At 75.4% G+C, this 114,818-nt stretch carries 90 protein-coding genes, 4 pseudogenes and 1 riboswitch (2 of these 95 only partly in view); of the genes and pseudogenes, 52 read left to right on the top strand and 42 right to left on the bottom strand.

What is annotated here, in order from left to right; all coding sequences use genetic code 11:
- Nucleotides 1–50: the 3' portion of a glutamine-hydrolyzing GMP synthase gene (gene guaA, locus HCK00_RS09275; RefSeq protein ID WP_168101308.1), read on the top strand. 1,573 nt of this gene lie to the left of the window's left edge; only the last 50 of its 1,623 coding nucleotides appear in the window; its start codon lies off the left edge, out of view; the stop codon is at nt 48–50.
- 215 nt (nt 51–265) lie between these two features.
- Here the strand turns inward: guaA and HCK00_RS09270 are convergent, their stop codons facing one another.
- The 3 genes from HCK00_RS09270 to HCK00_RS09260 all read right to left on the bottom strand — a co-directional run bounded on the left by HCK00_RS09270 (nt 266) and on the right by HCK00_RS09260 (nt 2,865).
- Complete coding sequence (locus HCK00_RS09270; protein ID WP_168101307.1) at nt 266–913, bottom strand: dihydrofolate reductase family protein; 648 nt, start codon at nt 911–913, stop codon at nt 266–268.
- A 91-nt stretch (nt 914–1,004) separates the two neighbouring features.
- Nucleotides 1,005–1,397 (bottom strand): hypothetical protein, encoded by a 393-nt coding sequence (locus tag HCK00_RS27500; protein WP_240965385.1) that lies wholly within the window; start codon nt 1,395–1,397, stop codon nt 1,005–1,007.
- Nucleotides 1,381–2,865, bottom strand: coding sequence for a PspC domain-containing protein (locus HCK00_RS09260; protein WP_168101306.1), 1,485 nt, complete (start codon nt 2,863–2,865; stop codon nt 1,381–1,383). The genes HCK00_RS27500 and HCK00_RS09260 overlap by 17 nt, the downstream gene beginning before the upstream one ends.
- 446 nt (nt 2,866–3,311) lie before the next feature.
- Here HCK00_RS09260 and HCK00_RS09255 point away from each other — a divergent pair, with 446 nt between their 5' ends.
- Nucleotides 3,312–4,709, top strand: a complete 1,398-nt coding sequence (locus HCK00_RS09255; protein WP_375781936.1) for a PspC domain-containing protein — start codon at nt 3,312–3,314, stop codon at nt 4,707–4,709.
- A gap of 211 nt (nt 4,710–4,920) precedes the next feature.
- A complete protein-coding gene (locus tag HCK00_RS09250) occupies nt 4,921–5,769 on the top strand; it encodes a LuxR C-terminal-related transcriptional regulator (RefSeq protein ID WP_277348203.1) in 849 nt (282 codons plus the stop codon).
- Nucleotides 5,770–5,888: 119 nt separating this feature from the next.
- On the opposite strand, the gene HCK00_RS09245 is transcribed toward HCK00_RS09250, so the two are convergent.
- From HCK00_RS09245 to HCK00_RS09185, 14 genes and pseudogenes are all read right to left on the bottom strand, one after another.
- Complete coding sequence (locus tag HCK00_RS09245; protein ID WP_311765224.1) at nt 5,889–6,884, bottom strand: sugar kinase; 996 nt, start codon at nt 6,882–6,884, stop codon at nt 5,889–5,891.
- Nucleotides 6,881–7,777 (bottom strand): bifunctional 4-hydroxy-2-oxoglutarate aldolase/2-dehydro-3-deoxy-phosphogluconate aldolase, encoded by an 897-nt coding sequence (locus HCK00_RS09240; RefSeq protein WP_311765223.1) that lies wholly within the window; start codon nt 7,775–7,777, stop codon nt 6,881–6,883. Before HCK00_RS09240 ends, HCK00_RS09245 begins: the two co-directional genes overlap by 4 nt.
- Nucleotides 7,774–9,228 (bottom strand): MFS transporter, encoded by a 1,455-nt coding sequence (locus tag HCK00_RS09235; protein ID WP_168101304.1) that lies wholly within the window; start codon nt 9,226–9,228, stop codon nt 7,774–7,776. Before HCK00_RS09235 ends, HCK00_RS09240 begins: the two co-directional genes overlap by 4 nt.
- A gap of 372 nt (nt 9,229–9,600) precedes the next feature.
- Nucleotides 9,601–10,638, bottom strand: coding sequence for an NAD(P)-dependent alcohol dehydrogenase (locus HCK00_RS09230; protein ID WP_168101303.1), 1,038 nt, complete (start codon nt 10,636–10,638; stop codon nt 9,601–9,603).
- A gap of 6 nt (nt 10,639–10,644) precedes the next feature.
- On the bottom strand, nt 10,645–12,228 hold the full coding sequence (locus HCK00_RS09225) for a mannitol dehydrogenase family protein (protein ID WP_168101302.1): 1,584 nt from the start codon (nt 12,226–12,228) through the stop codon (nt 10,645–10,647).
- Between the two features lies 1 nt (nt 12,229).
- On the bottom strand, nt 12,230–13,507 hold the full coding sequence (gene manD / locus HCK00_RS09220) for a D-mannonate dehydratase ManD (RefSeq protein WP_168101301.1): 1,278 nt from the start codon (nt 13,505–13,507) through the stop codon (nt 12,230–12,232).
- A 155-nt stretch (nt 13,508–13,662) separates the two neighbouring features.
- Nucleotides 13,663–14,673, bottom strand: a complete 1,011-nt coding sequence (locus HCK00_RS09215) for a 2-hydroxyacid dehydrogenase (protein ID WP_168101300.1) — start codon at nt 14,671–14,673, stop codon at nt 13,663–13,665.
- 65 nt (nt 14,674–14,738) lie between these two features.
- Nucleotides 14,739–15,758: a LacI family DNA-binding transcriptional regulator gene (locus HCK00_RS09210; RefSeq protein WP_168101299.1), complete on the bottom strand. Its 1,020-nt coding sequence runs from the start codon at nt 15,756–15,758 to the stop codon at nt 14,739–14,741.
- Nucleotides 15,759–16,212: 454 nt separating this feature from the next.
- The gene (locus HCK00_RS09205; protein WP_168101070.1) at nt 16,213–16,674 is read right to left on the bottom strand and encodes a DUF6924 domain-containing protein; all 462 of its coding nucleotides are present in this window, start codon (nt 16,672–16,674) and stop codon (nt 16,213–16,215) included.
- A gap of 227 nt (nt 16,675–16,901) precedes the next feature.
- Nucleotides 16,902–17,108 (bottom strand): DUF397 domain-containing protein, encoded by a 207-nt coding sequence (locus tag HCK00_RS09200; RefSeq protein WP_168101298.1) that lies wholly within the window; start codon nt 17,106–17,108, stop codon nt 16,902–16,904.
- Nucleotides 17,105–17,326 carry a Scr1 family TA system antitoxin-like transcriptional regulator gene (locus HCK00_RS28700; protein ID WP_375781935.1) on the bottom strand — a complete coding sequence of 74 codons (222 nt, stop codon included), beginning with the start codon at nt 17,324–17,326 and terminating at the stop codon, nt 17,105–17,107. Before HCK00_RS28700 ends, HCK00_RS09200 begins: the two co-directional genes overlap by 4 nt.
- Before the next feature lie 77 nt (nt 17,327–17,403).
- Nucleotides 17,404–18,483 (bottom strand): annotated as a pseudogene (locus HCK00_RS09195) (NsdA family TPR-like regulatory protein); the annotation flags it as partial.
- 25 nt (nt 18,484–18,508) lie between these two features.
- Complete coding sequence (locus tag HCK00_RS09190; protein ID WP_168101296.1) at nt 18,509–18,715, bottom strand: DUF397 domain-containing protein; 207 nt, start codon at nt 18,713–18,715, stop codon at nt 18,509–18,511.
- 1 nt (nt 18,716) lies between these two features.
- The gene (locus HCK00_RS09185; protein ID WP_168101295.1) at nt 18,717–19,589 is read right to left on the bottom strand and encodes a helix-turn-helix domain-containing protein; all 873 of its coding nucleotides are present in this window, start codon (nt 19,587–19,589) and stop codon (nt 18,717–18,719) included.
- 202 nt (nt 19,590–19,791) lie between these two features.
- Between HCK00_RS09185 and HCK00_RS09180 the strand changes: the two genes are divergently transcribed.
- From HCK00_RS09180 to HCK00_RS09170, 3 genes are all read left to right on the top strand, one after another.
- Entirely contained in the window at nt 19,792–20,271 is a 480-nt protein-coding gene (locus tag HCK00_RS09180; RefSeq protein ID WP_168101294.1) for an ATP-binding protein, read from the top strand.
- A 10-nt stretch (nt 20,272–20,281) separates the two neighbouring features.
- Complete coding sequence (locus tag HCK00_RS09175) at nt 20,282–20,635, top strand: hypothetical protein (RefSeq protein ID WP_168101293.1); 354 nt, start codon at nt 20,282–20,284, stop codon at nt 20,633–20,635.
- Nucleotides 20,636–20,702: 67 nt separating this feature from the next.
- On the top strand, nt 20,703–21,596 hold the full coding sequence (locus tag HCK00_RS09170; protein ID WP_168101292.1) for a prenyltransferase/squalene oxidase repeat-containing protein: 894 nt from the start codon (nt 20,703–20,705) through the stop codon (nt 21,594–21,596).
- An 88-nt stretch (nt 21,597–21,684) separates the two neighbouring features.
- Here HCK00_RS09170 and HCK00_RS09165 read toward each other — a convergent pair whose 3' ends face one another.
- Nucleotides 21,685–22,452 carry an SDR family oxidoreductase gene (locus tag HCK00_RS09165; RefSeq protein ID WP_168101291.1) on the bottom strand — a complete coding sequence of 256 codons (768 nt, stop codon included), beginning with the start codon at nt 22,450–22,452 and terminating at the stop codon, nt 21,685–21,687.
- An 86-nt stretch (nt 22,453–22,538) separates the two neighbouring features.
- Between HCK00_RS09165 and HCK00_RS09160 the strand changes: the two genes are divergently transcribed.
- Nucleotides 22,539–23,399 (top strand): helix-turn-helix transcriptional regulator, encoded by an 861-nt coding sequence (locus tag HCK00_RS09160; RefSeq protein WP_206320081.1) that lies wholly within the window; start codon nt 22,539–22,541, stop codon nt 23,397–23,399.
- Nucleotides 23,400–23,558: 159 nt separating this feature from the next.
- On the opposite strand, the gene HCK00_RS09155 is transcribed toward HCK00_RS09160, so the two are convergent.
- Nucleotides 23,559–24,149 carry a TetR/AcrR family transcriptional regulator gene (locus HCK00_RS09155; RefSeq protein ID WP_168101289.1) on the bottom strand — a complete coding sequence of 197 codons (591 nt, stop codon included), beginning with the start codon at nt 24,147–24,149 and terminating at the stop codon, nt 23,559–23,561.
- Nucleotides 24,150–24,235: 86 nt separating this feature from the next.
- Here HCK00_RS09155 and HCK00_RS09150 point away from each other — a divergent pair, with 86 nt between their 5' ends.
- The 3 genes and pseudogenes from HCK00_RS09150 (at nt 24,236) to HCK00_RS09140 (ending at nt 26,222) form a co-directional block, all read left to right on the top strand.
- Nucleotides 24,236–25,093: an SDR family NAD(P)-dependent oxidoreductase gene (locus HCK00_RS09150; protein ID WP_206320080.1), complete on the top strand. Its 858-nt coding sequence runs from the start codon at nt 24,236–24,238 to the stop codon at nt 25,091–25,093.
- Between the two features lie 184 nt (nt 25,094–25,277).
- Nucleotides 25,278–25,811 (top strand): annotated as a pseudogene (locus HCK00_RS09145) (GNAT family N-acetyltransferase); the annotation flags it as partial.
- A gap of 45 nt (nt 25,812–25,856) precedes the next feature.
- Nucleotides 25,857–26,222, top strand: coding sequence for a hypothetical protein (locus HCK00_RS09140; RefSeq protein ID WP_168101369.1), 366 nt, complete (start codon nt 25,857–25,859; stop codon nt 26,220–26,222).
- A 164-nt stretch (nt 26,223–26,386) separates the two neighbouring features.
- Here the strand turns inward: HCK00_RS09140 and HCK00_RS09135 are convergent, their stop codons facing one another.
- Nucleotides 26,387–27,583 (bottom strand): C40 family peptidase, encoded by a 1,197-nt coding sequence (locus HCK00_RS09135; protein WP_168101287.1) that lies wholly within the window; start codon nt 27,581–27,583, stop codon nt 26,387–26,389.
- Between the two features lie 7 nt (nt 27,584–27,590).
- Nucleotides 27,591–27,769, bottom strand: a riboswitch (cyclic di-AMP (ydaO/yuaA leader).
- A 569-nt stretch (nt 27,770–28,338) separates the two neighbouring features.
- On the opposite strand from HCK00_RS09135, the gene pcrA reads away from it, so the two are divergent.
- Nucleotides 28,339–30,825 (top strand): DNA helicase PcrA, encoded by a 2,487-nt coding sequence (gene pcrA / locus HCK00_RS09130; protein WP_168101286.1) that lies wholly within the window; start codon nt 28,339–28,341, stop codon nt 30,823–30,825.
- Between the two features lie 210 nt (nt 30,826–31,035).
- On the opposite strand, the gene HCK00_RS09125 is transcribed toward pcrA, so the two are convergent.
- Both HCK00_RS09125 and HCK00_RS26895 read right to left on the bottom strand, forming a co-directional pair.
- Nucleotides 31,036–32,868: a M23 family metallopeptidase gene (locus HCK00_RS09125; RefSeq protein ID WP_240965424.1), complete on the bottom strand. Its 1,833-nt coding sequence runs from the start codon at nt 32,866–32,868 to the stop codon at nt 31,036–31,038.
- Between the two features lie 492 nt (nt 32,869–33,360).
- Nucleotides 33,361–34,560: an esterase/lipase family protein gene (locus HCK00_RS26895; protein WP_206320079.1), complete on the bottom strand. Its 1,200-nt coding sequence runs from the start codon at nt 34,558–34,560 to the stop codon at nt 33,361–33,363.
- A 661-nt stretch (nt 34,561–35,221) separates the two neighbouring features.
- On the opposite strand from HCK00_RS26895, the gene icmB reads away from it, so the two are divergent.
- On the top strand, nt 35,222–35,632 hold the full coding sequence (gene icmB / locus HCK00_RS09110) for a coenzyme B12-dependent isobutyryl CoA mutase small subunit (protein WP_168101284.1): 411 nt from the start codon (nt 35,222–35,224) through the stop codon (nt 35,630–35,632).
- A gap of 106 nt (nt 35,633–35,738) precedes the next feature.
- Here icmB and HCK00_RS09105 read toward each other — a convergent pair whose 3' ends face one another.
- Nucleotides 35,739–37,973, bottom strand: a complete 2,235-nt coding sequence (locus HCK00_RS09105; protein ID WP_240965384.1) for a DUF5691 domain-containing protein — start codon at nt 37,971–37,973, stop codon at nt 35,739–35,741.
- Between the two features lie 913 nt (nt 37,974–38,886).
- Nucleotides 38,887–39,822, bottom strand: coding sequence for an SWIM zinc finger family protein (locus HCK00_RS09100; RefSeq protein WP_311765222.1), 936 nt, complete (start codon nt 39,820–39,822; stop codon nt 38,887–38,889).
- Between the two features lie 612 nt (nt 39,823–40,434).
- On the opposite strand from HCK00_RS09100, the gene HCK00_RS09095 reads away from it, so the two are divergent.
- The 4 genes and pseudogenes from HCK00_RS09095 (at nt 40,435) to HCK00_RS09075 (ending at nt 46,763) form a co-directional block, all read left to right on the top strand.
- A complete protein-coding gene (locus HCK00_RS09095) occupies nt 40,435–40,878 on the top strand; it encodes an MmpS family transport accessory protein (RefSeq protein WP_168101282.1) in 444 nt (147 codons plus the stop codon).
- A 201-nt stretch (nt 40,879–41,079) separates the two neighbouring features.
- Nucleotides 41,080–42,309: an ATP-binding protein gene (locus tag HCK00_RS09090; RefSeq protein ID WP_168101281.1), complete on the top strand. Its 1,230-nt coding sequence runs from the start codon at nt 41,080–41,082 to the stop codon at nt 42,307–42,309.
- Between the two features lie 44 nt (nt 42,310–42,353).
- Nucleotides 42,354–45,095: pseudogene (locus tag HCK00_RS27495) on the top strand (DUF5682 family protein); the annotation flags it as partial.
- A gap of 555 nt (nt 45,096–45,650) precedes the next feature.
- Nucleotides 45,651–46,763, top strand: coding sequence for a VWA domain-containing protein (locus tag HCK00_RS09075; RefSeq protein ID WP_168101368.1), 1,113 nt, complete (start codon nt 45,651–45,653; stop codon nt 46,761–46,763).
- Between the two features lie 356 nt (nt 46,764–47,119).
- Here the strand turns inward: HCK00_RS09075 and HCK00_RS09070 are convergent, their stop codons facing one another.
- Nucleotides 47,120–48,001, bottom strand: a complete 882-nt coding sequence (locus HCK00_RS09070; RefSeq protein WP_168101280.1) for a peptidoglycan-binding protein — start codon at nt 47,999–48,001, stop codon at nt 47,120–47,122.
- Nucleotides 48,002–49,644: 1,643 nt separating this feature from the next.
- On the opposite strand from HCK00_RS09070, the gene HCK00_RS09065 reads away from it, so the two are divergent.
- The 5 genes from HCK00_RS09065 to HCK00_RS09045 all read left to right on the top strand — a co-directional run bounded on the left by HCK00_RS09065 (nt 49,645) and on the right by HCK00_RS09045 (nt 57,433).
- A complete protein-coding gene (locus HCK00_RS09065) occupies nt 49,645–50,679 on the top strand; it encodes a hypothetical protein (protein WP_168101279.1) in 1,035 nt (344 codons plus the stop codon).
- A gap of 89 nt (nt 50,680–50,768) precedes the next feature.
- Nucleotides 50,769–52,493 (top strand): hypothetical protein, encoded by a 1,725-nt coding sequence (locus tag HCK00_RS09060; protein ID WP_168101278.1) that lies wholly within the window; start codon nt 50,769–50,771, stop codon nt 52,491–52,493.
- A 627-nt stretch (nt 52,494–53,120) separates the two neighbouring features.
- Nucleotides 53,121–54,293: an ADP-forming succinate--CoA ligase subunit beta gene (gene sucC, locus HCK00_RS09055; RefSeq protein ID WP_168101277.1), complete on the top strand. Its 1,173-nt coding sequence runs from the start codon at nt 53,121–53,123 to the stop codon at nt 54,291–54,293.
- A 20-nt stretch (nt 54,294–54,313) separates the two neighbouring features.
- Nucleotides 54,314–55,198: a succinate--CoA ligase subunit alpha gene (sucD, locus tag HCK00_RS09050; protein WP_168101276.1), complete on the top strand. Its 885-nt coding sequence runs from the start codon at nt 54,314–54,316 to the stop codon at nt 55,196–55,198.
- Nucleotides 55,199–56,143: 945 nt separating this feature from the next.
- A complete protein-coding gene (locus HCK00_RS09045) occupies nt 56,144–57,433 on the top strand; it encodes a cell division protein PerM (protein WP_168101275.1) in 1,290 nt (429 codons plus the stop codon).
- Between the two features lie 212 nt (nt 57,434–57,645).
- Here the strand turns inward: HCK00_RS09045 and HCK00_RS09040 are convergent, their stop codons facing one another.
- Nucleotides 57,646–58,791 (bottom strand): hypothetical protein, encoded by a 1,146-nt coding sequence (locus HCK00_RS09040; RefSeq protein WP_168101274.1) that lies wholly within the window; start codon nt 58,789–58,791, stop codon nt 57,646–57,648.
- 568 nt (nt 58,792–59,359) lie between these two features.
- On the opposite strand from HCK00_RS09040, the gene purN reads away from it, so the two are divergent.
- From purN to HCK00_RS08985, 11 genes are all read left to right on the top strand, one after another.
- A complete protein-coding gene (gene purN, locus HCK00_RS09035; protein WP_168101273.1) occupies nt 59,360–60,031 on the top strand; it encodes a phosphoribosylglycinamide formyltransferase in 672 nt (223 codons plus the stop codon).
- The gene (gene purH, locus HCK00_RS09030; RefSeq protein ID WP_168101272.1) at nt 60,028–61,620 is read left to right on the top strand and encodes a bifunctional phosphoribosylaminoimidazolecarboxamide formyltransferase/IMP cyclohydrolase; all 1,593 of its coding nucleotides are present in this window, start codon (nt 60,028–60,030) and stop codon (nt 61,618–61,620) included. The genes purN and purH overlap by 4 nt, the downstream gene beginning before the upstream one ends.
- 712 nt (nt 61,621–62,332) lie before the next feature.
- Entirely contained in the window at nt 62,333–63,214 is an 882-nt protein-coding gene (locus HCK00_RS09025; RefSeq protein WP_168101271.1) for a bifunctional methylenetetrahydrofolate dehydrogenase/methenyltetrahydrofolate cyclohydrolase, read from the top strand.
- A gap of 7 nt (nt 63,215–63,221) precedes the next feature.
- Complete coding sequence (locus tag HCK00_RS09020) at nt 63,222–64,235, top strand: DUF3017 domain-containing protein (protein ID WP_311765220.1); 1,014 nt, start codon at nt 63,222–63,224, stop codon at nt 64,233–64,235.
- An 853-nt stretch (nt 64,236–65,088) separates the two neighbouring features.
- Complete coding sequence (locus HCK00_RS09015) at nt 65,089–65,958, top strand: peptidoglycan-binding protein (RefSeq protein ID WP_168101269.1); 870 nt, start codon at nt 65,089–65,091, stop codon at nt 65,956–65,958.
- A complete protein-coding gene (locus HCK00_RS09010; protein ID WP_168101268.1) occupies nt 65,955–67,205 on the top strand; it encodes a helix-turn-helix domain-containing protein in 1,251 nt (416 codons plus the stop codon). Before HCK00_RS09015 ends, HCK00_RS09010 begins: the two co-directional genes overlap by 4 nt.
- Nucleotides 67,206–67,821: 616 nt before the next feature.
- Nucleotides 67,822–69,144: a helix-turn-helix domain-containing protein gene (locus tag HCK00_RS09005; protein ID WP_168101267.1), complete on the top strand. Its 1,323-nt coding sequence runs from the start codon at nt 67,822–67,824 to the stop codon at nt 69,142–69,144.
- A 601-nt stretch (nt 69,145–69,745) separates the two neighbouring features.
- Nucleotides 69,746–70,735 (top strand): malate dehydrogenase, encoded by a 990-nt coding sequence (locus HCK00_RS09000; RefSeq protein ID WP_168101266.1) that lies wholly within the window; start codon nt 69,746–69,748, stop codon nt 70,733–70,735.
- A 537-nt stretch (nt 70,736–71,272) separates the two neighbouring features.
- Nucleotides 71,273–73,228 (top strand): AbeC-like domain-containing protein, encoded by a 1,956-nt coding sequence (locus HCK00_RS08995; protein WP_168101069.1) that lies wholly within the window; start codon nt 71,273–71,275, stop codon nt 73,226–73,228.
- Nucleotides 73,229–73,440: 212 nt separating this feature from the next.
- Nucleotides 73,441–73,980 (top strand): hypothetical protein, encoded by a 540-nt coding sequence (locus HCK00_RS08990; protein WP_168101265.1) that lies wholly within the window; start codon nt 73,441–73,443, stop codon nt 73,978–73,980.
- 305 nt (nt 73,981–74,285) lie between these two features.
- Complete coding sequence (locus HCK00_RS08985; RefSeq protein ID WP_168101264.1) at nt 74,286–74,978, top strand: serine/threonine kinase C-terminal domain-containing protein; 693 nt, start codon at nt 74,286–74,288, stop codon at nt 74,976–74,978.
- 139 nt (nt 74,979–75,117) lie between these two features.
- On the opposite strand, the gene HCK00_RS08980 is transcribed toward HCK00_RS08985, so the two are convergent.
- Nucleotides 75,118–75,696, bottom strand: a complete 579-nt coding sequence (locus HCK00_RS08980) for a carboxymuconolactone decarboxylase family protein (protein WP_168101263.1) — start codon at nt 75,694–75,696, stop codon at nt 75,118–75,120.
- Nucleotides 75,697–76,007: 311 nt separating this feature from the next.
- Between HCK00_RS08980 and pdxR the strand changes: the two genes are divergently transcribed.
- Nucleotides 76,008–77,459, top strand: coding sequence for a MocR-like pyridoxine biosynthesis transcription factor PdxR (gene pdxR, locus HCK00_RS08975; RefSeq protein ID WP_168101262.1), 1,452 nt, complete (start codon nt 76,008–76,010; stop codon nt 77,457–77,459).
- Between the two features lie 263 nt (nt 77,460–77,722).
- On the opposite strand, the gene rocD is transcribed toward pdxR, so the two are convergent.
- Nucleotides 77,723–79,111, bottom strand: a complete 1,389-nt coding sequence (gene rocD / locus HCK00_RS08970) for an ornithine--oxo-acid transaminase (protein WP_168101261.1) — start codon at nt 79,109–79,111, stop codon at nt 77,723–77,725.
- 177 nt (nt 79,112–79,288) lie between these two features.
- Between rocD and trpS the strand changes: the two genes are divergently transcribed.
- The 3 genes from trpS (at nt 79,289) to HCK00_RS08955 (ending at nt 82,626) form a co-directional block, all read left to right on the top strand.
- Entirely contained in the window at nt 79,289–80,302 is a 1,014-nt protein-coding gene (gene trpS / locus HCK00_RS08965; RefSeq protein ID WP_168101260.1) for a tryptophan--tRNA ligase, read from the top strand.
- A 395-nt stretch (nt 80,303–80,697) separates the two neighbouring features.
- On the top strand, nt 80,698–81,276 hold the full coding sequence (locus HCK00_RS27485; protein ID WP_168101259.1) for a 2'-5' RNA ligase family protein: 579 nt from the start codon (nt 80,698–80,700) through the stop codon (nt 81,274–81,276).
- Between the two features lie 201 nt (nt 81,277–81,477).
- Entirely contained in the window at nt 81,478–82,626 is a 1,149-nt protein-coding gene (locus HCK00_RS08955; RefSeq protein WP_240965382.1) for a YihY/virulence factor BrkB family protein, read from the top strand.
- 99 nt (nt 82,627–82,725) lie between these two features.
- Here HCK00_RS08955 and HCK00_RS08950 read toward each other — a convergent pair whose 3' ends face one another.
- Nucleotides 82,726–84,003 carry a D-alanyl-D-alanine carboxypeptidase family protein gene (locus HCK00_RS08950; RefSeq protein WP_375781939.1) on the bottom strand — a complete coding sequence of 426 codons (1,278 nt, stop codon included), beginning with the start codon at nt 84,001–84,003 and terminating at the stop codon, nt 82,726–82,728.
- 448 nt (nt 84,004–84,451) lie between these two features.
- Between HCK00_RS08950 and HCK00_RS08945 the strand changes: the two genes are divergently transcribed.
- The 3 genes from HCK00_RS08945 to HCK00_RS08935 all read left to right on the top strand — a co-directional run bounded on the left by HCK00_RS08945 (nt 84,452) and on the right by HCK00_RS08935 (nt 88,101).
- Nucleotides 84,452–84,811, top strand: a complete 360-nt coding sequence (locus HCK00_RS08945) for an SCO4848 family membrane protein (protein WP_168101258.1) — start codon at nt 84,452–84,454, stop codon at nt 84,809–84,811.
- On the top strand, nt 84,808–86,319 hold the full coding sequence (locus tag HCK00_RS08940) for a metallophosphoesterase (protein ID WP_168101257.1): 1,512 nt from the start codon (nt 84,808–84,810) through the stop codon (nt 86,317–86,319). The genes HCK00_RS08945 and HCK00_RS08940 overlap by 4 nt, the downstream gene beginning before the upstream one ends.
- Nucleotides 86,320–86,541: 222 nt before the next feature.
- Nucleotides 86,542–88,101, top strand: coding sequence for an ABC transporter substrate-binding protein (locus HCK00_RS08935; protein ID WP_168101256.1), 1,560 nt, complete (start codon nt 86,542–86,544; stop codon nt 88,099–88,101).
- A gap of 125 nt (nt 88,102–88,226) precedes the next feature.
- On the opposite strand, the gene HCK00_RS08930 is transcribed toward HCK00_RS08935, so the two are convergent.
- The 6 genes and pseudogenes from HCK00_RS08930 to HCK00_RS28810 form a co-directional block, all read right to left on the bottom strand.
- Nucleotides 88,227–89,000, bottom strand: a complete 774-nt coding sequence (locus HCK00_RS08930) for a succinate dehydrogenase iron-sulfur subunit (RefSeq protein ID WP_168101255.1) — start codon at nt 88,998–89,000, stop codon at nt 88,227–88,229.
- Nucleotides 89,000–90,754 carry a succinate dehydrogenase flavoprotein subunit gene (gene sdhA, locus HCK00_RS08925; RefSeq protein ID WP_168101254.1) on the bottom strand — a complete coding sequence of 585 codons (1,755 nt, stop codon included), beginning with the start codon at nt 90,752–90,754 and terminating at the stop codon, nt 89,000–89,002. The genes HCK00_RS08930 and sdhA overlap by 1 nt, the downstream gene beginning before the upstream one ends.
- Before the next feature lie 19 nt (nt 90,755–90,773).
- Nucleotides 90,774–91,250, bottom strand: a complete 477-nt coding sequence (locus HCK00_RS08920) for a succinate dehydrogenase hydrophobic membrane anchor subunit (protein WP_168101253.1) — start codon at nt 91,248–91,250, stop codon at nt 90,774–90,776.
- A 5-nt stretch (nt 91,251–91,255) separates the two neighbouring features.
- Nucleotides 91,256–91,636, bottom strand: coding sequence for a succinate dehydrogenase, cytochrome b556 subunit (sdhC, locus tag HCK00_RS08915; protein ID WP_168101252.1), 381 nt, complete (start codon nt 91,634–91,636; stop codon nt 91,256–91,258).
- Between the two features lie 255 nt (nt 91,637–91,891).
- A complete protein-coding gene (locus HCK00_RS08910; protein ID WP_168101366.1) occupies nt 91,892–92,266 on the bottom strand; it encodes a 2-oxo-4-hydroxy-4-carboxy-5-ureidoimidazoline decarboxylase in 375 nt (124 codons plus the stop codon).
- 180 nt (nt 92,267–92,446) lie between these two features.
- Nucleotides 92,447–92,602: pseudogene (locus HCK00_RS28810) on the bottom strand (2-oxo-4-hydroxy-4-carboxy-5-ureidoimidazoline decarboxylase); the annotation flags it as partial.
- 634 nt (nt 92,603–93,236) lie between these two features.
- Between HCK00_RS28810 and HCK00_RS08900 the strand changes: the two are divergent.
- The 7 genes from HCK00_RS08900 (at nt 93,237) to leuE (ending at nt 103,327) form a co-directional block, all read left to right on the top strand.
- On the top strand, nt 93,237–94,925 hold the full coding sequence (locus tag HCK00_RS08900; RefSeq protein WP_168101365.1) for a beta-N-acetylhexosaminidase: 1,689 nt from the start codon (nt 93,237–93,239) through the stop codon (nt 94,923–94,925).
- A gap of 562 nt (nt 94,926–95,487) precedes the next feature.
- Nucleotides 95,488–96,126, top strand: a complete 639-nt coding sequence (locus HCK00_RS08895) for an RNA polymerase sigma factor (protein WP_168101251.1) — start codon at nt 95,488–95,490, stop codon at nt 96,124–96,126.
- Nucleotides 96,123–97,298: a hypothetical protein gene (locus tag HCK00_RS08890; protein ID WP_168101250.1), complete on the top strand. Its 1,176-nt coding sequence runs from the start codon at nt 96,123–96,125 to the stop codon at nt 97,296–97,298. Before HCK00_RS08895 ends, HCK00_RS08890 begins: the two co-directional genes overlap by 4 nt.
- Before the next feature lie 846 nt (nt 97,299–98,144).
- Nucleotides 98,145–98,846 carry an RNA polymerase sigma factor gene (locus HCK00_RS08885; RefSeq protein ID WP_168101249.1) on the top strand — a complete coding sequence of 234 codons (702 nt, stop codon included), beginning with the start codon at nt 98,145–98,147 and terminating at the stop codon, nt 98,844–98,846.
- Nucleotides 98,846–100,498 carry a hypothetical protein gene (locus tag HCK00_RS08880; protein ID WP_168101248.1) on the top strand — a complete coding sequence of 551 codons (1,653 nt, stop codon included), beginning with the start codon at nt 98,846–98,848 and terminating at the stop codon, nt 100,496–100,498. Before HCK00_RS08885 ends, HCK00_RS08880 begins: the two co-directional genes overlap by 1 nt.
- A 342-nt stretch (nt 100,499–100,840) precedes the next feature.
- On the top strand, nt 100,841–102,439 hold the full coding sequence (locus tag HCK00_RS08875) for an acyl-CoA mutase large subunit family protein (protein WP_168101247.1): 1,599 nt from the start codon (nt 100,841–100,843) through the stop codon (nt 102,437–102,439).
- Between the two features lie 156 nt (nt 102,440–102,595).
- On the top strand, nt 102,596–103,327 hold the full coding sequence (gene leuE, locus HCK00_RS08870) for a leucine efflux protein LeuE (RefSeq protein ID WP_168101246.1): 732 nt from the start codon (nt 102,596–102,598) through the stop codon (nt 103,325–103,327).
- 105 nt (nt 103,328–103,432) lie between these two features.
- On the opposite strand, the gene HCK00_RS08865 is transcribed toward leuE, so the two are convergent.
- Nucleotides 103,433–104,173 (bottom strand): FadR/GntR family transcriptional regulator, encoded by a 741-nt coding sequence (locus tag HCK00_RS08865; RefSeq protein WP_168101245.1) that lies wholly within the window; start codon nt 104,171–104,173, stop codon nt 103,433–103,435.
- A 224-nt stretch (nt 104,174–104,397) separates the two neighbouring features.
- On the opposite strand from HCK00_RS08865, the gene HCK00_RS08860 reads away from it, so the two are divergent.
- Entirely contained in the window at nt 104,398–104,988 is a 591-nt protein-coding gene (locus tag HCK00_RS08860; RefSeq protein ID WP_168101244.1) for a gluconokinase, read from the top strand.
- On the top strand, nt 104,975–106,564 hold the full coding sequence (locus HCK00_RS08855) for a GntP family permease (RefSeq protein ID WP_168101243.1): 1,590 nt from the start codon (nt 104,975–104,977) through the stop codon (nt 106,562–106,564). The genes HCK00_RS08860 and HCK00_RS08855 overlap by 14 nt, the downstream gene beginning before the upstream one ends.
- Before the next feature lie 187 nt (nt 106,565–106,751).
- Here HCK00_RS08855 and HCK00_RS08850 read toward each other — a convergent pair whose 3' ends face one another.
- Together HCK00_RS08850 and HCK00_RS08845 are read right to left on the bottom strand one after the other, a co-directional pair.
- Nucleotides 106,752–106,961 carry a DUF397 domain-containing protein gene (locus HCK00_RS08850; protein ID WP_168101242.1) on the bottom strand — a complete coding sequence of 70 codons (210 nt, stop codon included), beginning with the start codon at nt 106,959–106,961 and terminating at the stop codon, nt 106,752–106,754.
- A gap of 9 nt (nt 106,962–106,970) precedes the next feature.
- Nucleotides 106,971–107,270 carry a Scr1 family TA system antitoxin-like transcriptional regulator gene (locus tag HCK00_RS08845; RefSeq protein WP_168101241.1) on the bottom strand — a complete coding sequence of 100 codons (300 nt, stop codon included), beginning with the start codon at nt 107,268–107,270 and terminating at the stop codon, nt 106,971–106,973.
- Between HCK00_RS08845 and HCK00_RS08840 the strand changes: the two genes are divergently transcribed.
- The gene (locus HCK00_RS08840; protein ID WP_168101240.1) at nt 107,269–107,985 is read left to right on the top strand and encodes a GNAT family N-acetyltransferase; all 717 of its coding nucleotides are present in this window, start codon (nt 107,269–107,271) and stop codon (nt 107,983–107,985) included. The two genes, HCK00_RS08845 and HCK00_RS08840, sit on opposite strands and share 2 nt — an antisense overlap.
- A 76-nt stretch (nt 107,986–108,061) precedes the next feature.
- Here the strand turns inward: HCK00_RS08840 and map are convergent, their stop codons facing one another.
- On the bottom strand, nt 108,062–108,829 hold the full coding sequence (gene map / locus HCK00_RS08835) for a type I methionyl aminopeptidase (RefSeq protein WP_168101364.1): 768 nt from the start codon (nt 108,827–108,829) through the stop codon (nt 108,062–108,064).
- A gap of 254 nt (nt 108,830–109,083) precedes the next feature.
- Here map and HCK00_RS08830 point away from each other — a divergent pair, with 254 nt between their 5' ends.
- Nucleotides 109,084–109,365, top strand: coding sequence for a helix-turn-helix domain-containing protein (locus tag HCK00_RS08830; protein ID WP_168101239.1), 282 nt, complete (start codon nt 109,084–109,086; stop codon nt 109,363–109,365).
- Between the two features lie 85 nt (nt 109,366–109,450).
- Here the strand turns inward: HCK00_RS08830 and HCK00_RS08825 are convergent, their stop codons facing one another.
- On the bottom strand, nt 109,451–109,828 hold the full coding sequence (locus tag HCK00_RS08825) for a VOC family protein (protein ID WP_168101238.1): 378 nt from the start codon (nt 109,826–109,828) through the stop codon (nt 109,451–109,453).
- Nucleotides 109,829–110,126: 298 nt separating this feature from the next.
- On the opposite strand from HCK00_RS08825, the gene HCK00_RS08820 reads away from it, so the two are divergent.
- Nucleotides 110,127–110,909 (top strand): SDR family NAD(P)-dependent oxidoreductase, encoded by a 783-nt coding sequence (locus tag HCK00_RS08820; protein WP_168101237.1) that lies wholly within the window; start codon nt 110,127–110,129, stop codon nt 110,907–110,909.
- Nucleotides 110,910–111,036: 127 nt separating this feature from the next.
- On the opposite strand, the gene HCK00_RS08815 is transcribed toward HCK00_RS08820, so the two are convergent.
- Nucleotides 111,037–112,620 (bottom strand): polysialyltransferase family glycosyltransferase, encoded by a 1,584-nt coding sequence (locus HCK00_RS08815; protein ID WP_240965381.1) that lies wholly within the window; start codon nt 112,618–112,620, stop codon nt 111,037–111,039.
- Entirely contained in the window at nt 112,620–113,627 is a 1,008-nt protein-coding gene (locus HCK00_RS08810) for a glycosyltransferase family 2 protein (protein WP_168101236.1), read from the bottom strand. Before HCK00_RS08810 ends, HCK00_RS08815 begins: the two co-directional genes overlap by 1 nt.
- A gap of 187 nt (nt 113,628–113,814) precedes the next feature.
- On the opposite strand from HCK00_RS08810, the gene HCK00_RS08805 reads away from it, so the two are divergent.
- On the top strand, nt 113,815–114,818 hold the 5' portion of the coding sequence (locus tag HCK00_RS08805; RefSeq protein ID WP_168101235.1) for a DUF6716 putative glycosyltransferase. It continues 493 nt past the right edge of the window; only the first 1,004 of its 1,497 coding nucleotides appear in the window; its start codon is at nt 113,815–113,817; the stop codon falls past the right edge of the window.

Raw genomic sequence — 114,818 nt, 5'->3', positions numbered from 1 at the left:
TCGTCCTCGACGTGACGAGCAAGCCCCCGGGCACCATCGAGTGGGAGTGACCGGCTCGCTCCCATCCGCCCGTACGCGCCCACGACGGTGCCGCCGCTCCCGTGACGGAGCGGCGGCACCGTCGCGTGTGGGGGCCCGGCCGGCTCGCCGGGACCGCAACGGGAGCAGGCTCTACGGCTGGCAGGCCCCCACCGATCCCATCCGCGGCGGGCCGAACCTCACCGGAGCGAGCGGTGCCTGCCCGGGCGCCGGGCGGGCCCCGGTGTCACCTCCGCCAGAAGAGGTGGTGGGTCACCCCGCTCGGGCTGGGGACGGTCTCCAGGTGGAACCGGTCGGTCAGTTCCTCGGGCGACTCCCAGAGCCGGAGGCCGGAGGAGAACGTCACCGGGGAGACCGCCACGTGCAGGGTGTCGACGAGGCCGGCGTCGAGGAACTGCCGGATCGTGGAGACCCCGCCACCGAGCCGCACGTCCTTGCCCCGTGCCGCCTCCCGCGCCTGCTCCAGGACCGCCGCGGGGGAGCCGTCGACGAAGTGGAACGTGGTGTCGGAGAGCGTGAACGAGGGACGCGGATGGTGGGTCAGCACGAACACCGGGGTGTGGAACGGGGGTTCGTCACCCCACCAGCCGCGCCACGCGTGGTCCTCCCAGGGCCCGCGCTGCGGGCCGAACTTGTTGCGGCCCATGATCTCGGCGCCGATGTTGTGGGTGAAGTCCCGCGTGAAGTAGTCGTCGAGACCGCGGCTGCCCCCGGGATCGGTGCGGTTCGGCCAGCTGGCCGTGGCACCGGCCCACCCGAACAACCGCTCGGCGCCGGGGAGCCCGAACGGGTTCGCGAGGCTCTGTTCCTCACCGGCCCCGATACCGTCACTCGAGACGTTGAAATTCTGGACCCTCAGCAGTTGATGCGTCACGCGTTCCTCCTGTGCAGTCGGCAAGCGTGATGTCGACTCCCCGGAACGCGGAAACTCATCGCCGGGCCGGTGGCCTTCCGCCGCGGGCCGTTCAGCCGGGGCGCGGTCCCCGGTGGGGGCGGCGGGAGAAGTGGCGGCGGACGGCGTAGGTGAGGACGCCGACCACCCCGGCGAGGGAGAGACCGAACAGGACGACGGGGAGCAGCACCGCGTCGCGGACCGTGAGGGCGCCGGTGGCGTCCAGCAGGGCCGTGACCCCGGCGGCGAGCAGCACCAGCCCGGCGAGCAGCCGCGCCGGTTCGAAGCGGTGACGGCCCCGGCGGGCGGGTCCGCCGGGCCGCGCGTCCCGCCCGCGGGGCGCGGAGGCCGGGCCGGCGGCGGGCTCCCCGGCCGGGGCCCACGGCCCACCGGGCTCCCGGGGCTCACGGGGGTCCCAGGGCCCACCGGGCTCCCGGGATGCCCAGGGTTCACGGGGCTGCTGCACGGTGCACCTCCACCCGGCCGACGCCGGCTTCCAGTTCGAGCACGAGCGTGCCGGACGGTGCCCGGCCCTCCGGCGGCCGGAGCGTCCGGTGGATGTCGCCGGCGGTCACGTTCCCCTGGCGCGGGGGGTCGCCGGGCAGACGGCTGCTCCCCAGGCCGAACTCCAGGGTCAGCTCCACCGTGGTGTCGCCCGGCACCAGGACCCGCAGCTCGCCGACGCCCACGCTCGCGCGGGTGTGCACGGTGTCGCCCTCCCGCAGGCCGAGGCCGGTCAGGTCGAGCTCGGCCACGCCGGCGCCGACGCCGTACACCGGCCGCACGTCGGCCGCCGCGGTGGGCCGCCAGCTCGTGGTGCGCCACTCGGCCGCCGTGTCCCCGGGCAGGCTGCCGGCTCCCACCGTCAGGACGCAGGCCAGCACGGCGGCGATCACCGTCCCGGCGCCCGTCCGGCCGTACCAGGCGGCGACGGCCAGCCCGAGGCCGAAGACCGCCAGCGCGCAGGCGAACCCGGTCTGCGCGTCGGCGGCGGTGATCGTGGTCGTGGAGCGCGCGCTCAGCAGGGTGCCGGCGACCGCGGCGAGCACGGCGGCCAGGAACGTCCAGCCGCCGGTCCACAGGCCCCCCGCACGCCGGCCGTGCCGGTGGGTGCCCGTCTGCCAGGGCAAACGGGGGCCGGGGACGCTCGCGGCGTCGGCCGGGCCCCACAGATAACCGGTGCCGCCGGGGTCTCCGGAGCCGTCCTTGGTGAGCGGGTCACGCCACCAGGACGGGCCGCCGGGAGCGGGCGGCGCCGTGGTCTCGGGGGGCGCGTCGGCCACCGCCTGCGCCGCCGCCGCGTCGGCCGCGGCCCCCTCCCGCTCCGCGCGCCGCTTCTGCAACGACCAGGAACAGACGCCCGCCAGGGAGGCGGACAGCAGGGCGGCGAAGAAGAGCAGCCCGCCGTTGTTGAGCATCGTCAGCAGCAGCCCGGAGCCGACCAGCGCGAACAGCAGGGCTGTCAGCCCCGGTCCCTCGACCCGGCCGGAGAGCAGCCGGCGCGCCTCGTTCTCGTCCTCGCCCTCGCGCGGGACGAGCAGCCAGGCGAAGCCGTAGCCGATCAGCCCGACGCCGCCGGCGAGGGCGAGCACGGTGAGCACGATCCGGAAGATCACCGGGTCGAGGGCGAACTGCCGGCCGAGGCCGGCGCAGACCCCGGAGATCACGGAGCCCTGGCGGCTGCGCCGCAGCCGGGGCAGCACGGTTGCGAGGCCGTCCAGCGGGCCGGTGGACGCGGGGCCGGTGGACGCGGGACCGCCGCCCGGGGCGGACCCGTCCTCCGGACGGGGGGCGCCGCCGCTCTGTCCGGGGGCCGGTCCTCCGGTGGCCGTGCCCCCGGTGGCCGTCCCGCCACCGGCCGCGCCGCCGGGGCCCGCCGGTGCCCCGCCCGGTGGGCCCGCCGCCGGGCCCGCGGTGGGCTGCTGTTCGCTCATGTCTCCATGGTGACGGCCCCGCGGGGCCCGCAGCACCCACGAAGACCCTGACCTTTCCCGGAACCGGACCCGCAGGGAACCGGTCCCGTGCCGGATGAGCCCGCGCCGGACCGCCCTGCGGGGAACCGGGCCCGGACGGGATCGGGCCCGGACAGAACCGAGTCCGGACGGAACCGGGCCCACATGGGATCGGGACCCGGGCCGGGCAAGGCCGGCGCAGGGCCGGACCCGCGCAGGGCCGGACCCGCGCGGAACACGGAAACGGGACCCCGGTGAACGGCCGCCCCACCCCGGAGACGGTCCGGTGGCACCCGGGAGACGGTCCTGCGGCCCTCGGGAGACCGCCCGGCGGTCCCTGGGGAGGCCCGTCGACGGCGCGGGATCCCGGGCCCGCTCAGGGTCCGACCCTGATGCCGCGAGGGTCCGTCCCGTGTGACGATCGGGGTATGACCGCCACCGCCCCCCGCGCCGGGACCTCCCGGGCGGGCCGTCCGTACCCCGCGGGCCCGCTCGGCGATCCCGGCGGCCCGGGGACGGGTCCCGACGCCGGTGAGCCGCCGGTCCGCAAGCTCTACCGCAGCGCCGACGGGCGGATGCTGGGTGGTGTGGCCCGTGGACTCGCCGGCCATCTCGGGCTGCCCGTGCCGTGGGTGCGGGTCTTCTTCGTGGCGATGTTCATGGTGGAGGGGCTGGGGGCGCTGCTCTACGCCGCGTTCTGGTTCGTCGTCCCGCTCGGGGTGGGCGGGGTGGAGGCTCCGCGCGGCACGGCGGGCCCGCACACCCCGGCCGCCCCGCCTGCCCGGCCCGTCCCGGGCGCGGCGGCCGAGGGCGGGACCGAGGGGCGGCGCCGGCCGCTGCTCCGCCGCCCGGACCGGGGGCAGCTCGTCGCCCTGCTGGCCATGGTGGTCGCGCTGGCGGTCTTCGTCGACAACCTTCAGCTCGGCCGCCGTGCCAACGCCTATCTGTGGCCGGCGCTGCTGATCGGCGCCGGTGTCGCGCTGGTGTGGCGGCAGGCCGACAACGCGCGCCGCGCGCACTGGGCGGAGGTCACCCGGCGCAAGCGGGTGCTGCCGCTGGTGCGCGGCGCGGCCGGGGTGCTGCTGGTCGGCGCCGGGGTCAGCGTCCTCGTCGTGATGCAGAACTCGGCCAACCACCTGGGCGCGGTGTTCCAGGCGTCGCTCGCCGTCCTCGTCGGTATCGCGCTGCTGGCCGGCCCGTATCTGGTGCGGATGACGCAGGACCTCTCCGAGGAGCGGCTGATGCGCATCCGCGCGCAGGAGCGGGCCGAGGTCGCCGCGCACGTCCACGACTCCGTGCTGCACACCCTCACCCTGATCCAGCGCAACGCCGGGGACTCCCGTGAGGTGGCCCGTCTCGCCCGCGCCCAGGAGCGGGAGCTGCGGGCCTGGCTCTACCGGCCCGAGGGGCGCGGCAAGGACGAGGAGACGGAGCCGGACACCCTGGCCGAAGCCGTGCGGGCCGCGGCGGCCGAGGTGGAGGACCACCACGGGGTGCCCGTCGAGGTCGTCTGCGTCGGCGACTGCCCGCTGGACGAGCGGCTGGGCGCCCAGCTCCAGGCCGCGCGGGAGGCGATGGTCAACGCGGCCAAGTACGGTGGCGGGGGCGGGCCGGTGCAGGTCTTCGCGGAGGTCGAGGGGGAGCGGGTGTTCATCTCGGTGCGCGACCGCGGCCCGGGCTTCGACCTGGACGCGGTACCGGCGGACCGGATGGGCGTCCGGGAGTCGATCATCGGCCGGATGCAGCGCAACGGCGGTACGGCGAGGCTCCGCTCGGCGCCGGACGGTGGCACCGAGGTGGAGCTGGAGATGGAACGCGAAAGCTGAGCGACCGCTGCGGCCGGCGCGGCCCGGCGCGGCCCGGCGAAGCGCCGGGGGCGGCCGGACGGCACGGACGCGGCACGGACGCGGCACGGACGCGGCAGGGGCAGGACAGGGACGGCGCCGGCACGGGCGGCGCGGAACGCCGCCACCGATACGGGCGGTACGGACGACGGATGACACGGGTGAGCAGGCCATGCGGACAGGGGACGGACGGATGAACGACGCGACGGGACACACCGGCGACCCCCGGGCGGCGGGCCCGGCGCAGGGCGCCACCGGCTCCGGCCCCGGTAGGGGCACCGCCACCGGTCCCGGTGCAGGCGGCACCGGCGGCGCGACCGGCGCGACCGGCACCGGCGGCGGTACCGGCCCCGCCACCGGCCCCGCCGACGGGACCGCCGAGCGCCACGCCCGCGTCGTGCTCGTCGACGACCACCGGATGTTCCGCACCGGCGTCCAGGCCGAGATCGGCCGGACGGAGACCACCGGCGTCGAGGTCGTCGGCGAGGCGGCCGATGTCGACCAGGCGGTCACCGTGATCACCGCGACCCGCCCCGAGGTCGTCCTGCTCGACGTGCACCTCCCCGGCGGCGGCGGTGTGGAGGTGCTGCGCCGCTGCTCGGCCCTGATGGGCGACCGGGAGCGCCCGGTGCGTTTCCTCGCCCTCTCCGTCTCCGACGCCGCCGAGGACGTCATCGGCGTGATCCGGGGCGGCGCGCGCGGCTACGTCACCAAGACCATCACCGGCGCCGACCTGATCAGCGCGGTGTTCCGGGTCAAGGAGGGGGACGCGGTCTTCTCCCCGCGGCTGGCCGGCTTCGTCCTGGACGCCTTCGCCTCCACGGACGCGCCCCCGGTCGACGAGGACCTGGACCGCCTCACCCAGCGGGAGCGCGAGGTGCTGCGGCTGATCGCCCGCGGCTACGCCTACAAGGAGGTCGCGAAGCAGCTCTTCATCTCCGTGAAGACGGTCGAGTCCCACGTCTCGGCGGTCCTCCGCAAGCTGCAGCTCTCCAACCGCCACGAACTCACCCGCTGGGCGACGGCCCGCCGGCTGGTCTGACCGCGCCGGGCCGGCCGCCCACCCGGCCGGGCCGGGCGGCGGAGGCGCCCGGGATGTCCGGGGTGTCCGGGGCGCGTCCGCCGGCCGCTCCCGGGAGGCCGGGCGGACGCGCCCCGGGGTCACCGGCGCACGCCGCCGGGCACGGTTCCGTGGGCGAGCGCGGCCCGGTCGGGCATGCCCTCCCAGTCGCCCGGGACGGTGCACACCAGCGCGCCCGCGGTCACGGCCGTGCCGAGGCACCGCGCGGGGTACGCGCCGGCGGCCAGTTCGGCGAGCCAGGCGCCGACGAACGCGTCGCCCGCGCCCACCGGGTCGACCACCTCCACGGGCACGGCGGCCCGCCGGTGGAGGACGCCGTCCGCCAGGGCCAGCGCGCCGTCCGCCCCCAGCTTGACGACGGCGGTGCCGGGGCCGAGGCCCGTCAGCGCGGCGGCGAGCGCCTCGGGGCCGTCCGCCCGGTCCCGGCCGAGGACGAGGGCCGCCTCGTCGTCCCCCGCGAACACCAGGTCGGCGCGCGTGACCAGGTCCCGCAGCACCGGCGCGGCCCGCTCCGGAGGCCAGAGCGCGGAGCGGTGGTTGACGTCGAGCGACACCGTCACCCCCGCCGAGCGCGCCACGTCCACGGCGTGGGACACGGCGGCCGCGGCGGACGCGCCCAGCGCCGGGGTGATGCCCGAGACGTGCAGCAGCCGGGCGCCGGCGACGAGGGCATCGTCGATGTCCGCCGGGGAGAGGCGGGAGCCCGCGCCGTGGGCCCGGTGGTACCAGACCCGCACGGTGCCGCCCGGCAGCCGCTCCTTGAGCATCAGCCCCGTGGGCGCCCCCGGGTCGCGCGCGGCCCGTACGTCGATGCCCTCGGCGGTGAGTTCGCGGACGACGCGGTCCCCGACGGAGTCGGCGCCGAGCCGCCCGATCCAGCTCACCGGGGTGCCGAGGCGGGCGGCGGCCACCGCCACGTTGCTCTCGGCACCGCCGATGCCCAGCGCCATGTGCGGGACGTGCTGGAGGTGGCCCACGGTGGTGGCGGTGAGCAGGCCCATCGTCTCGCCGAGGGTGACGATCCGCCCGGGGCGGTCCGGCGGGGTCTCCCCCTCGGCCGGGCTGTGGGGCGTCACGGCCCGGCCTCCGCCGCCGCGGCGAGGGCGCGGCGCGCCCGGCCGGCGAGGGCCCGCAGGTCCCCGCCGGCGAGGGCGTCACCGGTGAGCGCGCCCCCGAGACCGACGGCCAGGGCACCGGCCCGGATCCAGGTGCCGGTCTCGTCGACGCCGATGCCGCCGGTCGGCATCACCCGCAGCCCGGGGAACGGGTCGGTGCACGCCCTGAGGTGGGCCGGGCCGACGGTGGACGCGGGGAACAGCTTGACCGCCGTCGCCCCCGCGTCCCAGGCGGCGGCCAGCTCCGTGGGGGTGAGGCCGCCCGGGTAGACGGGGACGCCGGCCGCCCGCGCCTCGGCCAGGACGTCGGCGCGGAGGTGCGGGGAGACGACGAAGTCCGCGCCGGCGCCCAGGCAGCGGCGCGCCTCCGTGGCGGAGCGCACGCTGCCCACGCCCAGCTCGGCGGCGGTGCCGAGCGCGGCGCGGAGCCGGGGGAGGGCCTCGACCGCCCCCGGTGTGGTCAGGGTCAGCTCCAGGCAGACCAGCCCGGCGTCCACCAGGGTCTCGGCCACCGGCAGCAGATGTTCGGTGGACCCGGCCCGGAGGACCGCCACCACCCGGGTGCGGAGCAGGGCTCCACCGGGCTCGGCCCGGCCGGAACCGGGCGCGGTGGGGAGGGCGCCGGACTCGGGCGCGGTGGGGAGGGTGCCGGACTCGGGCGCGGTGGGGAGGACGCCGGGCTCGGGCGCGGTGGGGACGGCGCCGGACTCGGGCGCGGTGGGAACGGCGCCGGACTCGGGCCGGGTGGCGGCGGCCCCGGACGCGGCCCCGGAGCCGTGCGGGGCGCGCTCGGCGGCAGAGCCCGGTCCCCGTCCGGCGGGCCCCACCGGGGCCGCGGGGTCGGCGGCGCTCACCGGGTGTCCTTCCCGGCGGTGGCGGTGGCAGGGTCACCGCCGGCAGCGGTGACGGGGGCAGCCGCGATGGCGGCCCCGGCGCCGGTCGCGTCGGGGACCACGGTCAGATCCCGGTCCAGGGTCTCCGGGGCCATCCGCGCGGCCACCAGGCTGACGGCCATCATCAGCATCATGTAGGCCGCGACCGGTATCCACGACCCGGAGAACGCGGTGAGCAGGGAGGCGCAGATCAGCGGGGCGACCCCGCCGCCCAGCACCGAGGAGAACTCCCGGCCGAGGGTGACACCGGCGTAGCGGTAGCGCGTGCCGAACAGTTCGGGGAAGTAGCTCATCTGCACGCCGACGGCACCCTGGCCCGCCAGCACGAAGCCGATGATCATCGCCACGGTGATCGCCACCGGGGAGCCGGTGTTCAGCGCGATGAACGTGGGCCCGGGCAGCAGCACCAGCGCGGCGACGATCGCGGAGTACACGGGCCGGCGTCCGAGCTTGTCGGAGAGGAACCCGAAACCGATCGCCGCGACACCACCACAGGCGGCCCCGATCATCAGGACCTTCGGGACGAACGTGGGGTCGATCCCGACCGAGGAGATCAGGTACGAGGCCATGAACACCTGGTAGGTGTACGACTGGGAGCTGATCCCGACGTTCATGAACAGCACCAGCAGCATGGGCTTCCGGCCGTGCCGGAAGACCTCCTTGACGGGGGACTTCGGCGCCTCGTGCTCCCGCTTGAGCTCCTGGAAGACCGGGCTCTCGTTGAGCTTCCGGCGGATGATCACGGCGGCCACGGTGACCAGCAGGCTGCTGGCGAAGACCAGCCGCCAGCCGTAGCTCATCAGGTCTTCCTCGGGGAGCAGCTGGACGAGGATCCAGGCGAGGGCACCGAGCAGGGTGCCCAGCGCCGCGCCGGTCATCACGAGCGCGGCGAGCCGCCCGCGCCGTCCCGGTGCCGCCGTCTCGGTGAGGAGGGTCGCTCCGCCGGATTGTTCGGCCCCGGCGCCGAAGCCCTGGAAGAAGCGGCAGAAGACGAGCAGCGCCGGGGCGAGGATGCCGACCTGGCCGTAGGTGGGGAGCAGCCCGATGGCGAAGGTGGAGCCACCCATCAGGAAGAGCGTGGTGACCAGGACCCACTTGCGGCCGAGCCGGTCGCCGTAGCGGGAGAAGAACAGGCCGCCGAGGGGGCGGGCGGCGAAGCCGACGGCGTAGGCGGCGAAGCTCGCGAGCAGCGCGGCGGCGGGGGAGGCGTTGGGGAAGAACAGGGTGCCGAAGACCAGCGCCGAGGCCGTGCCGTAGATGACGAAGTCGTACTGTTCGAGCGCGGTGCCGATGAGGCCGGCCCAGGCGGCGCGGCGCACGGCGCGGGGGTCCGCGGGGGCGGGCGGGCCGGCGGGCGGGGTGGACGAGGAGGCGCCGGCCGGTGGTACCGGCGCCTGGGTGGGAGCGTCCATGATCCGTGTCTCCTTGCGGGATCGGGGCGGGGAGGGGAGACGTCCGCGAGGGTGCGCGGAACGGGGTGAGTCCGGTGAGCCCGGTGAGCGGGGTGAGCGGGGTGAGTGCGGTGAGTGGGGCGCGCCGGGACGGCGGCCCTGCGCGCCGCCACCCGGGCATGGCAGGACGAAAGGGATGGGGGAACCGCACGCGGACCGTGGGGAAGTGGCCCGCGCGGGCCAGGGGGGAGGCGACGCCGCGGAGGCGAGGGGGAGATGGGACGCCGCGGGGACGGCTGGGGAGGAGGGACCGGCGGTGAGGGGTGTGCCGGTGGGGAGGTCCCCCGGCCGTGAGTGGGCCGGGGGACGGGGGCCTGCTGCCCGGTGGGCGGCTCAGGCTGCGGGTGATCCGGTGGGGCGGACCACGACTTTGAGGTGGTGCGGGTCCGCGCCCGGCGCCCGGAGGGCGTCGGCCGCCCGGTCGAGGGGGAAGCGGCCGGTGAGGAGGGGGGCGAGATCGACCCGGCCGCCGGCGGCCAGGGCGAGGGCGGTGGGGAAGGCGTGGGCGTAGCGGAACGCGCTGACGAGGTCGATCTCCCAGCGCTGGAGGTGGGCCAGCGGCACTCCGTCCACGGCGGGGGCGGCCTGCCCGACGACGACCGCGCGTCCGGCGGGGCCCAGGGCGAGGATGCCCTGGCGGAGCGCGGCGGGGTGGGCCGAGCACTCCAGCAGCCGGTCGGCGCCGGTGAGGGTGAGGTCCTCCCGGGCGGTGTTGACGGTGGTGGAGGCGCCGAGTTCACGGGCGCGCGCCAGCCGGGCGTCGTGCACGTCCGTCACGGTCACCTCGGCGGCGCCGGCGGCGCGGGCCACCTGGGCGATCAGGATGCCGATCGGCCCCGCCCCGGTGACCAGGACCCGGTGCCCGGGGGCCACCCGGGCCCTGCGCACCGCCCAGACCGCGACCGCCAGCGGCTCGATCAGCGCCCCGAGTTCCAGCGGTACGGCGTCCGGCAGCGGGTGGACGGCCCGCGCCGGGGCGACGACGTGCCCGGCGAGCACGCCGTGGGTCGGCGGTGAGCCGAAGCAGGTGCCGTCGGGGCACAGGTTGTACCGGCCGGAGCGGCAGGTGGGGCAGGTGCCGCAGCCGACGGCGGGCTCGATCGCGACCCGGGTGCCCGGCTCGTGGCCCGCTCCGGGGCCGGCCGCGGTGACGACTCCGGAGGCCTCGTGCCCCAGGACGGTGGGTTGCCGCAGGACGTTCCGCCCGTTGCGGCCGGTGGCGAAGTAGTGCATGTCGGAGCCGCAGATGCCGACGGCGTCGACGGCGACGAGCACCTCACCGGGGCCCGGCGGGCGCAGCGGGATCTCCTCGATCCGGAGATCGCCGGGGGCGTGCAGGACGGCGGCGGTGGTGTGGCCGGGGAGGGACATGGGCGCTCACATCCTGGTGACGGGCTCGGAGGGCCGGCGGTGTCCGGTGCCGGTGTGGGCGTCGGCGTCGGTGCGGATGCCGGTGCGGGTGTCGGCGTCGGCCGCCTCCGCCGCGGCGCGTGCGGCGGCGGCCGTACCGTGCCGGGTCAGCACCTCGATGAACTCGGCGACCCGCGCGGTGAACGCGGGGTGCCCGGCGAGGCCGTCGCCGAGCAGGCCGCCGTCGAGGACCGCGGCGGTGAAGCCGGCGGCGGTGGTGGAGCGCGCGGCCGCCGCGCGCAGCCCGGCCGCGCCCGGGTCCGTCATCGCCGCGGCGTGCGGGCCGGGGTCGAAGCCGCCGGGCGGGGCCGCGCAGCAGAGGTAGGCGGCGACGGTCAGGGCCAGGTGGTGCGGCATCCGGCCGGCGCGCAGATGCAGCAGGGCCGGTTCCGGCACGCGCTGGCGGAGCTTGGCGGAGCCGTCCGAGCCGACCTGCCGGGTGCGGTGGCCGAGGGCGGTGTTGGACCAGCGGTCGAAGAGCCGCGCCACGTAGGCGTCGAGGTCGATGCCGGCGGGGACGGTGATGCTCGGCAGATAGTCCTCGTGCAGCACGCGCCGCGCGGCGTCGGCGATGTGCGGCCGGGCGACGGAGTCCGGGATGGTGTCCCGGCCGTCGAGGGCGCCGAGGTAGGCGATGAGCGAGTGGGTGCCGTTCAGCAGCCGCAGCTTGAGCAGCTCGTACGGTTCCACGTCCGCGGTGAACAGGGCCCCGCCGTGCTCCCAGGCGGGACGGCCGGCGGCGAAACCATCCTGGAGAACCCACATGGTGAACGGCTCGGCGGGCACCGGGACGGCGTCGCGCAGTCCGAGCCCGTCGGCCACCGCGGCCCGGTAGGCGTCCGTGGTGGCGGGGACGATCCGGTCGACCATGGTGTCCGGGAACGTCACCGCGGCCTCCAGCCAGTCCGTGAGCGGATCGCGCTCGGCGGCCGGCAGAGCCTGGGCGAACGCGCGGACCAGCTGCCCGGTCAGGGTGCCGTTGCCCGCGAGGTTGTCGCAGCTCAGCACGGTGACGGGGGCCCCGTGCGCGCGGAGCCGGCGCTGCAGCCCGCGGACGATCTGCCCGACCGTGGTCCGCGGCGGCGCGTCGCCCGCCAGGTCGGCCCGGATCCCGGGGTGGTCGAGGTCGAGCCCTCCGGTGCGGGGCGCGAGGGTGTAGCCGTTCTCGGTGACGGTGAGCGAGACGACGCGGGTGCCGGGCGCGGCGATCGCGGCCACCACGGCGTCGCCCTGCTCGGCGGCGACGAGCGCGCCGGTGTGCACCGCGGGCACGGTGATCCGGGTCCCACCGGGGGAGATCTCCACCACGGAGTAGCGGAAGTCCTGGGCGCGGAGCGCCTCCGCGACGGCCGCCGAACGGCTCGCCACGCCCAGGACGCCCCACGGGCCGTCGGTGTGCGCGAGCGCGGCGGCGGTGTAGACGGCCTGGTGGGCGCGGTGGAAGTTGCCGAGCCCGAGGTGCACGATGCCGGTCCCGGTGAGCTCGCGCCGGTGCGTCAGCGCCGCCGGGGGGACGGTCGCGGCCGTCAGGCGGGGGAGGGGGGTGGTCATGTCACCAATCCGTCATCGAGCCGTCGCGGCGGCGCGCGACGGGCAGGTAGGCGGGCTCGTACGGGAACCGGGCGGCCAGCGCCTCGTCGACCTCGACGCCGAGTCCGGGGGCGTCGCCGGGGTGCAGATACCCGTCCGCGTAGCTCCAGTCGTGGCGGAACACCTCGTGCGTCCGGGGCTCGTAGCCCATGTACTCCTGGATGGCGAAGTTCGGGGTGGCCAGCCCGGTGTGGAGCGAGGCGGCCAGCGCCACCGGCGAGACGTCGGAGGGACCGTGCGGCCCCAGCTTGACCTGCCAGATCTCGGCCAGCGCCGCGATCCGCCGCAGATGGCTGATGCCCCCGGCGTGGGTGACGCAGGTGCGGACGTAGTCGATGAGCTGCTCGGTGATGAGCGACTGGCACTCCCAGACGGTGTTGAACACCTCGCCGATCGCCAGCGGCGCCGTGGTGTGGCGCCGCACATGGCGCAGCACCTCCTGGTTCTCCGCGGGGGTGACGTCCTCCAGCCAGAAGAGGTCCACCTCCTCCAGGGAGCGCCCGAGGCGGGCGGCCTCCCCCGGGGTGAGCCGGTGGTGGGCGTCGTGGAGCAGCTTCAGCTCGGGGCCGGCGTGTTCCCGGACCGCGGCCAGCGCGCGCGGGGCGTGCCGCAGATAGGCGTCGGTGTCCCAGATCTCCTCGGCCGGGGCGGCGCCGCGGCCCGCCGGTTCGTAGGCCGCGCCGCCGCGGCTGACGCCGTAGACGGTGTCCAGGCCCGGCACGCCGGTCTGCGCCCGCACGGCGCGGAAGCCCTGCTCGCGCCGGGCGTCGAGGGAGTCGAGCAGTTCGGGGACGTCCCAGCCGGTGGCGTGGGTGTAGGTGAGGATCCGGTCCCGGACCGCACCGCCGAGCAACTGGTACACCGGCTGTCCGGTGGCCTTGCCCTTGATGTCCCACAGGGCGAGGTCCACGGCCCCGACGGCGGTCATGGTGACCGGCCCCCGGCGCCAGTACGCGCCCCGGTAGAGGTACTGCCAGGTGTCCTCGACGCGGGCCGGGTCGCGGCCGACGAGCAGCGGCGCGACGTGGTCCCGCAGATACGCGGCGACGGCGAGTTCGCGGCCGTTGAGGGTGGCGTCGCCCCAGCCGACCAGCCCCTCCGCCGTGGTGATCTTCAGCGCCACGTAGTTGCGGCCGGGGCTGGTGACCAGCACCTCGGCGGCGACGACGGAGTCCCGGGCGCCGGAGGCCGCGCGGGTGCCGGGCCGCCGCGCGGGGGCGGCGGGGCTCGCGGGGTTCACCGGGTGCTCCGTGGCCGCCGTATCCGCCGTATCCGCCGTATCCGCCGAGGCCGCCGAGGCCGCCGTGTCCGGGCCGGCCCCGGGGTTCACCGGCCGCGCGGTGTCCGCCGGTCCGGTCCCGTTCGCCGGAGCCCCGTCCACCGGGGGTGTCGCGTTCACCGGACCACCGCCACCACGTTGTGCGGCGTCTCACCGGCCGCGAACCGGTGGATGTTGGCCGCGATGTCCTCGGCGCGCCGGAGGAAGGTCTGCCGGGTCAGCCCCGAGGAGTGCGGCGTCATCAGGACGTTCGGCAGCTCGTGGAAGGGGTGACGGCTGGGCGCTCCCGTGTTGCCGGAGGCGGGGTAGGTGTACCACACGTCGAGGGCGGCGCCGCCGATCGCCGCGTCGCGCAGGGCGGCGTACAGCGCGTCCTCGTCGACAACCGGGCCGCGGCCGACGTTGATCAGTACGGCGGAACGTTTCATCCGCGCCAGCCCGGCCGCGTCGATCAGCCCGGTGGTGGCCTCGGTGAGCGGTACGGAGACCAGCACCACGTCGGCCGTCTCCAGCAGCGTGCCCAGGTCGTCGACCGTCCCGGCCCAGTCCAGGCCCTCGGCGGCGGCGTCGGTGTCACCGCGCCGGGTCACCGCGACACCCCGGGCGCCGAAGGCGCGGAAGCGCCGCCACGCGCGGGCACCGATGTGCCCGAAGCCCACGAAACCGACGGTGCCGCCCCCCAGCGCGTCGGGCCACGCGGCGCCGGGGGTGTGCGCGGGGGAGTCCCACACGCCGCGGCGCAGCGCCGCGTCCTGGCGCAGGAACCCGCGCCCCAGCAGGACGGCCGAGGCCACCGCGTACTCCGCGATGGAGTCCTCGTGGTGGAAGGTGTTGGCGACCGTCGTGCCCGGCGGCAGCGCACCGGTGTCGATCTTGTCCACGCCCGCGCCGGCGGCGTGCACCAGCTTCAGCCGTTTGCCGGCCGCGGCCATGGCGGCGGTGCAGACGCCGGAGACGAGCACGTCCGCGTCGGGCAGCGCCGCCGCCACGGCGTCCGGGTCCGCGGGGTCGGGCCAGTGCGCGACGGCGCCCGGGGGCAGCGCGGCCTCGAAGGTCTCGCGCAGGGGGCGGAGGTTGCTGTCGGCGACGACCACGGTCGGGCCGTCGGGCCGGGGGTCGGGGTTCATGGCGGGCCTTCGGTCGGGAGGGGCAGGGGGAGCGGCGGGGGAGCGGCGGGGGAGCGGCGAGGGAGTCAGGCGCGCTCGCGCGCGGTGGGGAGCGTGCGCACGGCGTCGGCCGGCCCGGTGGATCCGCGGACGACGAGCTGCGTGGGCAGCCGGAGCAGGCGTGGCTCCCGGCCGTCCCCGGCGATGGCCTGGGAGAGCAGTTCGAGGCTGAGCGACCCGGCGCGGGCCATCGGCACCGCGACGCTGCTCAGGGAGGGGTGGGCGGTGGCGGCGAGCGGCATGTCGTCGATGCCGACGACGCTGAGGTCGTCGGGGACCCGCGTCCCGAGCCGCCGCGCCCCGCTGATCACGCCGAGGGCGACGAGGTCGTTGTGGGCGATGACCGCGGAGGCCCCGGAGGCGATGACGGCCGCCGCGGCGGCCTCGCCGCCCGCCACCGTCTCCGACTGCCGGCCCAGCACCTCCAGCCGCAGCCCGGCCTGTTCGGCCTGGCCGCGGGCGAGGTCCACCCGGTGGCTGTTGGACCAGGAGTGCTGGGAGCCCTGGACGTAGGCGAGATGGCGGTGGCCGAGCGCGGCCAGGTACTCGATGGTCTGCCGCAGGCCGTCCGTCGCGTCGGCGATGACACAGTCCGCCGTCGCCGTCTCGCGGTTGACCAGGACGACGGGGGTGTCGCCGCACAGCTCCAGCACGTCCTCGGCGTCGAGCCGGGGCGAGCAGACGACGAGCCCGGCGATCCGGTCGCGGAGGCGGGTGATGACCTCCCGCTCGTGGTCCGGGTCGAAGTCGGTGTCCGCGAGGACGATCGTCTGCCGGCTGTGCCAGCCCCGGGTCTGCGCGGCCTTGACGAAGGCGCCGAAGACCGGGTTGGTGATGTCGGGCACGACCACGGCCACCGTGGCGGGGTCCGGCTCCGGCGGCGTCTCCCCCGGCCGGGGCGGTGGTACGTAGCCCAGCTCCTCGGCAACGTGCAGCACCTTGCGCAAGGTTTCCGGCCCCAGGCGCTGCGGATCGCTGAACGCCCGCGAGGCCGTGGAGAGCGCCACCTGCGCGCGCTTGGCGACATCGGTCAGGGTGGGGGCCACGCTGCCACTCCGTTTCCTGGAGATTGCGAGCACCTGAACGGTGCGGATTCATGGTCGGCAAATTGCCGCAATGTTGTCAACGGTTGCGGCAAGAGCTTTTCCGCGAGGTTTCCCCACCGCGTGCGGGTGCGGCCCGGGCGGACGGGCGCGGGGGAGGAGGGCGGTGGGGCGGCGCGGTGGGCGTTGCCGGGCGGGGAGGGGCCGGGACGGCCGGCGGGGTGGGAGACGCGGCGCGCCGGCCGTGGCGGGAGGGCCCGGCGCCGGGCACGGCTGGAGGGGGCGGGCGGTCGTGCGGCCGGGCCCGCGCCCTGCCCGGCGCCCACACCGGGGCTGGCGCCCCGGCCTCACCCACCTCGGCGAGGCCGGGCCCGGGGTGGAGATCCCCGGTGTGTGACGGATGTCCCTGATGTGCGCGCCGGGTTCGGGATCCGTCGCAGACGCCTGTCGTCCCAGGTCAGTTGAAGCCGCGGAAGACGCCGTCGTCATCCGCGGCGTCGACGAACTCCTCCCAGTCCATGTTGCCGATGGAGATGTTGCTCTCGATCGACCACAGTTCCTCGGCTATGACGCGCAGCTCGCTGTGACCCTGCCCCGCTTCGTCGTCATCCTCATCGTGCTCTTCGTCATCGTCATCCTCATCGTCATCCTCATCGTCGTCCTCGTCATGAGGCAGGACGGCGAGCAGCGGCATCTCCGGCGTGGTGAGGGCGGTCTTGTCGGCCACGATCAGCAAGAGGCTCTCGGCCGGGGCCAGCGAGACGAGCTGTTCGGGGGTCAGTTCGCCGTAGGCGGGATCGTCAACTATGTGAACGTACGCAAGGAAGTCGTCCTCGTTCGGCGTGCTGATCGCCGTGCGGAGGGCTTGCCAAGCCGTCTGGTCGGAGAAGTCGGTGCGGATCAGCAGGGTGTCGTCCATCTGCGGCAGGCTCTTCAATGGATATCTCTCTCGGTGAGCGTGTTCAGCACGCAACGGGCCGTCGTTCGGCCCGGAGGCGTGATCTCGGCGGTAACGCTATGCGCCGGGGCTGACAAAGGACTCACCGCTCGCCGCCGTCCAGGAAGCCACGACGGTCCACGCCACCCTCCCGTTTCCCGGGGCCCGACGGCGAGCACGTGCGGAGACCGGGGAGGTGAGCGGTCCGGTCAGTGGTCGAAGGCGTCGTTCTTCAGCGCGGATATGAAGACCGCCCACTGTTCGGCCGAGTGGTACTGCGCGCCTCGGCGGGGGACCTTGCTGTCCCGGACGGCCCGGCCCCCCTCCCGGGTGCACGCGACCTCGACACAGTCGTTGGAGGCGCCTCCGGAGTGCGACGACTTCCTGAACGGGCCGGTGACGTACGAGGAATTCATGGTTGCTGTCCTTCTGTCGGGATGCTGTCGATGACCTTCCGGATGAACTCGCGGCTCCGGTCCGGCGTCAGGGCCGCCGACCGCAGTGTGTCGAAGGCGTGCGCGTAATTGACCAGTTCCTCGGAGTCTTCCAGGAGCCTGTTCGAGAGGGTCCCGAAGGCGACCGCCTCTGGTGCGGGGCAGGGCCGAAGCTGTACATGACGACGTGGAACGTTCATCGGGGCGGCGAGACGCCGGCCAGGGCGAGGGTGCGCACCGGCCGCCCCGGGGTGCGGCGTCCGGAACGCGGCGCGCGTCAGACCACGAGCAACCGTCCGGCGCGTTCGGACAGTTCGCGCGCCGTGGTGTCGTTCGGATACCGCGCGAGCCGCACCCGCAGGTCCTCGGCCGCTTCCCGGACCCGCAGGGACTTCACCCCCTCCGCGGAGTCCACGAACTCCGTCCAGGCGCTCAGCGCGCCGTCCAGATCGTCCTGCCGCAGCCGGATCCGGCCGAGGTGCCCGAGGACGTCGGCCCGGGTCCGCCTGCGGTCGAGCCCGTACTGGTCAAGGGCCTGGGAGAGATGGGCGCCGGCCGCCGTCAGGTCGCCCATCCTTGCCAGCGTCATGCCGGAGGCGAACGCCCATCGGCCGATGGTGAAATGGGACGCCCAGGACTCGCCGGGCGGTGCGCTCGCGGTGCGCTCGATGTGAGTCTGTGAGGCGGACAGGGCGCCGGTGGCGGTGCGGTGGTCGCCGTCCGCCGCGGTGGCGTCGGCGAGCGTCGCCTGGTAGTAGGCGACCGCGCGCGGATCCGCCAGCCGGCCCGCGTAGCTCATGGCCATCTCCGCGAGCGCCACCGCTTCCGCTCGGTGGCGGGGGCCCCGGCCGATGGCGTGGACGGTGAGGCCGCGCAGGGCGGTCGCGGCGAGTTCCGGTTCCCCCGCCTCGTCGGCCAGGCGCCAGGCGTGTGCGTAATAGTGGCGGGCGAGGGCCCCGTGCCGCGGGTCGTCACCGTCGTCCTGGGTCATCCACCCGATGAGGTGGACGAGTTCGCTGGTGGCGGCGTACAGGGCCCGCCCGGTGGCCTCGGTGTAACGGCCGTTCAGCCAGGGGCCCGCGTTGTCGGTCAGATAGCGCACGGCGAGCGGTCTGATGTGACCACCGCCGTACTCGGCCGCGCTGTCCCCGAGCGTCCTGACCATGGTCCTGATGGCCGCGATCTCTCCCACGCCGACCCGTACGGCGTGCGCGGGGGCCCGGCGGACGCGGCGGGTGACGGCCTCGGCGTCCGGCACGCCGAGGAAGGACAGGGCGCCTCCGGCCGAGACGGACAGGAAGCTACGACGGTTCACGTCACCCTCCCGGGTGCCAGGGCTGGACGGTGAGCGCCTGCGGAGACCGGGGAGGTGAGCGGTCCGGTCAGTGGTTGAAGGTGTCGTTCTTCAGCGCGGATATGAAGACCGCCCACTGTTCGGCCGAGTGGTACTGCGCGCCTCGGCGGGGGACCTTGCTGTCCCGGACGGCCCGGCCCCCGTCCCGGGTGCACGCGACCTCGACGCACTCTTGTTGCCCGCCCTGCGAGGCGGTGGACTTCCTGAACTCCGTCACGATGTCCCGTCGGCTCATCTCAGTCCTCCTCGGCTGCTGCGATGTCTTCCCGGAGGCGCCGGATGAAAGAGGCGCTCTCCCCGGGGGTGAGAGCGGCGGACCTCAGTACTTCGAAGATCTGGGCGTGTTGAGCCATCTCCCCGGCGTCCTCGAGGATGACGGTACTCGTGGTGCTGTCGAAGGCGACCGCCTCCGGTGCAGGGGCCGGTCCGAAGCTGTACATGACGAAGTGGGATGTCATGTGGGCGGCGCGCCACTCGGCCAACGACAGTACCTGGAGGCTCACGTTCTGCCGCTGCGCGACGGCCAAGAGATGTGACAACTGTTCGCGGTGCTGCTCGGCTGACGGCATGGGGGCTGTCAGGGCCGATTCGTAGATGACCGCCGCGAACCTGGCTCCGTCCTCCTCGATGGCCCGTTTGCGGACCTCGCGGATGGCCACCAGATCCTCGACCGCTTCCGGCGGATGCACCGTCAGGCTCGCCTCCAGAAGGGCGCGTAGGTAGGCGGGTGTCTGGAGAAGTCCCGGGATGAAGAGGGGCTGCCAGGTGCGGATGTACGTTGCGTCGTTCTCCAGGGTGATGACATCCGCGTACTCGGGTTTCGTGGCGCCGGGATAGTCGAGCCACCAGCCCCGTTTGTTGGAATCGCGCGCCAGTTGCTCCAGCCGCCGGCAGGTCTCGCGGTCTTCGACCCCGTAGAGCTCGAGCAAGAGACGTACATCTCCAGGGCGGGCGGAAACCTGGCCGCTCTCCACACGGCTGATCTTGGTGACGGAGCCCGCGATGCAGTCCGCGGCGTGCTGCTGGTCGAGCCCGGCTGCTTCCCGGTACCTCCGCAGAGCTGCCCCGAGGCGTCGGCTGCGCACCGTCGGACGTCCACCTACGGGCATGTTCCCCTCCACGCTCCGTGATTGATCGATCGCGAGGACGAACCTACATGCTCGTGGGCGCGGCGGGGGGCATGGAGCGAATTTGCGAAATAACTTCACTTGCGTCCGCTCTGGATGCCGCTCTACCTTGAGGGCGGTTGCTCAAAGTGTCCAGCCGGGTGCATTGAGTGGTCTTCTCGTCCTCCACGGTCTTGGGAGTCGCATGTCCGGGCGCACGCACAGCAGCACGCACAGCAAGAGGTTCCGTATCCGGCGGAGTTCGGTCGGGGAAGCGCGGAGGCATGTGGAGACGGTGCTGACCGGGTGGCGGCTCGGGCCCGTGGTCGAGGTCGCCTCACTGGTCGCCAGTGAGTTGGCGACGAACGTGGTCAACCACGCCAAGGGCACGGGGGAGTTCTTCGACCTGTCGCTGCGGCGCGAGCCCGCCGTGCTGGTGCTGGAGGTGGCCGACTCCTACCGGTGGAAGATGCCGGAACTCCGCAAGCCGGAGGCGGACGACACCTCCGGGCGCGGTCTGCTGATCGTCGACGCGCTGGCCGAAGCGTGGGGGGTGCGGCCACGGGACGCCGGCAAGATCGTCTGGGTGCGCCTGGCCCTCCGGGAGGCCACGCACGGGAAGGCCACGCACCGGGGTGCCGGGGAGCGGGAGCCTGCGTGGAGGCCGGGTGAAGGGCCCGCATAGGCTCGCCCGTATGGACGTACTCATCAATGTCTTCGTCGGTCTGCACATCATCGGTATCGCCTCGCTGCTGGGCGGGTTCCTCACCCAGATGAAGGCGATGGGCGCCGGGACCGCCCGCTTCACGCCCGCGATGCTGCACGGCGCGCTGACCATGCTCGTCACCGGTGTGCTGCTGGTCGGCTTCAACGAGATGAACGACGGGGCGCTGAACCACGTCAAGATCGGCGTGAAGCTGGTGGTGCTGGTCGCCATCCTGGGGCTGGTCTACGTCAAGCGGGACGAGGAGCGGGTGGCCAAGGGTGCGTTCGCCGCCGTCGGGCTGCTGACCGTCCTCAACATCTTCATCGCGGTGCTCTGGACCTGACCTCACGGGGTGGTCCGGCCGGCCGATTCCCAGACCGTCACGCCGTGCGCGTGACAGCGTGGGCCGCATGAGTATCGATACCGGCCGGGCGGCCTCGTTCCTGGCAGCTCACGGACGTGTCCTGGACCGACGTCGCTTCGCACTGCTCACCGGAGAGGCGGATCCCGGGCACCGGGAGGCGGTGCTCGCCGCGGTGGAGGGCTACCGCAACCGTGACGGCGGGTACGGGTGGGGCATCGAACCCGACCTGCGCGCGCCCGGGAGTCAGCCGGCCGGGGCCCTGCACGCGCTGGAGGCGATCGGTGACGCCGGCCCCGGGGCGGCCCCCGCGACGGCCAGGCTCTTCGACTGGCTCGACGCGGTGACCCTGCCCGACGGCGGCCTGCCCTTCGCGCTGCCGGTCGCCAACCCGGTGGCCTGCGCGCCGTTCTGGGCCGAGGCCGATCCCGAGGCGTCGTCGTTGCAGATCACCGCCGGGGTGGCCGCTCAGGCTCATCGCGTCGCCCGGTCCGATGACCGGGCGAGGGAGCACCCCTGGCTGGCGCGGGTGACCCGGTACTGCTTCGACGCGATCGGCGCGATGGACGAGGCTCCGTTCGCCTACGTCCTGTCGTTCGCTCTCCGGTTCCTCGACGCGACCGCTGACACCCACCCCGAGGCCCGCGAACTCCTGCGGGACCTCCGCCGGTACGTGCCCGCCGACGGCGCCGTTCCCGTCGTGGGAGGCGCCGCGGGCGAGACCCTGCATCTCCTCGACTTCGCCCCGGAACCCGGCCGCCCGGTCCGTGCCCTGGTGGGCGACGACGCCGTCGCCCGCGACCTGGATCGCCTGGAGGCCGGGCAGCAGGCCGACGGCGGATGGGCCGTGGACTTCACCAGCTACTCCGAAGCCGCGAGGCTCGAATGGCGCGGCTGCGTCACCGTCTCCGCCGTGGCGACGCTCCGGGCCAACGGCCGGTGAAGGGCGGGAAGCGGTTGCCCCGGCCCGGCTGGGCACCGCTGCTGTGGGGACCCACCGCCGCGCGATGCCATCCCGGCTCACGGCGACCTCACACCAGCCCTCCGTTGGCCCGCAGGATCTGGCCGTTGACCCAGCGTCCGTCGGGACCGGTGAGGAAGGCGATCACGCCGGCGATGTCCTCCGGGGTGCCCAGCCGTTCCAGCGGCGGCGTCTTCGCGAGCTGGTCGATCTGCTCGGGCGTCTTGCCGTCGAGGAACAGGTCCGTGGCCGTGGGCCCGGGGGCGACGGCGTTGACGGTGATGTCCCGGCCGCGCAGCTCGCGGGCGAGGATCATCGTGAGCGCCTCGACGGCGCCCTTGCTCGCCGTGTAGGCGCCGTAGCCGGGGAGCCGGGTGCCGATCACGGAGGTCGAGAACCCCACGAAGGAGCCCCCCGCCCGCAGCCGCCGGGCGGCCTCCCGGGCGACGACGAACGTGCCGCGGATGTTGGTGCGGTGCAGGGCGTCGAGCACGCCGAGGTCGAGTTCGGCGACGGGAGACAGGGCGAGCCGGCCGGCGGAGTTCACGACGACGTCCACGCCGCCGAACTCCTGTTCCGCCCGGTCGAAGAGGGCGGCGATCGCGTGCTCGTCCGCCACGTCCGCCCGCACGCCGATCGCCCGTCCGCCGGCGGCCGTGATCGCCGCGACCGTCTCGCCGGCGGCGGTCGCGTCGCTCGCGTAGTTCACGACGACGGCCATGCCGTCCCGGGCGAGCCTCTCGGAGACGGCCCGGCCGATGCCGCGTGATCCTCCGGTGACGACGGCGGTCCGGGGGGCCGCGGGTTCCTGGGCTTCAGCTTGCCGGTTGGTGGTCATGCCTCCACCTTGCGCAACTCCGGCCACCGCGGCCAGGGGATGTCATCCCCTGGGTCGGCGCCCCGCCCGGGCCCACAATGGGGAACATGAGTTCTGCCAGATACGCCGAACTGGGGGCGTTCCTGCGGTCGCGGCGGGAACGCGTCCGCCCGGCCGACGTCGGGCTCCCCGCCGGGCCCCGGCGCCGGGTCCCCGGGCTGCGCCGCGACGAGGTCGCCCAGCTCGCCGGGGCCTCGGTGGACTACTACACCGAACTGGAGCGCGGCGCCGGGTCCCAGCCGTCCGCGCAGATGATCGCCGCGCTGGCCCGGGCCCTGCGGCTGACCGCGGACGAGCGCGACTACCTGTACCACCTGGCGGACCGCCCGGTGCCCGTACCGGGCGGTCCGGCCTCGCATGTGCACCCCGGCATGCTCGACCTGCTGGACCGTCTGACGTCGACACCCGCGCAGGTCATCACCGATCTCCACGTCACGCTGGTCCAGAACCGGCTCGCGGTGGCGCTGCTCGGGGACCAGTCCGGTTTCCGCGGGGCGCGGGCCAGCTTCGTCCACCGGTGGTTCACCGAGCCCGGCGCCCGGCGGCTGTACCCGGAGGCCGATCACGCCACCCAGTCCCGGGCCTTCGTCGCGGACCTGCGGGCCGCCGCCGCGCGGCGGCGGGCGAAGGACACGGAGGCCACCTCGATGATCCGCGCACTGCTCGGCGCCTCCGCCGAGTTCGCCGCCCTGTGGGCCGAGCACGACGTGGCGTTCCGGCGGGACGACCGCAAGCGCCTCGACCACCCCGAACTCGGCCTGATCGAGGTCAACTGCCTCAACCTGTTCAGCGAGGACGGCCTCCAGCGCCTGCTGTGGTTCACCCCCGCCGTCGGCACCGACAGCGCCGGCAAACTCGACCTGCTCACGGTCATCGGCGCCCAGGAGGTCACCGGCCCGCGGCCCTGACCTCCCTGCCGCCCCGGGCCGTTCCCGCGCATGCGTCCGGCGACGGACGGCGACGGACAGCGACGGCGCGCACGCGTGGGCGTTCCGGCGCGGAGGACGGTGACGCGCGGGCGCTCTCTCCGCCGCGAGCCGGTCACCGCGAACGGGGCAGCGGCCGGGTCAGCGGGTGGGCAGGTCCCGGACCGTGCCCATGGCGGTGTCGAGCAGGTCCGCGAGGCGGGTGCCGTCCGTGCTGAGCCAGCGCGCCTGCGCGGTGTGGAGGCAGGCCAGGGCCGCTGACGCGAGGACTTCGGCCTGGAAGCGAACGTCACCGTCGTGGTCCGGCATGCGGGCTTCCAGGGCGCCCGCGATCGCTCCGTGCCAGGCGGTGTCCTTGTCGTGCCGGAGGGCCGGCCTTTCGAGCATGAGGCTGCCGAGGGCTCTGGCGCCCGGTTCGTTCTCGGCGTGTTCGAGAAGTGGGTCGAACGCCCGCCTGAGCGCGTCCCAGGGCGCCTCGCTCCCCGGGCGCCGGGCCAGCGACTCGACGACGGTGGCGCCGATCACGGCCAGCCCTTCGGCGAGGGCGGCGTCCTTGCTGGGGAAGTAGCGGAAGTAGCTGCGCCGGGAGATCCCCGCGGCTCTCGCGATCTCCTCCACGGTCGTGTTCTCGAAACCCTGACGGCAGAAGACGTCCATCGCCGCGCTGACGATCTCCGACCGCACGGCGCGCCGGGTCCGCTCCCGCAGATTCAGCTCAGCCTGCTCGCTCACCACCACATGCTACCTTGAGGCCAAAGATGACACTGGGGTGTCAAGTCAGGCTCACTGGTGTCGGCATGTCATGGGAAGGCGGGGTCGTGCGCGGGAACGAACGGACCATCGTGATCACAGGCGCTTCGGACGGGATCGGTGCGCAGGCGGCGCGTCGGATCGCCGGGCGGGAGCGAAACCAACGGCTCATCCTGGTGGGGCGCTCGCCGCACAAGACGGCGGCGGTGGCGCGCGAGGCCGGGGCGGAGTACTTCGTCGCGGACTACACGCGTCTGGACGACGTCCGGGAACTGGCGGCCGGTATCCGGGGTTCCGCCGACCGTATCGACGTGCTCGCCAACAACGCCGGCGGCATCTTCGGGGAGCGCACGGTCACCGCGGACGGCAACGAGAAGACCCTCCAGGTGAACCTCCTCGCGCCCTTTCTGCTGACGCACCTCCTCCTCGACCTGCTCCGGGCAGGTGAGGGCGGCGTGATCAACACCTCCAGCGCGTCCGCCAGGATCGTCGGAAGGATCGACATCGACGACCTGAACCACACCAGGAGCTACGCCCCGATGCGGGCCTACGGCGACGCGAAACTCGCCGCCATCCTCCACGCCCGGGGGCTCCACGCCCGCCACGGCGCCCAGGGCATCAACGCCGCCGCGTTCGATCCGGGCAATGTGCGAACCAATTTCGGCGCCGAGAACGACGACGTCCTCACCCGTCTTCTGTACCGGACACCGCTCTCCCGGGTCGCGCTGATCTCAGCCGAGAAGGGCGGAGGGAACCTCGCCCACTTCCTGACCGGACGCCCCGGCACCGACTGGGGAGGCGGACGTTTCTACGCGCGGACCGAGCCGGCCAAGCCGCGCCAGACCAACAAGCAGGTCCACGACGACGTCCTCGTCGAGGCGCTGTGGAACCGCAGCGCCGAACTCACGGGCATCGCACCCCGCTGACCTGAACACGCCCGGGCCCACCGAGGCGGGTGACTCCGGCGTCCGCCCGGGCGGGACGGCCGGGCGGGGGGTCTCCGCTGCCCGGAAGGATGCGCTCCCTCCTGGGCGACTACCACCGCGATCTGATCACTCTTGCGCCGGACGCGGCCGTCGCACGAGAGTGGGGAGACCGCTACCGCGCCGAATGGAGGCGAGCTTGAGCGCCCCCGATGTGGAAGTCCGCCGTTTCACCCACACGGACCTCCCGCAGATCCGCCAGGCCCTGATCGACGTCCATGCCGACGCCTACGCCGATGCGATGGATGACGAATTCAACCAGCGTTTTCCCTGGTTCGTGGACCACTGGGGCGGTCACCCGGAGTTCGACTGCGTGATCGCCTTCGACGGGGAGGGGCCGGTGGCCTTCGCCTACGGAGCCCCGGCGAACCCGCACCGCGAGTGGTGGCGAGAGTACGTGAAACCCGCCCCGGAGAAGAGCCGGACGTTCTCCTTCTCCGAGCTGGCCGTCCGTAGGAAATGGCGCAAGACCGGCACGGCGGAGCTGGTGACCCGGGCGCTCCTGGAGGAACGGGGCGAGGCCCTCGTGGTTCTCCTCGTCGACACGGAACACCCCCGCGTCCAGGCCATGTACGAGGGCTGGGGCTTCCGGAAAGTCGGAGAGCGCCGGCCTTTCCCGGATTCTCCCGTGTACGCCGTCATGCTTGCGGAGCTGCCCCTGGGCAGAGATCGCCGCTTTTCCTACGCCGTGACCGGAGAGGTGTTCATGTCGCAGACCGAGGGTGCACGACTGTTCCGGGAGGCCTGGATCGCCGGGGTCCGCCGGCACTTCCCGGGCGAGCCGAAGGCCGGGTACGTCACGCCGTGGGACGGCACCCCGCAGTGGGAGCGCGAGGCGGCCGGTTCCGTCTACGCCCAGATCCGGCACTTCGTCGAGGTCAGCGACGGTGCCACGGCGCGGCTGTCGCGCGAGCAGAAGGGCCGCTACGTCGCGACCTGCTGGACCGCCCAGATGTTCAAGCACTTCGGGGACCCGAAGCCCGCCTATGTGGCCGACTGGCCGGACCTCCCGGAGTGGCAGCGGGAGACCGACGCGGACATCTTCGAGGCCGTGGAGAGGTCCCTGGGCTGACCGCGGCCGGACGTCTCATCGCCCTGTCCCGCCGGGTGAGGCGTGAACAGGGCGACGAGGACGACGAGGACGACGGTGCGGGGAGCCCGCCGGGCCCCCGGCGGGTTTCCGGCCGGCCGGTCACCGGGGCGGGCGACCGGCCGGCCCGGACCCGGGCGGGCCGGTCAGGCCGGGCGGGTGGCCGCGTAGAAGGGCATGGTGTCGATGGACTCGACCCGGACGTTGGTGCCGGGCTTCGGGGCGTGGATCATCTGGCCGTCGCCTATGTAGAGGCCGACGTGGCTGATGTCGCCGTAGAAGAAGATCAGGTCCCCCGGGCGCATCGCGGACTTCGCCACGCGGGTACCGGTGTTCACCTGGTCGTAGGTGGTCCGCGGCAGGGAGACGCCCGCGGCCTTCCAGGCGGCGCCGGTGAGCCCCGAGCAGTCGTAGGAGTTGGGGCCGGTCGCGCCCCAGACGTACGGCTTGCCGATCTGCGAGCGGGCGAACTCGATCGCCTGCTGCGCCTTGGTGCCGCTGACGGGGACACCGGCTGAGGTGTCCGTGGAGCCCGTCCCATGGGAGGCGCCGGCGCCCGCGCCTGTGCCCGCTCCGTCGGTGGCGCCCGACCGGGCCGCCTGTTCGCGCCGGGCGGCCTCCTCGGCGAGACGCTGCCGCGCCGCCTCCTGCCGGGCCAGTTCCTCCGCCTTGCGCTGTGCCTCGGCCTCCTTCCGCCGCTCGATCTCCGCCAGCCGGGCCCGCTCCTCCGCGGTGAGCCGCCCGAGCAGTTCCCGCGCCTTGGCCAGCTTGGCCTGGACGGTCCGCTTGCTCTCCCGCAGCTTCGCCTGGGAGTCGTCCAGCGCGGCGAGTGCCTCCGTCGCCTCGTCCTTCTGCTCGGTGGTCTCCCGCTGCTGGTCGCGGAAGTCCTGGACGGCGGCCTGCTGCTGGTCCGTCATCCGGTCCAGCACGCGGTTGTTGTCGAAGAAGCTCTCCGGGTCGGAGGCGAGCAGCATGGTGGCGGTGGGGCTCATCCCGCCGCTCCGGTACTGGGCGGTGGCGAAGGTGCCGAGGGTCCGCCGTGCCTCGTTCAGCTTCTCGGTCCGCTCGGCCACGGCGTCCAGCAGGCCGCCGACGCGCGACCGCTGCTCCTCCGTACGCTCCTTGGCCTGGTTGTACCGCTGGGTGGCACCGCCCGCCTGGCGGTAGAGCTCGTCGACCTTCTTCTGGACCTCTTCGACGGACTGCCTCGATTCACCGTCGCCCGGCGCGGCCTGCGCGCTCGGCAGCAGGGTGACGGAGGCGAGGGCCGCCGTTCCCAGGCCGACCGCGGTGCGGCGCGACGCCGGGTTGCCGAGGGTCCGGGATTTGCGGTGCGACGCCAACGTAGGCGCTCCTTCCGTGGACCGCCTACCGGGTTAGCTGTCGGGTTCGGGCGGATTCGGAAGGCTGCCCTACGGTCCTCACGCGGCGCCGTGCGCGCCGCGCTGGTCCGATTCACCCCGGTTCTGCGCGTGGGTCCCCGGCTCCGGGCACCCTGGGGAAAGGGCCGGACTCGGCGGTGGCTGCCCGTGCCGGCGCGGTCGCCGGCGGGGAATGCGGGCCGCCTGGTGCTGCACCGTAGCCAATGTGTGCGGCTGGTGTGAAGGCCGGTGGCCGATATGCCCGAAACCATTCTGTGACCTTGCATGTGCACACCGGAATGTTGACCTCCGGGTTGCCGGACGGCGACGGTGGGTGAGGATCGGGCGTCCGGTATGCGGTCCGGGCGGTCCGGGGACGCTCGGGGCCGTCCGGGACCAACCTCAGGGCGGTTCCGGGCCGTTCGAGACCGGCCCGGGCCCGCTCGGGAACGGCTCCGGGTGCCGCGCCGGTGTTCGCGTTCCCGATACGCCGTTCCGCGGGCGCGGGTCCCGCGCGGCGCACCGGGGACCGGCCCGCGAGCGGTGCCGCGACGGAGATCCGGCGGGCCGGGCGGAACGGCCCCCGCTGGCGGCGGCCGGACTCCCCCGGCGAACCAGGGGCCCTGGCGGATCAGGGGCCCCCGGCGGGCCAGGACCCCCGGCCGACCAGGGGCGGCGGCCCCGGTCCCGGGGAAGCGGTGCCGCCCGTCGGTGGGGCACCCTAGACTCGGGGGGCGATGAGCAGCCTCTTTGACGACGACTTCCTGGCGGACCTGGCCCCCTCCGGCGAGGAGCCGCCGCCGCCCGAGCACGACCACCCCGCCGAGGAGGTTCCCGACGACCTCTTCGGTGGCGCGTTCGACGGCCCGCCGGGCCCCCACGGGGGCTCCGCCCGGGACGCCTACTACCGCGACGGCGCCCCGCGCCCGGTCGTGGACCCCGCCGCGCTGCTGGAAGGGCTCAACGACCGCCAGCGCGCCGCCGTGCTGCACACCGGCTCGCCGCTGCTCATCGTCGCCGGCGCCGGCTCCGGCAAGACCCGCGTCCTCACCCACCGCATCGCGCATCTGCTGGCCGCGCGCGGGGTGCACCCCGGCTCCGTGCTCGCCATCACCTTCACCAACAAGGCCGCCGGCGAGATGAAGGAGCGGGTGGAGGAGCTGGTCGGCCCGCGCGCGCACGCCATGTGGGTCTCCACCTTCCACAGCGCCTGCGTCCGCATCCTCCGCCGCGAGTCGAAGAAGCTCGGCTTCTCCTCCAGCTTCTCCATCTACGACGCCGCCGACTCCAAGCGGCTGATGGCGCTGGTCTGCCGCGATCTGGACCTGGACCCCAAGCGCTTCCCGCCCAAGGCGCTCACCTCCCGCGTCTCGGCGCTGAAGAACGAGCTGGTCGACCCGGAGGACTTCGCCGCCGAGGCCGCCTCCGACACCTCGCCGAGCAGCTTCGAGCGCACCCTCGCCGAGGCGTACACGATGTACCAGCAGCGGCTGCGCGAGGCGAACGCGCTGGACTTCGACGACATCATCATGACCACCGTCCATCTCCTCCAGGCGTTCCCCGATGTCGCCGAGCACTACCGGCGCCGCTTCCGCCACGTCCTGGTGGACGAGTACCAGGACACCAACCACGCCCAGTACACGCTGATCCGCGAACTCGTGGGGACCGCCGGGGCGGGCGGGGAGCACCCGGCGGCCGAGCCCGCCGAACTCTGCGTCGTCGGCGACGCCGACCAGTCGATCTACGCCTTCCGCGGCGCGACGATCCGCAACATCCTCCAGTTCGAGGAGGACTACCCGGACGCCACCACCATCCTGCTGGAGCAGAACTACCGGTCCACGCAGACCATCCTCAGCGCCGCCAACGCCGTCATCGAGCGGAACGAGAACCGCCGCCCGAAGAACCTGTGGACCGAGGCCGGCGCGGGCACCGCCATCACCGGCTACGTCGCCGACACCGAGCACGACGAGGCGCAGTTCACCGCCGACGAGATCGACCGGCTGACCGACGCCGGCCAGGCCCGCGCGGGGGACGTGGCGGTGTTCTACCGCACCAACGCCCAGTCCCGTGTCTTCGAAGAGGTCTTCATCCGCGTCGGGCTGCCGTACAAGGTCGTCGGCGGGGTCCGCTTCTACGAGCGGAAGGAGGTCCGGGACGTCCTCGCCTATCTGCGGGTGCTGGCCAACCCCGAGGACACCGTCCCGCTGCGGCGCATCCTCAACGTCCCCAAGCGCGGCATCGGCGAGCGCGCCGAGGCCATGATCGACGCCCTGGCCTCCCGCGAGAAGACCAGCTTCGCGCAGGCGCTGCGCCGGGTCGACGAGGCGTACGGGATGGCCGCCCGCTCCGCGAACGCCGTCAAGCGGTTCAACACGCTGATGGAGGAGTTGCGGACGATCGCGGAGTCCGGGGCCGGCCCCGCCACCGTCCTGGAGGCCGTCCTGGAGCGCACCGGCTACCTCGCCGAACTGCAGGCGTCCACCGACCCGCAGGACGAGACGCGGATCGAGAACCTCCAGGAACTCGCCGCCGTCGCGCTGGAGTTCGAGCAGGAGCGGGGTGAGGAGAACCCGGGGACGCTGGCGGACTTCCTGGAGAACGTCGCCCTCGTCGCAGACTCCGACCAGATCCCCGACGACGACGCCGAGGGCGAGGGCACCGGGGTCGTCACCCTGATGACCCTGCACACCGCCAAGGGCCTGGAGTTCCCGGTCGTCTTCCTCACCGGCCTGGAGGACGGCGTCTTCCCGCACCTGCGCGCCCTCGGCCAGACGAAGGAGCTGGAGGAGGAGCGGCGGCTGGCGTACGTCGGCATCACCCGCGCGCGGGAGCGGCTCTACCTCACCCGGTCCGCGATGCGCAGCGCCTGGGGCCAGCCCTCGTACAACCCGCCCTCCCGCTTCCTGGAGGAGATCCCGGACAGCTTCGTGGAGTGGCGGCGCACCGGCCCGTCCACGCCGTCCGCCGCCGTGTCGGCCGCGGCCTCGGCGGCGTCGCTGTCCTCGGCCCGGTCCCGGGGGGCGAGCGGCTTCGCCACCCGCCGGGCCACGGAGCGGCCGGTGATCGCGCTGACGGCCGGGGACCGCGTCACCCACGACCAGTTCGGGCTCGGCACCGTGGTCGCGGTCGCGGGCAGCGGGCACGACGCCAAGGCCACCATCGACTTCGGCGACCCCAAGCCGAAGGTGCTGCTGCTGCGGTACGCGCCGGTCGAGAAGTTGTGACGGGGCCGGATCCCGGGGTCGACGGATGGTGCCTCCACCACGGGATCCGGATCCCGGGCGGCGAGGGGGTTCAGGCGCCGCTGACGCCCCCTTCGGCGCCGCGGGCACGCCGTTCGGTGACGTAGCGGTACACGGCGCCGAGCGCGAGCGCCTGGACGACGGCGCCGGCCGGGAGCGCGGTGTGGCGGGCCGCGGCGCGGCGCGCCCGGGTTACTGCGGGTCCAGGCCCTTGCTCTGGAACCAGCCGAGCGGGTCGATCGCCGAACCGCCGCCCGGCCGTACCTCGAAGTGCAGGTGCGGGCCGGTGGAGTTGCCGGAGTTGCCGGAGTAGGCGATGGTGTCGCCCGCCTTCACCGTGCCGGAGCGGATCTTGGTGCTGCTGAGGTGGCAGTACCAGGTCTCCGTGCCGTCGGGAGCGGTCACGATCGCCATGTTGCCGTAGGCGATGTTGTACTGCGTGCGGACCGTGCCGTCGGTGGCCGCCATCACCGGGGTGCCGTAGGCGACGGGGAAGTCGATGCCGCTGTGCACCGACATCCAGTTGATGCCGGCCTGGCCGTAGTAGGCGCTCAGCCCGTGCTGGGCGACGGGGAGGGCGAACTTGGGCCGCAGCGCCTCCTTGCGCGCCGCCTCCTCCTCCTTCTTCCGCTTCTCCTCCGCCTGCCGCTCCTGGAGGTCGATCCGCTCCTGGGTACGGCTGGCGCGGTCGGCGAAGTCACCCGCGTCGGCGGTGAGGGTGGCGAGCTGCGCGTCCAGCTTGTTGTTGGCCAGGGCCGGCTTCACGGCGCCCTCGGCGGGCGCGGCCTGAGCGGCCGGGGCGTCGTCCGAGGAGCCGCCGACGGAGGCCGCGGCGATGCCGGCCACGCCCATCACGGCCATGGAGGGAACGGCGACGGTCAGCAGTGCGGAGCGCTTGGCCGGAGCCTTGCGCCGGCCGCGGCCCGCGGCGGCGCGGCCGGGGGATCCGGCCCGGCGCGATCCGTGGCCGCGCGGGGCGGCGCCGGCCCCGGTCGCGATGTAGGGGGTGGTGCGTACGGCCTCGGCGATGACGGTGTCGAGGACCGAGATGTCGGCGCCGTCCGTGCCCTCGGCCCCATGACCGCCGTCGCCGGTGGTGGCCGCCGGACCGTCGGAGCCGGGCCGGTCGCCCGCCGCGAGGCCGGCGTCGTGGCCGTATGCCCGGCCGTGGAGGTGATCTTCGTACGCGTGGCCGTCTTCGTGCTCGTACGTGTGGCCGGGGTCGGCGGGGTCGTATGCGCCGTACGGGTCGGCGGGGGTACCACTGTCGGGGGAGTGCTCCTGGCCGGGCTCCGGGTGGTCCGCGTAGCCGTGGCCGTGGAGGGCTGCGTCGGCCGTCTCGGGCAGGGGCTCGAAGACGGCCGTGCGTTCGGGGTCCGCCTCGGGCGCGGGGTGGTACGAGCCGTCGGCCGGCGCGGCACCGCCGGCGCCCCACGAGGGTTCCTGCTGCCAGTCGCCGGTGTCCCACCGGCCCGTTCCGGCGGAGCCGTCGTGGCCGGCCGCCCCGTAGGGCTGGAAGGAACCGGTCTCGAGGGCTTCGGTGTCGAGGGCCCCGGTGTCGAGGGCTCCGGTGTCGTAGGGGCTCTGTTCGAAGGAGCCGGTGCCGTAACCGTCCGCCGCGTGGGCGCCGTGCCCGGAGTGGGCGCCGTACTCGCCGGTGCCGTATCCGTCGGGGCCGTGGCCGTCCGGGCCATGACCGTCCGAGCCGTGGCTCTCGGTGGGGTAGCCGCCCGTGCCGTCGGCGTAACCGGCTTCGGGGCCGTAGCCCTGCCCGGCTCCGTAGGGGCCGGGGGTTTCGTACGGGCCCGCGCCGGTCGTGCCGTACTCGCCGGTGTCCCAGCCGCCGGTCTGCCAGGAGTCGCCCCCGGCAGGGGTGGAGTGGCCTCCGTGGTCCGCGGGGTTTCCGGACTGCCACGCGGCGCCGGTGTCCCAGCCGCCGGTGCCGCCGGCGTCGTGACCGGGGTACGCACCGGTGGCGTAGGTGTGGTGGTCGTAGGACTGCTCGGGGGCGTGGGGACCGGGCATCGCGTAACCGGGGGCCTGGTGCGCGCCGGTGTCCCAGGAGCCGTCACCGTGGTGGCCGCCTCCCGGAACCGCGCCGAAGAGCGGGTCGTCCTGGAAGGAGGGCTCGTAACCGGCCGCGTGTCCATCGGGCCCGACCCCGGCGTAACCGTCCGCAGCGGTGTGGCCGAAGGAGGAATCCTGCTGGTCGTACGGGGTATGAGACCCGTACGAGGCGTCGGGAGCGTGCGCCGTCCGGAGTGGGGTACCGAACGGGTGACGGTCGTTCACCACCAACTTCTCTTTCGCCTCGGCAGCAGGAGAATTAGCGGCGACTGTACCCGCCGGTGTGTGCGACCCACAATCTTCCCCGGGTTTCCGGGGGCGCCACAGCGGGCATTTGGATGCCTTTCGGTGAACTGTCGACCGGCCCTTTGGCTCATGTTCGAATCGCGTTCGAAATAAAAGGGGTTGCGGACAGGTGACGTATGTCATCCCACGGTGACTCACACCCCGTCAGGCCGCCGAACCGGCCTGTCCCGCACCGGAGTCGGAGCACGGCGGCTCCAGCACCCGGCGGATCTCCGCGGCCACGGCGCCGTGCACGGGCAGCGCGAGATGACCGATTCCGCTGACCCGGATATTCACCACCGTCAGATCCGGGTGCTCGATACGGGCCGTCGCGGGGGGAACGGCCACCTGGTCCAGATCGCTCCAGAAACAGATGAACCGCGTCGAGCAGCCGCGCGCCGGGCCCGCCAGTTCGGCGATGACGTCCGAATCCGGGCGCATCTGCCGGATGAGGGGGTGCGCGCTCAGCCACGGGGCGACGGTGGTCCCGGAGTGCGGGGCGCCGAGGGTGACGAGGGTGCGGACCCGGTGGTGGCCGTCGAGCCGCTGGGCGTAGTAGCGGGCGATCAGACCGCCCAGACTGTGGCCCACCACATCGATCCGGGCATGGCCGGTGCGTTCGCAGATCTCTTCGACCCGCGCGCCGAGCTCTGCCGCGGCGGCACGGATGTCGCAGGTGAGAGGCGAATAGTTGAGCGCTTCCACCCGGTGCCCGTGGCGTCGGAGGGAGCGGCGCAGCAGGACGAAGACCGAACGGTTGTCGACGAAGCCGTGCAGCAGCAGCACCGGAGGCCGGTCCGCGGCGCGTCCCGCACCGGTGGCGGCACGGCCGGGGAGCGCGGAGAGCCTTCCGGCGGGGGTCTCGGGGGTGCCGGGGGCCCCGCCGGTCGCCGAGGTGCCGGCGGCGGTGGGGGCGTGCCGGGCCGCCGGGCCGCCGGAGGGGGCGAGGGACCTGGGGGAGGGGCCGGGAGAGCCGCTCCGGATGACGGCCTCCCGGGTGGTCCGGCCGGTGATTCCGCCCGTGGCCCTGCCCCTCTTCGCGGTGGCGGGCCCGGTGCCGGCCGAGGAGGTGGGTCCGGTTCCGGGGGCCGGTCCGCTCCCGGCTCCGGCCCGGGCGGGGGTGGTCCCGTCGGGTTCGGCGGCCGCGGTCCCGTCGGGGGCCCGGCGGCGCTCCTGAATCAGTCCGGTGGGGTAGAGCACGGCGTGGCCGGCGAAGACCAGCAGTTCCAGTGCGGAGGCGCGGAGCAGCGCCCCGGAGGGGAGCTGGGGGGACGGCAGTGGGGGGAGGGGCAGGGACGTGAGGATCCTCAGCGCCTGCCGGCCCTGTGCGGCTCTCAGCGGGTTCCAGCGAGTGATCGTCTTCATCGGCCGGCCTCCGGTCGCCCACGGCGGGTGGCCGTGGGCTCGGCCCCGCGGCGGGTGGGCCCCGCGGGGCGGTCGTGGGGGGGGGGGGCGGGGGGGGGGGGCGGCGGGGTGGGGGGGGGGGGGGGTGCGGAGTTGCGCTGCGATGTCGTGCGGGGTGCGGGGCGCGGGATTCGGGATCGCGGCGCTGGGGGCCGGTGGTGGTACCGGCGGTCGGTGCCGGTCGGTGCCGGTCGGTGTCCGTCGGTGTCAGTGGGGGAGGACCGGTGCGGGGGTCGGGTGGGGATCGCGGTGGGGAGGGGAGGCCGGCTCGCGGCACCGGCCGGTGGACCGGTGGGTGCCGGGCGCCCGGGGCCGGGGCCGTCCATCGTGCGTCGGCCCCGGCGGACGGCTCGTCGTGGCGGGGCCCGTCTCCGGCCGCCCCCGCGGCCGGTGCCGCCGGGCTGTCCTGCTCCGCCCGTCCCGGGCGGAGCAGGGCGGGCCGTGCTGCCGGGGCTCCCCGGCGCGCCCGTCGGACACGTCTCCATGTGATTTCCCCCTCCCCCCTGGTCATGAAACGGCCCGCCGCGCGATGCTGGGGATAACGTTCGTTCACCGGTTCGCCCGGCGAGGCAGACGTACGGGGAGCACAGGGCCGGTGACGGCATGGGTACAGGAGGCAGTGATGGGTGTGTCGGGTCCGATCCGCGTGGTGGTGGCCAAGCCGGGGCTCGACGGCCACGACCGCGGGGCCAAGGTCATCGCGCGGGCACTGCGCGACGCCGGTATGGAGGTCATCTACACCGGACTGCACCAGACGCCGGAGCAGATCGTGGACACCGCGATCCAGGAGGACGCGGACGCGATCGGCCTCTCCATCCTCTCCGGCGCCCACAACACGCTCTTCGCGAAGGTCCTCGACCTGCTCAGGGAGCGGGACGCGGAGGACATCAAGGTCTTCGGCGGCGGCATCATCCCCGAGGGCGACATCCGGCCCCTCAAGGACCTCGGCGTCGCGGAGATCTTCACCCCCGGCACGCCCACGGGAGATGTCGTGAGCTGGGTGCGGTCCAACCTGCGGCAGGTCGCCGCCTGAGGCTCCGCGAACCGGCAGGCCCCCGCTGAACGGCGCTCGGGCCTGCCCCGGGAACCCCCGCCACGCGGAGCGGTCACGGACCGGCCGGGCCGGTGTGGCCGGCCGGTCACCCGGAGTCCCCGGGCCGTCGGCCAGGAGCGGGCGGAGCCGGTGGTCCGCCCGGCGCGGCAGGGCCGTGCCGCGACCGCGGTCCGGTGCGGGTGATCCCTCCGGGCGCGGTGCCCGGGGGGACGGCGGCGGGGCCGGTGGCGGTGGCCGCCGCGCCGGCGGGTGTGCCGGCCTGCTCGGCCGGGGAGGTACCGGCGCGAGGCGCGCTCTCGGCCCTCCCCCCACCGGTACCCGCGCCTGAGGTTCCCGCGCCGGCAGGGGCGCTCTCGGCTTTCCCCGTGGTCCCCGTGGTCCCCGTGGTCCCGGGGCCCTCTGTGGCTCCGCCGTCCAGTTCGGCGCCGTCCAGCTCGTCCAGCATGGTCCGGCGCAGCCGGAGGGTGCGGACCAGTCGCTGGAACGCCTCCGACCAGTAACCACCCGCTCCCGGTGACGCCTCCTCCGGGTCCTCGGTGGCGGCCGTCAGCAGGTCGAGCCGGCCGGCCTCGTCCGGGTCGAGACACCGCTCGGCCAGCCCCATCACCCCGCTGAAGCTCCACGGGTAGCTGCCCGCCTCCCGGGCGATGTCGAGGGCGTCCACCACGGCCCGGCCGAGCGGCGGCGCCCAGGGCACCGCGCACGCGGCCAGCGGCTGGAAGGACTCGGCCAGACCGTGGGCCGCGATGAACCCGGCGACCCACGCGGCCCGTTCGTCCGCGGGCAGGACGGACAGCAGCCTGGTCCGCTCGCCCGGGGAGGCCGCGCCGGGTGCCGCCCCGGGGTGTGCGGCCGGGGCGCCGAGGAGGGCGCGCGCCCAGGCCGCGTCCCGCTGCCGGACGGCCGCGCGGCCCCAGGCCGCGTGCAGTTCCGGCTGCCGGCCGTCCGCCACGGGCAGCGCGGCCACGGCCGCCGGGGAGCGCCCGCCGAACCGCGCGGACCACAGCGGAAGGGGAGTGGCCTCCACCAACTGGGCCAGCCACCAGACGCGTTCACCGCGGCCGGCGGGCGGCCTCGGCACGACGCCGTCCCGCTGCATGGCCGCGTCGCACTCGCACGGTGGGTCGACGGTCACGAGCGGCCCCGAAGGGGTGCGGTGCAGCGTCAGACAGGGCAGCGCCCGCGCCGCCATCCGGGCGGCGTACGCCGAACCGGGCAGGGCGGACAGCAACTCGGCCGCCGTCGCCCGGACGTTGCGGCTGCGGTCCGCCAGCGCCCGCTCCAGGAACGGCTCGTCTGCCGGGGACAGCCCCGTGCGGAGTGTCTCCAGGAACATCAGCCGGTCCTCGGCCCGTTCCGTGCGCCATCCCGAGTCGAGCAGGGCCCGCGCGGTGGCCGGATCGCGGCGGCGGAGGGCCTCCAGCAGCGCCGCGCGCTCGGCGAAGAGGCCCTCCGCCCAGAGCCGGCGGGCCGCCTCCCCCACGGGCGCCGCGTCTCCGAGGAGGGCGGGGCCTCCCACGGGGACCACGTCTCCGGCAGGGGCCGGGTCTCCCACGGGCGCCGGGTCTCCCGCGGGTGTCGCGCCTGCCGGATGCGCGGTGCCCGCCGGGCCCGCTCCGCCGGCCGGGCCGGCCGGCCCCGGTGCGGCCGTCGTGGCCGGGGCGGCGGCCTCCTGTCCGCCGGCCGCCTCCCCGGCGCGTACCGCCGCGCCCGGGACGGGCGGGACGGTGCCTCGCAGGGCGAACCGCCAGTCCGGGTTGGACCGGGCCAGCCACAGCGCGCGGGGTCCGGCCAGGGCGAGCGCCGCCGGCCGGAGGTCGGTCCGGGCGCGGGCGGCGTCCAGCAGCGGGGGCAGCAGCACGTCGGGTGGCCGGAACCCGTGGCGGACGGCCGCGGACAGCCACTGCGGCAGCAGCTCGGCCAGGTCGGGCGCGGTGCCCCGGCGCCCCCCGCCGCTCCCCGGCCCCGGACGGTCACCGAGCAGCTGGGCGAGCCGGCGCCGGGCGGCGGCGGGCAGGGGCGGACGGGGGTCCGGCGGGGCGGGCGCGGGACGGGGCCGTGCGGGGGCGGGCCGCAGGCCGGCCCGCCCCCGCACGGTGGCCGCCGCGGCGGCGTCCAGCAGCGCCGCCGCCGGGTCGTCTCCCGGGACCGCGCCGGGCGGGGTCCGCCGCTCCGTGCCCAGCAGGGCGGCGGCCGTCAGCGCGCCCCAGCTCGGGGGAGCGGCCCCGGCGGGGGTTGTGCCCCCGCCGGGACCGTCCGCCGGCCGGTGCCGGGGCGGGGCGGGATCCCCGGCACGGGCCATGTCGTCGCGGGGTGTCATGTCAGGTGGTCGTCGGAGGCCGCGGTCGGGTGGTCGGGTGTTGCTGTCAGGTGGTCGTCGGACACTGCGCCGACCGTCGTCACGTGGTGGTCGTCCGTCATCATGAGTCCCCCTGGGTGCGGAGCCTGGCGCCCGGGCGGGCGGTGGGCTCCTCAGTGCTGCGATCCGGTGATCCCGGTTCCGCGGAACGGTCCGCGGTGGCCGGTGGGACCGGCCTCGGCGGCCGGCCGGAATGGTGCGTCGGGTGGTTCCTCGCGCGGTTCCTCGGACAGCTCGTGCGGCGCCTCGCCGGATGGCCGGTCGCCGGACGGCCGGTCGCTGGACGGCTGGTCGGCGGATGGCCGGTCGGCGTCGGCCGGACCCGGCGCCGGGCGGCACGGCCGGGCTCGCGCCGGTGGTGGCACGGGCCGGGGCGGGTGGTCGCGCGGGCGATCAGCGAAGCTGTCGGATCGGCCGAGTCAGTTGCATCAACCGCATCAACCGCATCAACCGCATCAACCGCATCAACCGGATCGGCCGGATCGGACGGATCGACCGCATCGCCCCGTCATGCGGTCCGTGTGTGTCCGGTGCGGACGGTGCGTCCGGCCCGGAGCTGCTGTTCGACGCGTACGCGGAGACGGATGGGCGCCGCGTCCGGCTGCCGCCCCTTCCCCTCTTCTTTCCCCCTGTTTCCCCTTCTCCCCCGTTCCCCTCGCCCTGTCCTCCCGGGCCGGCGCCGCCGGCCGGACGGATGAGTGCCGCGTTCCGGCGTGAGCCGGTCGTCCCCGTTTCCCGTTCCCCCCTTACCCGTTCCCCCGTTCCCCCGTCCCCGCTCTTCTTCCCTTCCCCCGGCCGGCGGTGCCGAGCGCCTGGCCCCGGGCCGGCGTCCCCACACCGGCGGTGGGAAGGACGCGGCCGGGCCGCCCGCGGTTCAGAGCGGTATGGCCTCTCCGGTCTCCGGCGACCAGGCGGTGTGCGGGAGGAAGCCACGGTGACCGCACTCGCCGGAGACGGTGACCGGCGCGCCACCCGAGACGGCCAGCAGCCGCCACAGCCCCGGCCGTTCGGGGGCGCGCGGGTCGACGGGCAGCGCGCCGCGGCCGTCCCCGTCGGCGAGCTGCCAGCCGTTTCCGTCCTCGGCCGGGCGCGGACCGGGCCCGGCCGCCGGGGGTATGGGCACCACGCCGGCCAGTACGGCGGGCCACGCCGCCAGCCACGGGTCCGCCCGAAGCGCCGACCCGTAGGCGGCGAGCGCCCGGCCGGTGCCCGAACCCGGCGGAGGGGGCGCCACCTCCGGAGCGGAGAAACACTCACCGAGCACCACCCGCAGGGGCCGCGCGCCGGGGTGGAACGCGACCTCCGCGTCCAGCGCGTGGCCCACCGGCAGATCCGTCTCCGGGAGTGGCCGGCCCGGCGCCCCGAAAACGAGCAGCAACGCCATCCGGCCCGTGTCCGTGCCCCGCAGCCAGATCCGCCGGGCGGTCAGCGCGCCCTCCGTGGTCTCCCGCCGGGCCAGGACGAGCCAGCGGTCACGGACCCGCTCTCCGGTGGCCAGGACCTCCGCCGCCCGCACGGGCACCCCGGCCCGCGTCCGCACCGTCGCCGCCAGGGGCTCCGGGAGGCCGGGCAGACCGAGCAGGGCGCGGTTGAGCAGATGGAGCAGAGCACACTCCTCCAGCAAGCGCCCCGGGTCCCCGCCCGCGGCGGCGACCGCGGCCAGCTCCCGCACACGCGCCTCCAGACCCGGTGCCTGCGCGTCGATCATGCGGGCGGCCGTCTCCTCCCAGGCGCCGCGCCCGGCACCGGCCAGACCGCCGCGTACCGTGTCCAGCAGCCGCGCCTCCAGCTCCTCCGCGCCGGCGGCCATCCGCTCCGCCCGTCGCTCCGCGCGGCGCCGGGCCCCGGCCGCGTCCTTCGGGCCCGCGGGGCCGGGCGGCGTCCCGCCGGAGCCCGCGGCGCCGGCAGGCGCGGTCCCGCTCCGGGCATCCGGCTCTCCCGGACACCCGCCGTCCCCGTCCCCTGGCCCAGCTCCGCCAGCCCTTCCAGCTCCGCCGGCTTCTCCGGTCCCTCCACCTCCACCGGCTCCGGGTGGCCGTCCGGGACACTCGCTCCGCCCTCGCCCAGCCCCCACAACGCCTCCCCGCGCCACCGTGACCGGCCTCCCGCCGGCGTCACCGGGGCGGCGTCCCCTCCGGTGTGACGCGCCGTCAGGTCGTGCCGCGGGCGCCCGGGAGACGGGCAGCCGCACCCTCTGCCGATTCATGGCACCGACCGTAAGGGCACCCACTGACAGGCCGTCCGACCTGCGGTCCGTCCGGCCGCTCCGATGGCCTGAACCCGCTTGCCGAGCGGTCCGGCCCACGGTTGGATGCCGGTGTCCGCCGGTGTTCACCGACGACCGCGGACCACTTCGTCCGGGAGACCGGCCGCCGGGACGCTCCCGGACCGGGCCGCCCCGAGCACCGAAAGGCATATCGCCGTGAGACGTCCCGCCCGCGCCCCGCTGTCCCTGCTCGCCGTCACCGCCCTGGTGTTCACCGCCGCCGGGTGTTCGGGGGAGTCGCGGGACGCGGCCCGTGACAAGGCGGCGGACCGCCTCACCGAGGAGGTGGACCGGGCCGTGGACGAGACCTACCAGGTCACCTACGAGGTCACGGGTGAGAGCGTCTTCACGGTCGAGTTCAACGCGGGCCGGGGGACCGCCACCGAGCCCGACCTCGACTCCGTGGACGAGCCGAAGACGCCCTGGAGCAAGACCGTGACGCTCAAGGGCATCGCCGCGCCGACACTGCTGGCCGTGCCGGAGGCGGACGGCTCGGGGGCCACCTGCCGGATCACCTACAAGGGTGAGGTCCTGGAGGAGCGGACCACCAAGGGCGACGCCCCCGCCTCCTGCGTGGCCCTGTCGCCGCTCGCCCGGTAGGCGGCGCCGCGGGCCGGGGAACGGGGGGTGTGCCGCCGCCCCCCGGCCCTCCACCGGACGGTCCTCCCCTCCGCGCCCCCTCCCGGCCGCTCCCGCGCCGCTGTCAGTGCCCTCGTGCAGGGTGGAGAACGACGCAACCGGCCTGCCGTGTCCCGGTGTTCTCCGGGGTGGGCCGTCCGTGCCGTGCGGAGGGGGACGACCATGACGACGGACGCCACGGGCTCCGGCAGGGGCCCGGCCGGGGCTCCGCGGCCCGTCCCGGACGGCCCGGGGGGAGCCGTCCCGGACCCGTCCGGGGCCGGGAACCGTGCCGGCCCGGGCCCCGGGGCCGGATCCGGGCCGGGCGCCGGCGAGGTGCTGCGGCCCCACGCCGAGCAGGCCTTCGCCGGGGAGCTGCGGGCGCTCGCCGCGGCGGACGACCGCCCCCGCCCCGAGCGCTGGCGGCTGTCGCCGTGGGCCGTCGCCACCTATCTCCTCGGCGGCACGCTGCCCGACGGCACGGTCGTCACCCCGAAGTACGTCGGCCCGCGCCGGATCGTGGAGGTGGCCGTCGCCACGCTCGCCACCGACCGCGCCCTGCTGCTGCTCGGTGTCCCCGGCACCGCCAAGACCTGGCTCTCCGAGCATCTGGCGGCGGCCGTCAGCGGTGACTCCACCCTGCTGGTCCAGGGCACGGCGGGCACCCCGGAGGAGGCCCTCCGTTACGGCTGGAACTACGCCCGGCTGCTCGCGCACGGCCCGAGCCGGGAGGCCCTGGTGCCGAGCCCCGTGATGCGGGCCATGGCCGAGGGGCTGACCACCCGGGTGGAGGAGCTGACCCGCATCCCGGCGGACGTCCAGGACACGCTGATCACGGTGCTCTCCGAGAAGACGCTGCCCGTCCCGGAGCTGGGCGAGGAGGTCCAGGCCGTCCGCGGCTTCAACCTCGTCGCCACCGCCAACGACCGCGACCGGGGGGTCAACGAGCTGTCCGGCGCGCTGCGCCGCCGCTTCACCACGGTGGTGCTGCCGCTGCCCGCGAGCGCCGAGGCCGAGGTGGAGATCGTCTCCCGCCGGGTGGCGCAGATCGGCGGTTCCCTCGATCTGCCGCCGGCCGCCGAGGGCATGGCGGAGATCCGGCGGGTCGTCACCGTCTTCCGTGAACTCCGCGAGGGGGTCACCGCCGACGGCCGCACCAGGCTCAAGTCCCCCTCCGGCACGCTGTCCACCGCCGAGGCGATCTCCGTCGTCACCGGCGGTCTGGCCCTGGCCGCCCACTTCGGCGACGGTGTGCTGCGCCCCTCGGACCTCGCCGCCGGGCTGGCGGGGGCGGTGCTCCGGGACCCCGCCTCGGACGGCGTGGTCTGGCAGGAGTATCTGGAGACCGTGGTCCGGGAGCGCCCGGGCTGGGCGGACCTCTACCGCGCCTGCCGTGAGGAGGACGGCCGGTGACCGGGCCCGCGGCGGCCGGGGTGGAGGCGGGGCCCGGCGGCCCGCTGCTGCTGGGGGTGCGGCACCACGGCCCCGGTTCGGCGCGCTCCGTGCGCGCGGCGCTGGACGCCTTCCGGCCGGCCGCGGTGCTGATCGAGGGGCCGCCGGAGGCGGACGCCCTCGCCCCGCTCGCCGCCGAGGAGGGGATGCGGCCGCCGGTGGCGCTGCTCGCCCATGTCGCCGGGGAACCGGCGCGCTCCGCGTTCTGGCCGATGGCCGCCTTCTCCCCGGAGTGGGTGGCGCTCCGCTGGGCGGTCACGCGCGGGGTTCCGGTCCGCTTCTTCGACCTGCCGGCCGCGCATGTACTGGCCTGGACGGACGCCGACGCCGACGCCGACGCCGACGGGGACGGTGGCGGTGGAGACGGGGCGCGTGGCGGGGGCGGTGACGGAGCCCGGCCCGGCGCGGAGGAGCGGCATCGCGCGGCCCGTGGGGGTGGGCCCGGTGGCCCGGGCGGACCCGGCGGCCCGTCCGGGGAGGTCCGCCTCGATCCTCTCGGCGCGCTCGCCGCCGCCGCGGGGCACGACGATCCGGAACGCTGGTGGGAGGACGTCGTCGAGCACCGGGGGGCGCCGCTGCGGCCGGCGGCCCGGCACACCGGCGAGCCGCCGGACGCGGAAGGGGCCGGCACCGGCCCGGCGGCCCCGGCTGCCGCCGTGGGACCGGGACACGGCACCGCTCCCTCCGCCGCTCCCTCCGCCCCGTCCACCGCCGCGGAGGCCACCGGTCCCGGCAGCGGCGGCGGGACCGACCGCGCCGGGGCGGCCGCGCTCGCGTCGTTCGCCGCGCTGGCCGCGGCCATGGGCGCCCTCCGTGAGGTCCACGGCGCCGGAGGCCCGGAGCGGGACCGCGTCCGCGAGGCCCACATGCGGCTGGAACTCCGCGCCGCGCGGCGCGAGTTCGGGGAGCGGGTCGCCGTCGTCTGCGGGGCCTGGCACGTCCCGGCGCTCACGGCGCCCGCCACCGTGGCCGCCGACCGGGCGCTGCTCCGCGGACTGCCGAAGGTCAGACCCGAGGTGACCTGGGTGCCGTGGACCCACCGGCGGCTCGCCCGGAGCAGCGGGTACGGCGCCGGGATCACCTCGCCGGGCTGGTACGGGCATCTGTTCGCCGCACCCGACCGGCCCGTGGAGCGCTGGATGGTGCGCGCCGCCGGGCTGCTGCGCTCCGAGGACCACCCCGTCTCCCCCGCCGACGTGATCGAGGCGGTGCGGCTGGCGGAGACCCTCGCGGCGCTGCGCGGCCGTCCCCTCGCGGGCCTCGGTGAGACGACGGACGCGATCCGGGCGGTGCTGTGCCGCGGCTCCGGCGCGCCGCTGGAACTGGTCGCGCGCCGCCTGGTGGCCGGGGACGCGCTGGGGGAGGTGCCGCGGTCCGCGCCGGCGGTACCGCTACAGCGCGATCTCACCGCCCTCCAGCGGCGGCTGCGCCTCGCTCCGGCGGCGGAGGACCGGGAGGTGCGGCTCGACCTGCGCCGGGAGACGGACGCCGAGCGGAGCCGGCTGCTCCACCGGCTGCGGCTGCTGGAGATCGACTGGGGTGAGCCGGACCGCTGCCCGGGCGGGCTCGGCACCTTCCGTGAGGTGTGGCGGCTGCGCTGGGAACCCGAACTGTCGGTGCGGGTCTCCGAGGCGGGGGTGTGGGGCACCACCGTGGAGTCGGCGGCCACGGCCCGCGCCGCGTCGGCGGCGGCGTCCGCCGGTGCGCTCCCGGAGGTCACGGCGGTGGCCGAGCGATGTCTGCGGGCCGGGCTGTCCGGCGCGCTGCCCGCCGTCCTGCGCGCGCTGGCGGACCGGGCCGCCCTCGACACCGACGTCACCCGGACGGCCGAGGCGCTGCCCGCGCTGGCACGCGCCGTCCGGTACGGGGACGTGCGCGGCACGGACACCGAGGCGCTCGCCGGGGTCGCGGCCGGGCTGGCGGAGCGGGTGTTCGTGGGGCTCCCCGCCGCCTGCGCGGGGCTGGACCCGGACGGAGCGGCGGCGATGCGCGCCCGTGTGGACGGGGTCCACGGGGCGGTGGGGCTGCTCGCCGGAGCAGCGGCGGGACCGGGGGAGGCGGCCCTCGACGGGCCGGCGGGCGGGGACGGGCCCGGTGAAGCGGAGGGGTGGACGGAGCCGGGCGGTCCGGCGAAACACGACGGGCCGGTGGAACGCAAGGGGCCGGTGGGTCCGGGACCCGCGGGGCCGAATGGGTCGGCGGGGCCGGGGGAGTCGGCTCCCGACGGGCCGGGGGATCCCGGTGGGGCATTGCGGCGGCGGTGGGCCGGCGTGCTGCGTGGGCTCGCCGGCCGGGACACGGTGGCACCGCTGCTCCGGGGCCGGTCGGCGCGGCTGCTCCTCGACGACGGGCGGCTGGATGCCGCGGAGGCGTCCCGGGTGATGGGCCTGGCGCTCTCGCCCGCCACCGCCGCGGCGGACGGGGCGGCGTGGATCGAGGGATTCCTCGGCGGCGAGCCCGGTGGCGGGCTCCTGCTGGTGCACGACGCCCGGCTGCTCGCCCTGCTGGACACCTGGCTCACGGGGGTGACGGAGCGCGCGTTCACCGGCGTACTGCCGCTGCTGCGGCGCACGTTCGCGGCGTACGAGCCGGGGGTGCGGCGCACGCTGGGCGAGCTGGTCCGCCGCGGCCCGGCGGCGCGGCGTGCGGGTGAGGCCGGAGAAGCCCCGGCCGCTCCCGGCTTCGGCCCCGGACTGGACGGGGAGCGCGCCTCCGCGGTCCTGCCGACGATCCGGCTGCTCCTGGGAGCCACGACCGGCCACCCCCGGGATGGGGACCCCGACCACCCCCTGCCCTCGGACGCGGCCCCCCGGGGCCGGAGTTCACCGGACGCCACCCTCCGGAACGGAAGCTCGCCGGAGAGCGGGCCCTGGGGCGGCGGGCCCCGGGGCGGCGAGTCCCGGCGCGGCGGGACCTGGGACGGCGAGTCCCGGGGCCGGCGTCCCAGGGACGGGGGTGCGCGGGACGACCCCCCGCACGGGCGCCTTCGGGACGAGCCCTCGCGCGGGCACCTCCGGGACGAGTTCCCGCATGGGCACCTCCCGAACGAGCCCCCGCACGGGCATGCACGGAACGGCGGTCATACGCGGGACGAACTCCCGCACGGGCAGCCACGGGAGGAGCACCCGCCGACCGGCCACCCCGGCGACCCCGGCGACCCCGGCGACCCCGGCCACCTCGGCGACCCCGCCCACCCCGGCCGCGGCGGACGCTCCGGGGAGGAGCGGTCGCGGCGCTGGCGGCTGGTGCTCGGCGGGGACGCCGACGGCACCGGGTACGGCCCGGCCGGGCGGGACGCCGCGATGGACCGCACGCTGGAGGCGCTCTACGGCACCGGTGAGGCGGGCCCGCACGGTTCCGGCGGTCCCGGGGGCGCGGAGGGGAGGGGGCCGGGCGGCCGGGGCGGCCGGGGCGGCGGGCTCTCCGGTTCGGCGCCGCGCATGGCCCGCTGGCTGGGTGACATCCGTACCTACTTCCCGTCCTCCGTGGTGCGGGTGATGCAGCGGGACGCGCTCGACCGGCTCGGGCTCTCCGCGCTGCTGCTGGAGCCCGAGCTGCTGGAGGCGGTCGACGCGGACGTCCATCTCGTCGCCACGCTGCTGTCGCTGGGCGAGGCGATGCCGGAGACGACCAGGGCCACCGCGCGAGCCGTCGTACGGAAGGTGGTGGAGCGGCTGGAACGGCGCCTCGCCGCCCGGACCAGGACGGCCGTGACGGGCGCGCTCGACCGTTCCGCCCGCACCGGCCGCCCGCGCGCCCACGACATCGACTGGAACCGCACGGTCCGGGCCAACCTGCGGAACTACCTGCCCGAATACCGCACGGTCGTCCCGGAGCGGCTGGTCGGGCACGGCCGGGCGGCACGGGCGGTGGGGAAGGAGGTGGTGCTCTGCGTGGACCAGTCGGCGTCGATGGCGGCCTCCGTCGTCCACGCCTCCGTCCTCGGCGCGGTGCTGGCCTCGATACGGTCGCTCTCCACCCGGTTCGTCGTCTTCGACACCTCCGTGGTGGACCTCACGGACCAGCTCGACGACCCGGTGGACGTGCTGTTCGGCGCTCGGCTCGGCGGGGGCACGGACATCGGCCGGGCGCTGGCGTACTGCCAGTCGCGGATCACCCGGCCCGCTGAGACGGTCACCGTGCTGATCAGCGACCTCCACGACGGCGGCGTCCGGGGCGAGGCGGTGAAGCGGGTGGCGGCGATGCGGGCCGCCGGGGTGCGGGTCGTCGTCCTGCCGGCCCTCTCCGACGAGGGCGCTCCCGCCTACGACCGTGACCACGCCGCGGCGCTGGCCGCGCTGGGCGTCCCGGTGTTCGCCTGCACACCCGACCACTTCCCGGAGGTGATGGCCGCGGCGCTGGAACAGCGTCCGCTGCCGGTCCCGGAGGGCGCTCCGGGGCCGGGGGAGCGGTGAGCCGCCTCAAGGTGGGGCGGCCCCCAAGGGGGCGGCCACGGGCACCGGGCCTCCGCTCCCCGCCGCACCCGGCCGTGCGGATCCCCCGCACGGCCGGGCGGTGGGACGCGCCGCCGGGTGGTGGCGGGACGCGGCGCCGGGTGGCGGGACGCGGGGCCGGGGCCGCGGTCCCGCGCCCGCAGTCCCGTACCCGACATCCGCGCGAACGGCGCCGTCCGGCTCGCCGCGCCCCGCCGTCCGCTCACCGTCCCCTCACCGCCCCCCTCGTGGGGACCGGTCGCGCCCCTCTCGTGGGGACCCGTCGCGCCCCCCTCTCGCGGGGACCGGTCGCGCCCCGCTCCGAGGCGCCGGTCCCCTCACACCTTGGGGACCTTCAGCTTCGCCCAGCTCGTCGCGCCCGGGATGCCGTCGGCGGCCGACCCCTTGTAGCCCAGCTTGCGCTGCCAGGCCGCGTAGGACTCCTGGTCGGCCGCGGACCAGCGGGGCCCGGGCCCGGCCTTGTAACGGCCGCACCCCTCGGCGACGAGTCGCTTCCCCATGGCCGTGACGACCGGGCTGTCGCGCCCGACCCGGAAGAAGGCGGCGCCCGGGAAGGGTTCGTAGGCCGCCGGCGGCTTCGGTGAGGTCGGCGGCGGGCCGTCCGCCTTCTTGCCGAGCCGCTTCGCTATCCGGTCCCGCATGGTGTTCATGGAGAAGCCCCGCGGGTCCACCTTCCCGGGCTGCCACTCCAGATGCCCGATCACGGACCGCTGGGACCACTGGTGCGCGCGGCAGATCGCCGCGGCCGCCTTCTCGATCGCCAGCTTCTGCGCCTCCGGCCACGGGTCCTTCCCGTCGCCGAGGTTGATGCACTCGAAGCCGTAGAAGCGGCTGTTGCCGTCCGTGTCGGCCTGGTTGTCCTTGGGCAGCGCGGTCTCGTTGATGACGGCGCGCAGCACGTCGCCGTCCCCGAGCCCGGCGTGGTTGGCGCGGCCGTTGCCGACCAGGTGCACCACGCCCTGCTTGTCGATGACGCCGTGGCAGAGCGGCCCCGGCAGCGAGGAATGGCCCTCGTAGCAGAGCCGGACCGACGCGTCGGTCCCCTGGGTCACGGTGTGATGGATCATCACGCCGTTGACGGGACCCCAGGCTCCCTGGGAATTGCGGTGGTGCGTGCGCCAGCTCCGGTACTCCCGGACGTCCAGCCCTTCGTCCCGCAGCGCCTTCAGCAGGCGGGCCGCGGTCAGTGGCGTTGCCATCGCCGGTACTCCTCTCGATCGTTCACCGGCTCCCGGAGGGGATGGCCCTCCGGGGTGCGGTGTGGTTCACCGTCCGCCGCGCCCGGATCCCGCTGTTCGGGTCCGGACGCGGTCCCTCCGTCGGCGCGGTACGCCTCACCAGGCGGTACGCCCCAGCCACCGGTACGGCTCAACGGGGATGCCCAGCCGTGCCGTTCGGACGGATCGTGGGGACACCTGGACGTGGACAGGGATCACGGTGGTGCGGGGCCGGGGGCCGCCGGTGGTGGCCGGCTCCGGCCCACCGGTCCGGCGGAGCGGTGCGCCCCGCCCCGCCGGACCGGCGTCTCCGGCTGCTCGCGGTCTCCGGGATCTTCTCTGCCCCGTCTCTCCCCGCCTCAGCCCTTCTCCGGGGTCTCTCCCTCCTCCGCCCCGGACGGGGGAGAGGCCGGGCGCCGCCGCCGCGCGGTGGACCGGGAACCGCCCCGCGCGCCGGAGGCCGCGGAACCCGGGCCCGGCGCCTCCTCCGCCGCCGCCTACGTCAAGGGCCGCGGTCGCCGACTCCGCCCCGGGTTCCGCGGCCTCCGGCGCGCGGATCTCCGGACACGCTCCCGGCGAACGGGTGCGGGCACCCCACACCGGCGGGCCGGGCACGGGGAACGTCCGCAGGCAGTCGACGCCCAGCGGGTCGAGCAGACCGCTCTCGCGGCCGGTGACCGGGACGGCCGGCGAGCGCACCCCGGCCGGCCGCGCCTCCCTCCCCGCCGCCGCCTTCCACACCCGGCGCTCGGCGCCGGTGCGGGCGTTGGCGCCGGCGTGGCCCCCGGAGGGCGGGAACGCGCACAGCCGCCCGAGGACAGCGGCCACCGAGGTGGTGACCGCGCCGGTGGTGCGGGACGCTGCTGGGAAGTTCCTCGATGTATACGCCGGGATGGGCGGTTCGCGCCGGCATTCCCTCCCTTCGCTCCGCGCCCCGGGAAAGTCCCGAAAACGTGGGACGCGGCTGAGAACGCGCCGAGAGGGCTCTGCGCGGAAGCTGGGAAAGAGGGGTGAGGAGGGGTGGGGGAAGTGTGCACGCTTCATGAACGCGCTCGCACGTTCCCCGTCCCCCGGCGCATGCCTCACGCGATATCCGGTGGCGCGCGTCGGCAGGGAACCGACTGTGGTTCCCTGTGCCGAGTGCCACTCGGAGTTTCCGCGTGGCGGCGGCCAGGGGTCAGGACGGATTCCGGCCTTTCGGGAAAGTGGAGTTGGTGACTCCCTTGCCTGGCCGGTGAAATCCGGCGCACCGTCCCGCCGGCGGATCAGGAGGTAGGCGGTCCGCCGCCCAGCGGAATTGGGGATTCCGGCGGTCTTGCCGAGGCGGAGCGCCGGGCGTTCCGGCGCTCCGGTGTGCCCGGCGGAAAGGCCCTTGGTCCTGTGGGTTCCGGGGTTTGCCGCGGGCACCGCTGGATACAAGCGGAATGCCTCATGCGGCCGTCTCCGTCGAAGACATGACGGCCCATCAGCACACGTCCCCGTGGATCCGTCCGGGTGCCTTGCGGAGTTCGCCCGTCGTCGTGCAAGGTGACGGGCCACACCCGGAAGCTCTCGCTCCGGCCATGGCCCACGCCATGCGCCGGTGAGTTCCGTCCGCCCCCAACCAGGGAAGGCCGTCACCGCCTGTGTCCAGCGTCTCCGCCGCACCCGCCGCACCCGCCGCCGCGCCGCCGCGCACGGCCGCCGTGCGGCGCGCGCTGGTGACGGCGGTCTTCCTCGGCGGGCTCCTCGGACTGGCGTTCCTCCTCGGCGGCCCTGCCCACGCGGCCGGCACCGACGCCCTGCGCCAGACCGGGGGCGGCGCCGCGAGCCCCGCGGACGGCCGCCACCTGACCGGCGTCCCCGGCGGGCCGGCGGAGCGGACCCCCGCGGAACGCGTGGTCGGGGAGCGGGCCGGCTCCGGAACGGACCAGGGCGGTGCGGCCGTCGGGGAACGGGACGGCGGGCGCGGAGCCGGTGGAGTCACCGGGGCGCACCGAACCGCTCCGGCCACGCCGGGCGCCGTCGCCGAACGGGCGCGGCACACCGCCGGCTCCCTGCGCGGTCACCTCCGCGGCCTCGGAACCCTCGGCGGCCTCGATGACCTCGTCGGAGGCATCAGGGGCATCGGGAGCGGCGACGGCGCCGGTGACGGCATCGGGGGCATCGGGGGCATCGGGGACGCGATCGGCGGCCACCTCCCCGGACCCGGCCTCCTCGACCCCGGCGTGCCCGGCACCCTCCTCCCGGTGGACGACATCCCCGGCGGCGGCGTTCCCGGCGACGGCGCGGAGAGCCCCGGCGGCGAGGGCGCCTCGGACCCGGAGCGGCACGGCACCGGGCCCTCCACCGGCCGGCCCGGACCGGACGCTCCCGCCGGGCCGGCGGGAGCGGGCACCGCCCCGGCCCTCTCGCCCGGCGCGGCGGGCGCAGCTCCCGGGCACGGCCCGGGCACCGACGGCGGCGACCACCGCCGGGACGGAACCCCGGGCCACCTGCCCGGCGCCCCGTACGGCACGACGGCCCCGTCCGCCGGTGACGGCAGTGGCCCCCGCTGCGACCAGCACGCGGCTCTCACCACCAGCGCCCCGCGCTTCGGCCTGCCGGCCGGCGCGGTGCGCGCGGCGGACGGCGCCCCGACCCGCGAGCGCTCCGCCGACATCCTCGAATTCCCGGGCTAGGGCAGGCCGTTCCCCGCCCTGACCTGCCGCGCGGGGGCGGATCAGGTCTGCCCTTCCCGGAATCCGAGTTCGAAGGAATCACACCCCTCATGCGCAAGAACCTCCGTCGTTCGATCGTCGTGGCCGCCACCGCCGCCGGCCTCTGGGCCGCCGGCACCGCGGCCGCCTCCGCCGCCGAGCTCTCCGCGGCCCCGGCCACCGGCTCCCTCCCGGCCGGCTCCCCGCTCACGGAGTCCCTCCCGGCGGGCCCCTCCGTGCCCGGCGCGGCGGGGGCCGCCGCCTCCGCCGCGGTCTCGGCGTCCGCCTCGGCGCCGGCGTCCGCCTCCGGCGGGACCACCACCGCGCGGGCGGCCGTCTCCGGTTCGCTCTCGGCCACGTTCTCCGGTGCCGGCACCGGTGAGCGCTCCGGTGTCACGTCCGCCGCTGCCTCCGGTGAACTCTCCGGCACGGCCCCCCGTGCGGCGCACCTCTCCGGCACCGGCCGGGCGGCCGACGGCGTGCGCGGGTACGTGAGCGCCACCGTCGGCCAGCACCCGCCCGTGGCCGTGGACACCGACCGGGCCACCGGCCACCTCGGCGCACTGAGCGACCGTGTCACCGACCGCCGGTCCGGCCCGGCCGCCGCGCTGGGCGGCGTCGGTGAGGCCGTGGGTACCACCGGCGCGAGCACCACCACCACCGGTGCGCGCGCCGGTGGCGCCGACCCCGTCACGCGCGCCACCGGCAGGATCGCCGGCGCCCCCGGCGCCCCCGGCGCCCCCGACGCCCCCGACGCCCCCGAGATCCGTGAGGTGCCCCAGGTGCGTGACGTCCGCGAGGCCGCCGGCTCCGCCGTGAGCACCGTCTCCCGGGGAGTCCCCGAGGGCGCCCGGCACCTCTCCGGCGTCCGCCACCCGGCCACCGGGGCGGTGAGCCACCGGCTCCCGGCGATCCACCTCCCGGAGAACGACTTCGTCTGCGTCCACCCGCCGCTGCCCACGCCCGTGACCCCGGGCCTCCCGGTGGGGCTGCCCGTGCCGGCGCAGCCGTCCGTCCCCGCGCAGCCCTCCGTCCCGGTGCCGCTCCCGGTGCCGGTGCAGCCCCCGGTCCTGCCGGTGGTGCCCGGGGCGCCGGCGGGGCTCGCCTACGCCCAGGCCGTCGCGCACGCCCAACTGGCCGCCCACGCCCGGGTGTCCGCCTGCGCCGACCTGTACACCGCCCAGGGGGCCGGCCGCGGCCACCTCGCCGCCACCACGGGTGCCACGGCCGTGACCGGTACCGCCACGGCGGCGGCGACGGACGCCGCCTCTGTCGCCTCTGCCGCGTCCGCCACCACCGCCACCACCGCCACCACGGCCGCCGCGACGGCGGTCACCGCCGGAGCTGGTACCGCGGCCGCCACGGGCGCCGGCGCCGGCGCCGCGACCGTCACCGGAGCGGCCGGTGCCGTGACCACGGCCGGCGCCACGGCCGGCGCCGCCACCACGGGCGTCACGGCGGACACCACCGCGACGGCAGCCGCCACGGCGACCGCAGCGGCCAAGCCCGGTACGGCCAAGGCCGGCGCCCCAGCCGTCCGGGCGGTCGCCGGGGCCGCGGGCGCCACCGGCACCAGCGTTCACGCCCCCCGCCTCGGTGTCTCCGCGGCGGTCCACGGCAGGGCCGGGGCCGGGGTCACGCACGGTGCCACCGGAGTCCGCGGTGCCGAGGTGGCCGCGGGCGCCTGCGCCTCGGCGGAGGTGCGAGGCGTGGCCGTCACCGTGGCGCACCTGTCCGGCCGGGCCGGCGCCGCCGACGTCCCGGCCCTCGCCCACCTGAAGGCGCTCGCGTCCTGAGCTGACGCCCAACGTCTTCCGCGCCTTCCGCCTCCCTCCGCCCCGTCCCGCCGCGACCGGGACCGGTGGCAGCGACCACCGAGCTCCGGCCGGGCGGGGCGGGGCAGAGGGGGCGGGGCGGGGACGGGACGGCACAGGGACCGCCCGGAACGGGCGTGCCGAATCGAACCGCACGAGCGTGCGGCAGAGGAGAAGCAGAGAGAAGCGGCAGCGAGAAGCAGCGAGAAGCAGCGAGAAGCAGAGAGAAGCAGCAAGAAGCAGCGGGCACCAGCGGGAAACAGCGCGCCCGGCACCGGCCTCCACCGCCGGTGCCGGGCGCCGCCCGTTCCGGCGTGGCCGGGGCGGGCCGGGTCACTGTCCCTGGCGCGGGGCGTGGTGGGTGGGCGGCGCGCGGGGGGTGGCGCGATCTGTGACTGTAATCACCGCGCACATGTGATCCGCGATTTAGGGCGGTACGGGGGGCGGGGGATAACCTGCCAGGCGGACATGCCGCGCAGCCGGCAGTGTGTGCGCCTCCCGGTGACCGCGTCGTCACGCTGCCTCGTGCGGCACGCCCGTGCAGACAACGCACCGCAACGTACCGCATGCACCACACGGCGGTATCGAGACGCAAAGGGACGGACGCGCGTGGACCTGTTCGAGTATCAGGCGAGGGACCTCTTCGCCAAGCACGGTGTACCGGTGCTGGCCGGTGAAGTGATCGACACGCCTGAGGCGGCGCGCGAGGTGACCGAGCGGCTCGGTGGCCGTGCCGTCGTCAAGGCGCAGGTGAAGGTCGGCGGCCGGGGCAAGGCGGGCGGCGTCAAGCTGGCCTCCGACCCGGCCGACGCCGTGGAGAAGGCCGGCCAGATCCTGGGCATGGACATCAAGGGCCACACGGTCAACAAGGTCATGCTGGCCCAGACCGCGGACATCGCGGAGGAGTACTACGTCTCCTTCCTGCTGGACCGCACCAACCGCACCTTCCTGGCCATGGCCTCCGTCGAGGGCGGCGTGGACATCGAGGAGGTCGCGGCGACCAAGCCCGAGGCGCTCGCCAAGATCCCCGTGGACGCCAACGAGGGTGTGACGCCGGAGAAGGCCCGCGAGATCGTCGAGGCGGCGCGCTTCCCGGCCGACGTGGCCGACGGCATCGCCGAGGTCCTCCAGACCCTGTGGAAGACCTTCATCGCCGAGGACGCCCTGCTCGTCGAGGTCAACCCGCTGGTGAAGACCGGCGACGGCAAGATCATCGCGCTGGACGGCAAGGTCTCGCTGGACGCCAACGCGGACTTCCGCCACGAGGACCACGCCGCGCTGGAGGACAAGGCCGCGGCCGACCCGCTGGAGGCCGCCGCCCAGGCCAAGGGCCTCAACTACGTCAAGCTCGAGGGTGAGGTCGGCATCATCGGCAACGGCGCGGGGCTCGTCATGAGCACCCTGGACGTCGTCGCCTACGCCGGCGAGGCGCACAACAACGTGAAGCCCGCCAACTTCCTGGACATCGGCGGCGGCGCCTCCGCCGAGGTGATGGCCAACGGCCTGGAGATCATCCTGGGCGACCCGGCGGTCAAGTCGGTCTTCGTCAACGTGTTCGGCGGCATCACCGCGTGCGACGCGGTCGCCAACGGCATCGTGCAGGCCCTGGAGCTGCTGAAGTCCAAGGGCGAGCAGGTCGACAAGCCGCTGGTCGTGCGGCTCGACGGCAACAACGCGGAGCTGGGTCGCCAGATCCTCTCCGACGCGAACCACCCGCTGGTGCAGCAGGTGGACACCATGGACGGCGCGGCGGACCGCGCCGCCGAGCTGGCTGCCAAGTAAAGGGACGGGTCACCAACACCATGGCTATCTTCCTCACCAAGGAAAGCAAGGTCATCGTCCAGGGGATGACCGGCTCCGAGGGCCAGAAGCACACCAAGCGGATGCTTGCCTCGGGGACCACCATCGTCGGCGGTGTGAACCCGCGCAAGGCCGGCACCAGCGTCGACTTCGACGGCACCGAGGTGCCCGTGTTCGGCTCCGTCGCCGAGGCGATGCAGGCCACCGGCGCCGATGTCACCGTCATCTTCGTGCCGCCGCGGTTCGCCAAGGACGCCGTCATCGAGGCGATCGACGCCGGCATCGGCCTCGCCGTCGTGATCACCGAGGGCATCGCGGTCCACGACACCGCCGCCTTCTGGGCGCACGCCGGTGCCAAGGGCAACGCCACGCGGATCATCGGCCCCAACTGCCCCGGCCTGATCTCCCCCGGACAGTCCAACGCGGGCATCATCCCGGCCGACATCACCACCGCCGGCCGGATCGGCCTGGTCTCCAAGTCCGGCACGCTGACGTACCAGATGATGTACGAGCTGCGGGACCTGGGCTTCTCCTCCGCCGTCGGCATCGGTGGCGACCCGGTCATCGGCACCACCCACATCGACGCCCTGGCGGCCTTCGAGGCCGACCCGGACACCGACCTGATCGTGATGATCGGTGAGATCGGTGGCGACGCCGAGGAGCGGGCCGCGGACTACATCAAGGAGCACGTGACGAAGCCGGTCGTCGGCTATGTCGCCGGCTTCACCGCGCCCGAGGGCAAGACGATGGGCCACGCGGGCGCCATCGTCTCCGGTTCCTCCGGCACCGCCCAGGCCAAGCAGGAGGCCCTGGAGGCCGCGGGTGTGAAGGTCGGCAAGACGCCGTCCGAGACCGCCCGGCTGGCGCGCGCCGCGCTCGCCGGCTGACGGCGGCACCGCGGCCGGTCCACCCGGCTCGCGCCGCCGGTGGTGGTGGGCGCACCGAGGCGGCATCGTGCCGCAGCAGCACAGCAGCACAGCAGCACAGCAGCACAGCAGCACAGCAGCACAGCAGCACAGCAGCACAGCGCCCGGGGCGCCGGTTCCGCCGAGAAGGCGGGCCGGCGCCTCCGGCGTTTCCGCGGGGCACGGGCCGCGGAAGGCGTTCCGGGCGCGGGTACCGAGCGCCGCGTGCCGGGTGCAGCCGGACAGCTCCTCGCGTCGATGCTGATGATCTTCTGATCAGTCAGAAGATCATCGGAAGATCAAACGACACGACGAACGTATCGAGCTATCGAATACCAGGACATCGGGGACTTTCTTGGCAGCATGAGCCGGGTGAGCCGCCTGAGCCGACCCGTCGCCCGCCCCGGTCCGTCCTCCCCGGCGGCCGGAGACGTCACCCCGGGGCGGGCCGCCGCCGTGGAGAGGGCCGCTGAGCGCACCCCGGACCCCGCCCCCGCCCCCGCGCCGGAACCCTGCCCCGAGGGGCGGGCCGAGTCCGAACCCCTGTCCCGGTCCGCGCCGAAAGCGGCCCCCGAACCCCCGCCGGACGCGGGCGCGCGGACCTCCGCCGCCACCGGCGCGAAAGCGGGCGCCACCACTGCCACCGGCACGGATGCCGCCGCTGCCACGGGTACCGGCACAGGCGGACGGGCGGACGCCGCCACCGGCACCGCCACCGGCGCGGCCCTCCGGGTGGACACCGCCGCCACCTCCACCACCGGCCCCGTCACCCGGACAGCCGCGGAGGCAGAAGCAGACGCAGACGCAGACGCAGACGCAGGCGTGTCCACGGCGGCAGGCGCGGATTTCCCGCCCGGAGGTCCCGCGGCCCACCCCGGAGATCCCGCGCCCCACGAGGCCGCGTCCCCCCTCCTCCTCGCCGAGCGCGTGGGGGCCGCGACGGCGGGCCTCGCGGGTGGCGCGGTCGCGGCCGGGCTCGGGATCGGCCTGCCCGCCATGGCGGTGCTGGGGCTGTGGATCGTCTCGGCCGACGCGGGCGCGCAAGGTGTCGAAGGCGCCCTGCGCGCGGCCGCCGCCCTCTGGCTGCTGGGGCACGGGGTGGAACTGCTGCGCGTCACGGAGGCCGGGGCCACCGCACCCGTCGGGCTGCCGCCCCTGCTGCTCGGCCTGTTCCCGCTGTGGCTGCTCTACCGCACCGCGCGGCGGGCGACGGGAGCCGGCGAACCGCCCGCCTCCCCGGGGGGAGGCGCCGTCTTCGCCACCCTCGGCTGGCTGTGCGCCGGCTACCTCCTCGTCGGGCTCGTCGGCCTGTACGCCGTGGTCTCCGCCGGAGAGCCGCTGCGGGCCTCCCCCGGTGAGGCGTCGGTACGGCTCTGCGCCCTGTGTGTGGGCGCCGTGCTCTGCGGGGCCTGGGTTTCGGGCGGGCTGGCCGCCCACCGGCTGCCGGAACGGGCGCGGGCCCGGGTCGACCGGCTCCCCCGCGGGGTGCGTGTCCTCGCCGGGTGGGCGCTGCCCGGTGCCGTGCCCCGGGCCGCGGGCGCCGGCGCCGCCGTCCTGGTGGGCGGCGGGACGCTGCTGGTGGCCGGCTCGCTGATCGTCCACGGCGGCGCGGCGGCGGACGCGCTGACCGCCGCCCACCCGTCGTGGCCCGGGCGCATCGCCGTGGTGCTGCTCTGTCTGGCGCTGCTGCCGAACGCGGCCGTCTGGGCCGCCGCCTACGGGCTCGGACCCGGTTTCACGGTGGGCGCCGGGTCCACGGTCACAGCGGTCGCCGCCACCGGATACCCCGATCTGCCCGGCTTTCCGCTGCTCGCCGCGCTCCCCGCCGAGGGGCCGGGCATGCCACCGGTCGCCTGGGCGGCCGGCGCGCTGCCCTTCGCCGCGGGGGCCGCCGTGGGCTGGTACGCCGCCCGCGCCGCCCGCCGGCTGCGGGCCGCCGGCGGCCCCGCGCCCGCCTGGTGGCGGACCCCGCTCACCGCGCTCTACGCGTCGGCGGTCTGCGGGGTGGCCGTGGGACTGCTCGCGGCCGCCTCCGGCGGGGCGCTGGGCACCGGGGCGCTGTCCTGGCTGGGCCCCGACCCGTGGGAGACGGGCGTGGCGGCCGCCGCCCGGACCGCGGTGCCGGGCCCGCCCGTCGCGCTGGCGCTGCACTGCTGGTGGCTGCTGCGGGAACGGTGGCGCGCACGCCGCTCACGTGACGTGCGGCCCTCCGGTTGAGGGGTGGGAGCGCTGAGCCCCCTGAGCCGTGACCGGTGAGCGCCGCGTGGGGGAGCGGCCGCCTTGTCCGCCCGCCGCGGCCGGACCGCCCCGTCCGCAGGCTTCGCCCGGACGGCTGGGACGGCCCGACGGCGCGGACGGCCCGGACGGCCCGGACGGCCCGGAGGCCCCGGAGACCCCGGTTCGCCGGGGCCGCCCGCTCCGGTCCGTCGTCAGTCGCGGGAGCCGAGGAACGGGCGGAGCCGCTCCGGGAGAAGCTGCTCGCAGCTCTTCCGGGACGGCGTGGTCAGGGCGTCCTGCACGCAGGTGTAGTAGTCGCGGTAGACGAGCTGGAAGGTGTAGGTGGTCGCCACGATCACCAGCGCCAGCGAGCCCGTGACCAGACCGCTGACGGCCGCGCTCCGCTGCGACCTGGCGCCCTGTGCGCCGGTGGCCGGGGCCTGGTCCGCGGGGCGGGCCGGGCCGGGCCGGGCGTCGGCGGGGCCCGACACATCCTCCGGGCGCGCCATCGCCCGGCCCGTGCGGCCCTCGCCCTTTCCGGCGCCTTCCCGTTCCCCCTCCCCGTCCCCGGGGCGGGTCGCCGTGCCGCGCAGTGAGCTGATGCCCCAGTACAGGGCGAGCGCGCCGAGCAGCATGCCGATCTCCGGCAGGCCGAACAGGGCCAGGATGAAACCCCACATGCCGGACACCAGTGCGTAGCGGGCGCGCCGCTGATTCGGGTCCGTGGGGTCCCAGCGGAGTTCGCGCGGGCCGCTCGGGCCGCCGTTGCCACCGGGCCCGCCACCGCGTCCGGGGTCGGGCCGGCCGCCGAACCCGCCGCTCTGCCGGCCCGGCTGGCGGGGGCTCCAGCGGGCCCCGGCCCACGGCGGCTGCCGCCGTCCGTCCTCGGGGCCGCCGGCGTCCTCGCCGCCGTTCCGGCCGCCGTCGCCACGGCCGTCGCCGACGCCCGGGCCGCGGGGGCGCCACTCCTGGTCGGGGCGGCCCTCGGGCGGGGCGGCGAAGGGATTGGCTGCTCCCTCCTCCGCCCGGCGGCGGTTCCGCTCGCGCCCGCCGGGCCGAAGCCGGCGGCGGGTGCCGCCGTCGCCGCCCTCACCGCCGTCGCCGCCGTCGCCGCCGTCACCGTGGGCGGGCCCGCTGCCGTTGCCGGGGCCGGTGCCCTCCGCTCCGGTCTCACGGTCGCCCTGGCCGGTCCCACCCGTCCCGCCGCTCTCACGGAGTGCCGGGACGGCCCCGCGTGTCCGGGGTCCCCCGTCCCGCCAGGACCCCGGCAGGGCCGGGAGCGCCCAGGACGCGGGGGACGCCGGGGACGTCAGGAAGGCCGGGGACGCCGGAAGACCCGCGACGGCCGGGACGGCCACCGGCACCACGACGGCCGCGGGGCCGGAGCGGAGGGTTCCGGCGGCTCCGGCACCCCTCGCCGTCCTGGTGGGCCGCACGCCCCGCGGGGCCGGGGAGGGGGCCCCGGACGTGGACGCCGGTGGGCCGCCGTGCGCGGGCGGGTTCGCGTGGCCCGCCGGTGTGGACGGTGGGGAGGCCGGGGCGGCCGGGGCCGCGGAGGCGGCGGCCGGGAACGCCGGGAACGGCGCGGGGCCGGGGGTTCCGGGCGTCCTGGGGGTCGAGCGGCGGCGTCGGTCCGGCATCTGGAGTGTTGTCTTCCCTCGTGTCGTCGTCCGGGCCACCGGGGCCCGCGGGGGCGGCGGTTCGGCCCCAGGAGTGACGTCGGTGTCTGGCACGCACGCTACCTTCCGCGTGCGCCCCCGTCCCGCGGGGGCCGTCCGCGGTGCCGGTATCGTGGCCCACGGTCGGTGGCTTCGTAGGGTCTTCCGGGCGACTGGACGCTCCTCGTTCGTGTGACCGCACAAACGGTCCGTGCGACCGCGCCGACCGCCGCGCCCCGCACGTCCGCGCCCGGAGAGAGAGTCCCGCGTGTCCTCGCCCCCCTTCAGCGCCCGCCCCTGGTCACCGGAGCCGGGCCGGCCGGCCCGGCTGGTGGTCCTCGTCTCCGGCTCCGGTACGAACCTCCAAGCGCTGCTCGACGCGGTGGCGGAGGCGCCGGACGGCGGTTACGGGGCGGAGGTCGTCGCCGTGGGCGCGGACCGCGGCTCCATCGCGGGCCTGGAGCGCGCCGAGCGCGCCGGGGTCCCCACGTTCGTCTGCCGTCTCGCCGACCACCCCGACCGGGCCGCCTGGGACCACGCCCTCGCCGAGGCCACCGCACGCTTCGAGCCCGATCTCGTGGTGTCGGCGGGCTTTATGAAGATCGTCGGCAAGGAGTTCCTCGCCCGGTTCGGCGGGCGGTTCGTCAACACCCACCCCGCGCTGCTGCCCAGCTTCCCCGGTGCCCACGCCGTGCGCGACGCCCTCGCGTACGGGGTCAAGGTGACCGGCTGCACCGTCCACCTCGTCGACGACGGCGTCGACACCGGCCCCGTCATCGCCCAGGGCGTGGTCGAGGTCCGGGACGAGGACCACGCGGACGAGGGCGCGGCGCTCCATGAACGGATCAAGGAAGTCGAGCGACGGCTGCTCGTCGAGGTCGTGGGGCGCCTGGCCCGCAACGGCTACCGCATCCAGGGACGAAAGGTACAGATCCCATGACGACCCCCGAACGTCCGGCCGGCTCCGGATCCACCCGGCGGCCGGTCCGCCGCGCGCTGCTCAGCGTCTACGACAAGACCGGCCTGGAGGAGCTGGCCCGCGGGCTGCACGAGGCCGGGGTCGAGCTGGTCTCCACCGGGTCCACGGCCGGGCGGATCGCCGCCGCCGGGGTCCCCGTCACCAAGGTCGAGGAGGTCACCGGCTTCCCCGAGTGCCTGGACGGCCGGGTCAAGACGCTCCACCCCCGGGTGCACGCCGGCATCCTCGCCGATCTGCGGCTGGAGGAGCACCGGCGCCAGCTCGGTGAGCTGGAGGTGGCCCCCTTCGAACTGGTGGTGGTGAACCTCTACCCGTTCCGGGAGACCGTCGCCTCGGGCGCCGGCCCCGACGCCTGTGTGGAGCAGATCGACATCGGCGGCCCGTCCATGGTCCGCGCCGCCGCCAAGAACCACCCCTCCGTCGCCGTCGTCACCAGCCCCGCCCGCTACCCGGACGTGCTGGCCGCCGTGCGGGACGGCGGCTTCGACCTGCCCGCCCGCAAGCGGCTCGCCGCCGAGGCGTTCCAGCACACCGCCGCCTACGACGTGGCCGTGGCCTCCTGGTTCACCGAGGAGTACGCGCCGGAGCAGCCGGAGAACGTCACCGCGCTGCCCGAGTTCCTGGGCGCCACCTGGCAGCGCGGGAACACCCTCCGCTACGGCGAGAACCCGCACCAGTCCGCCGCCCTCTACTCCGACGGCACCGCCGAGGGCATCGCCAACGCCGAGCAGCTGCACGGCAAGGAGATGTCCTTCAACAACTACGTGGACACCGAGGCCGCCCGCCGGGCCGCGTTCGACCACGACGAGCCCTGCGTGGCGATCATCAAGCACGCGAACCCGTGCGGCATCGCCATCGGCGCCGACGTGGCCGAGGCGCACCGCAAGGCACACGCCTGCGACCCTCTCTCGGCCTTCGGCGGCGTGATCGCCGTCAACCGGCCGGTGACGGTCGCGCTGGCCGAGCAGATCGCGGAGATCTTCACCGAGGTCGTCGCGGCCCCGGACTACGAGGACGGCGCGGTCGAGGTGCTGGCCCGGAAGAAGAACATCCGCGTGCTGCGGGTGGCGGGCGAGCCGGCGCGCGGCAACGAGCTGCGGCCGCTCTCCGGCGGCGCGCTGCTCCAGCACGGCGACCGACTCCAGGCCGAGGGGGACCAGCCTGAGACCTGGACCCGGGTCTGCGGCCCCGGCCTCGACGAGGCCGGCCTCGCCGACCTCGCCTTCGCCTGGCGGGCCTGCCGGGCCGTGAAGTCCAACGCCGTGCTGCTGGCCACGGACGGCGCCACCGTCGGCGTCGGCATGGGCCAGGTCAACCGCGTCGACTCCGCGCGGCTCGCGGTGGCGCGCGCCGGTGAGCGCGCCTCCGGTTCCGTCGCCGCCTCGGACGCCTTCTTCCCGTTCCCGGACGGGCTGGAAGTGCTGCTGGAGGCCGGGGTGACCGCCGTGGTCCAGCCGGGCGGTTCCGTCCGCGACGAACAGGTGATCGAGGCGGCGAAGGCCGCCGGGGTGACCATGTACCTCACGGGCACCCGCCACTTCTTCCACTGAGCGGAAGCGGAAGGGGTACGGCTCCGGTGGCCGCCGGTGGTGCCGGCCGTCCCCGTTCCCGGTGGGCCGGGCCGCCCCGGCGCCGGAGGGGCCCGCGGTGCGGGTCCGGGGCCCGGCAGCGGTTCCGGCCCGGTGGTTCCCCGGAGGTCCCGCCGGGCCGGGTGAGCCCTGGCGGCCGGGGCGGGCGCGACGGGCGGAGGCCGGCCGGCCCCGTCCGTCCCACCGCCCGGCCCGGCTCATCCGTCCTGCCGTCCGGCTCGTCCGTCCCACCGCCCGGCCCGTACCGCCCGGCCCGTACCGCGCGGCCCCGGAGGGGCCGGGGCGCCGGTGGCGGGGAACGACGCGGGCGAGCGGGACGGGCGCCGGGGCCCCGCCCCGGGCCCGGGGCGGGGCCCCGTCCGGGGTGCCGTGTCAGGGGCCTACGCTCGTCCCGGCGCGGCGCAGGCACTGGAGCATTGCTGCCGTCCGGCGGCCCGGGCCGGCCCCGGGCCTGGCCGTGGCCCCGGCCCCGGCTCCGCGGCCTCGCCGTAGCGGCCCCGGAGCCGCGCGGCCGTCCGGCTCTCCGCCCGGGGACACGCCCCGTCCCCATCCCCGTTCCCCTGATTCCGTCCACCCCCCAACCCGGCACGAACCCGACGCCCGAGGCCCGGGCGACCCCCACCGCGGCGGACCTCATTGGCCTCCGCCGCCGCCCATCCGGGAGGATGACGCCATGACTGCCCAGATTCTCGACGGCAAGGCCACCGCGGCCGCGATCAAGTCCGAACTCGCCGCGCGCGTGTCCGCGCTCACGGCCCGCGGCGTCACCCCCGGGCTCGGCACGCTCCTCGTCGGTGACGACGTCGGCAGCCAGAAGTACGTCGCCGGCAAGCACCGCGACTGCGCCGAGGTCGGCATCGCGTCCATCCGGCGCGAACTGCCCGCGACGGCCACGCAGGAGGACGTCGAGGCGGTCGTCCGGGAACTCAACGAGGACCCGGACTGCACCGGCTACATCGTCCAGCTCCCGCTGCCGGCGGGGATCGACACCGGACGGGTCCTGGAGCTGATCGACCCCGCCAAGGACGCCGACGGCCTCGCCCCCATGAGCCTGGGCAAGCTGGTGCTCAACCAGGACGCACCGCTGCCCTGCACCCCGAACGGCATCCTGACGCTGCTGCGGCGGTACGGCGTGGAGACCAAGGGCGCGCACCTGACCGTCGTCGGCCGGGGCATGACCGTCGGCCGCTCCATCGGCCTGCTGTTCACCCGCCGGGAGGTCAACGCCACGGTGACGCTCTGCCACACCGGCACCCGTGACCTGTCCGAGCAGCTCCGCCGCGCCGACATCGTCGTGGCCGCCGCCGGGGCCGGGCACATCGTCCGCCCCGAGGACGTCAAGCCGGGCGCGGCCGTCCTCGACGTGGGCGTCAGCCGCGACGAGCACGGCAAGATCGTCGGGGACGTGCACCCGGGCGTGGCCGAGGTGGCCGGCTGGGTCGCGCCGAACCCGGGGGGTGTCGGGCCGATGACGCGCGCGCTGCTGCTGCAGAACGTCGTGGAGGCCGCCGAGCGGCAGGCCGCCGCCCGGGGCGCCGCCGACGATGCGGGCTGAGGCCGCCGTGAACGAGCAGCGGACGGAGCGGGACGCGGCACAGCCGCACCCGGCGGAACCGGCCGGGACGTCCCGGGGCGCGACGGACCCGGAGGTGGCGGAGCCGGCCGGGCCGCGACGGGACGCAGAGGCGCGGGACACGGCGGAGCCGGGCACGGAGCCGCCGGGTACGCCGGAGACGGGCCAGGCGTCCCGGGGCGCGGCGGCTCAGGAGACGACCGTGCCGGAGCGGGCCGAAGGGATCCGGGCGGCGGCGGCGACCGGGCCGGGCGCGACGCGCGGGGACGTGGCCGACCGGGGCACGGACGCACCGGATGCGCCGGAGCCGGCGGCGGGGGACACGGCGGAGCCGGGCGCGCAGGCACCGGACGAGGCGGAGCGCGGTCCGGAAGCGGCGGGCGGTCCGGAAGCGGAGCGCGGCCTCGCGGCGGGGGAAGGCTCCCTGCCCGGGGATCGCACCGAGCCCGGGGCGGACGCGCCGTCCGGGGAAGGGACGCCGTCCGGGGGCGCGCGGTCCGGGGAAGGGACGCCGACCGGGGAAGGGGCGCGGCCTGGGGACGGCGCGCCGTCCGGGGACGGCCCGGGGCCCGCTCGCGCGTCCGGGGCGTCGCCCCTGGCGACCGGGGGCGCGGGCCGCGTCGGCCGGCGCTTTCCCCGGCTGACCCGGAGCACGGCGCGGCCCGAGGGCGGCGGCCGGGCCGCCGCGGGGGACGCGCCGGCGCCCGTCCGGCAGTGGCCGCTGCTGACGGTCCTCGGCGGGGCCGCGCTCGGGCTGGTGCTGGTCGCCCTCGGGACGCTGCGCGTCGGCACCCTGCTCATCGGGGTGGCGCTGCTCGTCGGGGCCCTGCTCCGCTGGGCGCTGCCGTCGGTGGGGATGCTGGCCGTGCGGTCCCGCTTCACCGACATCGCCACCTACGCGATGCTGGGCACCCTCATCACCTTCCTGGCGCTGATGACGCTGCCGGACCCCTGGCTGGAGATCCCCCTCCTGGAGGACGTGGTCCACTTCGTCGTGCGCTGACCCGGGGGACGGGCGCCACGGACCGGCGGAGCACACCCGGCGGAGCACGGTCCGCAGGCCACCGGCGACCGACGGCCGCTGACAGGCCACCGACCGCCGATCCCCGGCCACCGGCGCCGGCCACCGAACGCCGCCGCCGTGCCACGCCCCGCGTCGCCGTGCGCGGCGGCCCGTCCTCTCCCCCGACGGAGGACGGGCCGCCGCTTCGGCGGGAGGCCCCGCGCGGACGGGCCGGCCGTAGCGGCTCCGGCTCCGCCGCGGCGGGACCTCCTGGCTCACGGTCCCGGGCCCGGGACCGCGCCCCCCGCGCGCGGTCACCGGGACCATTCCCACCCCGTGCCGGTCCCGGGCGGTCCCGTGCCGTGGGCGTCGCGGCTCCGTCCCCCCGTGCCCACGGCCCCACCCCGTGCCGTGCCCGGCGGGCCCGTGGCGCTTCCCACGGCCCCCGCGGCACCTCCCCTGGCACCCCGGGATCCGGCCCGGCACCACGCCCCCGCCCCGGCCGGTGAGGGCGCGGCCGCCGCCGCGGAGCAGACGGCCGCGCCCGGTGCGGCGGGACGAGGCGGCGCGGGGTGGGCCGCGCCGCCGTGGTGCCGAAGCGATATTGCGGGCCATTTCCCCACCCCCGCCACCCCCGGCGCCCGATCCGGGCAGTCCTGGGACGCCACCGTCTCCCACCAGCGGGGACGCTACGTGGGACGGTGCCGGCCGGGGACGCCGGACCGCCCGTGACCCTGACCGGAACCCATCGGTCGCCCGCAAGGGCGCGGAAACCGTTGCCCGCGCCGTCCTGTTCCGCCCCGCGACGGGGGATAACCTCCCTCGTGGATTCCGGACGCGGATGGGGTGGAGCATGTCGCGTTGGAAGGAACTGCCGGAGACGCTGGACGAGCGCGCGCTGCGGCTCACGGTGGAGCTGAGACGGCTCAAGGACCGCACGGGGCTGAGCCTGGTCTCGCTCGGCCGGAAGACCGGTTACAGCAGATCCTCCTGGGAGCGCTATCTCAACGGGCGGGCGCTGCCGCCCCGGCGGGCGGTCGAACAGCTCGCCCGGCTCGGCGGCGCCGACCCGACCCGTCTGCTGGTGCTCCACGAACTCGCCGAGACCGCCGTCCGGAGGGCCCGCTCCACGCCCGTCCCGGACACCGCGCCCGCCACGGCGGGGGGCTCCACGACCGAGCCGGGCGCCGGGGGCGACCCGGCGGCGGGCACGGTGCCCGGCGGCGCGGACGGGGGCCCGGCCGGTCCGCCACGGGCGCGCGGGTCCCGCCGCGCGCTGCGGACACCGCTCCTCGCCGGTCTCGCCGTGGCCGCCACGGCCGTCGCCGCGGTGCTGATCGTCTCCGCCCCCTGGGAGGACGACGAGCCGGTCGTGCCCCGCTCGGCCAAGGACGGCGCGACGGTGCCCACCGCCCGGGGACACGAGGGCGCCTACACCCTCGAACCGGGGCGCACCTACCGCTGCGCGGTGGAGCGGGGCGACGACGGACTGCTCTCCGCCGGGCACAGCACCACCCGCGACGCCGTGCTGCAGTACTCCAGTACCGGCTGGGACGTCGTCGAGGCCCAGTGCCTGCTGCGGCACCACGGCTTCTCCCCGGGCGGCGTCGACGGCATCTACGGCGATCTGACGGCCCGTGCCGTCAAGCGCATCCAGGACCGGCACGGCCTGGTGGTGGACGGCAAGGTCGGCCCGCACACCTGGAAGGTGCTGCGCGGATGAGCGGAACCGAGCGGACCGGCGGCCCGGCGCGCCCCGGACCGGCCGCGGGGCCGCCCCGCCCGGAGCGCGGGCCGGGGACCCCGCACCCCGGTCTCGCGCCCGAGTGCGCCCGGCTCGCCGAGGAGTTACGGGAACTGCGGCGCGCCACCGGGCTCAGCCTTGCCGCGCTCGCGGCGCGCACCCCGTACAGCAAGTCCTCCTGGGAGCGGTATCTCAACGGGAAGAAGCAGGTGCCGCGCCAGGCCGTCGAGGCGCTCTGCGGGCTCGCCGGGGAGCGCCCGGAGCGGCTGCTCGTCCTCTGGGATCTCGCCGACGCCGCGTGGAGCGGGCGCGCGGCCCACCGGACGGCCGGGGAGGCGGGCGGCCACGCGCCGTCGGACCGTCCGCGTCCCGGCCCGGCCGGTGCGCCGCCCGCCGCCGGAACGCCCCGGAAGCCCCAGCCCCCCCGGAAGCCCCAGCCACCCCGGACGCACCGGACCCCTCAGGCTCCGGGGAGGGCCGGGAGGACCGCGGAACCGGGCGCCCCGGACCCCGCCACCACCCCGGGCCGGCCCTCGACCGCCGCGGTGGCGGAATCCGGGGCGCCGGGACGCGAACGGGCCGGCGGGGACGGAGAAACCGCAGAACAGGCAGCACAGGGAACACACGGAGCACAGGGAGCACACGGAGAACCCGGCCGGTCGGCTCCACGCGCTCCGGGCGCCCCGTGGAGCCGGCGGCGGGCGGCGGTGCTCTCGGGGCTCGGAGCGGCCGTCGTCCTCGCGGGGGCGGTGGCGGTCTCCGCGATGTGGCCGGGCGGCGGTACCGGGGACCGGCGCGCCGCCGCCGAGGTCTCCGCGACGACCGGGGCCACGAGCCTGCCCCCGGTGGGCTGCAAGGGGGCGGCGTGCGACGGCAAGGACCCGGAGAACATGGGCTGCGGCGTCGAGGTACGGACGCTCGGCGGGCACCGCACGGCCACCGGCGCCGGTCTGGAGATCCGCTACAGCGACCGCTGCGGAGCGGTCTGGGCGCGGCTGTGGCAGTCCCGCACGGGCGACCGGGTGCGCATCTCCACCGGTGAACGCTTCCAGCAGGCCACTGTGGCCGACGAGTACGACGCCGAGGGTTACCTCTACACGCCGATGCTCGGTGCCGGGGACACGGCCCGCCTGCTCGCCTGCGTCCTGCCCGCCTCCGGACGCGGCAACGAGTGCTTCGAGGCCGTCCCGGACGCCGGTGCCCCGCCGGCCGGCGACGAGGCGTAGCCGCGGTCGCCCGCCGCCGGGGTGCTCGCGGGGAGGCGGAGGACCGAGGCGCCGTCCGGCAGGGGCCGAAGCGGGGAGAGGCCGGGGAGGCGGAAGAAGCGGAGGCGGAAGAAGCCGAACGCTCCCGTCCCCTCGCTCCGCGGGGTCTCCGCGAGCCGGGCCGGCGCCTGAGCGCTCCCGGCCGGGGCGCGGGTGGGAGCAGGCGGGCGTAGGCGGGAGCGGCCGGGGCGTGGGCGCGCGACGGGGCCCGCCCTCTCCCCCGGGGGAGGACGGACCCCGTCCGGCTCCGAGCCTCTTCGCCCGGGTGTTCGACATCAAGGGTGGAGAGTGCCCTGTGGCGCGATGGTGACCGTTCCGGGACGGCATGATCACGCTGGGCGAGCCGGAGGGCTTCTCCCGCTGCTCCGGGGCCCCGTCCGCGGTACCCGGGTGGTGAAGAGGGCGCACCCGTGTCGCCGTCGCGGGGGGACTGCTGACATGCTGGTGTGCGAACATCCCCGACGGCGCGTCGTGTTGATGCCGACCGCGTTGATCTCGTGACCGAGTGATCCCGACCGCTCTCACCGTTCCGTGCCGCCGGGGGCCCGAGCACACGTGGGGGGAACAGGGGGAGGCAATGCCTCGTTGGAAGGTGCTCCCGGAGGAACTGGACCCGCCGATACGCGAGTTGGCAGGGCAGCTTCGCCGGATCGTGGAGCTCAGCGGTCTCGGCGTCGCTGCCGTCGCCGACCGGACCGGCTACAGCAAGACCTCATGGGACCGTTATCTGAACGGCCGTCTGCTGCCGCCGCTGGAGGCGGTGGTGGAACTGGCCGAGGTCACCGGGTACGCCAGGGCCCCGCTCACCGAGTTGTGGGAGCGGGCGGAGGAGGCGTGGTCCCGCGGCGGCCCCGGTGAGGGCTTCGGCGCGGACGGAAAGGAACCACAGCCGTGCCCGACGGCGGACATCGGGAACACCACCGCACCGGACGGCGCGCGGCAGGCCGGGCCGTCCGGGCCGTCCGGGTCGTCTGCGCCCAGGCCCGCGCCGGGGACGCCTCCCGTGGTCACCCGGTCCGTCCCGGCCGCCCCCGGGCCGGGCCCCGCCGCGCACTCCGGTCCGGCCGTGGCCTCCGGCGCCCCCGCGTACTCCGGTGACACGCTCGCCCTCGGGACCCGAGGCGGGCGGGAGCCGGCGTCCGGCGCGGCGTCCGCCACCGCGTCCGGATCCCGGCCCGCGTCCCCGCCGGCGTCCGGTGGATCTCCCGGCGACGGGACGCCCGGGGGAGGGAGGCACGGCCACGCGGCTCCGGCCTTCCCGCCCGGGAGCAGGGGGCGCCGCGCCCTGCTGACCGGCGGTGCGCTGGCCGCCTGCCTGGTCCTGGCCACCGGGGCCTTCGTCATGCTGGGCGCCGGCGGCGACGGGTCCGCGGGCGGCAAGGCGGCCGTGACCACCTCCCCGCCGGCGTCCCCGAGGCCAGAACTGCCCGAGGGCGTCAAGTGCCTGGGCGACAGCTGCACCGGCGAGGACCCGGAGGAGCAGGGCTGCGGCGGTGAGAACGCCCGCACCGTCACCGAGGCCCGGGTCGGCACCGCGTTCGTGGAGATGCGGCACAGCGGCATCTGCCAGGTCGTCTGGGCCCGGATCACCGAGGCCGCGCCCGGCGACACGGTCCGCGTCAGCGCCGGTGAGCGGAGCGAGAGTTCCGAGGTCGCGGCCCAGGAGGACACACAGCCGGCGGCCACCGAGGCGTTCACGCGCATGGTGGGCGTCGAGAAGCTCGCCGACGCCCAGGTCTGCGCCACGACAGCCGCGGGACAGAAGGGGTGCGCCCGGCCCGATCCGTCCGCCACGGGCTCCCCGGAGGCCGGCGAGACCGCGCCGCCGGGCGACGGGACAGCCGGTGACGGGGCCGTGGGCGACGGGGCGGTGGGCGACGGCGCGGGGGGCGGCGCCTGACCGGCGCGCCCCGCACGCGCCCCGGATTCCCGCGGGGCACGTCCGCACGGGCCCCGGATTCCCGCGCGCATACGCCCGGGAATCCGGGGCAGCCGCAGCAATAGGCCCCCCCATGGGTCGGCACACCCCCCTGGCGGCCGTTCGCGTCCCCTCCTCGGCGAACGGCCGCCCCCCTCCTTCCCCTTCGGGGCCGCCCCACGGGCAACCCCTTCTGCTCCCAGGGCCGTGTCCCGGCCGGATCGCCAGGCCCGAGCCGCCGGAACCGCCGGAGCGACCACCTGCGCCGTCCCGGTTCCGGCGCCCGCGCCGCGCTTTTCCTCCCCGCCGCCCGGGGCCCGCCGCGGGCCCGCGGCGCCCGGCCGCCATCCTCGTCGGCACCGCCCCGTCCGCCGCTCCCCGCCTGCTCCCGCGTCCGTCCCCGGGCCCCGCCGTGAGACGGGACACAGTGGGGCGGCAGACCCCCCGGACCCCCTGGTCGGATAGCCTGGCGCGGGTCTTCCACCGCGCTCCTCCGGGGGTGCTTCCGGGCCCGGCCCGGCGGGAGATACCAGAGCACATGGGGCAGGGACACCCACCGACGACCCGCACCAGGAGATCGCACATGACTCGCACTCCCGTCAATGTCACCGTCACCGGCGCGGCCGGGCAGATCGGCTACGCGCTGCTCTTCCGCATCGCCTCCGGTCACCTCCTCGGCGCGGACGTGCCGGTGAAGCTGCGCCTCCTGGAGATCCCGCAGGGCCTCAAGGCCGCCGAGGGCACGGCGATGGAACTGGACGACTGCGCCTTCCCGCTGCTCCGTGGCATCGACATCAGTGACGACCCCGCCACCGCGTTCGACGGCACCAACGTGGCCCTGCTGGTCGGCGCCCGCCCCCGCACCAAGGGCATGGAACGCGGTGACCTGCTGGAGGCCAACGGCGGCATCTTCAAGCCGCAGGGCAAGGCGATCAACGACCACGCCGCGGACGACGTCAAGGTGCTCGTCGTCGGCAACCCGGCCAACACCAACGCCCTCATCGCCCAGGCCGCCGCGCCGGACGTCCCCGCCGAGCGCTTCACCGCGATGACCCGTCTCGACCACAACCGCGCCGTCTCCCAGCTCGCCGCCAGGACGGGCGCGGCGGTCTCCGACATCAAGAAGCTGACGATCTGGGGCAACCACTCCGCCACCCAGTACCCGGACGTCTTCCACGCGGAGATCGCCGGGAAGAACGCGGCCGAGGTCGTGAACGACGAGGCGTGGCTGGCCGACACCTTCATCCCCACCGTCGCCAAGCGGGGGGCCGCCATCATCGAGGCGCGCGGCGCCTCCTCGGCCGCCTCCGCCGCCAACGCGGCCATCGACCACGTCCACACCTGGGTGACCGGCACCGCCGAGGGCGACTGGACCTCCATGGCCATCCCGTCGGACGGCTCCTACGGCGTCCCGGAGGGCCTGATCTCCTCCTTCCCGGTCACCTGCGCCGGCGGCCGCTACGAGATCGTGCAGGGCCTGGAGATCAACGAGTTCTCCCGCCCCCGCATCGACGCCTCCGTGCAGGAACTGGCCGACGAGCGCGAGGCGGTCCGCGGGCTCGGACTGCTCTGACCCGCAGCCGCCGGCCGGCCGCCGCGCCGCGCGGCGCCCCCGGGCCGGCGCATGGCGCCACCGGGGGAGCACGCGACGGCCCCGCGGCTCCGGCCCGCATGGCGCCCCGCGGGCCCCGCGTCCCCCGCCGCGACCGCGCGGCGCGACCGCGCACCGCGTGAACGGCCCGCCGCCGTCCCGGATCCCGGGGTGGCGGCGGGCCGTCGCCGTTCGCCGCGCCGGCGGCGGAACGGCGTCCGCCGCCGCTCGCGGGGTCCCCCTTCGGCCCCTTCGGCCCGTTCCGCCCCACCAGGGCGCCCCCGGCGCACGCCCCCCGCGCACCCGTCCCCGGGCGGCCTCCGGTCCTTCCGAAGTCCCGGTGAAAGAGAGGGCGGAAGGCTCGCGTCCGCCGCTAGCCTGGGACCGGCAGTACTTCTCCGACTCCTCTGCGTATCCGGTGCGCGCCCCGTTGCCCGCGTCCAGCGCGCGTCTCCCGCGCGTGTGTCCGCGGCGTGTATCCGGTCCGTGTCCGGGGAGTTCGGCCGATTCGGGGGAATCATGGGTCCGTACTCGCACTCCGAGGCGACCCGGCTGCTCTGCGCCGGGACGTATCTCGACATCGACTTCCGCCGCCAGACCATCGAGGAACTCGTCGAGCACGAGGAGCGGTCGGTGGCCCCGTCGCTCGGCGTCGACGTGGTCCCGGTCCTGGCGCACGCCCTGCGGGCCCGCGCCCGGGAGGTGCGGACGGCCGGCTGGGCGCTGCTCATCTGGATCGCCTTCCTCGCCTTCGACCTCAGCGGCATCGGAAAGGGCGACGGCACCGACGGCGGCGGCGCGGCCCCCGCCCCGGGCGGCCCGTTCGGGTCCGGCGGCTTCTCCGACTACGGCCCGGGCACGGCCTACCCGGTCACCGACGCCACCGAGGCGCTGGCCCAGTCGGTCCCCTGGTGGCTCTGGTGGGCGGCCGTGTGTCTGCTGCTGTGGGCCGGGCGGGCCGCCGCCGGACTGGGCTCCGCGGTCTACTCCGTCAACGAGGCGGCGCTGCGGCGGGCCACCGGCGGCCGGCGCCGGGCCTCGCAGGTGATGGTGTGGTTCGGCCGGCTGCTGGCCCTCACCTACTGGATCACCGCGCTGGCCGTGCTCTTCTCCGGCGGCGGCAACTGGGCCGCGGTCGTCTTCCCGCTGCTGCTCGTGGTGCCCGTCGGGCTCCACCGCGCGCAGGTGGCGGCCGTCCTCCGTGACGAGCTCTCCCGGGAGAGCTTCGCCACCCGCCCCCGGGCCGAGCTGCCGGCGGGGGAGCGGTACCGGCGGATCTCCGCGGCCCTCGACCGCGAACAGCACGCCGAACTCACCATCTACAACGTCTACCGTCCGTTCATCGGCGCCGGACACCCCTTCGGCGTCTGGTCGTTCGCGCTGGAACTGAAGCGCCGGGAGGACGCGGAGCCGGGCGCGGGCGCGGAGCCGAAAGCGGGTGCGGAGCCGCACCCGGCCACCGTGCCGGTGGACGCCGGGGCCGAGCGGCGCGGCGGGGCCGCCGGACGGACGGGCTCCGCCGTGCCCCCCGCCCGGGCCGAACCGGCCGAACCGGCCGAACCGGCCGAACCGGCCGAACCGGCCGAACCGGCCGGGGCGCCGGCGGCTCCCGGGGCGCCGCCCCCCTCGCCGTCCGGCCCCGCCGCCGGTGGCGGGCGCCGGCTCACCAGCCGGCAGATCATCGACCTGGTCCGGCCGCGGCTGGAGGCGCTCCGGGCCGCGGCCGCGGAGACCAGCCGGGACCGCCTCAAGGATCTGGAGTACCACGAGCTGGTCTACCTGCCGGCGGGCCCGCCCCGCGCCCAGGTCCCGCGGGACGAGGCCGCGGTGGAGCGGCACCGGGCGGACGCCGTCGACGAGGGCGGCGAGGGGCGGCGGCACTTCCTGCTGGTCCGGGTGGGCGCCTGGAACGAGCAGGTCGTCGTCTCGGTGCTGGTCCGGGTCCACACCCAGGGCGGGATGCTGGTGCTGGAGGTCGTGCCGCACATCCTGACCCCGGTGAAGCCGGCGTTCCGCGCGGTGGACGCGCTCGCCGAGCAGAAGCAGGGCCCCTGGCGCGAGGTGGTCCGGGCCGTGCTCGCGTCCCCCTCCGCGGGCTGCGCCTCCGCCGCGTCCGCCGTCACCACGGCCGTCGGTTTCTTCCGCACCTGGCTCCACGACCCGGCGAGCGCGCCCCCGGACGGGCCGGAGCGCTCCGTCCGGGAACTGGGCTCCACCCAGGAGATCTCCCTCTTCCAGGAGATGGACATCAGCCGCTATGTGAAGACGGTCGAGGACCGCATCGCGAGCGGGGTCCGGGACGCGCTGCGCGCCGAGGGCTACCGGACGGACGAGTTCGAGCAGCACATCACGCAGGTCGCCGAGGGCGGCGTCTACATCGGGCGGATGAGCGGCGGCGCCGTCGCCACCGGTCCCGGGGCCCGCGCCCAGCAGAAGATCACGCAGGTGGACGGCAGGAAGGGCGGGGACTCATGACGGACCGGCGCGAGGAGACCCGCCCCGGCGGAGAACCGGCGGACGAGGGCCGCGGGGGAGAGGGCCATGCGCCCGGGAACCGCGGAGAACCGCGTCCCGGGGAAGCGGGCCGTGCGGAAGGGGAGCAAGGGCGCGGCGCGGCCCCGGCGCCCGCGTCCGGCGGGGGACCGGCCGGCCCTCCGCCCGCCGGTGGCGGGATCACCATCGGCACGATGACCGGCGGCGCCGCGGCCAGCGGATACGGCGCGAGCGCCGAGGACCGCAGCCAGTGGCTGGGGCCCACCCCCGTGGACCGGAGCCGGTGGCCGGGAGCCACCGCGGAGGACGAGGCCGGCGGCCGGTGGCCCGGCCCCAGCGCGGACCGTCGGCCGCCGGCGGCACCGCCCGCCGTCCCCCCGCCGGGGCCGGGCGGGATGAGTATCGGCGTGCTGGCCGGCGGAGCGGCCGCGGCCGGGACCCACGCCCGCGCGGTGGACGCCTCGGCCCACCTGGTCGCGGTCTCGCCCGAACTGCTGGACGCGATACGGGTGCTGCGGGGCCGGCTCCCGCTGCTGGCGCGGACCGGGGACGACGGGCTGGAGACCCTCGACGCCGAACTGGCCCTCCTCGAGGAGGAGGCCGCGGACGGCGGGCGGGTGGAGAGGGGCCGGCTGGCCCGGCTGCGCGCGCTGCTCACCGGTGGCGCCACCGCCGCGGGCGGCCTGGCCGCGGGGCTGGCCGTGGTCGAGTCCATCGGCCGGCTGATCGGCTGAGGGGGCGGTGCGTCATGCGCTGGGACGCGGATCAGCAGCGATGGGTCGGCGACGGCCCGCCTTCCCCACCACCCCCACCCGCCACACCGTCCACCCCACTCACAGCACCCCTGTCACCCGCAGCACCCGCAGCACCCATACCGGCCCCGCCGCCCTCCGGCACGCGGCCACCCGCCCCGGCCCCGGCACCGGGGGAGCCCCCGCCTCCACCGGAGCCGCCGCTCGTCGGCACCGTGCCGCCGGGCGGCCCGCGGACCACCCCGGGCGGCGGGCGCGGCGGGCGGTCGCGGGCGCTGCCGGCCGCGGTGGTGACCGTCGTCCTGCTGGCCGGCGCCACCGTGGGCGGGGTCCTGCTGTTCGGGGACGACGAGGGTTCCGCCCGGCCGCACGTCGGCTCCTCCGCCTCGGTGAGCGGCTCGCCCGGCCCGGCCGGATCCGGCGGCCCGGCGCCCGGCGCGTCCCCCGGTCCCACCGGCACGGCCTCCCCCTCGGAGACCGCCGGCGGCGGGCCGCCCACCGGGTTCCGGCGGGAGGAGGACCAGGCGGGGTTCACGGTGGACGTCCCCATGGGCTGGGAGCGCAGCACCGAGCGGGACAGCGTCTTCTACACGGCTCCCGGCGGTGCCGCCCTCATCCAGATCTACGAGATCACCGAACCCGGGCTGACCCCCTACGAGGCGATGCGCGAAACCGACTCCTACGTCTCGCAGCGCGAGTCGGGCTATCAGCGGATCCGGCTGGAACCGGTGAACTGGCGCGGTTCCCCCGCCGCCGAACTGGAGTACGCCTTCCCCCGGGACGACGGCACGGTCCGCCACACCCTCGTCCACGGCTACGAGGCACAGGACGGCCGGCGCTACGCGCTGCTGCTGGCCGCCCCCGGCCCGGACTGGGAGGCCCACCAGCAGGTGCTCGGCACCCTGCTGATGTCCTTCTGCCCGGCGGGCTTCTCCTGCGCGCCGGACGGCCGCGTGCCGGGCGGTCAGTCACCCGGCTGAGCGGCGCGGGGCGCGGGGTGGCCGCCGGTGGCCGTCCCCCTCCGGGGCGGCGGGGGACGGCGATCCGTCCGGCAGGTCCCCACGCGCCGGACGGTCAGGCGCCGGACGGTCAGGCGCCCGGTGACCGCGGGCCGGACGGTCAGGTGCCGGGCGGCTGATAGTGGCCCGGCACCGAGCGGGTGGTCACGGCGATCCGGTTCCAGGAGTTGATGGTGACGATGACGGAGATGAGCCGGGCCAGTTCCGCCTCGTCGAAGTGGGCTGCGGCCCGCCGGTAGACCTCGTCGGGGACGAAACCGTCGGTGAGGACGGTGACGGCCTCCGTCAGCGCGAGGGCCGCCCGCTCCTTCTCGGTGTAGTAGCCGGTGGCCTCCTCCCAGGCGCTCAGCAGATGGATGCGGTCCTCGCGCTCCCCGGCGGCGCGGGCGTCCTTGGTGTGCATGTCCAGGCAGTAGGCGCAGTGGTTGAGCTGGGAGGCGCGGATCTTGACCAGTTCGGCCAGCACCGGGTCGAGGCCCTCCTTGGCCGCCCGGTCCAGGGCGACCATGGCCCGGTAGACCCCGGGCGCCCGCTCGAACAGGTTCATCCGCGGGCCGTGCCGCCCGTCCGCGGGCTCCGGCGCCGACGCTCCGGCCGCCGCCCCCCGGCCCGCCCCCGCGCCGTCGTTCTCTCCCGGGCCGGCCGGCCCGCCCAGCACCTCGGTCGTGTCTGTCGTCATGGCACCGACCGTAGAGGGCGGGTGGCCCGGCAGCACGGGCCATTCCGGCTCCCTTTCCCTGGGCCAATCGCCTGCCCTGACTTGCCCTGCCCTGCCCTGCGATGACCTGACCTGACCTGACCTGTCCTGCCCGGCGCGGCCCGAACCGGCCGTGCGGAGCAGGTACCGAGCGGGCCGGACGGGATTGGTCGTCCGCCCGGGGCCGGGGGTGCGGGCGGCTCGGCCGCCCCCGTGGGCGCCTCCTCCCGCCGGCCGGAGCGGCCCGGCCCCGGCCCCGTCCCGCCCGGCCCCGTCCCGGTAGGCTCCGTCGCATGGCGGAACCCCGTCCCGGCAGCGGCGCCGATCTCCATCTGGACCTTCCGCCCCGGGGCACCCCCGGCATCCGGGACGCGCTCACGCGGGCGCTCCGGGACGCCGTACGGGGAGGCCGGCTGGCTCCCGGCACCCGGCTGCCCTCCTCCCGTACGCTCGCCGCGGATCTCGCGCTGGCCCGGAACACCGTGGCCGACGCCTACGGGGAACTCGTCGCCGAGGGGTGGCTGACCGCCCGCCAGGGCTCGGGCACCCGGGTCGCCCGCCGGGCCGAGCCGGTGGCGCCGTCTCCCGCCGTCCGCCCGGCGCACGCCCCGGGAACGCGGGACCGGTCGTCCCGGCGGCCGCGCCACGATCTGCTGCCCGGCTCGCCGGACGTCTCCGCCTTCCCGCGCACCGCCTGGCTCGCCGCCGCGCGCCGCGCGTTCGCCACGGCGCCGGCCGGCGCCTTCGGCTACGGCGACCCGGCCGGCCGCCCGGAGCTGCGGCGGGCCCTCGCCGGCTACCTGGCCCGGGCGCGCGGGGTGCGGACCGCCCCGGAGCGCATCGTGATCTGCGCCGGTTTCGTCCAGGGCCTGATGCTGCTGAGCCGGGCGCTGCGAGCGGCCGGCGCGGAGGCCGTGGCCGTCGACTCCTACGGTCTCGACCATCACTGGGAGCTGATCCGCGGCGCGGGCCTGCGCACCGTTCCGCTGCCCAAGGACGAGCACGGCACCCGGGTCGCGGAGCTGGAGCACCGGCCCGAGGCCCGCGCGGTGCTGCTCACCCCCGCGCACCACTTCCCCACGGGGATGCCGCTCTCCCCGGAGCGGCGCTCCGCCGTCGTCGACTGGGCGCGCCGCACCGGTGGCCTCGTGCTGGAGGACGACTACGACGGGGAGTTCCGCTACGACCGCCGGCCGGTGGGCGCCCTGCAAGGGCTCGACCCGGAGCGGGTCGTCCATCTCGGGACCGCCTCCAAGAGCCTCTCCCCGGGGCTGCGGCTGGGCTGGATGGTGCTGCCGGAGCGGCTCGTCGGGGCCGTCCTGGCGCTGAAGAACCCCGCCGAGCACATGACCGCCGCCCCCGACCAGCTCATCCTGGCCGAGTTCCTCCGCGGCGGGGGCTACGACCGTCATGTGCGGGCGATGCGGCTGCGCTACCGGCGGCGCCGGGACCGGCTCGTGGCCGCCGTCGCCGGGCGCGCCCCGCACATCCGCGTCTCCGGGATCGCGGCCGGACTGCACGCGGTACTCGAACTGCCGCCCGGCACGGAACCGGAGACGCTGCGGGCGGCGGCCCGCGAAGGGGTGGCGCTCGAAGGGCTGGGCCGCTTCCACCACGACCCGGGCACCGGCGGGCCCGACGGGCTCGTCGTCGGCTACGGCACCCCGCCGGAGCATGCCTTCCCCGCCGCCCTGGAGGCGCTGTGCCGGATCCTGCCGCCACCGCCCACCGGCGGGACGCGCTGATCCCGCGCCGCTCCCGGCTGCCGCGCCGGTCCGGTGTGCCGCGCCGCTCCCGGCTGCCGCGCCGCCGCGCGGAGGGCCGCGCGCCGGGGCGGTCACCTGGCTTCCACCGCTGCCCTGTCCTGCCGGGCCGCCGGACCGCCGGGCCGCCGGACCGCCGGGCCGCCGGGCCGCCGGGTCCTCCCGCCCGGGCGGGGCCCTGTGGCGTGCGGCCCCCGGCTCGCGCGGCCCCCGGTCCCCGGACCGCAGGTCGCCTCACCTCGACCTCAGCCGATGGGCGGCGTCTCCGGCCGCAGCGCCTCCCGGAGCCGTGCCATCCCCCAGTCCAGATCCTCCTCGGAGATCACCAGCGGCGGCGCGAGGCGGACGGTCGCCCCGTGGGTGTCCTTCACCAGCACACCCCGCTCCAGCAGCCGCTCCGAGAGCTGCCGCCCGGTGCCGGCGCCCGGCGGGAGGTCCAGGCCGGCCCACAGCCCGCGCCCCCGCACCGCCGCGAGCAGTCCGTCCGCCACCAGCGGGGCGAGCCCCCGGTGGAGGCGGTCACCCAGGGCCGCCGCGCGGCGCTGGTACGCGCCGGACTCCAGCAGGGCGACGACCTCCAGGGCGACCGCGCACGCCAGCGGGTTGCCGCCGAACGTGGAGCCGTGCTCCCCGGGGCGGAACACCCCCAGCACCTCCTGGGAGGACACCACCGCCGAGACCGGCACGATCCCGCCGCCCAGCGCCTTGCCCAGCAGATAGACGTCCGGGGTGACGCCCTCGTGCTCGCAGGCGAAGGTGCGGCCGGTGCGGCCCAGCCCCGACTGGATCTCGTCCGCGACGAAGAGCACGCCCCGCTCCCGGGTCAGCTCCCGCACCCCCGCGAGATAGCCGTCGGGCGGCACCACCACCCCCGCCTCGCCCTGCACCGGTTCCAGCAGCACGGCGACGGTGTCCTCCCCGACCGCCGCCTCCAGCGCCGCCAGGTCGCCGTAGGGGACGATGTCGAAGCCGGGGGTGTAGGGGCCGTGGTCGGCGCGGGCCTCCGGGTCGGTGGAGAAGCTGACGACCGTCGTCGTCCGGCCGTGGAAGTTGCCCTCCGCGACGACGATCCTGGCGCGGCCGTCCGGGACGCCCTTGACCCGGTAGCCCCATTTGCGGGCCGTTTTCACGGCGGTCTCCACGGCCTCGGCGCCGGTGTTCATCGGCAGCACGGCCTCCATGCCGCACAGCTCCGCCAGCCGGGCGCAGAATTCCGCGAAACGGTCGTGGTGGAAGGCGCGGGAGGTGAGCGTGACCCGGTCGAGCTGGTCCCGGGCGGCGGCGATCAGCCGTGGGTGACGATGGCCGAAATTGAGCGCCGAGTACCCGGCCAGCAGGTCCAGATAACGGCGCCCCTCGACATCCGTCACCCACGCGCCCTCGGCGGTGGCCACCACCACCGGCAGCGGGTGGTAGTTCCGCGCGGTGTGGGCCTCCGCGGCGGCGACGGCCGCCGAAGCCGTGTCCGGGGAGCGGGAGGGGCCGGAGGGGCCGGAACGGCCGGGAGAACCGTCGGAACCCGGGGAGCCGGAGGGAGCCGGAGAACCCGGGGCGGGGGCCGGGGCCGGGGCCGGAGCCGGGGTGCCGGACGCCGTGGAGGCGCCGGTGCCGCTGTGATCCGAACGCGCTGTCATGGCTCCTCCAAGGGGGTCTCGGACACGAGCTACCCGGCCTCCGCCGGCCCGTGGCCCGGTCTCCTTCCCACCTTCGCCGATTTCCGCCGGCGATCGCACGCATTGCGCGCACATCCCCCCCGACGGGTTCCGGAATCGGGGGGTCGGGAGCGCCCGCACACCTGAGACAATGGAGCCATGGCCCTTGATCGACCTCGTGTGCTCTCCGGTATCCAGCCCACCTCCGGTTCGTTCCACCTGGGGAACTACCTGGGCGCGGTCCGGCAGTGGGTGGCCCAGCAGGAGACCCACGACGCCTTCTACATGGTGGTGGACCTGCACGCGCTGACCGTCGTGCAGGACGCGGAGGCCCTCCGCGCCAACGCCCGGATCGCGGCGGCGCAGCTCCTCGCCGCCGGGCTCGACCCGGAGCGCTGCACCGTCTTCATCCAGAGCCACGTCCCCGAGCACGCCCAGCTCGCCTGGGTGCTCAACTGCCTCACCGGCTTCGGCGAGGCGTCCCGGATGACGCAGTTCAAGGACAAGTCCGTCAAGCAGGGCGCCGACCGCACCACGGTGGGCCTCTTCACCTATCCGGTGCTGATGGCCGCCGACATCCTGCTCTACCGGTCCGACGCCGTGCCCGTCGGCGGTGACCAGCGGCAGCACCTGGAGCTGACCCGCGTCCTCGCCGAGCGCTTCAACGCCCGCTACGGCGAGACGTTCACGGTGCCCGACGCCTTCATCGTCCCGGAGACGGCCCGGATCACCGACCTTCAGGACCCGTCGGTCAAGATGAGCAAGTCCGCCTCCACACCCAAGGGCATCGTCAACCTGCTGGACGAGCCGCGCAGCTCCGCCAAGAAGATCCGGAGCGCGGTCACCGACACCGACACGGTGATCCGCTACGACGAGGAGAAGAAGCCCGGCATCAGCAACCTCCTCACCATCTACGCCTCCCTCGCCGACACCACCGTCGCCGAGCTGGAACAGCGTTACGAGGGCAAGGGGTACGGCGCGCTGAAGACGGACCTGGCCGACGTGCTGCTCGACTGGGTGACGCCCTTCCGCGACCGGACCCGGGAATATCTGGACGACCCGGGAACGCTGAACTCGATCCTGGCCCAGGGCGCCGAGAAGGCCCGGGCCGTCGCGGCCGAGACCCTCGCCCTCGTCTACGAGCGGGTGGGTTTCCTGACCGCCAAGCACTGACCGCGGGGCCCGGACCCCGTCCGCCGGACACGGGCCGGGCCCGCCGGGAGCGGGATCCGCCCGGCGTACGTACCACAGGTACACGCACGGAGAACACGCACCGGACCACACACAGCAGCGCGACAGAACACCGGCAACACCGGAACACCGGAACACCGGAAACACCGGAAACACCGACAGGACACCGCAGGGACCGAACCGCCGGGAGGTACCGGGAGCGGTACCGGCACCGCCCGGCGCCGGCCCACCCACCACAGGAGCACCACCGCAGGAGCACCACCCCAGGGCACACCGAGGAGGCGGGCACGTCCGGATCACCAGAACGGGTCGACAGCACCGACGGGACCGGCCGGGCCGGCGGGACCGAGCCACCGACTGCAGCAGAGGAGAACGACGTGGGGACCGTGACGCTCGGCGTTTCGCTCGCGGTCCCGGAGCCGTACGGCAGCCAGCTCCAGGAGCGGCGCGCGGGCTTCGGGGACACCGCCGCGTACCACATCCGCACGCACGTCACGCTGCTGCCGCCCACGGAGGTCGACGTCGCCCTGCTGCCGGACTTCCGGCGCCATCTCGCGGAGGTGGCGGCGGATGGCCGTCCCTTCCCGGTGCGCCTGGACGGCACCGGGACCTTCCGGCCGGTCTCGCCGGTGGTCTTCGTCAAGCTGGTCGAGGGCGTCCCGGACTGCGCCGAGCTCCAGGAACGGGTGCGTTCCGGCCCCGTGGCCCGGGAGCTGCTCTTCCCGTACCACCCGCATGTGACCGTCGCCCACGGCACCTCGGAGGAGTCGATGGACCGGGCGATGGTGGAGCTGGCCGACTACACGGCCGCCTGGACGGCTCCCGGCTTCGCCCTCTACGAGCAGGCGGCCGACGGGCAGTGGCGGATGCTGAACGAATACCCGTTCGGCCAGGACGCCCCGGATCCCGGCTGCCCGGCCCGGCCCGCGCCGGCCGCCTCCCTGCCCCGCTTCTGACGGCCGCGCCGGCGCGGGGGCCCGCGCCGGCGCGGGGGCCCGCTCCGGCACCACCGGGGGGAACCGGGCCCCACCCCTGCGCCCGTTGCCGGGCCGCACCGCTGAGCTGCGCTTCCGAGCCGCGATGCGGGGGAGAAGCAGGAGGAGAAGAGGCGGTGACCCGGGGCGCTCGCTCCCCCGGGACCTGGGTGGAGGACCGACATGAACCGGCTGAGGAAGCTCCCCGTCGTGGGCCCCGCCGTCACGCGGCTGCTGCGTACCCACGCAGGCCGGGCGTTCCGGCGGCTCGGGGAGGTGCACTGGGACCGGCTCGCCGCCGCTGTCAGCTTCTTCAGCTTCGTCGCCGTCTTCCCGCTGATCAGCCTGGGCGTCACGATCACCGCCGCGCTGCTCGGCCCGGCGCAGGTGCGCGAGCTGGAGCGGCAGCTCGCCGAGCAGGTGCCGCTCTCCGCCGAGGGGCTCGGCCTCTCCCGCCTCGTCACCGATGCCGGGACCGTCGGCCTGGTCTCCGGCACGCTGTTGCTGGTCACCGGCACCCTCTGGGTCGGCTCGCTCCGCGAGTGCCTGCGCGCCGTCTGGCGCAAGGAGGAGGATCCGGGCAACCCGGTGCTGCTGCGGCTGAAGGACGGCGTGGTGCTGCTGGGCCTGGCCGCGCTGGGCCTCTGCGCCGCGGGCGGCTCCGCCTTCGCGAGCAGCGCGGTGGGCTGGGCCGCCGACCGGCTGGGGCTCGACGAGGGCGGCGTGGGCCGGGTGCTGCTCCTCCTCGCCGGGCTCGCCATCGGTGTCCTCGCGGACTTCCTGATCCTCTCCTACCTGCTGACCGGGCTGCCGCGGGTGCGCCCCGGCCGCCGGGCCGTGCTCTTCGCGGGTCTCATCGGCGCCGTCGGCTTCGAACTGCTCAAGCTGGGCCTCAGCGGCTATCTCCAGGGGGTGGCCGGGAAGAGCGTCTACGGCGCCTTCGGCGTGCCGGTGGCCCTGCTGATCTGGATCAACCTCATGGCCCGGCTGCTGCTCTTCTGTGCCGCCTGGACGGCGACCGAGGGCCCGCGGGAAGCCGCCGGAGCGGGCGCCCCGCCCGAGTCGCTGCCGGGTGAACCGCCCGCCGGCGCGTCCGTCACCGCTACGGAACTTGTTACGGAACCCGCGACGGAACCCGTGCCGGAACCCGCGCCCGTCGCGGCCCCGCCGGCCGCCGCGGGCGGCGGGACGGCGGTCGCCGCGCGTGCTCCGGGTGCCGCCGTACCCGCTCCGGCACCCCCGGCGTCCCCGGCGCCACCGTCCCCGGCGGCCGCCGCCGGTGACGCGGCAGCCGCGGCGCCGCGGCCGGCACCTCCGGCGGTCCGGCCCTGAGGCCCGGCGCGCCGCCGGGCCTCAGGACCGCGGTGGGACCGCGGCGTGAGCGCGGCGCGGGGCCGTGGAGCCCGTGGTGCCGGCCCGGGACGGCGGTCGTCAGTCCTCCGGCCGCTGCCTCACCAGCTCCGGCAGCGGCCAGCGGCGGTGCAGCAGCAGCCCCGCCGCGGCCAGTACCACCAGCAGCCCGGCCGTGAGGCCCAGCACGGTCCCCAGCCCGCCGCCGGATTCCCGGCCGGCCGCCTCGCCGCCGGAACCCGCGGTGGCCGCTCCGTCACCAGCTGTGTTCTTGCCGTCCTGGCCGTTCTCGCCGCTGCTGCCGCCCGCCTCTCCGTGACCGGGCGTCTCCGCGCTCCGGGGCGGGACCAGGGTGCCGACCGGCTCCGTCTTCCCGGCCGCGGCGAAGCCCCAGTCCAGCAGCTTCGCCGCCTCCCGGTAGACCGCGTTGTGCTTCTCCGACTCCGGGTTCATCACGGTGACCAGCAGCTTCCGCTCACCGCGCTGCGCGACTCCGGTGAAGGTGTAGCCGGCCTGGGAGGTGTAGCCGTTCTTGATCCCGGCGAGGCCCTCGTACGCGGGGAGGTCGTAGTCGCCGGTGAGCAGCCGGTCGGTGTTCTGGATCGCGAAGGTGGTCCGCTTCTTCTTCCCGGTCTTCTTGTCCTTCTTCCACTCGCCGGGGAAGTCGGCGGTGAGCGTCGAGGAGTAGTCGCGGAAGTCCGGGTTCTGCAGCCCGGAGCGGGCGAACAGCGTCAGGTCGTAGGCGCTGCTGACCTGGCCCGGGGCGTCGTACCCGTCGGGGCTGACGACGGTGGTGTCCAGGGCGTTGAGCTCCTTGGCGTGCTTCTGCATCTCCCGGACGGTCTTGTCGATGCCCCCGTTCATCGCGGACAGCACGTGCACCGCGTCGTTGCCGGAGCGGAGGAAGACCCCGAGCCACAGGTCCCGCACGGTGTAGGTGAGGTCCTCCTTGACGCCCACCGCGCTGCTGCCCGGGCCGACGCTCTCCAGCTCCGAGCGGAGCGCCTTGTGCTCCTGCTCCGGGTCGAACGCGGGCAGCACGGTGTCCGCGAAGAGCATCTTCAGGGTGGACGCGGGCGGGAGCCGCCAGTGGGCGTTGTGCGCGGCGAGCACGTCGCCCGACTCGGCGTCGGCCACGATCCAGGCGCGTGCGGTCAGCTTCTTCGGCAGGCCGGGGGCGTCCGGGCCCGGGTCGGCCTGGGTGCCGGGCCGGCCGAGCCGGTCACCGCCCACCGTGGACATCCGGGCGGGGGGTTTCGGCGCCTTCTCCTTCCCGTCGTCCCGGTCCGCGGCGTGCGCGGGCCCCGCGAGGACGGGGGAGAGCAGCAGGGCGGCGAGGAGGGCCGGTACGGCCGATATGAGACGTCCCCGCCGGGGCGGGACGGTACGGGCGGCCGGTACGGCCGGTGGCGAAACAGGCACGACGGTGAAAGTACCGCGTCCCGGGAGCGAACGGCACTCCGATACGGCCGAGTTGCGCCACGGTGGCCACGGGACGGGCGCGGCCGGGCCGCGCCGTCCGTGCGCCCGGCGCCCGTACCGCCGCACGGGGCGGCCGGCGACCCGGGTGCGGCCCGGATGCCGTCGGGACGGCGGGGGACGGCCTGGGAGCGGGGCCGTGCCCCGAGCGGCGGCGCGCGTCCCCGGCCCGCCGTCGGATGGAGGCGCGGACAGGCGGGAGGGCATCCCGGCGGGCGGAGCGGGCATGGCCGGGAGTGCGCGCGGACCCGCGCGCGGGGGCGGACGCGCCCGGCGCCGCGCCGACCCGCGCGGGTGGGTGGTGTGGCGTGCGGTGATACTGGACCGCATGTCGCGTACCGCAGTGGACCCTCCGGCCACCGTTCCCCGGCCTCCGGTGCTGGGCCCCCGGACGTCCTGGTTCCTGCTCGCCTTCGGCGTGTGGAGCTGGGTCATCTGGATCACCTTCGTCAAGAACCTCTGGGGCAACGGCAGCGGGCTGGCCTTCGACGACGCGGGGGAGCCGACCGCGTACTTCTGGGTGCACCTGCTGCTCGCCGTCGCCTCCTTCCTGCTGGGGACCGCCGTCGGGCTGGTGGGGCTGCGCGGGGTCCGGGCCTGGCGGGCGGTGCGCCGGGCGGCGGCCGGCGGCCCGGGGGCCGCGGAGGTCTCCGGGAACGGGGCGGAAGCCGACGGAGGGCGATCGTGATCGTCGTTCTGGTGTTCGCGCTGATACTCGGGGTGCTGGGCCTCGTCCACTGGTACCTGTGGCGCCGGATCGTGCGCGACACCACCGCGCCGGGCAGCCTGGGCCGGCGTGTCGGCACGGTCATGGCCTTCGCGCTGCCGCTGACCACCCTCGGGTCACAGCTCAGCGGCCGGCTGGGAGCGCCGTTCGCGGTGGAACAGGTGCTGGCCTGGCCCGGGTATCTCTGGCTGGCCGTGGTGCTCTACCTGACCCTGGCGCTGCTGGCCGGCGAGGCCGTCCGCCCGGTGCTGCTGCGGCTGCTCGCCGCCCGGGACGCGCGCCGGGCCGGCGCGGCCCCGGCCCCGAACCCGCCCGCCGCGAGCGGGACCACCCGGGACGAGACGGCCCGGGACGGGACCACCCGGGACGGGACGGCCCAGGACGGGGCCACCCCGGCCACGGCCGCCGTCCGTGGCGGTGCCACCGTGCCGGAGGAGTCCGCCACCTCGCACTCCGCCGCCGGTCCCTCCGCCACCGCCACCGCCACCGCGCGGACCGCCTCCGGCACCGGCACCGGCACCGGGCCCGGCACACCGCACGGCGAACCCGGCGGGGACGCCGGCCACGCCGGCCCCTCCACCCCCACCGAGGGGCCCGCGCCCGCCACCCCCGGGCCGGGCGCGGACCGTCCCGCCGGACCGTCCCGCCGGCTGTTCGTGGCCCGTACGGTGGCCGTGGCGGCCTCCGCGGTGGCGCTGGGCACGGTGGGCAACGGCGCGCGCGGCGTGCTGGACGGCCCCGCGGTCAAGCGGGTCACGGTGCCGCTGGCCAAGCTGCCGCGGGCCGCGCACGGTTACCGGATAGCCGTGGTGAGCGACGTCCACCTCGGGCCGGTGCTGGGCCGTGCGCACGCCCGGCGGGTCGTGGAGACCGTCAACCGCACCCAGCCGGACCTGGTGGCCATCGTCGGCGACCTCGTGGACGGGGACGTCGCGGACCTCGGACCGGCCGCGGAGCCCCTGGCCGATCTGCGCGCCCGCGACGGCTCGTTCTTCGTCACCGGCAACCACGAGTACTTCTCCGGGGCGGGCCAGTGGGTGGACCACGTGCGGGAGCTCGGGGTGCGGCCGCTGGAGAACGAGCGCGTCGAGCTGCCCGGCTTCGATCTGGCCGGCGTCAACGACCTGGCGGCCGAGACCGAGCCGGGCGCGCAGGGCCCGGACTTCGGCCGGGCGCTGGGCGACCGGGACACGGCGCGCGCGTCGGTGCTCCTCGCCCACCAGCCGGTGCTGATCGACGAGGCGGTACGGCACGGGGTGGACCTCCAGCTCTCCGGCCACACCCACGGCGGCCAGCTCTGGCCGGGCGAGTACCTCGCGGCCCTCGCCAACCCGACCGTCGCGGGGCTGGAGCGGTACGGGGACACCCAGCTCTACGTGTCACGGGGCGCCGGGGCCTGGGGCCCGCCGGTGCGGGTGGGTGCGGAATCGGACATCACGGTGGTCACCCTGGCCTCACGCGACGCCTGAACCACCCCGCGCCGCCTGATCATTTGTGACCATTCTCGACTGTCGCCGACTAAACCCGACCGACGCGTTTGATCCGCCGAACGGCTGAAAACAGCTGGGTGCACACGGCTATGCGCCGACTGCGCCCTGTGTTTAAGTGAGGCAGATCACCGGACGGGTGGCGCTGCCGGCAGCGCCCCTTCCACCGGTGTGCGCAGACGCGGGCGGTGGGAGGGGGCAGCCGTGCAGTGGTTCCAGGTCCGGACCGTGGCGATCGTCATCGCCGTGTTCGTCACGGTCGGGGTGGCCGGCATCCGGCTGCTGGAGACCTACGAGCGGGGCGGCCGCCCCATCGTGGTCGGCACCACGGACACGGTCACCACGCTCGACCCGGCCGGCGCCTACGACGCCGGCTCCTGGGCCGTCTACGCCAACCTCTACCAGTCGCTGCTCACCTTCGGGCGCGCCAAGGAGGAGCCTGTCCCCGACGCCGCCCGTGACTGCGCCTTCACCGACGCCCAGCTCCTGGAGTACACCTGCGAACTGCGCCCGGGGCTGAAGTTCTCCGACGGGGCCGAACTCACCGCGGAGGCGGTCAAGTTCTCCTTCGACCGTGTCCGCCGGATCGACAGCGCGCAGGGCCCGGGCCCCCTGCTGGACACGCTGGACGAGGTGCGGGCCGAGGGCGACACCGTCGTCTTCGCGCTGCGCGTGCCCGACGCCACCTTCCCGTTCAAGATAGCCACCGGCGCCGGCTCGATCGTCGACCCGCGGTCGTACCCGCCCGACCGGCTCCGCGAGGACGGGGACGTCAACGGCTCGGGCCCGTACCGCGTCGAGAGCTGGTCCCCCGGCCGGGAGGCGCGGCTGGTGCCCAACTCCGGCTACGACGGCGCCGTCCCGGACCTCGGCGGCCGGGTCACCGTGCGGTACTACGGAACCCCCGACGCGCTGCGGACCGCCTGGGAGAAGCGCGAGGTGGACGTCGTCGGCCGGAGCCTGCCGCCCCGGGCGCTGACCGACGCGGTCGAGTCGGCGGCCCGCGACGTCAACGTGGCGGAGTCCACCGCGTACGCCACCCGCTCCCTGGTGTTCAACCTCCGCCAGGACTCGCCGCTCGCCGAACCCGCCGTGCGCCGGGCGATCGCCGCCGTCGTCGACCGCCAGGCCGTCGCGCGGGACGTCCACAAGCGCACCGTCACCCCGCTCTACTCGCTCATCCCGACCGGGGTCAACGGCCACACCACCTCCTACTTCGAGAACGACCCCAAGCCGGACCGGGCCCGCGCCCGTGACCTCCTGGAGGACGCCGGCGTCGAGACCCCGGTCTCCTTCGGCATCGCCTACTCGCAGGGCACCGCCACCGACGCCGAGGCCCGGGAACTCGCCCGGCAGCTGGAGGCGACGGGGCTGTTCGAGGTGGAGGTGGAACGGTACGACTGGGACGCGTTCCAGCGGGGCTACGCCGACGGCGCCTATGACGCCTTCTGCATCGGCTGGATCGCCGACTTCCCCGACCCGGAGACCTTCACGGCCCCCGTCGTCGGAGCCAACTCGGCCTTCCACAACGCCTACCGCGACAGCCGGGTCGACCGTCTCATCCGCTCCACGCAGCGCACCACCGACCGCCGCGACGCCGCCGAGGAGTTCCGGGCCATCCAGGAGATCGTCGCCGAAGACGTCCCGCTGCTCCCGCTCTGGGAGCGGAAGGACCACGTGCTCTCCACCGACGGGATCGCCGGCGCCCAGTACCTGACGGACGGCCGCGGCACCTGGCGGCTCTGGGAACTGAGCCGGATCTGACCGCCCGCGCCCGCGGCACCTCACCGCGGCACCCCACCACGACACGCGATGCACCACCCACGGAGCCCGGTACATACCGATCGACGGTATGTACCGGGCTCCGTGGGTGAGAGCGGTGCGGGGTCTCAGTAGCGGCGCGTGATCAGCGCCCGCTTGACCTCCTGGATCGCCTTCGTCACCTCGATGCCCCGCGGGCACGCCTCGGTGCAGTTGAAGGTGGTGCGGCAGCGCCAGACGCCCTCCTTGGAGTTGAGGACCTCCAGCCGCTGCTCACCGCCCTCGTCGCGGGAGTCGAAGATGAAGCGGTGCGCGCCCACGATGGCCTGCGGGCCGAAGTACTGCCCGTCGTTCCAGAAGACCGGGCAGGACGAGGTGCACGCGGCGCACAGGATGCACTTGGTGGTGTCGTCGAACCGCTCGCGGTCCTCGGGGCTCTGGAGCCGCTCGCGGGTCGGCTCGTTCCCCTTGGTGACCAGGAACGGCATCACGTCCCGGTACGCCTGGAAGAACGGCTCCATGTCGACCACGAGGTCCTTCAGGACCGCCAGGCCCTTGATGGGCTCCACCGTGATCGGCTTGTCGGGGTTGATGTCCTTGATCAGCGTCTTGCAGGCCAGCCGGTTGCGGCCGTTGATGCGCATGGCGTCCGAACCGCAGATGCCGTGCGCGCAGGAGCGCCGGAAGGTCAGCGTGCCGTCGAGATCCCACTTGATCTTGTGGAGGGCGTCGAGCACCCGCTCCTTCGGGTCGATCTCCAGCGCGAAGTCCTGCCAGGTGACCTCGGCGGAGACCTCCGGGTTGAACCGGCGGATCCGGAAGGTGACGGTGATCAGCTCGGTGGCGGTCGCTCCCGCCGGCGCGTCCTGCGGCTCGTTCTTGTCGAGCGTTGCGGTGCTCATCAGTACTTACGCTCCATCGGCTGGTAGCGGGTCGTGACGACCGGCTTGTAGTCGAGCCGGACCGACTCGGTGCCGTCCTCGCCCACCTCGCGGTACGCCATGGTGTGCCGCATGAAGTTGACGTCGTCGCGGTTGGGGAAGTCCTCGCGGTAGTGACCGCCGCGGGACTCCTTGCGGGCCAGCGCGGACACGGCCGTCACCTCGGCCAGTTCGAGCAGGTTGCCCAGTTCCAGGGCCTCCAGCAGGTCCGTGTTGAACCGCTTGCCCTTGTCCTGGACCGAGACGTTCCGGTAGCGCTCGCGCAGCGCCCGGATCTCCTCGACCGCGGTCTTCAGGGTCTGCTCGGTGCGGAACACCATGACGTTGGCGTCCATGGTCTCCTGGAGCGCCTTGCGGATCTCGGTGACGCGCTCACTGCCGGTGGCGTCCCGCATCCGCTCGACCTCACCGGTGACCAGGGCGGCCGGGTCCTCGGGCAGCTCGACGAAGTCGCTCGCCGCCGCGTACTCGGCGGCGGCGATGCCCGCGCGCCGGCCGAAGACGTTGATGTCCAGCAGCGAGTTGGTGCCCAGCCGGTTGGCGCCGTGCACCGACACGCAGGCCACCTCGCCCGCCGCGTACAGGCCCGGCACGACGGTGGTGTTGTCCGCCAGCACCTCGCCCTGGACGTTGGTCGGGATGCCGCCCATGGCGTAGTGCGCGGTCGGCTGGATCGGGATCGGGTCCGTGTACGGCTCGATGCCCAGGTACGTCCGCGCGAACTCGGTGATGTCCGGCAGCTTGGCGTCGAGCTGCTCCGGCGGCAGGTGCGTCAGGTCCAGGAAGACGTGGTCGCCGTCGGGGCCGCAGCCGCGCCCCTCGCGGATCTCGGTGTAGATCGAGCGGGAGACGACGTCACGCGAGGCGAGGTCCTTCATGACGGGCGCGTACTTCTCCATGAAGCGCTCGCCGTCCTTGTTGCGGAGGATGCCGCCCTCGCCGCGGGCGCCCTCGGTGAGCAGGATGCCCATGCGCCAGATGCCCGTCGGGTGGAACTGGAAGAACTCCATGTCCTCCAGCGGCAGACCGCGGCGGAGCGCGGCGGCCTGGCCGTCACCGGTGAGCGTGTGCGCGTTGGAGGACACCTTGTAGAACTTGCCGGTGCCGCCCGAGGCGAAGATCACGGCCTTGGCCTGGAAGACGTGGATCTCGCCGGTGGCCAGCTCGTAGGCGACGACGCCGGCGGTGCGCTTGACCCCGTCCGCGTCGTTGAGCAGCAGGTCCAGGACGTAGAACTCGTTGTAGAACTCCACGCCCTCCTTGATGCACGCCTGGTAGAGCGTCTGGAGGATCATGTGGCCGGTGCGGTCCGCGGCGTAGCAGGACCGGCGGACCGGGGCCTCGCCGTGGTTGCGGCTGTGGCCGCCGAAGCGGCGCTGGTCGATGGTGCCGCCCGGGGTGCGGTTGAACGGCAGGCCCATCTTCTCCAGGTCGAGGACCGCGTCGATGGCCTCCTTCGCGAGGATCTCGGCGGCGTCCTGGTCGACCAGGTAGTCACCGCCCTTGACCGTGTCGAAGGTGTGCCACTCCCAGTTGTCCTCCTCGACGTTGGCGAGGGCGGCGGCCATGCCGCCCTGCGCGGCGCCGGTGTGGGAGCGGGTCGGGTAGAGCTTCGTCAGGACCGCGGTCCGGCTGCGCTTGGTCGACTCGATCGCCGCGCGCATGCCCGCGCCGCCGGCGCCGACGATGACGGTGTCGTACTTGTGGATCTTCATGGTCTCGTCAGCCCCGGCTCTAGCGGATGTTCGGGTCGAAGGTGAAGATCACCAGCGTGCCCAGCAGGATGGTGAACACCGTGGCGGTCCACAGCAGCGTCTTCAGCCAGAAGCGCGTGCCGTCCCGCTCGGCGTAGTCGTTGATCACCGTCCGCAGGCCGTTCGCGCCGTGCAGCATCGCCAGCCACAGCATCAGCAGGTCCCAGACCTGCCAGAACGGGGAGGCCCAGCGACCGGCCACGAAGGCGAAGTTGATCTTCTGCACCCCGCCGTCCAGCACGAGCTGGAGCACGAGGTGGCCGATGACGAGGACGGTCAGGAGGATGCCGGAGAGCCGCATGAACAGCCAGCCCTGCATCTCGAAGTTGCTCCGGGCGGAGCGCGGCGTCCGGGGGGACCGGGCGCGGGGCGGCTCGATGACCGGGGCCGGGTTGTCCACGCTGTGGCCGGCGGAGGAACCGGTCAGCTCGACGGACGCGCTGTCGGTGGTGGCCATGGCTCTCAGCTCCCGAAGACTTCGCTCGCGGCGTGGCCGAGGACGGGGTACAGCGCCCCGGCCATCAGCACCACCCAGATGGCCATGACCGTCCAGAGCATCTGCTTCTGGTAGCGGGCCCCCTTGGACCAGAAGTCCACGGCGACGACGCGCAGGCCGTTGAGGGCGTGGAAGAGGATGGCGGCGACGAGGCCGTACTCCATCAGTGCCACGAGGGGGTTCTTGTAGGTGGCGACCACCGCGTCGTACGCCTCGGGGGAGACCCGGACGAGCGAGGTGTCGAGCACATGGACGAACAGGAAGAAGAAGATGAGGACGCCGGTGACTCGGTGAGCCACCCAGCTCCACATGCCTTCCCGGCCGCGGTACAGCGTTCCAGCCGGCACGGACTTACCCTCCGGAAGCGGGACTGGGGCCTGCCGGCTCCGATGTCGGTATGGCCCAGGCCGGGTACGGTCCACCGGCCCCGGCCATCGTAGCGACGCCGGACCGGATCACTCCCACGGGGGGCTCAGGTGTGATCAAACAGGCACGTACGGGCTAGGTCCGGCGCGCTTCGCGGGCCCGCCCCGGCCTCCGTGACCCGGCGGGGACCCCGCGAGGGCCCCGCCGCGGCGCGGGCTCCGGTGGGCCGGAGCCGGTCACGGGCCCGCGGGGGAGAGGCCGCCCCCGCACACCAGACGGGCCAGCCGGCCGAGGCTCAGCCGGCGCAGTTCCTCCGCCGCCACCAGCCGCTCCTTCTCCGGCTCGTGGCCGAGCCGGGTGCGCAGTCCCGCCAGCACGTGATCGAGCGACTCCGCCGGGTCCACACCGTCGAGGCAGATGACGAAACCGTGCCCGAAGCGGCTCTCGTAGGCGGCGTGCGCGGCACGCAGCGCGGTGTGCGCGGCCCGCGCCCCCGGCCTGCGCCGGACGACGGGGTCGGTCCGCACCGGGCCCTGGCCCTCACGGGAGCCGGCGAGGGCCGTCCGCCCCCGCTCTCCGGCGCGGCTCCGCGGCAGCGGCAGCGTCGGCAGCCCCGCCGCGCCGGGCGACGCGGCCGGCCCCGCCGGCCGGGGTGGGACGGGCGGGCGGTCCGTTCCGGGAGCGGTGAAGCCGGGGGTGGTGGGCCCCGGGGAGCCGGGTCCGGGGGCGCGGGACCCGGAGCGGCCCGCTGCCGTGCCGGTGCCGGTGCCGGTCTCCGGGTCCGGCGACTCCGGGACCGGTTCCCGGGCGAGTGCCTCGGCGAGGTCGGCCGGGGTGAGGTCGTAGCTCGCCTCGTCGGCCGCGGCGAGCAGGGCGTCGAGATCCGGGTACGGCCGGTGACCGGCGAGCCGCCGGGCCCACCGGCGGCTGCCGCAGCAGGAGAGCAGGGCCTCCTCCGCGGCGCCGGACGGCTGGCTGTTGAAGTGGTCGAGGCCGGAGACGGTGGACTCCTCGGTCGGTCCCCCGGTCGGGGTGACGGATACGTATGGGGCGCCTGATCGGGAGGCGCCGTGCACACACGGTGAAAGTACTGGGACGAAGCGCAACCGTAGCGGTCGGTGACGACCCCCATGCCACAGATGCGCGAATTTCACCCGGCGGACAGGGATTTTGACGCGGCTTTGACAGCTCCACCGGGTGCCCGGCCACGGCCCCGGGCCGCGCTGCTCCGCTCCCCGTCCCCCGGGCGCTCCCTCGCCGCCCGCGCGGCCCCGGCCTGCGCGGATGCGCCGTCGCCGGCGGTGTCCGCAGCCGCTCGCCGCCACTGTGGCGGGACCGCCCTCCGGGGGATTCCCCGCCGATCGGGGCGGGTTCGCGCGTGGGGTGGAGGGGAAAGCGCGTGCGGGGTCCTACCGTCGCGGGTGACGTGGGTGAACAGCCCGGGTGGACCCGGGTGAACCCGGGTGAGCAAGGAGGCTTCCCTTGACCGTGCCGTTTCTCTCGCGGGGTTCCTCCCGGGGCTTCCCGCCCGGTTCCCGGCCCGGCGCCGGGCGCGGCGCCCCGTCCGGCTCCTCCCGGGCCGTGTCCCCGGGGGCCTCGCCCGGCCGTCCGTCCGGCGCCCCGTCCGCGTCCGTGTCCCCCGCCCGGCGGAGCCTCCCGCCCTCCGGCACCGGACCCGCCCGGTCTCCGCGGTGGCTGCCCCTGCGCGCCGCCGCGGCCGCCGCGGCGGTGCTGTTCGCCGCGACGGCCTGCACCGGGAGCTCGTCCGAGGCCGAGTCCCCGCCGACCACGCCCACCCGCTCCTACCCGCCGTCCTCCCCGCCGCTCACCATCCCCGCCGTCCGGGACTTCGAGAGCGCCCGGGGCCCCGGCTGGCGGCCCGGGAGTGACAGCCGGGTCGTCGCCGATCCGGACGGCCCGCTCGCCGACGAGGCCCGAACCGTCGCCGCGGAGCTGGACATCCCCCACGCCAAGGGCCCCGCCCGCCAGGGCGATCTCGAACTCGCCATCGAACCGGACCAGACGGGCGGGGCCGAGGCGTACCGCATCACCACCGGCAACGGTCAGGTCCGGATCACCGGCTCCGCCGACGCCGGCGTCTTCTACGGCACGCGCACCGTCCTCCAGGTCCTGCGGGCGGGCTCCGCCTTCCCCGAGGGCACCGTCCAGGACCGGCCGGACCGGGCGCAGCGCGGGCTCATGCTCGACATCGCGCGCAAGCACTTCAGCGCGGGCTGGATCGAGGACCGGATCCGGGAGATCGCCGACCTGAAGTACAACCAGCTCGGCCTCCACTTCTCCGACGACCAGGGGTTCCGCATCGAGAGCGAGACCCACCCCGACATCGTCTCGGAGCAGCACCTCACCAAGAAGCAGCTGCGGCGCATCCTCGATCTCGCCGACCGCCTGCACGTCACCGTCATTCCCGAGATCGACTCGCCCGGCCACCTCGGGGCCGTCCTCCGCGCCAACCCCGACCTGCAACTGCGCAACGCCCAGGGGCAGCCCGTGCGGGGCGCGATCGACATCGCCAAGCCCGCGTCCGCGAAGCTCATCGACGAACTGCTGCGCGAATACTCCGGGGTGTTCCCCGGCCGCTGGTTCCACATCGGCGCGGACGAGTACCCGGCCCTGATGGCGAGGGACCCGGAGGCCTCCTACCCGGGGCTGGCGGCCGAGGCCCGCCGTGAGTACGGCGCCGACGGGAAGATCCAGGATCTGGCGACCGCCTGGCTCAACGACCGCGCCGAGGTGGTGCGGAAGGCGGACAAGCGGCCCAAGGCGTGGAACGACGGTTTCTTCAACGGCGGTTCGGTCAAGCCGGACGAGGACATCGAGGTGGAGTACTGGACCGGCAAGGAGATCGGCGCCCGGCCACCGCAGGAGTACCTCCGCGAGGGCCGCAAGGTGGTCAACGTCAACGACGAGTACCTCTACTACGTGCTCGGCGAGCCGAACCAGTTCACGTACCCGACCGGCGAGCGCATCTACGCGAGCTGGACCCCGGCCGTCCTGCGGGGCACGGAGCCCGTCCCCGCGAAGCTCGCCGGGCCGGACCGGGTGCTCGGCGGCCGGTTCGCCGTCTGGTGCGACCTCGCCGGGGCGCAGACCGAGGCGCAGGTCGCGCGGGGTATCCGGATGCCGTTGCGGGCGCTCGCCCAGAAGGTGTGGGACCCGCGGAAGCCCTCGCGGAGCTGGGCGGAGTTCCAGCAGCTCGCCGAGAAGACGGATCAGGCGAAGGCCGCCGGGACCGGTGGTCAGGGCGGGTGACGCGGGACCGGTGCCCCGGCCGGAGTCGCCGCCGGGACGCGCCGGTGAGGGTCGTGGTGCCGGTACCACCGGTGGTGCCGGTGCGAGGGGAGACGGGGGAGCGGTGGCGGCGGGGGAAGCGGTGGGGCCGCGCGCGGGAGGGGCGGCCGCCGGTCCGCCCCTTCCCCTGCGAGGGACGGACCGGCATGCCCGTCGCACCGTGCCCGAACCGCCGGTGCGTCGCGCCCTCTTCAGCGCGCGGCCGTCCCGGATCGTCACAGCACCCCCGCCGGGAGGCGGATATGATCTCCGTCACTCTCCGGGGTTCCCGGTGTCCGTCGTACCGTGGACCCCGCGCGTCCCGCCGCCGTGAACCGGCGGGCCCGGGCCCGGCACCGGACGGCCGAAGCGCCGGTCCCCCGGCGAAGTGGCCGGTCCTCCGGCGAAGTGCCGGAAGGCTCGGCATCCGGGCGGTGCGGGCGTGAGGATGGCACCTCCGGGTGCGTCGGGGTCCGGCCCGCGGTCCAGTGGTACGGGTGGGTACGGCGGCCCGTACGCGTGACAGGCGGACGAAGAGGACAGCGTGGGCAAGCGTGGGGAGCGCCGGCGTGGGAGGCAGGGCGATGACGGGGGGCTGGGAGCGGCCGTCGAGCGGGCCCAGAACGGCGACGAGGACGCCTTCACCCATCTCTACCGGGAGGTGCAGCCCCGGCTGCTGGGCTATGTGCGCGGCCTGGTCGGGGACGACGCGGAGGACGTGACCGCCGAGGCGTGGCTGGAGATAGCCCGCGACCTCGGCCGCTTCCGCGGCGACGGGGACGGCTTCCGCGGCTGGACGGCGACCATCGCCCGCCACCGTGCCCTGGACCACCTGCGGCGGCAGCGGAGCCGCCCCCGCACCGGCCTGCTGGAACAGGACGTGCTGGAACTCCCGGGCCGGCAGGACACCGAACGCGAGGCGCTGGAGACGCTGTCCACCGAGGCGGCGCTGTCCATGGTCGCCGGCCTGCCGCGGGACCAGGCGGAGGCGGTGCTGCTGCGCGTGGTCGTCGGCCTCGACGGGCCGTCCACGGCGCGGGTGCTGGGCAAGCGGAGCGGGGCGGTGCGCACCGCGTCGTACCGCGGCCTGAAGCGGCTGGCCGAGGAACTGGCCGGGCGGGCCCGCCCGGGCGGCGACGCGGTGACGGCTCGCGTCCCACGGGCGCTGGGGGAAGTGGAATGAGCGGGGACCGATACTCCGACGGGAGCGCCGTGAACCGGAAGAAGGCGGAGCGTCTGCTGAACCGTGAGCTGTCCGGTGCCACGGACGACGGCCCCGGCACGGACCTCGGGAGGCTGCTGGCCGCCGCGTCCCGGCCCCTGCCGGTCGCCCCGGAACGCGCCCGGGAGCGGGAGGAGGCCGCGGTGGCCGCGTTCCGCGCGGCCCGCACCGCCGCCACCACCACCACCACCGTCACCACCGCCGGGACGCCGGACGCCGGAGCGGCGCGGACGCCCCGTCCCCGGGACGACTGGCGGCCCCGTCGGCAGGGGGGCGCGGCCCGGCTGCTGACGCGGGGCAACCGGATCAAGGCGGCCGTCTGCGGGCTGCTGGCCGGCGTGATGCTGGGCGGCGTGGCGGCGGCCGGCACGGGTGTGCTGGAGGTCCCGTTCATCTCCGGCGGCCCGGACCGCGGCCCCGGGGAGACGCGCGCCTCGGAGTCCGTCCGGCCCGCGCCCGGGGACCCCGGCCGGAACACGCCCGGCGACGAGCCCCCCGGGAACGGCGCGAGGACCGGCCCGAACGCCGGCGAGGACGGCGAGGACACCGTCTGGCGCCGCACCGAGGCGACGGAGCGGCTGTGCCTCCGGTACGGGGAAGGGAACGCGGCGAACGAGTCGGACGCCGCGAACGAGGCGAACGAGGGAGCCGTGGGCGGCAGCACGGGCGCCCCGGGTCCCAACACCGTCCGGGGCGGACTGAGCGCACCCGCCTGGCAGCGCCTCGTCGAGGCGGCGGGCGCCCCGGGCCGGGTGGCGGCCTACTGCGCCTGGGTGGCCGAGGATACGGCGGCCGAGCGCGGCGACGGGGAGGACAACGGGAACGGGGCCGGGAACGGCAACGGGAACGGCAACGGGAACGGCAACGGGAACGGCGGGAACAACGCCAACAGCGGCGGGAACAACGCGAACAGCGGTGGGAACAACGCGAACAGTGGCGGCAGCAACGCGAACAGCGGCGGGAACAACGCGAACAGTGGCGGCAGCAACGCGAACAGCGGGGGAAACAACGCGAACAGCGGGGGAAACAACGCGAACAGCGGGGGAAACAACGCGAACAGTGGCGGCAGCAACGCCAACAGCGGAGGAAACAACGCCAACAGCGGCGGGAAGAGCGGAGACGGTGGTGACTGACGAGCGGTCACCGGCCCGAAGGCGCTGATCGACGCCGTGTGCGGTCACCGTCAGCAACCGGTACGCCGAGACCTTCGTCCGATCGTGGACGTCTGGGGAGTCGGTTCGCGGCCGGGGGGCGTGGCCGGTTCGCGGCCGGTCGGTGCCGCTCCGGGCCGGGCCTCGGGGCGGGTGGCGGCCCGGGCCGCGGAGGGGCCGGGCGAGGGGCCGGGTGCGGGCCGGCCCGGGGTGTGCCGCGGTGCGCCGGGGCTGAGGCCCAGGTCAGGATCGGTGGCCCCAGGGGACGGCCGGGGTCGCCACCCCCCACAGGAGAGACCCCGGCCGTCGCTCTGGCGGGCCCTTCCGGGCCCGTACTCCCTTCAGCGCCGACCGCGCGTTTTCTGTCACACCGCTCCCGCCCGGCCCCGTCCCGGCCCCGCCCCGCCACCGGGCCGAGGGCCGGAACACACCCGTCCGCCGGCTCCTCCCGGCGGCTTCGCCGCGCCCGTTCCACCGGCTTCACCGAGCTTCCCCCACCGGCCGCACCCCGCTCCCGCCACCGGCTTCGCCGGCTTCCGTCCCGGCGCCGCACCGGCCGCCGCGCTCCCCGCGCCGGCCCGCCGGTGCCCCGTCGCCGGGCCGTCCGGCCAGGGGTTCGACGTGACGTCCCCCATGGGCCGCGGCCGTGGACTTGGGCGGGTAACCGCCGTAGCGTGCCACTGGCACCCGCCGGGGAGCCTCCGCGGCGGCCTGCGGCCCGGGGGCGCCGGACCGCCGTCGGCGACGGGTCCGGGGAGTTCACGGGAACGCCGTGCGCCGGGGCTCCGGTGCCACGGGTACGGAACATGAGTCAGGCAGGATGAAGGCGTGCTGGGGGACGACGCGGAGCTGACCGCCGCAGTGCACGCGGCTCAGGACGGAAGCGAGACCGCCTTCCGCTCGGTGTACCGCACGGTGCACCCGCGGCTGCTGGGCTATGTCCGGACGCTGGTGGGGGAGTGCGACGCCGAGGACGTGGCCTCCGAGGCGTGGTTGCAGATAGCGCGTGACCTGAGCCGGTTCAGCGGTGACGCGGACCGCTTCCGCGCCTGGGCCGCCCGCATCGCGCGGAACCGGGCGCTGGACCACATCCGGATGCGTGGCCGCCGGCCGGCCGTCGGCGGTGACGACACCGAACTGGCGGACCGGGCGGCCGACGCCGACACCGCCTCGGAGGCGCTGGAGGCGCTCGGCACCGGGCGGACCCTCCGCCTCATCGCCCGTCTCCCCCGGGATCAGGCCGAGGCCGTGGTGTTGCGCGTGGTCGTCGGGCTCGACGCCACCAGCGCGGCGCAGGTCCTCGGCAAGCGGCCGGGCGCGGTGCGCACCGCCGCCCACCGGGGGCTGCGGCGGCTCGCGGAACTCCTCGACGAAGGCGGCGCCGGCTCCATCGAGGGGGAGGGGCCGTCCACCGCGGACGGTGGCCTTCCGCGCCTGCGGGTGGACGGCGTGCCGCCCCAGCGGGGTTTCCGCAGGACGGCGGCGGCCGGTGTGACGGAAACGTACGCGCGCACGCAGAAGGACATGTGATGTCCGACGACCGCGACGACTGGCTCGACGAGGACACGGCGGAGCGGCTGCTGCGCGGTGAGCCCCTCGTCCTGTCGGGCGGCGGCGGGGGAGTTCCCGGTGCCTTCGGGTCCCCCGGGGACGGGCGGCGCGAGGAGCGGGCCCGGAAACTCTCGGCCGCCCTGCGCTCCGTCGCCGACCCGGCCCGGCTGCCGGCCCGTACGGACCACGGCGGTGAACTGCTCGGCGAAGCGGTCGTGCTGGCCGCCTTCCGCGAGGCGTCCGCCGAAACCTCGGGGCCCTCCCGCACCCCCTGCCGGCGGCGTCCGTTCCGCCGCCTCGCGCAGGCGGCCCGCGACCGCGCCACGACGGCAGCCGCCGCCCCCACCACCGGCCCCGCCGCCGCCCCGGCGGACACCCGCACCTCGTACGAGGCCGGCAGCGCCCCCGGCTCCGGACCTGACACCGGCACCGGCACCGGGATCGGCACCGGCCCCGGCACCGGGATCGGGGCCACCGGCGGGACAGCGGTCGTCACCGTGACCGCCGCGGGGCGTGGCGGAAGTGGTGGGAGCGGCGGGAGCGGTGGACGGCGGATCGGGCGACGGCGCTTCGCCCTCGGCCGCGGCACGGCTCTGGGCCGCCCGGTCCGCGCCGGTGTCGCCGTCGCGGTGGCGGCCTGCGCGCTCGGCGGTGTCGCGGTGGCGGCCGGAGTCGGGGCCCTGTCCGTACCGTCCGATCACACCACCGCTCCGCCGCGCCCGGCGACGAGCCTGCCCGCCGGCGGTGACCCGTCTCCCCCGCCCGGGACGGGCGCGGCGAGCGCGTCCCCCGGCCCCGGCCACGGCACGAACAGCCAGGACTACGGCGGCGCCGAGGAGGCGGAGTCCACCCGGCGGTCCGGGGACCGGGGCACCGGCTCCCACCAGAGCGAGGGGAGCGCCACCGCGCCCGGCTTCTCCACCTTCTCCGGCCGGCAGGCCGCCGTCACCCTCTGCCGTCAGTACACGGCGGACGCGCTCGACCGGCGGACCCGGCAGCGGCTGGAGGCCGCGGTCGGCGGCGCGGAGGCGGTCCGCGCCCACTGCGCCCTGCTGCTGGGGACCAAGCCCAACGGCCGGGACCAGGGGAAGCGCGGCCACGAGGAGGACCGGGGCGAGGAGGGCGGCCGCCCCGGCCGGAGCGGTTCCGAGGGCGGGCACAGTCCCCGCGCCGGGTACGACGACGCGCCGGGGCACGGCCAGGGCCCGGGCTCCGGCCCGCCGTCCGGGGTGAGTCCCGGGGCGAGTTCCGGGCCGGACTCGGGTACCGGGTCCGGTGGCGAGGACGGGCAGCCCTACGTCAGCCGCAACGACGGCCGAGGTGCGGCCGGCTCCAGCGGGCGGCGCGCCGGCGGCCGTGGCGGCGCCCCCGAGCGTGGCGGCCCGAACCGCGAGGAACGGAACCGCGGGGCCGGCCGTGACACCCAGGACGACGGGACCCGGGACGACGGGACCCAGGACGACGGGACCCAGGACGACGGGACCCAGGACGACGGGACCCAGGACGACGGGGCCCAGGACAACGGCGACCAGCACCGCGGCGACCAGGACCGCCGGGCCGATCGTGACGCCCAGGACCCTGGGGCCCCGGAGCGTGACGCGGCGGCCGCGACGGCCGGCCGGGGCGTGTGACGTTTTTCGGGAAGGCGGCGCTGTACGTAGTGAGCCGACTGGTCATCGGCGGCGCGTGAGCCCGGGTTCCCCCCGTACCTGAGGCTCCGCGCAACGGCGCGGGCGGGGCACGTTCCCCCGGCCCCGCCCGCGCCCTCTCCACGACCGTTTCCCGGCGTTCCCGGCCCCGCCCCCCTGGCACCCTCGGCCCCGTCCGCCGCGTCCGGCCGCCTGTGAGCAACGTCCCAGCGGGCGGACCTCCACGGCGTGCGGGCCCCGCCGCTACAGTCCGTGGCGGACCCAACCATTGACCGGTGAGTACCGGGCGGCGGCCCCCCACCGCTCTACAGGAGGCAAGGCACCATGGCGCGCGAGTCCGGAAACAAGCGAATGACCGAGTCCGGGCTGCCCGTGGAGCCCGTCTACGGCCCGGACTCCCTCCGGGACTGGGATCCGGACCGGCAGCTCGGGGAGCCCGGCGCGTACCCGTTCACCCGCGGCGTGTACCCGACGATGTACACCGGCCGGCCGTGGACGATGCGCCAGTACGCCGGTTTCGGCACCGCCACGGAGTCCAACGCCCGCTACCAGCAGCTCATCGCCAACGGCACCATGGGCCTCTCCGTCGCCTTCGACCTGCCGACCCAGATGGGGCACGACAGCGACGCCCCGATCGCGAGCGGCGAGGTCGGCAAGGTGGGCGTCGCCATCGACTCGATCGAGGACATGCGGATCCTCTTCGACGGCATCCCGCTCGGCGAGGTCTCCACGTCCATGACGATCAACGCCCCGGCGGCCCTGCTGCTCCTGCTCTACCAGCTCGTCGCCGAGGAGCAGGGGGTTCCGGCGGAGAAGCTCACCGGAACCATCCAGAACGACGTGCTCAAGGAGTACATCGCCCGCGGCACCTACATCTTCCCGCCCAAGCCCTCGCTGCGGCTGATCGCGGACATCTTCAAGTACTGCAAGGCCGAGATCCCCCGCTGGAACACCATTTCGATCTCCGGCTACCACATGGCGGAGGCCGGGGCCTCGCCCGCGCAGGAGATCGCGTTCACGCTGGCCGACGGCATCGAGTACGTTCGCACGGCCGTGGCCGCGGGGATGGACGTGGACGACTTCGCGCCCCGGCTGTCGTTCTTCTTCGTCGCCCGGACGACCATCCTGGAGGAGGTCGCCAAGTTCCGCGCCGCGCGCCGGATCTGGGCGCGGGTGATGAAGGAGGAGTTCGGCGCCGAGAACCCCAAATCGCTGATGCTCCGCTTCCACACGCAGACCGCGGGTGTGCAGCTCACCGCGCAGCAGCCGGAGGTGAACCTCGTCCGGGTCGCCGTCCAGGGGCTCGGCGCCGTCCTCGGCGGCACCCAGTCGCTGCACACCAACTCCTTCGACGAGGCCATCGCCCTCCCCACGGACAAGTCGGCGCGGCTTGCGCTCCGCACCCAGCAGGTCCTCGCCTACGAGACGGACGTCACGTACACCGTCGACCCGTTCGCCGGTTCGTATGTCGTGGAGTCGCTCACCGACGAGGTCGAGGCCGCGGCCGTCGCGCTGATGGGCAGGGTGGAGGAGCTGGGCGGTGCGGTGAACGCCATCGAACACGGTTTCCAGAAGGGCGAGATCGAGCGCAGCGCGTACCGCGTCGCGCAGGAGACGGACAGCGGCGAGCGGATCGTCGTCGGCGTCAACCGCTTCCAGCTCGACGAGGAGGAGCCCTACGAGCCGCTCCGCGTCGACCCGGCCATCGAGGCGCAGCAGGCGGAGCGGCTGGCGAAACTCCGCGCCGGCCGCGACCAGCAGGCCGTGGACACGGCGCTGGCCGAGCTGCGCGCCGCCGCCGAGGGCACGGAGAACGTGCTGTACCCGATGAAGAAGGCGCTGAAGGCGAAGGCGACGGTCGGCGAGGTCTGCAACACCCTGCGGGACATCTGGGGCGCGTACGTCCCGACGGACGCCTTCTGAGGCGGACGGGGCAAGGCTCCCGGCCGGCGCCCGCGGGCCGCTCCGTGCCGCAGGGGCGCCGGTTCGCCGGTTCGCCGTGGCCGTCCTCACCGGGCGGGCGGTGGCTGCCGGAATCCCTGGTGGCCGGTGTTCGCTCCCGTGTGCGAAACTCCGCCCATGCTGGGAGTTACCGACCTTCCGACGTATCTGGTGGGGCTCGCCCTGATCATCCTGCTTCCGGGCCCCAACTCGCTCTACGTCCTCTCCGTGGCCGCCCGCCGCGGGGTGCGCCGTGGCTATGCGGCGGCCTGCGGGGTCTTCGTCGGGGACGCGGTGCTGATGCTGCTCTCGGCGGCGGGTGTCGCCTCGCTGCTCCAGGCCAACGCGGTGCTCTACGCCGTCGTGAAGTACGCGGCGGCGGGCTATCTGACCTGGCTCGCCGTCGGGATGCTGCGCGCCGCCGCGGCGATGTGGCGCAGGCGCCGGTCGGGGGACGTGGCCGCCGCCACGGCGGCGGCCGGGATCGCCACCGCGGCGGCGCCCGGACCGGGGCCCGCCGGAGGAGACCCGGGGCCGGCGGCTGCCGCCGGAACGGGCCCGGCCGCCGAACGGCCGTTCCGGCGCGCCCTGGCGATCAGCCTGCTCAACCCGAAGGCGATCCTCTTCTTCGTCTCCTTCTTCGTGCAGTTCGTCGATCCCGCCTACGCCCACCCCGCGTTGTCGTTCCTGCTGCTCGGGTCGCTGTGCCTGCTCTTCAGCTGCGCCTATCTGACCGCGCTGATCTTCGGTGGCAGCCGGCTCGCGGAACGATTCCGCAGCCGCCGCCGTCTCTCGGCCGGTCTCACCTCGGCGGCGGGCGCGCTTTTCCTCGGCTTCGCGGTGAAGCTCTCGCTGAGCGGCGCGGGCTGAATCCGGCGGGAGAAGGCCTGGTGAACCGGTCCCTCTCCCGACGCGTCCGGGCTCCTTCTCCCGGCCCCGGGCGCGCTCCGCGGGGTGCCGCAGGACGCCACCGGGCTACGGCGCCAGGACGTCCAGTTCGGCCAGCGCCCCGATGGTGATCTCCCGGGTCAGTTCCTCCGCCCGCTTCTCGTCCCGGGCCCGTACCGCCTCGGCGACCTGGACGTGGAGGGTGACCGCGGCCGGGTCGGGGTCGGTGAACATCACGTGGTGCCGGGTGCGCCCCGTCAGCACGGCGGCCACGACGTCGCCCAGCTTGGCGAACATCTCGTTGCCCGAGGCGCGCAGGACCACCCGGTGGAACGCCACGTCGTGCACGAGGTACGCCTCCAGCTGCCCGCCGCGGGAGGTGGCGACCATGCCCAGGGCGTGCCCCGTCAGCTCCGCGCACTGCTCGGCCGTCGCGTGCCGCGCCGCGAGCCCCGCGGCGGCGGGCTCCACGGCCGAGCGCAGCCCGGTCAGCGAGCGGAGCTGACGCGCCTGGTCGGGCCCGGCCAGCCGCCAGCCGATGACCTGCGGGTCGAAGACGTTCCACTCCTCGACGGGCCGCACGGTCACGCCGACCCGGCGCCGTGACTCCACCAGCCGCATCGACTCCAGGACCCGCACGGCCTCCCGGACGACCGTCCGGGACACGTCGAACCGGCGTTCCAGCTCGTCCGTGCGGAGCACCGTCCCCGGCGGGTACTCGCCCGACGCGATCGCCGGGCCGAGCGAGGCCAGCAGCCGTCCGTGCAGCCCCCGGTCCCGGTCGCGCCGGTCCCGCCCCGCCTCGCCGCCTGGCTGCTGGCCTGTCATGCCTCTGCGTCTCCCCGTGTCCGGATCGCTCCACCGCGTGGATGTCAGCGTACGCGTCGGGGTCGGTGAGCATTTAAGTGTGACTATTGCATTACGGACTCTTGAATACGTCGTACATATGGGTTGTAGTGTGCTGCGGCGGCGTCGGGGATCCCGACGGCGAAGCCCGGCACCGACGCCGGGCGGCGTCACCCGACGCAGACCGCCCAGACAGCGAGGTGATGATGCCCACCCCCCATGTCGTGGTCGTCATGGGAGTCGCCGGGACCGGCAAGACGACGGTCGGCACGCTCCTGGCGGACCGGCTCGGCGTCCCGTACGCCGAGGCGGACGACTTCCACCCGCCGGCCAACATCGCGAAGATGAGCGCGGGCACCCCGCTCGACGACCGTGACCGGGAGCCCTGGCTCGACGCCATCGGCGCCTGGGCCCACGGCCACACCGCCGAGGGGGGCGTGGTCAGCTGCTCCGCGCTGAAACGGGCGTACCGCGACCGGCTCCGGTCCGCCGCGCCCGGCCTCTTCTTCCTCCACCTGTCCGGTGACCGCGAGCTGATCGCCGGCCGGATGGCGGGGCGGACGGGGCACTTCATGCCCGAGGCGCTGCTGGACTCCCAGTTCGCCACGCTCCAGCCCCTCGAAGCGGACGAGCGGGGCGTGACGATCTCCGTCACGTCCGGGCCCGAGGAGATCGCGGACCGCGCGGTCACGGCCCTCGCCGGTCCCCTCCCCGAATCCGCTTCTGCTCTCACCCCGCACACCACCCCGCACCTCAGCCCGGAGAACCCGATGGAGCGTTCTGATGGAAGCCATTGACCCGGCCTACGGCACGGCCACGCTGCTGCTCATAGCAGCGGGTGCCGTCGGCCTGCTGCTGTTCCTGATCATGAAGGTGAAGCTGCACGCCTTCGTGGCCCTCGTCCTGGTCAGCCTGTTGACGGCGCTGGCCGCCGGCTTCCCGGTCGCGGACATCCCCGCGGCCTTGATGTTCGGTTTCTCCAGCACCCTCGGCTCCGTGGCGCTGCTGGTGGCCTTCGGCGTGATGCTGGGACGGCTGATGGAGGTGACGGGCGGGGCGCAGGTCCTGGCCGACACCTTGATCAACCGTTTCGGTGAGAAGCGGGCCCCGCTCGCGCTCGGTGTGGCCGCGCTGCTGTTCGGCTTCCCGATCTTCTTCGACGCCGGTCTGGTCGTCTTCCTGCCGATCATCATGACCGTGGCCCGCCGCTTCGGCGGTTCGCTGCTGTTCTACGGGCTGCCCGCGGCCGGTGCCTTCGCGGCGATGCACGGCATCGTCCCGCCCCACCCGGGCCCGGTGGCCGCTGCCGACGTGCTCGGCGGCAGCGTCGGCACCACCCTCCTCATCGGCGCCCCCGTGGCCGTCATCTCCTGGTACGTCGGCGCCTACCTGGTCTCCCGCTACCTCGGCGCCAAGTTCGTCGTCGACGTGCCGCAGGTGCTGTTCGGCCCGATGAACACCGGTGGCGCTCCCGCCGGCTCCCAGGACGCCTCCGCCGCCTCGGACGCCTCCTCCGCCTCCGCCGTCTCCGGCAAGGGCGACGGGAACGGCGCCGGGACCCCCGGCAAGGGCGACGGCACCCCCGGCGCCCCCGGTGGTGGCGCGGCGCCCGCGCCCACCGGCGCCACGGCCGCCACCACCACGGTCACCACCCCGGCCGGCACCCCCGAGGCCGCGCTGGCCGGGCGCCCGCCGGCCTTCTCCACCGTGCTGCTCCTGCTGCTCGTCCCGCTGGTGCTGATCTCCTTCAACACCGTCATCGCCACCCTCACCACCGCCGGGACCATCGAGGAGGGCGCGGGCTGGGCCTCGTTCCTGAGCCTGCTCGGCAACACGCCGGTCGCCCTGCTGATCACCGTCCTGGTCGCCATCGTCGTCCTGGGCCGGACCCGGGGCGGGATGCGGGACGTCACCAAGGTCCTGGACGACGCGCTGGGCCCGATCTGCTCCATCATCCTGATCACGGGTGCGGGTGGCATGTTCGGCGGCGTCCTGCGGCTGAGCGGCATCGGCGACGCCCTCAGCGGCTCGCTCGCGGACCTCGGCATCTCGCTGATCGTCCAGGCGTTCGTCATCGCGACCCTGCTGCGGGTCGCTCAGGGATCGGCCACGGTCGCCCTCACCACCACCGCCGGTCTCATCGCCGGCTCGGTGGCCGACGCGGGGCTGGGCGACTTCCAGATCTCCCTGCTGGTCATCGCCATCGCGGCCGGCGCGACCGTCCTGTCGCACGTCAACGACTCGGGCTTCTGGCTGGTCAGCCGCTTCTTCGGGATGGACGAGAAGACCACCCTGAAGACGTGGACCGTCATGGAGACCACGCTGGGCCTGTCGGCCTTCGTGCTCGCCTCGGGGCTCTGGCTGATCGCCTGACGGTCGCGCGCCGCTGAGAGGGGCCTCTGCCGGCGGGCGGGTTCCGGCGATCCCCGCGACACCCTGATGTCAGGTGTCGCGGGGATCGTGCTGCCGGAGGGGCGGAGGGGCGGAGGGGCGGAGGCCGAGCTTCTCCGGGGTGCCGGCCGGACCCTGGCGCGCCGGGCAGCGGCCGGACCGGACCGGATCAGTCGTGGGCGGCCCTGGCCGCCGGGTCGAACTCGCCCGCCTTGACGGCCCGCAGCAGCGCGCCGAGCGCGGCGGGGGCGGGGGAGAGGACGGTCCCGGGGGCGTCGCTCTCGCGTATGTGGAATCCGGCCTGAGAAGTGCCGAGTTCTATGCACTCGGCCTCTTCGCCACCCCCGGAGAAGGACGACTTCCGCCAGTTGATTGTCATCGATACCCCTCAGAGCTGTTCGGCGATGTCGTTGATCAATGCTTGTGAGGCGCCGGGGTCCAGGGCTGAGGACGTCATGGACTCCAGGAGTGCCCGGTAGCGTCGCAGCTTCGACTCGGCGTCGATGAAATTACAACCGTGCGCGGTGTCGAACTGAACCGTGTCGAGTTGTGGAACGGAGCCGCTCAGGTAGAGCGTTGAGTACCCGGAACCCGCGAAGTCTTCGGCGTCGAACGGAGCGCCTGGAAGCCCGCGCCGCCCGGTAATGCATTCGACGCCTACCTGCGTGGTTCGGCAGGATTCGGTCATGGAGACGCACGAACCGCCCGAACCTCACGAGCCGGGCGCGCACCCTCAGGAGCCACGCCGGCCGGTCCCCCCGGCGCGCCACTGGCCGCTGTACGGCCTCCGCGTCACGACGCCCCGGCTCGAACTGCGGCTGCCGGACCTTCCGCTGCTGGACCGGCTGGCCTCCGTCGCGGCGGGCGGGGTGCACGACCCGGCGGAGATGCCGTTCTCCTTCCCCTGGACGGCCGGCACTCCGGAGGAGGTCGCCCGCGCCACCTTCCAGCATGTGCTGGGCACGGTCGCCGAGTGGCGGCCGGAGAGGTGGACGCTGTCCTTCGCCGTGCTCCGTGACGGGGAGGTGGTCGGCAGGCAGGACATGACCGCCTCCGACTACGCCGTGACCCGCGAGGCGGAGACCGGCTCCTGGCTCGGCCTGCCCCACCAGGGCAAGGGCACGGGGACGGAGATGCGCGCTGCCGTGCTGCACCTCGCGTTCGAAGGGCTCGGTGCCCGTTCGATGACCACCGGTGCCATGGTGGAGAACGGCCCCTCGGCGGGTGTCTCCCGCAAGCTCGGCTACCGCCCGGACGGCGAGCAGGTGCTCGCGGTGCGCGGCCGGGCCCGGACGCTGCGGCGGATGCGCCTGGACCGCGCCGCGTGGGAGGCGCACCGGACCGTGCCGGTCGAGATCCACGGTCTGGCGCCCTGCCGGGAACTCTTCGGCCTCCCGGGCTGACGGCGCCGGCCCGGGAGGCCCGGCGGACCCGCCGTCGCGAACTGCCGCCTCCCCCGGCCGGCCCCGCCGTCCCTCGTCACGGCAGGGTCAGGATGCGGGGGCCCTCCTCCGTGACCGCGATGGTGTGCTCCATGTGGGCCGCCCGGCTGCCGTCGGCGGTGCGGAGGGTCCAGCCGTCGGGGTCGGTGACGTACTCGTCCCGTCCGCCCGCCATGAGCATCGGCTCGATGGCGAGCGTCAGCCCGGGGCGCAGCGGGTAACCCCGGCCGGGCCGGCCCCGGTTGGCGACGTGCGGGTCCTCGTGCATGCGGCGGCCGATGCCGTGGCCGCCGAAGTCCAGGGGCATGCCGTACCCGGCGCCTTCGGCGACGGAGCCGATGGCGTGCGAGATGTCCCCGAGCCGTCCTCCCGCCGTGGCCTTGGCGATCCCGGCCGTCAGCGCTTCCCGGGCGGTGGCGATCAGCGTCAGATCCTCGGCGCGCGGGGTGCCGACGACGAAGCTGGTGGCGGCGTCCCCGGTCCAGCCGTCGAGTTCGGCACCGCAGTCGACGCTGACCAGATCACCGTCACGGAGGCGGTAGTCGCCCGGGATGCCGTGGACGAGGGCGTCGTTGACCGAGACGCAGAGCACGGCCGGGAACGGCACGGGCGCGAAGGACGGACGGTAGCCGAGGAAGGGGGAGCGCGCGCCGGCCGCGCTCAGCACCGAGCGCGCCGCCTCGTCCAGTTCCCCCAGTGACACGCCCACCTCCGCGGTCTTCTCCGCGGCGGCGAGCGCGTGGGCCACGACGCGCCCCGCCTCCCGCATGGCCTCGAGTGCCGCCGCGCTCTTGATCTCCACCATGTCCCTCATGCCTTTCCCGTGTCCGGAGTGCCCGGCTCTTGTCCTCGGTACCGCTGTCCGGTTGCCGTGCGGCAGGCCGTGGCCCCCGTCCCGCCCGGCCCCGCCCCGCCCGGCGCCACGCGGCCGTCCGTGGCCCGTCCGCGGCCGGGGCGACTGCGGCCGGGCGCCGGACGGGCAGGCCGGGCCGTACGGGTCCCGGCCACGGACGGCACCCGGTCCAACCCAATTCTTATACCGGTATTAGTATCACGGTCATGGTGAGAAATCCTCTGACTCCGTGGGAGCGGCAGCGCGGAGAACGGCTGGGCGCACTGCTGCGTGAGGCGCGTGGGCGGCGCAGCATGGCGGAGATCGCCGCCGCGGCGGGCGTCTCGGCGGAGACGCTGCGGAAGATCGAGACCGGCCGCGCGCCGACCCCCGCCTTCTTCACCGTGGCGGCTCTGGCCGGCGCGCTGGGCGTCTCGATGGATCAACTGGCCGCCGTCTGCGCGCCGGTCGAGGAAGGGGACCGCCCCGCGGACGCGCTGACGGCGTGAGGGGTGCGGAACGGGCCGTCACGCCGCGCGGCGGGGCGGGGCGGCCGGCTCGGGCCGGGCCGGGCTCTCCGGGCGGCCGGGCCGGTCAGTGACGGACGAGGCAGAAGGGGTGGCCCGCGGGGTCGGCGAAGACCCGCCAGCCGCGCTGTCCCTCGCCGCGGTCGAGCAGCACCGCGCCCAGCCGGAGGACCTCTTCCTGGGCCCGGTCCACGTCCTCGACCTCCAGGTCGAGATGGAACTGCTGAGGGTGGCCGGGGTCCGGCCACCGCGGCGGCCGGTGGTCCTCGACCCGCTGGAACGCGAGGACGAGGCCGGTGGCGGTGTGGAGCGTCGCCCAGTCGCCGTCCAGTGACCACCGTGGATCGGGCCGGTTCAGCGCGCCCCCGAACAGCGAATGGTAGAACCGGGCCAGTTCCCCGGCGTCCGCGCAGTCCAGCACCACGCACTGCATCTTGGCGATCACGAGGGGCAGCGTAGACCACCCCACCCGGCGTCCGCCGGTTCGCGACGAGTGGAGCCCGGACACCGGGCAGCCGGCCGGGGCATCCCCGTCCATGCCCGCTCGCCCGGGCCGGTCGGCACCTCCGGCGGCGACGGACGAACGCCGGGCCCGGGGAACCGGGCCCCGGCCCGCGGGAGGTGATGTCCCGGGGCGCCCCACCCGGACGGGTTCCGTACCCCTGCGGCATGATGACGCCCAGTCAGATCTGGCCAGGACCGCGGGCGTATGGGGGTGCGCTCCGCCGAGGAGGAGACAACGTATGGGCGGGACGACGGAGCCGGACACGGCCGCGGCGCGGGGTTCGTGGGCCCTGGTCACCGGTTCGACGAGCGGGATCGGACAGGCGACAGCGCTGCGGCTGGCCGAGGACGGCTACGCGATCGTGGTCTGCGGCCGGGACGGGGACCGGGCCGCGGAGACCCGGAGAATGATCGAGTCGGCCGGTGGGCGGGCGGTGGACCTGGTCGCCGACTTCACCGACATGGCGGCGGTGCACCGCCTGGTCGGCGAGGTGCGGCAGGCCCTGAGCGGTGAACCGCTGGATGTGCTCGTCAACAACGCCGGTGGAGGGGGCTTCGCGCCGACCGAGGAGACGACGGAGGAGATGTTCGACAGGGCCTTCAACCTGAATGTGAAGGCGCCGTACCTCCTCACGGGAGCGTTCGCGCCGGCCATGGCCGATCGCGGCCGGGGCGCGATCGTCAACGTCGGCAGCCTCAGCACCAGGATGGCGGCGTCGGGTACGAGCGCCTTCCAGGCGGCCAAGGCGGCCCTGAGCATGCTGACGAAGTCGTGGACCGCCGAGTACGGGCCTCGTGGTGTGCGGGTCAACTCCGTCGACCCCGGTTTCATCCTCACCCGGGTGAACGAGCACATGCGCGACATGTTCGGGAACTACCTCGCGAGCCTGCCGGCGGGCCGCGGCGGTACGCCGGAGGAAGTCGCCGAGGCCATCCGGTTCCTGGTCTCGCCCCGGGCCTCCTACATCCAGGGCGCCGTCCTGAGCGTGGACGGCGGCAAGAACTCCGTGGTGGTGATGTAGGAGCCGGCCCTTCCCCGCCGGCCGCCCGGCGCCTGAGCCGGCCCGGACGGGCCGTCCGGCCGCCCGGACCCCGTGAACTCGGCCTTCCAGTTCCCGGGGCCCGCCGCCCGGCTTCCGTTCCCTCACCTCACCGGCCGCTTCCGCCCTTCCGCGTCATCCGGCGCCGCACCGAGCGGGCCCGGCGGACGGCGCGCCGCACGGTGGGGTTGCGCGGCAGAAAGGCCAGCTGTGAGGGGACGGCGCCGGGGAGGGCGAGGGCGGTGAGGCGCCGGCGCTTGAAGTACCGCCACGTGTAGCGGTCCAGGTGGGCGCGGAGGTAGCGCTCGGCCACCGGGCGCAGTTCCGGGTAGAGCTGGGCCTGCATGGCGTAGCCCACGGCCGACACCAGATCGGTCAGCTGTTCCCCGGACCGCAGCAGCGCCGGGGCGGTGGCCCCGCGGAGCACCGCGCCGTCCTCGTCCAGGTCGGGCAGGAGGGCGTCGACGATGGTGACCGGCACGCGGTTGCTGTTCTGGTACGGGCTGAGCCGTTCCAGCAGCAGCTCCGTGCCGGTGCGGGCGACGGGCAGGCCGTAGAAGACGGCGGCGGTCAGCAGCGCGGTGGAGAAGCAGCCGACGACCAGCGCGGGGCGCATCCGCCGGTAGAGGACTTCGGCCAGGACGGGGACGTCCAGCACGGTGAGGTCCACACCGAGCTCCCCGGCCTCCTTCTCCAGCGTCCGCGACCAGCGCGCGGGCGCGGTCGGGTGCGGCTTGAAGACGATCCGCCGGTGGCCGAGCGCGGCGACCCCGCGCAACATCCGTACGTGCAGCCGCTCCTCCTCCTCGGCGGTGAGGATGTCCAGCGCGGAGAGGTACTGCCCCAGCAGCAGGGCGGGCGCGCCGGGCGCCGGCCCGTGCCCAGGAGTGGAGGCGGGGGAGGCGGCGGAGGCCGCGTCGGTCCCGGAAGCGGGGTCCGGCCACCCGAGCAGGTCCGCGTCCACCGCGTCCGACACCTCGCCGAGCACGGATGTGAAGGCCGCACCGGGCACGATCCGCTGCTCCACCCGTTCGAACTCGGTGAGCAGCAGAGGGCGCAGGCCCGGCACCAGATCGAGGTGGAGCAGGCGGCGGACGCGGGTGCCGATCAGCGGGTCGAGCTTCACCCGGGTCGGCCCGTAGCTCATCAGGCCGTCCGCGTAGACGTCGACGGCCGCGTCCGGGAAGAGCTGCGCCACGGCGGACGCGGGGTTCACCTGGATCGACTCGACGACGATCTCCAGGTCGTCGTCACCGAGTTCCCAGGCCCGCCGGAGCTGCCGTTCCCACAGGGGGACGTCGTCGGGACGCGGCGCCCAGCCGCCGGGGTGGTACGGCCTGATGGTGTCGTTCCAGGAGAGCACCCGGTCGAAGCGGGAGCGCAGCGGGCGGAAGCCCGGCATGGCGTCGAGCGGGGTCGTGGTCTCCGGGGTGGCGGCGTTGTTGCTGACGAGCAGCAGCCGCCGGTCGCACGGCTCCCAGCAGCCCGCGTCGAGGGCGGCGGCGAGCGTCGCGACGCCGTACAGGGTGGAGGCGAGGAAGATCTGGGTACGGCCGCGGGGGCCGCCGGACCGCTCCCCCTCCGGCCGCGGCCACTCCTGCGGCCGCCGCCCGGCCCGGTCCCCGGCCCGGTCCCCGGCCCGGTCCCCGGCCTGGTTCTGCGTCCGGGATTCCGGCGTGAGCGAGTCCGCCATCAGACCGTCACCTCCGTGCCCGGGGCGGTCGCCGCGCCCGTCCTGCCGATGGCCGGCCGCCGTCGCAGCCGCCGGAGCCGCGAGCCGCGCTCCAGGTCCATCGAGTCCAGGGCGTCCTTCAGGGCGTCCTGCGGCATCCGCCGCAGGGCCGCGGCGCTCATCGAGCGCAACTTAACTGCCACGGCCGGTTCAAACCTCTCCATGGTGCCGAGATGGTGGGCGATGATCGCGCAGTACGTCCGTACCGCCTTCGGGAGGAACCGTTCCGCCTCCGGGTCCTGCCGGGTCTCCTCGATCACCTGGTCGAGTGCGCGGATGAAGTCGAGCTGCCGGACGTCGCCGATCTGCGTCAGGGACGAGGTGACGCCGCGCCGGTAGAAGACGCCGTGCAGGCCGACCACCGCGAAGGACGCGGCCTCCCGGTGCAGCCGCCAGATCCACGGCCGGTCCTCGGCGGTGTGCAGACCGTCCGGGAAGCGCAGCACGCCGTCGTCCGCGAGGCGCCGGTGGTAGATCCCCGCCCAGGCGTACGCGTAGTCGACGGAGGTCGAGCGCTCCGCGGGCAGGATGGCGTCGCGCGGGTCGAGGACGACGTTGCGCGGGCCGTGCGGCACCCGGTACAGCGTGCGGTTCCGGCCCGTGCACCGCACATGGTCGATGCGGAGGAAGTCGCAGCCGAGCGCCTCGACGGCGCCGAGGAGCTCGGCGCAGTGACCGGGGGCGAACCAGTCGTCCCCGTCGAGGAACGTCAGATACTCCCCGCGGGCGGCGTCGATACCCGTGTTGCGGGCGGAGGCGGACCCGAGGTTCCGCTCGTGCCGCAGCAGGACGGAGCCCGGGAGTTCCTTCTCGGCACGCTCCAGGACGTCCCGGGTGCCGTCCGTCGAACAGTCGTCGACGAGGAGGAATTCGACATCCTCTCTTGCATTCGCACGCAGGCTTCTCAGGGCGTCCGGTGCGAATGCGCGAACGTTGTGGAACGGCACGATGACGGAGAGCTTGACCACCCGGACGACACTACGCGGACCTCCGCCGTGCATTCTGTCCCCTGGTGGGACCAATGGTGAACGACGCATGGCGGAACGGTTAACTCGCTTTCCGGGCCGTCCGGTTGGCCATCCGGCGACTTCCTGTTAACCCGTTGTTGAGACTGAGTTGGGCCGGGGAACGGAAACGCTTCCTAGCGTCTTCGACGTGCCAGTCAGTACCAGTCCCGCCGCTCCGCGAGTGGCCGTACTAGCCGATTCCGACACGCGATGGAAATGGGGCGCGCTCACCGCGCACCGCATCGCTCCCGGAATGCGGCTCGACGGTTTCCTGCTCCGGGGCCGCGCCACGCCCACCGCCCGTCAACTCGACGAGGTGGGGATCCGCGCCGACTCCCTCCGCGAGGTGACCACCGCCGGTTTTCTCCGCGCCGTGACCACCGGGGGGTACGACGTGGTCGTGCTCGCCTGCGTGGGCGGAGCCGTCCAGGCCATGCTGCACGGTCTGCGCCGGGCCTTCGCGGAAGCGGGGACGGCAACGGGCCCGGTCCCGGGAACGGGGACCGTCCCGGAGACGGGCGCGGGAACGGCGCCGACGGCGGAGCCCGGGGGGCCGCGGGGCGCGGACCCCTCCCCGAAGCCGGTGAGCGCCACGGCGACCGGGGAGCCGGTGGCCGCGGAGCCGCGGGCCGGACGCCGTCCCGTGATCGTCACCGGCTATGTCGGCGTCGTCTACGAGAAGCTGGCCGACGGGCTGCTGCTGCGCCACGGCGCCGATGTCGTCCTGGCCAACTCCCGGCACGACGCGGAGCGCTTCCGCGCCGTCTACGCCGGGGTGCGCGCCGGAACGGGGAGCGTGGTGGAGGCGGCGCTGCCGTTCCTCGGTGGCGCGCCGTACCGCGAGCCGGCCGCGGGGGAGCGCCCCTACACCGTCTGTTTCGCCGTCCAGCCCTCCGTCCCCGCCGACCGCGCGGGCCGTGACCACCTGCTGCGGCGGGCCGCCGGACACGCGCGCCGCCACCCGGAGCGCGAGGTGCTGATCAAGCTCCGCAGCAAGCCGGGGGAGCACACCACCCACATCGAGGAACTGCCGTACCAGAAGCTGGTGAACCGGCTGCCCGGCGGGCTGCCCATCAACTGCCGCCTGGTGTACGGGCACATGGGCGAGGTGCTGGACCGGACGGACCTGCTGGTGACGGTCAGCTCGACCGC

It is taken from the genome of Streptomyces zingiberis (assembly GCF_012034935.1).
Taxonomy (GTDB): Bacteria; Actinomycetota; Actinomycetes; order Streptomycetales; family Streptomycetaceae; genus Streptomyces; species Streptomyces zingiberis.
This window is presented reverse-complemented; position numbering and strand designations above follow the sequence as displayed.

What these genes read in the sequence shown, in the direction of transcription:
- HCK00_RS09260 (WP_168101306.1), bottom strand. Translation starts at nt 2,865, where the DNA reads ATGAGCGAACAGCAGCCCACCGCGGGCCCGGCGGCGGGCCCACCGGGC.
- HCK00_RS09255 (WP_375781936.1), top strand. Translation starts at nt 3,312, where the DNA reads ATGACCGCCACCGCCCCCCGCGCCGGGACCTCCCGGGCGGGCCGTCCG.
- HCK00_RS09250 (WP_277348203.1), top strand. Translation starts at nt 4,921, where the DNA reads ATGAACGACGCGACGGGACACACCGGCGACCCCCGGGCGGCGGGCCCG.
- HCK00_RS09235 (WP_168101304.1), bottom strand. Translation starts at nt 9,228, where the DNA reads ATGGACGCTCCCACCCAGGCGCCGGTACCACCGGCCGGCGCCTCCTCG.
- HCK00_RS09230 (WP_168101303.1), bottom strand. Translation starts at nt 10,638, where the DNA reads ATGTCCCTCCCCGGCCACACCACCGCCGCCGTCCTGCACGCCCCCGGC.
- HCK00_RS09225 (WP_168101302.1), bottom strand. Translation starts at nt 12,228, where the DNA reads ATGACCACCCCCCTCCCCCGCCTGACGGCCGCGACCGTCCCCCCGGCG.
- HCK00_RS09215 (WP_168101300.1), bottom strand. Translation starts at nt 14,673, where the DNA reads ATGAACCCCGACCCCCGGCCCGACGGCCCGACCGTGGTCGTCGCCGAC.
- HCK00_RS09205 (WP_168101070.1), bottom strand. Translation starts at nt 16,674, where the DNA reads ATGGACGACACCCTGCTGATCCGCACCGACTTCTCCGACCAGACGGCT.
- HCK00_RS09200 (WP_168101298.1), bottom strand. Translation starts at nt 17,108, where the DNA reads ATGAATTCCTCGTACGTCACCGGCCCGTTCAGGAAGTCGTCGCACTCC.
- HCK00_RS28700 (WP_375781935.1), bottom strand. Translation starts at nt 17,326, where the DNA reads ATGAACGTTCCACGTCGTCATGTACAGCTTCGGCCCTGCCCCGCACCA.
- HCK00_RS09190 (WP_168101296.1), bottom strand. Translation starts at nt 18,715, where the DNA reads ATGAGCCGACGGGACATCGTGACGGAGTTCAGGAAGTCCACCGCCTCG.
- HCK00_RS09185 (WP_168101295.1), bottom strand. Translation starts at nt 19,589, where the DNA reads ATGCCCGTAGGTGGACGTCCGACGGTGCGCAGCCGACGCCTCGGGGCA.
- HCK00_RS09180 (WP_168101294.1), top strand. Translation starts at nt 19,792, where the DNA reads ATGTCCGGGCGCACGCACAGCAGCACGCACAGCAAGAGGTTCCGTATC.
- HCK00_RS09175 (WP_168101293.1), top strand. Translation starts at nt 20,282, where the DNA reads ATGGACGTACTCATCAATGTCTTCGTCGGTCTGCACATCATCGGTATC.
- HCK00_RS09170 (WP_168101292.1), top strand. Translation starts at nt 20,703, where the DNA reads ATGAGTATCGATACCGGCCGGGCGGCCTCGTTCCTGGCAGCTCACGGA.
- HCK00_RS09165 (WP_168101291.1), bottom strand. Translation starts at nt 22,452, where the DNA reads ATGACCACCAACCGGCAAGCTGAAGCCCAGGAACCCGCGGCCCCCCGG.
- HCK00_RS09160 (WP_206320081.1), top strand. Translation starts at nt 22,539, where the DNA reads ATGAGTTCTGCCAGATACGCCGAACTGGGGGCGTTCCTGCGGTCGCGG.
- HCK00_RS09140 (WP_168101369.1), top strand. Translation starts at nt 25,857, where the DNA reads ATGTCGCAGACCGAGGGTGCACGACTGTTCCGGGAGGCCTGGATCGCC.
- pcrA (WP_168101286.1), top strand. Translation starts at nt 28,339, where the DNA reads ATGAGCAGCCTCTTTGACGACGACTTCCTGGCGGACCTGGCCCCCTCC.
- HCK00_RS09125 (WP_240965424.1), bottom strand. Translation starts at nt 32,868, where the DNA reads ATGCCCGGTCCCCACGCCCCCGAGCAGTCCTACGACCACCACACCTAC.
- HCK00_RS26895 (WP_206320079.1), bottom strand. Translation starts at nt 34,560, where the DNA reads ATGAAGACGATCACTCGCTGGAACCCGCTGAGAGCCGCACAGGGCCGG.
- icmB (WP_168101284.1), top strand. Translation starts at nt 35,222, where the DNA reads ATGGGTGTGTCGGGTCCGATCCGCGTGGTGGTGGCCAAGCCGGGGCTC.
- HCK00_RS09105 (WP_240965384.1), bottom strand. Translation starts at nt 37,973, where the DNA reads ATGACACCCCGCGACGACATGGCCCGTGCCGGGGATCCCGCCCCGCCC.
- HCK00_RS09100 (WP_311765222.1), bottom strand. Translation starts at nt 39,822, where the DNA reads ATGGCCGCCGGCGCGGAGGAGCTGGAGGCGCGGCTGCTGGACACGGTA.
- HCK00_RS09090 (WP_168101281.1), top strand. Translation starts at nt 41,080, where the DNA reads ATGACGACGGACGCCACGGGCTCCGGCAGGGGCCCGGCCGGGGCTCCG.
- HCK00_RS09075 (WP_168101368.1), top strand. Translation starts at nt 45,651, where the DNA reads ATGGACCGCACGCTGGAGGCGCTCTACGGCACCGGTGAGGCGGGCCCG.
- HCK00_RS09070 (WP_168101280.1), bottom strand. Translation starts at nt 48,001, where the DNA reads ATGGCAACGCCACTGACCGCGGCCCGCCTGCTGAAGGCGCTGCGGGAC.
- HCK00_RS09060 (WP_168101278.1), top strand. Translation starts at nt 50,769, where the DNA reads ATGCGCAAGAACCTCCGTCGTTCGATCGTCGTGGCCGCCACCGCCGCC.
- sucD (WP_168101276.1), top strand. Translation starts at nt 54,314, where the DNA reads ATGGCTATCTTCCTCACCAAGGAAAGCAAGGTCATCGTCCAGGGGATG.
- purH (WP_168101272.1), top strand. Translation starts at nt 60,028, where the DNA reads ATGACGACCCCCGAACGTCCGGCCGGCTCCGGATCCACCCGGCGGCCG.
- HCK00_RS09025 (WP_168101271.1), top strand. Translation starts at nt 62,333, where the DNA reads ATGACTGCCCAGATTCTCGACGGCAAGGCCACCGCGGCCGCGATCAAG.
- HCK00_RS09015 (WP_168101269.1), top strand. Translation starts at nt 65,089, where the DNA reads ATGTCGCGTTGGAAGGAACTGCCGGAGACGCTGGACGAGCGCGCGCTG.
- HCK00_RS09010 (WP_168101268.1), top strand. Translation starts at nt 65,955, where the DNA reads ATGAGCGGAACCGAGCGGACCGGCGGCCCGGCGCGCCCCGGACCGGCC.
- HCK00_RS09005 (WP_168101267.1), top strand. Translation starts at nt 67,822, where the DNA reads ATGCCTCGTTGGAAGGTGCTCCCGGAGGAACTGGACCCGCCGATACGC.
- HCK00_RS09000 (WP_168101266.1), top strand. Translation starts at nt 69,746, where the DNA reads ATGACTCGCACTCCCGTCAATGTCACCGTCACCGGCGCGGCCGGGCAG.
- HCK00_RS08995 (WP_168101069.1), top strand. Translation starts at nt 71,273, where the DNA reads ATGGGTCCGTACTCGCACTCCGAGGCGACCCGGCTGCTCTGCGCCGGG.
- HCK00_RS08990 (WP_168101265.1), top strand. Translation starts at nt 73,441, where the DNA reads ATGACCGGCGGCGCCGCGGCCAGCGGATACGGCGCGAGCGCCGAGGAC.
- HCK00_RS08980 (WP_168101263.1), bottom strand. Translation starts at nt 75,696, where the DNA reads ATGACGACAGACACGACCGAGGTGCTGGGCGGGCCGGCCGGCCCGGGA.
- pdxR (WP_168101262.1), top strand. Translation starts at nt 76,008, where the DNA reads ATGGCGGAACCCCGTCCCGGCAGCGGCGCCGATCTCCATCTGGACCTT.
- rocD (WP_168101261.1), bottom strand. Translation starts at nt 79,111, where the DNA reads ATGACAGCGCGTTCGGATCACAGCGGCACCGGCGCCTCCACGGCGTCC.
- trpS (WP_168101260.1), top strand. Translation starts at nt 79,289, where the DNA reads ATGGCCCTTGATCGACCTCGTGTGCTCTCCGGTATCCAGCCCACCTCC.
- HCK00_RS08955 (WP_240965382.1), top strand. Translation starts at nt 81,478, where the DNA reads ATGAACCGGCTGAGGAAGCTCCCCGTCGTGGGCCCCGCCGTCACGCGG.
- HCK00_RS08945 (WP_168101258.1), top strand. Translation starts at nt 84,452, where the DNA reads ATGTCGCGTACCGCAGTGGACCCTCCGGCCACCGTTCCCCGGCCTCCG.
- HCK00_RS08930 (WP_168101255.1), bottom strand. Translation starts at nt 89,000, where the DNA reads ATGAGCACCGCAACGCTCGACAAGAACGAGCCGCAGGACGCGCCGGCG.
- sdhA (WP_168101254.1), bottom strand. Translation starts at nt 90,754, where the DNA reads ATGAAGATCCACAAGTACGACACCGTCATCGTCGGCGCCGGCGGCGCG.
- HCK00_RS08920 (WP_168101253.1), bottom strand. Translation starts at nt 91,250, where the DNA reads ATGGCCACCACCGACAGCGCGTCCGTCGAGCTGACCGGTTCCTCCGCC.
- HCK00_RS08890 (WP_168101250.1), top strand. Translation starts at nt 96,123, where the DNA reads ATGAGCGGGGACCGATACTCCGACGGGAGCGCCGTGAACCGGAAGAAG.
- HCK00_RS08880 (WP_168101248.1), top strand. Translation starts at nt 98,846, where the DNA reads ATGTCCGACGACCGCGACGACTGGCTCGACGAGGACACGGCGGAGCGG.
- HCK00_RS08875 (WP_168101247.1), top strand. Translation starts at nt 100,841, where the DNA reads ATGGCGCGCGAGTCCGGAAACAAGCGAATGACCGAGTCCGGGCTGCCC.
- leuE (WP_168101246.1), top strand. Translation starts at nt 102,596, where the DNA reads ATGCTGGGAGTTACCGACCTTCCGACGTATCTGGTGGGGCTCGCCCTG.
- HCK00_RS08865 (WP_168101245.1), bottom strand. Translation starts at nt 104,173, where the DNA reads ATGACAGGCCAGCAGCCAGGCGGCGAGGCGGGGCGGGACCGGCGCGAC.
- HCK00_RS08860 (WP_168101244.1), top strand. Translation starts at nt 104,398, where the DNA reads ATGCCCACCCCCCATGTCGTGGTCGTCATGGGAGTCGCCGGGACCGGC.
- HCK00_RS08855 (WP_168101243.1), top strand. Translation starts at nt 104,975, where the DNA reads ATGGAAGCCATTGACCCGGCCTACGGCACGGCCACGCTGCTGCTCATA.
- HCK00_RS08850 (WP_168101242.1), bottom strand. Translation starts at nt 106,961, where the DNA reads ATGACAATCAACTGGCGGAAGTCGTCCTTCTCCGGGGGTGGCGAAGAG.
- HCK00_RS08840 (WP_168101240.1), top strand. Translation starts at nt 107,269, where the DNA reads ATGGAGACGCACGAACCGCCCGAACCTCACGAGCCGGGCGCGCACCCT.
- HCK00_RS08845 (WP_168101241.1), bottom strand. Translation starts at nt 107,270, where the DNA reads ATGACCGAATCCTGCCGAACCACGCAGGTAGGCGTCGAATGCATTACC.
- map (WP_168101364.1), bottom strand. Translation starts at nt 108,829, where the DNA reads ATGGTGGAGATCAAGAGCGCGGCGGCACTCGAGGCCATGCGGGAGGCG.
- HCK00_RS08830 (WP_168101239.1), top strand. Translation starts at nt 109,084, where the DNA reads ATGGTGAGAAATCCTCTGACTCCGTGGGAGCGGCAGCGCGGAGAACGG.
- HCK00_RS08820 (WP_168101237.1), top strand. Translation starts at nt 110,127, where the DNA reads ATGGGCGGGACGACGGAGCCGGACACGGCCGCGGCGCGGGGTTCGTGG.
- HCK00_RS08815 (WP_240965381.1), bottom strand. Translation starts at nt 112,620, where the DNA reads ATGGCGGACTCGCTCACGCCGGAATCCCGGACGCAGAACCAGGCCGGG.